Annotated in this window: 108 protein-coding genes, 1 tRNA gene and 1 pseudogene; 8 read left to right on the forward strand and 102 right to left on the reverse strand. The window is 41.9% G+C overall.

Features of this window, described 5'->3' with window-relative positions; all coding sequences use genetic code 11:
- Nucleotides 1-226: 226 nt before the first annotated feature.
- From JOC95_RS00460 to JOC95_RS00635, 36 genes are all read right to left on the reverse strand, one after another.
- Nucleotides 227-2020, reverse strand: a complete 1794-nt coding sequence (locus JOC95_RS00460) for an ABC transporter ATP-binding protein (protein ID WP_204412429.1) — start codon at nucleotides 2018-2020, stop codon at nucleotides 227-229.
- Between the two features lie 34 nt (nucleotides 2021-2054).
- Complete coding sequence (locus JOC95_RS21655; protein WP_204412430.1) at nucleotides 2055-2165, reverse strand: paeninodin family lasso peptide; 111 nt, start codon at nucleotides 2163-2165, stop codon at nucleotides 2055-2057.
- Between the two features lie 13 nt (nucleotides 2166-2178).
- Complete coding sequence (locus tag JOC95_RS00470; protein ID WP_204412431.1) at nucleotides 2179-2757, reverse strand: hypothetical protein; 579 nt, start codon at nucleotides 2755-2757, stop codon at nucleotides 2179-2181.
- Nucleotides 2758-2825: 68 nt separating this feature from the next.
- Entirely contained in the window at nucleotides 2826-2966 is a 141-nt protein-coding gene (locus JOC95_RS00475; RefSeq protein ID WP_204412433.1) for a paeninodin family lasso peptide, read from the reverse strand.
- Between the two features lie 19 nt (nucleotides 2967-2985).
- A complete protein-coding gene (locus JOC95_RS00480) occupies nucleotides 2986-4173 on the reverse strand; it encodes a nucleotidyltransferase domain-containing protein (protein WP_204413376.1) in 1188 nt (395 codons plus the stop codon).
- Nucleotides 4142-4639: a lasso peptide biosynthesis B2 protein gene (locus JOC95_RS00485; RefSeq protein WP_239582642.1), complete on the reverse strand. Its 498-nt coding sequence runs from the start codon at nucleotides 4637-4639 to the stop codon at nucleotides 4142-4144. Before JOC95_RS00485 ends, JOC95_RS00480 begins: the two co-directional genes overlap by 32 nt.
- Before the next feature lie 25 nt (nucleotides 4640-4664).
- Nucleotides 4665-4955 (reverse strand): lasso peptide biosynthesis PqqD family chaperone, encoded by a 291-nt coding sequence (locus JOC95_RS00490; protein WP_204412437.1) that lies wholly within the window; start codon nucleotides 4953-4955, stop codon nucleotides 4665-4667.
- Nucleotides 4948-5889 (reverse strand): aldolase, encoded by a 942-nt coding sequence (locus tag JOC95_RS00495; RefSeq protein ID WP_204412438.1) that lies wholly within the window; start codon nucleotides 5887-5889, stop codon nucleotides 4948-4950. The genes JOC95_RS00490 and JOC95_RS00495 overlap by 8 nt, the downstream gene beginning before the upstream one ends.
- Before the next feature lie 209 nt (nucleotides 5890-6098).
- Nucleotides 6099-6227 carry a paeninodin family lasso peptide gene (locus tag JOC95_RS00500; protein WP_204412440.1) on the reverse strand — a complete coding sequence of 43 codons (129 nt, stop codon included), beginning with the start codon at nucleotides 6225-6227 and terminating at the stop codon, nucleotides 6099-6101.
- Nucleotides 6228-6241: 14 nt separating this feature from the next.
- A complete protein-coding gene (locus JOC95_RS00505) occupies nucleotides 6242-8179 on the reverse strand; it encodes an asparagine synthase-related protein (RefSeq protein ID WP_204412442.1) in 1938 nt (645 codons plus the stop codon).
- Nucleotides 8180-8737: 558 nt separating this feature from the next.
- Complete coding sequence (locus JOC95_RS00510; RefSeq protein WP_204412444.1) at nucleotides 8738-8992, reverse strand: hypothetical protein; 255 nt, start codon at nucleotides 8990-8992, stop codon at nucleotides 8738-8740.
- Between the two features lie 758 nt (nucleotides 8993-9750).
- Nucleotides 9751-10902, reverse strand: coding sequence for a phosphotransferase family protein (locus JOC95_RS00515; protein ID WP_204412446.1), 1152 nt, complete (start codon nucleotides 10900-10902; stop codon nucleotides 9751-9753).
- A gap of 14 nt (nucleotides 10903-10916) precedes the next feature.
- Complete coding sequence (locus tag JOC95_RS00520) at nucleotides 10917-12692, reverse strand: ABC transporter ATP-binding protein (RefSeq protein ID WP_204412447.1); 1776 nt, start codon at nucleotides 12690-12692, stop codon at nucleotides 10917-10919.
- A 301-nt stretch (nucleotides 12693-12993) separates the two neighbouring features.
- A complete protein-coding gene (locus JOC95_RS00525; RefSeq protein ID WP_338083033.1) occupies nucleotides 12994-14172 on the reverse strand; it encodes a glycosyltransferase in 1179 nt (392 codons plus the stop codon).
- Between the two features lie 69 nt (nucleotides 14173-14241).
- Entirely contained in the window at nucleotides 14242-15435 is a 1194-nt protein-coding gene (locus JOC95_RS00530) for a glycosyltransferase (protein ID WP_204412448.1), read from the reverse strand.
- Between the two features lie 27 nt (nucleotides 15436-15462).
- Nucleotides 15463-16650 (reverse strand): glycosyltransferase, encoded by a 1188-nt coding sequence (locus JOC95_RS00535; protein ID WP_204412449.1) that lies wholly within the window; start codon nucleotides 16648-16650, stop codon nucleotides 15463-15465.
- A 9-nt stretch (nucleotides 16651-16659) separates the two neighbouring features.
- Nucleotides 16660-16815 (reverse strand): polysaccharide pyruvyl transferase family protein, encoded by a 156-nt coding sequence (locus JOC95_RS21660; RefSeq protein WP_419096214.1) that lies wholly within the window; start codon nucleotides 16813-16815, stop codon nucleotides 16660-16662.
- A 746-nt stretch (nucleotides 16816-17561) separates the two neighbouring features.
- Nucleotides 17562-18695 carry a glycosyltransferase gene (locus JOC95_RS00545; RefSeq protein WP_338083034.1) on the reverse strand — a complete coding sequence of 378 codons (1134 nt, stop codon included), beginning with the start codon at nucleotides 18693-18695 and terminating at the stop codon, nucleotides 17562-17564.
- A gap of 92 nt (nucleotides 18696-18787) precedes the next feature.
- The gene (locus JOC95_RS00550) at nucleotides 18788-19063 is read right to left on the reverse strand and encodes a hypothetical protein (RefSeq protein WP_204412451.1); all 276 of its coding nucleotides are present in this window, start codon (nucleotides 19061-19063) and stop codon (nucleotides 18788-18790) included.
- An 18-nt stretch (nucleotides 19064-19081) separates the two neighbouring features.
- Nucleotides 19082-19498, reverse strand: coding sequence for an FAD synthase family protein (locus JOC95_RS00555; protein WP_204412452.1), 417 nt, complete (start codon nucleotides 19496-19498; stop codon nucleotides 19082-19084).
- The gene (locus JOC95_RS00560; RefSeq protein WP_204412454.1) at nucleotides 19485-20660 is read right to left on the reverse strand and encodes a CDP-glycerol glycerophosphotransferase family protein; all 1176 of its coding nucleotides are present in this window, start codon (nucleotides 20658-20660) and stop codon (nucleotides 19485-19487) included. The genes JOC95_RS00555 and JOC95_RS00560 overlap by 14 nt, the downstream gene beginning before the upstream one ends.
- 15 nt (nucleotides 20661-20675) lie before the next feature.
- Nucleotides 20676-21704, reverse strand: a complete 1029-nt coding sequence (locus JOC95_RS00565) for a glycosyltransferase family 2 protein (protein ID WP_204412457.1) — start codon at nucleotides 21702-21704, stop codon at nucleotides 20676-20678.
- Between the two features lie 12 nt (nucleotides 21705-21716).
- Entirely contained in the window at nucleotides 21717-22895 is a 1179-nt protein-coding gene (locus JOC95_RS00570; protein WP_204412459.1) for a glycosyltransferase, read from the reverse strand.
- Nucleotides 22892-24049: a glycosyltransferase family 1 protein gene (locus tag JOC95_RS00575; protein WP_239582644.1), complete on the reverse strand. Its 1158-nt coding sequence runs from the start codon at nucleotides 24047-24049 to the stop codon at nucleotides 22892-22894. Before JOC95_RS00575 ends, JOC95_RS00570 begins: the two co-directional genes overlap by 4 nt.
- Entirely contained in the window at nucleotides 24042-25154 is a 1113-nt protein-coding gene (locus JOC95_RS00580; RefSeq protein ID WP_419096210.1) for a DegT/DnrJ/EryC1/StrS family aminotransferase, read from the reverse strand. The genes JOC95_RS00575 and JOC95_RS00580 overlap by 8 nt, the downstream gene beginning before the upstream one ends.
- A gap of 40 nt (nucleotides 25155-25194) precedes the next feature.
- Complete coding sequence (locus JOC95_RS00585; protein ID WP_204412463.1) at nucleotides 25195-25857, reverse strand: acetyltransferase; 663 nt, start codon at nucleotides 25855-25857, stop codon at nucleotides 25195-25197.
- The gene (locus JOC95_RS00590; RefSeq protein ID WP_204412465.1) at nucleotides 25854-26468 is read right to left on the reverse strand and encodes a sugar transferase; all 615 of its coding nucleotides are present in this window, start codon (nucleotides 26466-26468) and stop codon (nucleotides 25854-25856) included. The genes JOC95_RS00585 and JOC95_RS00590 overlap by 4 nt, the downstream gene beginning before the upstream one ends.
- 25 nt (nucleotides 26469-26493) lie before the next feature.
- The gene (locus tag JOC95_RS00595; protein WP_204412468.1) at nucleotides 26494-26646 is read right to left on the reverse strand and encodes a YwzD family small protein; all 153 of its coding nucleotides are present in this window, start codon (nucleotides 26644-26646) and stop codon (nucleotides 26494-26496) included.
- Nucleotides 26647-26658: 12 nt separating this feature from the next.
- Complete coding sequence (locus JOC95_RS00600; protein ID WP_204412469.1) at nucleotides 26659-27732, reverse strand: EpsG family protein; 1074 nt, start codon at nucleotides 27730-27732, stop codon at nucleotides 26659-26661.
- Between the two features lie 27 nt (nucleotides 27733-27759).
- Nucleotides 27760-28644, reverse strand: coding sequence for a glycosyltransferase family 2 protein (locus JOC95_RS00605; RefSeq protein WP_204412471.1), 885 nt, complete (start codon nucleotides 28642-28644; stop codon nucleotides 27760-27762).
- 14 nt (nucleotides 28645-28658) lie between these two features.
- A complete protein-coding gene (locus JOC95_RS00610) occupies nucleotides 28659-29765 on the reverse strand; it encodes a glycosyltransferase family 1 protein (protein WP_204412474.1) in 1107 nt (368 codons plus the stop codon).
- A complete protein-coding gene (locus tag JOC95_RS00615) occupies nucleotides 29750-30910 on the reverse strand; it encodes a glycosyltransferase (RefSeq protein ID WP_204413380.1) in 1161 nt (386 codons plus the stop codon). Before JOC95_RS00615 ends, JOC95_RS00610 begins: the two co-directional genes overlap by 16 nt.
- A gap of 9 nt (nucleotides 30911-30919) precedes the next feature.
- Nucleotides 30920-31801, reverse strand: a complete 882-nt coding sequence (gene galU / locus JOC95_RS00620; protein WP_204413381.1) for a UTP--glucose-1-phosphate uridylyltransferase GalU — start codon at nucleotides 31799-31801, stop codon at nucleotides 30920-30922.
- Nucleotides 31802-31815: 14 nt separating this feature from the next.
- Nucleotides 31816-33663, reverse strand: coding sequence for a polysaccharide biosynthesis protein (locus tag JOC95_RS00625; RefSeq protein WP_239582646.1), 1848 nt, complete (start codon nucleotides 33661-33663; stop codon nucleotides 31816-31818).
- A gap of 245 nt (nucleotides 33664-33908) precedes the next feature.
- The gene (locus JOC95_RS00630) at nucleotides 33909-34577 is read right to left on the reverse strand and encodes a polysaccharide biosynthesis tyrosine autokinase (protein WP_204412477.1); all 669 of its coding nucleotides are present in this window, start codon (nucleotides 34575-34577) and stop codon (nucleotides 33909-33911) included.
- Complete coding sequence (locus JOC95_RS00635; protein ID WP_204412480.1) at nucleotides 34558-35280, reverse strand: YveK family protein; 723 nt, start codon at nucleotides 35278-35280, stop codon at nucleotides 34558-34560. The genes JOC95_RS00630 and JOC95_RS00635 overlap by 20 nt, the downstream gene beginning before the upstream one ends.
- Before the next feature lie 558 nt (nucleotides 35281-35838).
- On the opposite strand from JOC95_RS00635, the gene JOC95_RS00640 reads away from it, so the two are divergent.
- Complete coding sequence (locus JOC95_RS00640; protein WP_204412483.1) at nucleotides 35839-36216, forward strand: helix-turn-helix domain-containing protein; 378 nt, start codon at nucleotides 35839-35841, stop codon at nucleotides 36214-36216.
- Nucleotides 36209-36337 carry a DNA-binding anti-repressor SinI gene (locus tag JOC95_RS00645; protein ID WP_204412486.1) on the forward strand — a complete coding sequence of 43 codons (129 nt, stop codon included), beginning with the start codon at nucleotides 36209-36211 and terminating at the stop codon, nucleotides 36335-36337. Before JOC95_RS00640 ends, JOC95_RS00645 begins: the two co-directional genes overlap by 8 nt.
- Before the next feature lie 66 nt (nucleotides 36338-36403).
- Here JOC95_RS00645 and secG read toward each other — a convergent pair whose 3' ends face one another.
- The 11 genes from secG to JOC95_RS00700 all read right to left on the reverse strand — a co-directional run bounded on the left by secG (nucleotide 36404) and on the right by JOC95_RS00700 (nucleotide 47757).
- Nucleotides 36404-36634, reverse strand: coding sequence for a preprotein translocase subunit SecG (gene secG, locus JOC95_RS00650; RefSeq protein WP_204412489.1), 231 nt, complete (start codon nucleotides 36632-36634; stop codon nucleotides 36404-36406).
- Between the two features lie 137 nt (nucleotides 36635-36771).
- Nucleotides 36772-37827: a glycosyltransferase family 2 protein gene (locus tag JOC95_RS00655; RefSeq protein ID WP_204412492.1), complete on the reverse strand. Its 1056-nt coding sequence runs from the start codon at nucleotides 37825-37827 to the stop codon at nucleotides 36772-36774.
- A gap of 249 nt (nucleotides 37828-38076) precedes the next feature.
- Nucleotides 38077-39372: a phosphopyruvate hydratase gene (gene eno, locus JOC95_RS00660; RefSeq protein ID WP_204412494.1), complete on the reverse strand. Its 1296-nt coding sequence runs from the start codon at nucleotides 39370-39372 to the stop codon at nucleotides 38077-38079.
- A 25-nt stretch (nucleotides 39373-39397) separates the two neighbouring features.
- Nucleotides 39398-40933 (reverse strand): 2,3-bisphosphoglycerate-independent phosphoglycerate mutase, encoded by a 1536-nt coding sequence (gpmI, locus tag JOC95_RS00665; protein ID WP_204412496.1) that lies wholly within the window; start codon nucleotides 40931-40933, stop codon nucleotides 39398-39400.
- On the reverse strand, nucleotides 40926-41687 hold the full coding sequence (gene tpiA, locus JOC95_RS00670) for a triose-phosphate isomerase (protein ID WP_204412498.1): 762 nt from the start codon (nucleotides 41685-41687) through the stop codon (nucleotides 40926-40928). The genes gpmI and tpiA overlap by 8 nt, the downstream gene beginning before the upstream one ends.
- 39 nt (nucleotides 41688-41726) lie before the next feature.
- Nucleotides 41727-42911: a phosphoglycerate kinase gene (locus tag JOC95_RS00675; protein WP_204412500.1), complete on the reverse strand. Its 1185-nt coding sequence runs from the start codon at nucleotides 42909-42911 to the stop codon at nucleotides 41727-41729.
- Nucleotides 42912-43206: 295 nt separating this feature from the next.
- Nucleotides 43207-44214: a type I glyceraldehyde-3-phosphate dehydrogenase gene (gene gap / locus JOC95_RS00680; RefSeq protein WP_204412502.1), complete on the reverse strand. Its 1008-nt coding sequence runs from the start codon at nucleotides 44212-44214 to the stop codon at nucleotides 43207-43209.
- A gap of 234 nt (nucleotides 44215-44448) precedes the next feature.
- Nucleotides 44449-45468, reverse strand: coding sequence for a sugar-binding transcriptional regulator (locus tag JOC95_RS00685; protein ID WP_204412504.1), 1020 nt, complete (start codon nucleotides 45466-45468; stop codon nucleotides 44449-44451).
- Nucleotides 45469-45613: 145 nt separating this feature from the next.
- Complete coding sequence (locus tag JOC95_RS00690) at nucleotides 45614-45847, reverse strand: glutaredoxin family protein (protein ID WP_419096215.1); 234 nt, start codon at nucleotides 45845-45847, stop codon at nucleotides 45614-45616.
- 25 nt (nucleotides 45848-45872) lie between these two features.
- Entirely contained in the window at nucleotides 45873-47204 is a 1332-nt protein-coding gene (rpoN, locus tag JOC95_RS00695) for an RNA polymerase factor sigma-54 (protein WP_204412508.1), read from the reverse strand.
- A 475-nt stretch (nucleotides 47205-47679) separates the two neighbouring features.
- Nucleotides 47680-47757: transfer RNA gene (locus JOC95_RS00700), tRNA-Arg, on the reverse strand.
- A 634-nt stretch (nucleotides 47758-48391) separates the two neighbouring features.
- Here JOC95_RS00700 and clpP point away from each other — a divergent pair.
- Nucleotides 48392-48973, forward strand: coding sequence for an ATP-dependent Clp endopeptidase proteolytic subunit ClpP (gene clpP, locus JOC95_RS00705; protein WP_204412509.1), 582 nt, complete (start codon nucleotides 48392-48394; stop codon nucleotides 48971-48973).
- A gap of 705 nt (nucleotides 48974-49678) precedes the next feature.
- On the opposite strand, the gene JOC95_RS00710 is transcribed toward clpP, so the two are convergent.
- From JOC95_RS00710 to JOC95_RS00825, 24 genes are all read right to left on the reverse strand, one after another.
- On the reverse strand, nucleotides 49679-49936 hold the full coding sequence (locus JOC95_RS00710) for an HPr family phosphocarrier protein (RefSeq protein ID WP_204412510.1): 258 nt from the start codon (nucleotides 49934-49936) through the stop codon (nucleotides 49679-49681).
- 35 nt (nucleotides 49937-49971) lie between these two features.
- Nucleotides 49972-50916, reverse strand: a complete 945-nt coding sequence (gene whiA / locus JOC95_RS00715) for a DNA-binding protein WhiA (RefSeq protein ID WP_204412511.1) — start codon at nucleotides 50914-50916, stop codon at nucleotides 49972-49974.
- A gap of 107 nt (nucleotides 50917-51023) precedes the next feature.
- Nucleotides 51024-51989 (reverse strand): gluconeogenesis factor YvcK family protein, encoded by a 966-nt coding sequence (locus JOC95_RS00720; protein ID WP_204412512.1) that lies wholly within the window; start codon nucleotides 51987-51989, stop codon nucleotides 51024-51026.
- Entirely contained in the window at nucleotides 51989-52879 is an 891-nt protein-coding gene (gene rapZ, locus JOC95_RS00725; protein ID WP_204412513.1) for an RNase adapter RapZ, read from the reverse strand. The genes JOC95_RS00720 and rapZ overlap by 1 nt, the downstream gene beginning before the upstream one ends.
- 209 nt (nucleotides 52880-53088) lie before the next feature.
- Complete coding sequence (locus tag JOC95_RS00730; protein WP_204412514.1) at nucleotides 53089-53547, reverse strand: 8-oxo-dGTP diphosphatase; 459 nt, start codon at nucleotides 53545-53547, stop codon at nucleotides 53089-53091.
- A gap of 513 nt (nucleotides 53548-54060) precedes the next feature.
- On the reverse strand, nucleotides 54061-55032 hold the full coding sequence (trxB, locus tag JOC95_RS00735) for a thioredoxin-disulfide reductase (RefSeq protein WP_338083035.1): 972 nt from the start codon (nucleotides 55030-55032) through the stop codon (nucleotides 54061-54063).
- A gap of 209 nt (nucleotides 55033-55241) precedes the next feature.
- Nucleotides 55242-56681 carry a tetratricopeptide repeat protein gene (locus tag JOC95_RS00740; RefSeq protein ID WP_204412516.1) on the reverse strand — a complete coding sequence of 480 codons (1440 nt, stop codon included), beginning with the start codon at nucleotides 56679-56681 and terminating at the stop codon, nucleotides 55242-55244.
- 1190 nt (nucleotides 56682-57871) lie between these two features.
- Entirely contained in the window at nucleotides 57872-58528 is a 657-nt protein-coding gene (hisIE, locus tag JOC95_RS00745; RefSeq protein WP_204412518.1) for a bifunctional phosphoribosyl-AMP cyclohydrolase/phosphoribosyl-ATP diphosphatase HisIE, read from the reverse strand.
- Nucleotides 58525-59283 carry an imidazole glycerol phosphate synthase subunit HisF gene (gene hisF / locus JOC95_RS00750; protein ID WP_204412519.1) on the reverse strand — a complete coding sequence of 253 codons (759 nt, stop codon included), beginning with the start codon at nucleotides 59281-59283 and terminating at the stop codon, nucleotides 58525-58527. The genes hisIE and hisF overlap by 4 nt, the downstream gene beginning before the upstream one ends.
- Nucleotides 59284-59285: 2 nt before the next feature.
- Nucleotides 59286-60014 carry a 1-(5-phosphoribosyl)-5-[(5-phosphoribosylamino)methylideneamino]imidazole-4-carboxamide isomerase gene (gene hisA, locus JOC95_RS00755; RefSeq protein WP_204412520.1) on the reverse strand — a complete coding sequence of 243 codons (729 nt, stop codon included), beginning with the start codon at nucleotides 60012-60014 and terminating at the stop codon, nucleotides 59286-59288.
- Nucleotides 60015-60647 carry an imidazole glycerol phosphate synthase subunit HisH gene (hisH, locus tag JOC95_RS00760; protein WP_204412521.1) on the reverse strand — a complete coding sequence of 211 codons (633 nt, stop codon included), beginning with the start codon at nucleotides 60645-60647 and terminating at the stop codon, nucleotides 60015-60017.
- Nucleotide 60648: 1 nt separating this feature from the next.
- Complete coding sequence (gene hisB / locus JOC95_RS00765; protein ID WP_204412522.1) at nucleotides 60649-61236, reverse strand: imidazoleglycerol-phosphate dehydratase HisB; 588 nt, start codon at nucleotides 61234-61236, stop codon at nucleotides 60649-60651.
- Nucleotides 61236-62516: a histidinol dehydrogenase gene (gene hisD / locus JOC95_RS00770; RefSeq protein WP_204412523.1), complete on the reverse strand. Its 1281-nt coding sequence runs from the start codon at nucleotides 62514-62516 to the stop codon at nucleotides 61236-61238. Before hisD ends, hisB begins: the two co-directional genes overlap by 1 nt.
- Before the next feature lie 4 nt (nucleotides 62517-62520).
- The gene (gene hisG / locus JOC95_RS00775) at nucleotides 62521-63150 is read right to left on the reverse strand and encodes an ATP phosphoribosyltransferase (protein ID WP_239582647.1); all 630 of its coding nucleotides are present in this window, start codon (nucleotides 63148-63150) and stop codon (nucleotides 62521-62523) included.
- Nucleotides 63147-64331, reverse strand: coding sequence for an ATP phosphoribosyltransferase regulatory subunit (locus tag JOC95_RS00780; RefSeq protein WP_204412524.1), 1185 nt, complete (start codon nucleotides 64329-64331; stop codon nucleotides 63147-63149). The genes hisG and JOC95_RS00780 overlap by 4 nt, the downstream gene beginning before the upstream one ends.
- 297 nt (nucleotides 64332-64628) lie before the next feature.
- Nucleotides 64629-65141: a DapH/DapD/GlmU-related protein gene (locus tag JOC95_RS00785; protein WP_204412533.1), complete on the reverse strand. Its 513-nt coding sequence runs from the start codon at nucleotides 65139-65141 to the stop codon at nucleotides 64629-64631.
- The gene (gene ppaX / locus JOC95_RS00790) at nucleotides 65134-65784 is read right to left on the reverse strand and encodes a pyrophosphatase PpaX (RefSeq protein ID WP_204412535.1); all 651 of its coding nucleotides are present in this window, start codon (nucleotides 65782-65784) and stop codon (nucleotides 65134-65136) included. Before ppaX ends, JOC95_RS00785 begins: the two co-directional genes overlap by 8 nt.
- Nucleotides 65774-66691, reverse strand: coding sequence for a nucleoside recognition domain-containing protein (locus JOC95_RS00795; RefSeq protein ID WP_419096216.1), 918 nt, complete (start codon nucleotides 66689-66691; stop codon nucleotides 65774-65776). Before JOC95_RS00795 ends, ppaX begins: the two co-directional genes overlap by 11 nt.
- A 69-nt stretch (nucleotides 66692-66760) precedes the next feature.
- On the reverse strand, nucleotides 66761-67585 hold the full coding sequence (gene lgt, locus JOC95_RS00800; RefSeq protein WP_204412538.1) for a prolipoprotein diacylglyceryl transferase: 825 nt from the start codon (nucleotides 67583-67585) through the stop codon (nucleotides 66761-66763).
- A 20-nt stretch (nucleotides 67586-67605) separates the two neighbouring features.
- Nucleotides 67606-68541: an HPr(Ser) kinase/phosphatase gene (hprK, locus tag JOC95_RS00805; RefSeq protein WP_204412539.1), complete on the reverse strand. Its 936-nt coding sequence runs from the start codon at nucleotides 68539-68541 to the stop codon at nucleotides 67606-67608.
- 155 nt (nucleotides 68542-68696) lie between these two features.
- The gene (locus JOC95_RS00810) at nucleotides 68697-69059 is read right to left on the reverse strand and encodes a phage holin family protein (protein ID WP_204412540.1); all 363 of its coding nucleotides are present in this window, start codon (nucleotides 69057-69059) and stop codon (nucleotides 68697-68699) included.
- Entirely contained in the window at nucleotides 69056-69259 is a 204-nt protein-coding gene (locus JOC95_RS00815) for a PspC domain-containing protein (protein WP_204412541.1), read from the reverse strand. Before JOC95_RS00815 ends, JOC95_RS00810 begins: the two co-directional genes overlap by 4 nt.
- A 1-nt stretch (nucleotide 69260) precedes the next feature.
- A complete protein-coding gene (locus tag JOC95_RS00820; RefSeq protein ID WP_204412542.1) occupies nucleotides 69261-70457 on the reverse strand; it encodes a DUF4097 family beta strand repeat-containing protein in 1197 nt (398 codons plus the stop codon).
- Between the two features lie 66 nt (nucleotides 70458-70523).
- A complete protein-coding gene (locus tag JOC95_RS00825) occupies nucleotides 70524-70826 on the reverse strand; it encodes a hypothetical protein (protein ID WP_224839062.1) in 303 nt (100 codons plus the stop codon).
- Nucleotides 70827-71670: 844 nt separating this feature from the next.
- Between JOC95_RS00825 and JOC95_RS00830 the strand changes: the two genes are divergently transcribed.
- Complete coding sequence (locus tag JOC95_RS00830) at nucleotides 71671-72081, forward strand: hypothetical protein (protein ID WP_204412544.1); 411 nt, start codon at nucleotides 71671-71673, stop codon at nucleotides 72079-72081.
- Nucleotides 72082-72188: 107 nt separating this feature from the next.
- Here JOC95_RS00830 and uvrA read toward each other — a convergent pair whose 3' ends face one another.
- Entirely contained in the window at nucleotides 72189-75065 is a 2877-nt protein-coding gene (gene uvrA, locus JOC95_RS00835) for an excinuclease ABC subunit UvrA (protein ID WP_204412546.1), read from the reverse strand.
- A 7-nt stretch (nucleotides 75066-75072) separates the two neighbouring features.
- A complete protein-coding gene (gene uvrB / locus JOC95_RS00840; protein ID WP_204412548.1) occupies nucleotides 75073-77049 on the reverse strand; it encodes an excinuclease ABC subunit UvrB in 1977 nt (658 codons plus the stop codon).
- A gap of 190 nt (nucleotides 77050-77239) precedes the next feature.
- On the opposite strand from uvrB, the gene JOC95_RS00845 reads away from it, so the two are divergent.
- Nucleotides 77240-77737 carry a hypothetical protein gene (locus tag JOC95_RS00845; protein ID WP_204412551.1) on the forward strand — a complete coding sequence of 166 codons (498 nt, stop codon included), beginning with the start codon at nucleotides 77240-77242 and terminating at the stop codon, nucleotides 77735-77737.
- 20 nt (nucleotides 77738-77757) lie between these two features.
- Here JOC95_RS00845 and JOC95_RS00850 read toward each other — a convergent pair whose 3' ends face one another.
- From JOC95_RS00850 to JOC95_RS00860, 3 genes are all read right to left on the reverse strand, one after another.
- On the reverse strand, nucleotides 77758-77991 hold the full coding sequence (locus JOC95_RS00850; RefSeq protein ID WP_204412552.1) for a DUF2198 family protein: 234 nt from the start codon (nucleotides 77989-77991) through the stop codon (nucleotides 77758-77760).
- Between the two features lie 72 nt (nucleotides 77992-78063).
- The gene (locus JOC95_RS00855) at nucleotides 78064-78495 is read right to left on the reverse strand and encodes a hypothetical protein (RefSeq protein WP_204412553.1); all 432 of its coding nucleotides are present in this window, start codon (nucleotides 78493-78495) and stop codon (nucleotides 78064-78066) included.
- Between the two features lie 146 nt (nucleotides 78496-78641).
- Nucleotides 78642-80225 (reverse strand): peptide chain release factor 3, encoded by a 1584-nt coding sequence (locus JOC95_RS00860; RefSeq protein WP_204412554.1) that lies wholly within the window; start codon nucleotides 80223-80225, stop codon nucleotides 78642-78644.
- 150 nt (nucleotides 80226-80375) lie between these two features.
- Between JOC95_RS00860 and JOC95_RS00865 the strand changes: the two genes are divergently transcribed.
- Nucleotides 80376-80594: a hypothetical protein gene (locus JOC95_RS00865; protein WP_204412555.1), complete on the forward strand. Its 219-nt coding sequence runs from the start codon at nucleotides 80376-80378 to the stop codon at nucleotides 80592-80594.
- A 363-nt stretch (nucleotides 80595-80957) separates the two neighbouring features.
- On the opposite strand, the gene gntK is transcribed toward JOC95_RS00865, so the two are convergent.
- From gntK to gnd, 3 genes are all read right to left on the reverse strand, one after another.
- On the reverse strand, nucleotides 80958-82475 hold the full coding sequence (gntK, locus tag JOC95_RS00870) for a gluconokinase (RefSeq protein ID WP_239582676.1): 1518 nt from the start codon (nucleotides 82473-82475) through the stop codon (nucleotides 80958-80960).
- Between the two features lie 96 nt (nucleotides 82476-82571).
- Nucleotides 82572-83915 carry a GntT/GntP/DsdX family permease gene (locus JOC95_RS00875; protein ID WP_204412556.1) on the reverse strand — a complete coding sequence of 448 codons (1344 nt, stop codon included), beginning with the start codon at nucleotides 83913-83915 and terminating at the stop codon, nucleotides 82572-82574.
- An 18-nt stretch (nucleotides 83916-83933) separates the two neighbouring features.
- Nucleotides 83934-84830, reverse strand: a complete 897-nt coding sequence (gnd, locus tag JOC95_RS00880) for a phosphogluconate dehydrogenase (NAD(+)-dependent, decarboxylating) (protein WP_204412557.1) — start codon at nucleotides 84828-84830, stop codon at nucleotides 83934-83936.
- Between the two features lie 209 nt (nucleotides 84831-85039).
- Here gnd and JOC95_RS00885 point away from each other — a divergent pair, with 209 nt between their 5' ends.
- Nucleotides 85040-85897, forward strand: coding sequence for a MurR/RpiR family transcriptional regulator (locus JOC95_RS00885; protein ID WP_204412558.1), 858 nt, complete (start codon nucleotides 85040-85042; stop codon nucleotides 85895-85897).
- An 893-nt stretch (nucleotides 85898-86790) separates the two neighbouring features.
- On the forward strand, nucleotides 86791-88464 hold the full coding sequence (locus JOC95_RS00890) for a ribonuclease J (RefSeq protein ID WP_204412560.1): 1674 nt from the start codon (nucleotides 86791-86793) through the stop codon (nucleotides 88462-88464).
- A 42-nt stretch (nucleotides 88465-88506) separates the two neighbouring features.
- On the opposite strand, the gene JOC95_RS00895 is transcribed toward JOC95_RS00890, so the two are convergent.
- From JOC95_RS00895 to JOC95_RS01005, 23 genes and pseudogenes are all read right to left on the reverse strand, one after another.
- Complete coding sequence (locus JOC95_RS00895; protein ID WP_204412561.1) at nucleotides 88507-89700, reverse strand: PDZ domain-containing protein; 1194 nt, start codon at nucleotides 89698-89700, stop codon at nucleotides 88507-88509.
- A 97-nt stretch (nucleotides 89701-89797) separates the two neighbouring features.
- A complete protein-coding gene (locus JOC95_RS00900; RefSeq protein ID WP_204412562.1) occupies nucleotides 89798-91276 on the reverse strand; it encodes a S41 family peptidase in 1479 nt (492 codons plus the stop codon).
- A 240-nt stretch (nucleotides 91277-91516) separates the two neighbouring features.
- The gene (locus JOC95_RS00905) at nucleotides 91517-92839 is read right to left on the reverse strand and encodes a murein hydrolase activator EnvC family protein (RefSeq protein ID WP_204412563.1); all 1323 of its coding nucleotides are present in this window, start codon (nucleotides 92837-92839) and stop codon (nucleotides 91517-91519) included.
- A gap of 103 nt (nucleotides 92840-92942) precedes the next feature.
- Nucleotides 92943-93836, reverse strand: coding sequence for a permease-like cell division protein FtsX (gene ftsX / locus JOC95_RS00910; RefSeq protein ID WP_204412564.1), 894 nt, complete (start codon nucleotides 93834-93836; stop codon nucleotides 92943-92945).
- Nucleotides 93826-94512 (reverse strand): cell division ATP-binding protein FtsE, encoded by a 687-nt coding sequence (ftsE, locus tag JOC95_RS00915; RefSeq protein WP_204412565.1) that lies wholly within the window; start codon nucleotides 94510-94512, stop codon nucleotides 93826-93828. Before ftsE ends, ftsX begins: the two co-directional genes overlap by 11 nt.
- A gap of 369 nt (nucleotides 94513-94881) precedes the next feature.
- The gene (locus JOC95_RS00920) at nucleotides 94882-97293 is read right to left on the reverse strand and encodes a S8 family serine peptidase (protein ID WP_204413388.1); all 2412 of its coding nucleotides are present in this window, start codon (nucleotides 97291-97293) and stop codon (nucleotides 94882-94884) included.
- A 376-nt stretch (nucleotides 97294-97669) separates the two neighbouring features.
- Nucleotides 97670-98014 (reverse strand): cytochrome c551, encoded by a 345-nt coding sequence (gene cccB, locus JOC95_RS00925; RefSeq protein ID WP_204412567.1) that lies wholly within the window; start codon nucleotides 98012-98014, stop codon nucleotides 97670-97672.
- 69 nt (nucleotides 98015-98083) lie between these two features.
- The gene (locus JOC95_RS00930; protein ID WP_204413390.1) at nucleotides 98084-98911 is read right to left on the reverse strand and encodes a YitT family protein; all 828 of its coding nucleotides are present in this window, start codon (nucleotides 98909-98911) and stop codon (nucleotides 98084-98086) included.
- A gap of 415 nt (nucleotides 98912-99326) precedes the next feature.
- Nucleotides 99327-100355 carry a multifunctional transcriptional regulator/nicotinamide-nucleotide adenylyltransferase/ribosylnicotinamide kinase NadR gene (gene nadR / locus JOC95_RS00935; protein ID WP_338083036.1) on the reverse strand — a complete coding sequence of 343 codons (1029 nt, stop codon included), beginning with the start codon at nucleotides 100353-100355 and terminating at the stop codon, nucleotides 99327-99329.
- A complete protein-coding gene (gene pnuC, locus JOC95_RS00940; RefSeq protein WP_204412569.1) occupies nucleotides 100352-101047 on the reverse strand; it encodes a nicotinamide riboside transporter PnuC in 696 nt (231 codons plus the stop codon). Before pnuC ends, nadR begins: the two co-directional genes overlap by 4 nt.
- 60 nt (nucleotides 101048-101107) lie before the next feature.
- On the reverse strand, nucleotides 101108-101899 hold the full coding sequence (locus tag JOC95_RS00945) for an NUDIX hydrolase (RefSeq protein ID WP_338083037.1): 792 nt from the start codon (nucleotides 101897-101899) through the stop codon (nucleotides 101108-101110).
- A gap of 178 nt (nucleotides 101900-102077) precedes the next feature.
- Nucleotides 102078-103176 (reverse strand): peptide chain release factor 2 gene (prfB, locus tag JOC95_RS00950; protein WP_204412571.1). Its coding sequence is split into 2 segments (ribosomal slippage): nucleotides 102078-103103 and nucleotides 103105-103176, totalling 1098 coding nucleotides; the frame shifts between segments, so codons are not numbered across the junction.
- A gap of 153 nt (nucleotides 103177-103329) precedes the next feature.
- A complete protein-coding gene (secA, locus tag JOC95_RS00955) occupies nucleotides 103330-105840 on the reverse strand; it encodes a preprotein translocase subunit SecA (RefSeq protein WP_204412576.1) in 2511 nt (836 codons plus the stop codon).
- Between the two features lie 186 nt (nucleotides 105841-106026).
- Nucleotides 106027-106587 (reverse strand): ribosome hibernation-promoting factor, HPF/YfiA family, encoded by a 561-nt coding sequence (hpf, locus tag JOC95_RS00960; protein WP_204412577.1) that lies wholly within the window; start codon nucleotides 106585-106587, stop codon nucleotides 106027-106029.
- A 271-nt stretch (nucleotides 106588-106858) separates the two neighbouring features.
- Nucleotides 106859-107245: a DUF8042 domain-containing protein gene (locus tag JOC95_RS00965; RefSeq protein ID WP_204412582.1), complete on the reverse strand. Its 387-nt coding sequence runs from the start codon at nucleotides 107243-107245 to the stop codon at nucleotides 106859-106861.
- A gap of 9 nt (nucleotides 107246-107254) precedes the next feature.
- Complete coding sequence (gene fliT / locus JOC95_RS00970; RefSeq protein ID WP_204412584.1) at nucleotides 107255-107608, reverse strand: flagellar protein FliT; 354 nt, start codon at nucleotides 107606-107608, stop codon at nucleotides 107255-107257.
- Entirely contained in the window at nucleotides 107608-108009 is a 402-nt protein-coding gene (fliS, locus tag JOC95_RS00975) for a flagellar export chaperone FliS (protein WP_204413395.1), read from the reverse strand. Before fliS ends, fliT begins: the two co-directional genes overlap by 1 nt.
- 21 nt (nucleotides 108010-108030) lie before the next feature.
- Entirely contained in the window at nucleotides 108031-109776 is a 1746-nt protein-coding gene (locus tag JOC95_RS00980; RefSeq protein WP_204412586.1) for a flagellar hook-associated protein 2, read from the reverse strand.
- Between the two features lie 12 nt (nucleotides 109777-109788).
- Nucleotides 109789-110133 carry a flagellar protein FlaG gene (gene flaG / locus JOC95_RS00985; RefSeq protein WP_204412588.1) on the reverse strand — a complete coding sequence of 115 codons (345 nt, stop codon included), beginning with the start codon at nucleotides 110131-110133 and terminating at the stop codon, nucleotides 109789-109791.
- A 140-nt stretch (nucleotides 110134-110273) separates the two neighbouring features.
- Nucleotides 110274-111329 (reverse strand): class I SAM-dependent methyltransferase, encoded by a 1056-nt coding sequence (locus JOC95_RS00990; RefSeq protein ID WP_239582677.1) that lies wholly within the window; start codon nucleotides 111327-111329, stop codon nucleotides 110274-110276.
- A gap of 30 nt (nucleotides 111330-111359) precedes the next feature.
- The gene (locus tag JOC95_RS00995) at nucleotides 111360-113105 is read right to left on the reverse strand and encodes a glycosyltransferase family 4 protein (protein WP_204412596.1); all 1746 of its coding nucleotides are present in this window, start codon (nucleotides 113103-113105) and stop codon (nucleotides 111360-111362) included.
- Between the two features lie 5 nt (nucleotides 113106-113110).
- Nucleotides 113111-114736, reverse strand: coding sequence for a glycosyltransferase (locus tag JOC95_RS01000; protein ID WP_204412597.1), 1626 nt, complete (start codon nucleotides 114734-114736; stop codon nucleotides 113111-113113).
- Between the two features lie 437 nt (nucleotides 114737-115173).
- Nucleotides 115174-115287 (reverse strand): annotated as a pseudogene (locus JOC95_RS01005) (flagellin); the annotation flags it as partial.
- Nucleotides 115288-115343: the final 56 nt, after the last annotated feature.

Genomic DNA, 115343 nt, shown 5'->3' on the forward strand with positions numbered 1-115343 from the left:
GCCTGGAGGAGCACCTCCACCTCCCGGCGGACCTCCATTCCCATCTCCTGGAGCTCCTGGAATTCGGCCTTTTCCTGGATTCCAGCTTTGAGCCGTTTCAAATCTTATTGGTTGATGCAGCAATACTTTTGGGGCTACATACACATCGGTATTCATATATTTATCTCCTCTTTTAATTCTTTATTAAGAACAGACAAGTTGCTAGGTGGCTTCTATTTTCATCCCTTTAGTAACTTGCCTTCATCTGGTTCTTCAGCAATTTACTGAACACACTTTTTCTCTCTTCGGCAAGTTGGCCAAACTCGCCTCGTTGGATAATGAATCCATTCTCCATCACTATAACCTGATCTGCATTCCTTATTGTGGATAATCGATGGGCAATAACAATGATCGTCATTTTCCCCTTCAGCATCTCCAATGCATGCTGGATCTTGGATTCATTTTCTGTATCAAGGGCACTTGTCGCTTCATCGAGGACCAGGATGGAAGGCTTTCTTAATATGGCCCTTGCCAGCACAAGTCGCTGCCTTTCCCCACCGGAGAGTTTAATGCCACGGTCTCCGATCACGGTGTCGAGTCCATCCGGCAATTTCCTTACAAATTCTGCTGCAGATGAAAATTCAAGCGCTTCCCATACTTCATCCACAGATGCGCCCGGTTTTACCAACAATAAGTTTTCTCTGACAGTCGTATTGAATAAAAATGGATCCTGGGGTACATAACTAATTGCTCTTCTTAGGGAAACAAGCCTGTCGCTTGTAAGCGGGATCCCGTCTATAAAGATCTCTCCATACTCGGGTTGATTCAATCCCATCAACAAATCAATTAATGTACTCTTCCCGGCTCCGGATTTACCAACTACCGCTGTCATCTGATTGGCAGGGATATGCAGGTTTATGTTGTTAAGGGCAAATTCAGGTTGGTCCTTCCTGTATCGAAAGAAGACATCTTTACACTCCATGCTTGTATGAACTTCCATCGGTCTAATATCATCAGCAGCTTCAGTAAATTCCCGGGCATTTCTCGACTCATTCTGGATGGCAATCACCGCTTTAAATGCAGGAATAGTGGTAGCCAATTGTTCAAGGGAGCCCTGTATCCCTGCCACCCTTGGCCATAGCCTGGAGAAGATGACAATGATGAGCATCAATTGCGTAACCTGAGCATTAAAGAGCACAACACCAAGGTAAATAAAAACGGCAATCAGAACAGCAGAAGCGATTTTATAATACAATTGGGATTTTGTTTTGAGTCTCGTATATTCAATCTGCTCATTTTGCATCCGTTCGGTGATATCCTGATACCAAACCATTCTCGAGTCTTCCAATGTATTACTCTTAATATCTTTGATTCCATTAATCTGATCTGTGATTCCCGCCAAATAACTTCGGCCCAAGTCATAGTTGCGCTTCCCTAATTCCATCGACCATTTTAAAAACTTTCGATTCAGTAGAACAAGAAAAATCCCACTAATCAGAATAAAACTTGTTATAGTCGGTGAAAGCATCAAAGCTAAACCTATTTGAATGACAGTAAAGATCAAGGAAGAAGCAAACTGCAAAAAGGAGCTGGTGCCTGCACTTGCTCTGGCAACTTCCGTCGTCATAAAATTGATCAAGTCCGACTTACGATTTTTGATGAAGAAATCCCAGTTTGCGTGTAAAAAGGAATCATACGTTTGCACCCGCAAATGCCTAAAAAAACCTTGCTGGATAATTGCATTCCGAATCGTAATCTGCCTGTGGACAATATTGTGGGCAACAACAATCAGCACATAGATTGCCAATATCCCAGGCAACCCTAAGAATGCAGCAACACCTTCTAAATAGTAAAGGACACCTCCTAATGGCGTCCCTGCTGCTTGGAAATTAATGATCCCCGTCATGTTGATCATCGGAATTAAAAGAAGAATCCCGATCCCATCCAGCAAACCGATGATAACCATCGAAATCATATTAATATATAGGATCTTCCCCGCGTAGTGATGGATCTTTGTGAGAAAATAGCGGAACTCCTTCATGTAAATCCTCCTGACATATTAAGGGCCTTATTTTTCAGCTTTCACAATTAAATTCCTCAGTCCCTACACTGAGAGGGGGTAAACATCTAAAAAAGGTTTCATTTATATCTAAAATTTCAAGATGCGGTTTCTCCCACACTTTCATTTGATATGCCTCCTTAAGTTTTCGCCAATTTTTTTAATGCTTCTACCTTCTTCGTATCATTCATCAACTTTTCTACATCAAAGATTACGGCCATTAGGGATGTGCCAGTTCCTTTCATTTCTGCTTTCGATTCTATTGCAAGACCAAACTTCATTTGCATCATCTGAAAAAACCTTTTTTCCATAAGCCCTATATAAAATTTAGGCCGATAGGTTAAAATATGGTCCTCAAACACATGGAAAAAATCAGTGAAATAACCTTTATGCTGAAATTTTTCACTTAAACATAATTTATCAATTTCCCACACTCGATCTTGGTATTGTTTTATTCCCTTTAGTTCTGAAAAGCAGTATTTACCAGGTCCTTCAACTGTACAGTATGGACTTTCAGGATTGTATCGCAAAAACTCTATGGTCCCAATTATCTTTTTCTTATGGAAAAAAGGAAATATTTTATCTTGGAGTAAAAGGAGATTATAACGAATTCCTTGTGGGTCATATGGGTCGTTCATCCAATTATTTTGCTTGCAGATATGCTCCCACATGCTCTCGAAGGCTTGCTGTTGTTGGAAATTTTCAACTCTTTCATACATGTATAACCCGCCTATTCAAAGTATATTAAGTAACCCTTCTCCAAAAGTAAAAGGGTTACAATTTGATATTAACTTTCTCCACTTATAGGTTCGCAGTCATCATCATCATCATCATCATCAGATCCGCCTCCCCCACCTGGATACCAGCCTTTCATGGTTTGGCGAATATCTAAAACATCTAACGTAGGCTTATTCCATTCGCTTTTCAATACATTCACCTCCTTTACATTAACCTTTGAATACCTTAACAGATAGTGGCTTCGTACTTTTCCTCCATGCCCACAAAAATGGCCGTAAGGGAACATACAAAAAATGTAAAAGTTTTGGTAATGGTAATGTTTCAGCATCTTCCGGAAACGGAAACAAACAGCTTAATAAATATAGTGTTTTTTGTTGATACGACATAAGTGAAAACAAGTGTTTACCATGGTAATCCGAGACATCCTCTGGAACTGGATCATTATGTAAATTAACCATAGACTGCAAATAAAAGATGGCCTGCTGGGCAAGCTGGTGTGACCTTTTTTCTAATAAACTATTAACTTCCAAAGGAATTTCAGAGTTTAACAGATTTTTAGATAAAAAGAGGGCCTGACCACCAATTTTCTGAAAGTGGTACTTATTAAAAAGATTTACAACCTGATGCCAGTTTACTTCCTGGCTCAAAAGGCAATGGATATCCACTAGCCATCTAAGCCTTGACCAACCGTGGCGTGCCCCATGTGTAGCAAGAAAGAAGAACAGATCCTCCTTCCCCAGCATATACACCGTTTCATTCAAAAGAGAGCTTTTCTTTTTACGATTCCAAAGATCGTCAAAACCAGGTTCAAAACCTGGGCCAGGATTCAACCGCCAATGCAGCTCACATTTCACCCCTTTTATCCGGTGAAAATATGTGACGTGATGATGCCTCCACGTCCAGTCCCCGAGTATGGACTCGATATAATCATCCTTCTCATAACCTAGTTTTATAAGCAACGCTTCCGCTTCACCCAAGTTTTCTAAAGGAATCAAAACATCCAAATCACAGGATGTTCTTAAAGAAATATCGCCATATAGCTCTTGCGCAAGTACCGGACCTTTTAAAAAAATGGTTTGAATATCGTTTGATAGGAATTGTTGGTTAAGATGGTTCATTTCCGCAGTAAGATGCAGCATCTGAAAAGTATTCTGCTGATAAATTGCCTTCAAATGACGCATAACATAATCGGGTATGCAGGATACATCCATCCTTTTAAGTTGTTGGTGTAGGAGAGGGAAAAGGCGATGATGTTTGGCAAGTTGCAGGAATGTATCCCAGTTAACTTTTACTAGCAGTTGCTTATATTGATCGTGCCAAGCCGTTGTTTTCTCTTCTTTTAATACATGAAGGATGAAAAGGAGCTCATGAGGAACTTTCGCTAAATCCAGATCCATTATTTTCACTTTGCCGCTCCCCTCCCAGTGTTTTGGCGAATTTACCCACTACTGTAAACTGATTCATCACCTCAGCCCCCGTGATGTAAAAAGGACCTGATCTCAACCACGCATGCGCAATGAGCTTGCCGTTTTCGTCCTTGGCCGTACCGAGATACAAGGTACTCTCAATATTCCTCTTTTCAAGCATTTTCATGGCAGCCATCGCCTTCACCAGGCACTGACTTTCCCAAAACGTGTATTTACTCATAATATGGACAGCCTGGGAAACAGCAGCAAGAACCTTCTGATCTCCTAAAGATGGTCGTTCAAAGGTCGTCTCGCTCATATTCACACCCAAAGATGGTGCTACAGTAGAAAATGGGACGCTTTTTAAATAGCGTGCCCAGGCTAAATGGAGATAGGATTCTACCAATAGTCTCCTAGTATACCAGTCAGCATCCAATAACAATTTCAGTTTTCTCATGTTATGGTCCTTTCGCATCGGAAGATTAATTTTGTTTAATAAGTCCTTCCTTATGAAGCATCGCGATGAACTCCATCACCTGCATTTCACAAGTCTTTTCATCCACATCATATTCCTCCTGCAATTGACTAACCATCCCATTAATGCTGTTAGGCTCCTGAAGCAAATCCCAAATAGCGCCCCCAACCTCGCCCAGGTTGTAATACTTTCCGTTAACAATACTAAACATCACTTTTTCTCCATCCATATCACTGATGATGTTTCCTTCCACCTGAGAATATACACAATCAATTGTCATAACCATTCCTTTAGCCATTAACCACTTCACCCTTTCTCTCCATATTTGTCAGAATAAAGTCCGTAATTTTATCTGTTGTAAAATAGGACGTTGGACGCTGAATTCGATAAAAGCTCATCTTGTTTACCATCTTAGCTGAAGTCTGGAAATGCCACTCCATCAATCCGGCCCTTGGAATAAAGAAATTTCGATATGTATGCTGGAACAACAAATGGAATCTTTCCAGTCCAGTAACGGACGAAAACGTAAGAGTTTCATCCTCCGTTTTAATCAACTCAAAAACTCCAGCTAAAGGGAGAGCCGTGTCACAAAACTGTGAAGAAACTGGAATTGCAAACTTTGTTTCACGATCAATAATCGGACGGAAGTTACTCGACTCCATCCCGAATTCATCTATACTCTCCTGCCACAACTTCTGCTGCGGATATGCCGGTGTCACCATTGGGATACCTTGTTCGTTGAAAGAAACGGGAATGACGTCATCACTAATCAATTCATATCCCAGCCTTAACAAAGCCGAAGCTGTCGTAGATTTACCCGCTCCAGAATCACCCACTATTGCATAAGCTTTTCCATTGATGGCAATGGCACTGCCATGTAGAGGAAGAATTCTGCGCTGTATCAGAATCGCCCCCATGCACGTACCAAGTAGGTAGAGTCGGATCTGATCTTCTGCAGCTCCTTCATGCGGGCTGACGAAAATTTCGTTGCCGTTTTGGATGAGGAAGATGGCTACATTCGGTATATTAAACACTGTTAGATTTTCATTTATAAAAAAGTGATTATCAGTTCTATTCAACCTTTTCCACTCATCATTCAAATTCATTTTTTGAATACTGATATCATAAAAAGGCCTACTGGATGAAAAAAAATCTAATGCAGGTAGAGTAATCTCACTCTTAATAAAAAACCCAAAGGCTCTATATTGTTGGAACGGAGTATCTAATTTCATATATATCTCTCCTTAATTACTTATACAAAATGATAATTTCAGGTTCTAAATAAAGAACGATATGGACAAAAAAAGACAAAAAGCAATGTTCTTAATTAAGAACTTATAGTGAATTTACCATTAAAACAATTATATGTCAATTATAACAATAAAAAATGCCCTTATATTTTAGAAATTATAAGGGCCTTAATTCTGTAATTACAAAGTTATTAGCTTTCATGAAGGTGTACTACTTCATCCTCATCAACATAAGTTGCATCAACGTCTCTAATACCCGGTCCATTCATAGTTCTATGAACTTTTAAAACTTCTAATGTAGGCTTTTGCCAAATCTTCATATTTTCACCTCCTTTCATATTAATCTATTAAGAAATCTATACAATATTATACATCGCATTAACATCCGGAAGTTCGGATGAAAGGCATTTTCACTTATTGGATCCTTTACTGTGGAAAACGAGTTTTTGATAATCTCAACGTCCAAATAATTTTTGATTTTCGAATCATTACATAGTATCTTTATTTCACCTAAAAACTCATTCCAGTGTGAAGCCATGCGATGAATCACATCAGCTGCTTGTATCCCTCGAGTTCTTTGATTTAATCTGACTTTATCAGGTAGCATGCCTTTAGTTGAATTTCGTATTAATAACCGGTCTATACCATTTTGCACATATTGTTCTATTGGGGTAGCGAGACAGAATCTAATAATACGGATATCATTTGTTGGATCTCTTCCATTTAAAGAATGTCTTAATGATAGTTTCGTTCCACTTGTAGTAGTAGAATTCCATATAAATAGCTGTTCAAAGTGCTTCTTTCTAATGCTATAAGCATCTTCAAAAATGCCACTAGTTTCTCCAAGTCCAAGTTGATTAATTCTTTGGAAAACATTTGTATGCGATGCGAAGTCTGGGTTAATTATTTGAGGGAATTCATACTGTTTTTTTGTCTGAATAATTGTATTTAGAGTAGGAAAAGCCTTCCTTAAGACAACCTTACTTACATTTTTCTTTGAAACCTGTTTCATTTTACTATAAGAATATAATTCACTATAAAAACGAAACAATTTTAATTTTTTTAACAGCATTGCTTGGTACGCTAAACTTGAACCCCAAGAAATGGTGTAATTTCCCCTTGCTCCATTTAGTAAAATTCCTATCCCATCACTTTTAGCTTTTTCAAAAATCCCCTTAATCCAAAAAGAATTCTCGAAGAACTTATAAGGCATCTCCATAATATCCAGCCAATCATCTATGACTGAATAAGAGCTCTCACCTGCAAAATCAAGATAATTATCATTAATATTTCCTACGTAGTTAACCGTCGGCTTTATAAAGCACCTTTCATCGGCAATTCTGTATTTCGGAGTCCAATCGACAAAATCATTTTCAGGAATATAACTATATGTATGGAGCGGTTTATTAACAGTCTTTAATTCTCTAGCTGCAAATGCAACAACTGAACTCGAATCTAACCCACCACTTAATTGAGAACCAACATTTCTATAAGTTCTGAGTCGATCTTTAACTGCCCTCTTAAATAAGTCCCTAAAGGCTTCTTCATAATCATTGCCAGATTTTAAATTCAGCGATTCATAATCTTCAGTCAAAGTGTAATATTTCGTGAAAAATAAACCTTTTCTACTAACAATAAATGAGTGTGACGGAGGGATTTGTTTAATATTCTGGAATACAGTAAGGGAAGGATCGGTAGATTCAATCATACTTGGAATTGCAAGGAAATCTGATAACCAATTCTCATCAATTTGCTTACTAACAAAAGGTAATGAATTTAATGGACTCATAATCGTACTAAATGCAAAAATTCCCTTTTGAAAACAGTAATATAATGTCCTTGATCCACAGAAGTCTCTGGCCCCAAAAAACTCATTTTTCCCTTCGTCCCATATTACAAATGCAAAATCACCGATCAGATACTTAGGTGATTCTTTCTCCCATTTACAATAAGAAAGTAATATTAGTTCACTATCGGAAATTGCTTCTCTTTTTGACTTACAAACTTGCAGACGTTCGAACAATTCCTCTCTATTATCAATGATAGCATCTGCGGTTATTGCCAATTTCCTCTCCTCATCATAAAGAGGTAATCTTTCCCCTATGGACTCTGGTGTAATCCATTGAGCGAGGCATCCCAAAAAAACATTAGTTTTTGACCATGTATGCATATTATCGTGAGGTAATTTTCTTAGGGGATCCATGAGATAGCTACTCATTTCTAAAGGTAAAGGATTATAATTTATATCGATCATTCCGGTAATGGCACTCATTTGCGACCCCCATCTTTGCATTGCAGCACTGTTCTTATTAGTGAAAAACCATATCGCCAGGTCCTTACTTTTGTTCTTAATAATGAACTTGCTTTCAGATTATCACTCTGATTGATTACTGTCAATAAATTTAGTGAATTATATAAAGAACTTTTTAACAAATTCTAGAATTCATAACAATAAACTAAACACATTGGAAAAAGAAGATTTATCAATAAATTGGTTTTAAACAGAAAAAAAGACGTGCATCCTCTAACAAGGATTAATTACACATCTTAAAAGCCATTAATATACTACCCTATAAATATTTGTTATTGCATTAATATCACAAAGCATTGTGAATTCCCTTTATCTCCCTCTATACTCTTTTAACATATTTTTTAACTTCATATGGTTCATTCGCAATTAGCTTTATATTATTAGAATCCAAAATAAATATCGAAAGGGCAACAATTTCACCTGTGGAATTATTTTTTGCAATAATATAAGGAGCAGGAGTTTGGAGATCATGTGATACTATCGCTTCGTAACCCTCTCCATTTGTTTCAAGCCTTACTACTAGCATGAATGAGGTTGTTGGATCATACGCGTATATTTTTCACCTGTTAGTTCTTGTGTGTTCAGATTAATATTATTTAAAGTCTGATTAGCTATCAGACCCGAGTAAACCATTGCTTCTCTTTGGTTTATACGTAAATTCAACATACGATCTCCAGTATATTCAGTAGAAGTAATCTTTATTTCGTAACTTAAAGTATTTTGCGTAATATAGTTTGACTCAATAATCCCCAATATAGGAGCTGCTGTTTTCATCTCACAACCATCTAACTGAATAAATATTGACATTACACCTGTTGAAAAAGATAAGACGAAATGGTTGAAGGTATAGTGCTCTGAAAGATTATTTCGGCAATTTTTGAACTTGATCGCAGTGGTTATCGTCCTCTGAACTGGTCGTGAATCATAAAATTCACATTCAATGAATTCATATGGAGCTACACTAGGCGTATGTCCTGTATAAAAATCACAATTGTAAAACTTACACTTACGAAAAGTTAGAGACTTACTCATCATTATATACAAATCAAAAACGTACATTATTCAACCAATTCAGGACCATCCGAAAACACATATATTTTACTTAATCCAATATTTTGACCTTTAAACTGGTTAAACCTAATTGAATCGCCCTTTAAACTGTCACTATTACCAAAATATTTACTAAGAATTACAAGGTTCCCTTCACATACCCTCCTGCTAACGTCGAGACCTCCTCCTATAACATGATTACCTTTTACAATGCATTCATAAGATGAATTACCAAGGGAAATACTTCCAAGGCAGATGTCTCTTCTAATAATACTAAAATCACTATTCTAATGTGTTATTTTTAAAAAATTTAAAAGAAGCAGAAAGAAACCAATGATTTCATTGTAGTTGAAAATGATTGTAAATCCTGTGGTAACCCCACAATGGAAGAAATGTTCAAACTTTAGAAAAGTAATATGGTTGACGTTGTTGGACCTGAATAACGTCTTGAAAGAACTTGTGCTAGATTAGGAATTAGATATTTAACTAGATTTAATTTGCGGAGTTTCAGAATATGTTCTTTCTATTTCTTCAAAAACCATGATATCTTTAATTAGATTTCCTATTAATTTTTTCACATTCACACTGTTACTTTCCGTTTTTATTTTTTTAAAATAGTACATTTTAATATATTCTAAGTAAAATAATTTGCGATACAATTCTCTTTTCTGAAAAGCAGGGTGAAATTCTTGGATACTTATCTTATTGTTAAAAGAGATAATAATATTATTTAAATGGCTAATAAACTCCCTATAATTATTTTTTTCATTCCCAAAAAGGTTGTGAAATAAAGAATAAAATAAATCAAAATAAATTGACCTCTCATCTAGTGTATCCCAATCAATAATTTTAATCCCCTTTTCATCAATTAATATATTCCAAGCATGTAAATCTCCATGCGAAAATGAAAGAAATACAAATTCAGCATCTTTCAAAGAAATAATTTCATTAATTCTTCTTTCAAGATAAGTGTTAACAAATTCAAGATCTTTTACTTCGTTTTCTATTTTTATAAACCTACTTAAATTTACATTTTGTTTTATACCATCTAAATAATCTTGTAATAAGATTTTTTTTGAAGGAAAAATGTTGATATTTCTTATTAATAAAGGCAAAATATAATAATAATAATAAGTCGTTACAGGATAAAACCGTTCCGCCTTTTTATAATTATAATACTTTTCGTATATATTTTTTTCGGTATGATTTACTTTAATAATTTTTGGAGAAATTTTATATTTCTCTATAGATTCCAGGTCATTTACTATTTTTTTGAAATCCCCTCCAGTTATCGAATGTTTGTATTGAGTTACAACAGTATCCTTTACCATATTAAAAACTTTCACTCCATTTGTAGTTCTTATCAGTATGTGACCATTAAATTGAGAATTAATGATATCAGTTGGTGTATTAAAGTATTTACAAGAAAAATATTTCTTAATAATATCTGCAACTCTTAATAACATTAATATTTTTGGCGATGCGTTCTTAAAAATTTTAGAGGAAGATGTGACTTCTAGATTAAAAGGTTTCATTTTGAATAGCAAGATCCACACTATTACTAGTATGTTCTTATCTAGAGATATATAAAATCCTTTGATCTTAGCGAATCTCCTAATATTACTATTTTTCAAGGTCTTAACTCCTTCTAAATTACAGAATTAACGAATTTATTATTTGTCGAAACCAATTTGCCATTGTTAATTTTATATACAATTTCACAATTTTTTATAGTACTTAGTCTATGAGCAATAATGATCAAGGTTTTATCACCTTTTAATCCGTCTATAGCCTTCATAATTTCCTTTTCTGTTTCATTGTCTAAGGCTGATGTAGCTTCATCCATAAATAATATTTCTGGGTTATGATACAGTGCACGAGCGATACCTATTCGTTGCCTTTGTCCTCCTGACAGCCTTACTCCTCTTTCTCCAACTGTTGTGTCTAATTTGTCTGGAAGACTTAGTACAAATTCTTTTAATTGTGCTTGCTCTAATGCTCTCCAAACCTCTTTATCATCTATATCTTTATTTCCGACCCCAAAAGCTACATTTCCACGAATTGTATCATCTGAAAGAAAAATTGATTGAGGGATATAACCGATTTTCTTTTGCCATATTGAAATTTGTTTATGCAAGTCTGTTCCATCAACTAGAACTTTACCTTTTTCAGGGTGCAGAAGACCCAAAATTATATCTATAATGGTCGTTTTTCCAGCTCCTGACTCTCCTATAAATGCGACAGACTGCCCGATGGGAATGGTTAATGAAACATCTTTAACAGAGAATTCTTCTTGATTTGGATATCTAAATGAAACATCATCCAACCTAATGGAATCTGAAAATGTTTTTTGATCTATTTTATTTGATAGTAATTTAGTTCCTGCCTCAGATTTCATCAACGGATCTTTGTTCAAGAATAAATCCTCATAGACTACATCTAATGCAGGCTGGCTGTATTTAATCGTTGTAATTAATGCAACTACCCGATTTATAGAAGGCATTATTCTAAAAGCAGCCATGGCGAAAAGCGCCATAGTGGAAACAAGTTGTGTGGTACCCGTTCCTTGCAATATGATTACTAGCATAGTTATTAATACGATTGAAACAAGCAACGTCTCAATAAAAAGTCTTGGAACCACTTCTAACATTTTCATATAACGGCTATTTTTCACTTTAATAAAGCTTTGCTTAGTATAGGAATCAATAAAAAAAGCTTCTTTTCCAGATACTTTGACTTCTTTGCTTGCTCCCAATCCTTGGTTGACCCATTTAATAATTGTCCCGCTGACTTTTTGTTGCTCTTTTCCAAGATGACTAATTTTTTTTCTGAACAATCTGAAAAATACAAGTACACTACCACCTAATAAAATCGAAGCAGTAATTGTTGCAACAGGAGATGTTACAACTAACAATGCCAAGATAAAAATAATCACTAAAGCTTCAGTCAATAATTGAAAACCAGAAAGCACTATCCCTTGAAAAACCTTCGAGACTTCTCCATTGACATTTCTTAATAAAGTAGATGTATTTCTATTTAAGTGAAAGGTATAAGGCTTTGTTAAATATTCATTGAACAACTCTCTTTGTAATTTAACTTGTTGATTTAGTATTACTCTATATTGCATATAGTTAAAAAATAATAAATAAAGATTTTTCATTATAAATATTGTAAGTAGCATTACTACTGAAAAAAGAACAAATGTTGTTGTTGAAGAAAAATTAAATGTACTGTAGATATAGGATAAAATATCTTGATCTTGGATAATACTCGGGTTAGTTACAATTCCAACAAAAGGTACTACCATACCTATTCCAATTGTTTCAAATATAGCCGCTATTATCATCATTAATAACAAAATCATCAACTTTTTCTTTTCGCTTTTATTAAAAAGATCCATTATTTTTCTATATGAACTCCTCATTTTTTCACACCTTTAGTATTTATTTCCTGAAATTATTAAAACATTTATATTTCTCTAAATACATGAATCTTTTAATCCAAGTTAATATTTCGCTTAGATTTTCAATATTTTCAATTTCATTTGGTAATTTTAATTTTATCAATTCTAAATAAAATAGATGTAAGTATATATGAATATTTAAATTAGGATCCGATGAAAATCTCATTCTTGTTAACAAATATGTTATCCTTAACAAGGATAAAATTATTTATTCTATTTTCCTAATTTTATCACCCCTCAAATTACTTTGTTATAATTAAAATCAAAATAATTTATCAATTGTATAAATATGGTTATATTCTGAAGTGTTAATATTTTTTACTAATTCTTTCCTTTCCCAAGAATTATCTATTAGTTTTTTCAATTTTAGATATAAATCCTCTTCATCCATATTAGTGATTATCCCATTAAAGTCATTTACTATTTGTTCATACGCTCCAACAAAATTTGTTGTAACTATTGGCTTTTTTAATACTTTCGCCTCTGCTAAAGTTAAGCAATAACCCTCATGTCGAGAGGGTTGAACATATATGTCACACCTAGCAATATAAGGATATGGGTTTGGAGTAGCACCTAATAAGATAAAATCCTGCAATAAACCATTCTTATTAATCTCCCTTTCATATTCTTTTCTCCGATTACCTTCCCCAATACAATACCACCGAACTTCATAACCTTGTTTTCTTAACTTTGCCAAGACCCTTATTGCCATATCCTGACCTTTTTCCCACGATAACCTTCCTACTGTAACAATCCTAACCCCTCTATATGTTTCATCAAAATTCACCTCATTTCTTGATAGATCACATATTAGTTTTTCGGAAACTATGTTTGGAAAGATATCTGTTTTTTCTTCAATTGATGGAAATTTGTTTATTAAACACTTTCTACTCCCATTAGAAACTGCAAATATCTTATCAAACTTCTTATAAATTCTTTCAAATAAGGCTTTGTTAACCATATGTTTTGAAACGTCAAAGTGAACCCAGGAAATTTTATTCGAAGAATGAACTTTATGAGCAATATAATAATCAATAATTTCAGTGGGGCCTTGATAGGCAATTGCAACGTCGTATTTCTTGTGGTTTTCACTTATATCCTTCATTATTGCTGAGTAATAAAAGTATCTATTATTAAAATGTTTAGATAGTAAATATGCAAAGGTGAATTTAGGAATTTTCAGATAATCCTTTCTAGATACAAAACCCCTAATTGTAAGTTTTGGCGGTTGCATAATTATAGGTTTTATCTTCTTGTACCAACAAGCTTCTTCAATTTTCACCCAATCTGGGAGTGCTTTAAGAAATCCACCTTTTTTCTCTAACAATAATATAGTTACCTCATATTTATCTCTATCAATTACCGATAAAAGAGATAGTAGTGACTTTTCTACCCCACCTATGTTCATACTGGTAAGCATAAATAACAAGCTCTTTTTCACTTATTTCCTCCTTCCGTTCATTCGTCTATTTATAAATAATATAAGACTATCAGAAATAGGACTGCTTAATTAATTTTTTATTACTATTTCTAACTTATTAAGTTCGAGATGATTATTTTTAAATTCCCCTTTTAGATTTCTTTGGAATTTTTCCAGCAAAGCTTCGTCTACTATCAATCTTTTAATGGCTTTAAACAGCTCAAATTCATTTGAATCAACAATTAAACCGTTATGTTCATTACATATTTGATCTGCAGCGCCATTAAAGTTAGTAGCGATTATTGGTTTATTAAAACACCTTGCTTCAGCTAGTGTAATACAGAAGCCTTCATGCCGGGAAGGTTGAACATATATATCACATTGTTTAAAAAATGGATATGGGTTTTCACTTGCCCCTAATAATAGAAAATCATCCTGTAGACCATATTGATGAATTAATTTCTCGTATTCGCTTCTCGCACTCCCTTCACCAATGCAGTACCATTTTAAATTGTAGCCTTCTTTAATCAATTTTGATAAAACTGGTATACATAAATCCTGTCCCTTTTCCTTATTGAGTCTCCCCACAGTTAAAATCCTTAAACCATTAAAGGTATCCTCAAAACCTAATTCTTTGTTTGCTAGCATATTAATTTGTTTGGTCGATAAGATATTATAAAAATAATTAATTTTCCCTTTTAATTTAGGTAATTTGCTTTCAAGTTGAGTTTTTCCAGTTTTCGACACCGAAAAAATATTATCAAACTTCTTATAATATCGATTTACAAACTTAAGGTTAAATCCTATTTTTGTAATATCAAAATGAATCCATTGCACTTTCTTCTTTGCTTTTATCTTTTCAATAACAAAATAGCTTATGAAGTCCATGGGACCTGCATAAGCTATAGCAACATCATATTCAGTTGGGTCGATAGGATATTTTTTGAGTAGATAATTAAATAAAGCACTTCTTTCCCCAGTAATTTTTGAAATTAAGCTTAATACGAATAAAAAGAAAGCATTTAGGAACATCTTATTTTTTACTGCTTCCTTTATTGTTTGTGTAGAAGGATTGTTTAGTGTCCCTTTAATCTTCTTATAACCATTAAAGTGTTGAATATTAACCCACTCTGGAATATGTGCTAAAAATCCTCCGTACTCTTCCAACATTAAAACAGTTATATCATATTGATCTTTTGGCATCTCATTAATCATATTAAGCAGCGCTTTCTCTGTACCACCAATATTCATATTAATGACCATAAATAGGACTTTCTTTTTCATATATTTTCACACTCTTTTCTCATTGGGCTATCCTATAAGTTCGTGAAATTTATCTAATTCACTTAAATTCCCTTTTGGTTCTGCTTTTAGGTATTCTATAATCTCCATTTTAAGATCTTGATCTTGAATAAGTCTCAATATCCCATTGAAAACAGCGCTACTACTCATGTCCACAACCAGACCATTTTTTTCATGTGTCATTTGATTATAAACTGCGTCAAACCGGGTTGTAACAACGGGTATATTCAACATTCGTGCCTCAGCAATGGCTAAACCAAAACCTTCATACTTAGAGGTTTGTACATAGATATCGCTGTTTTTAATAATGGGATAAGGATTCACTCTTGTTCCTAATAATATAAAATGATTGGCTAAATCATTTTCATGAATATATTTTTTAATTTCATCTTCCTCTGGTCCTTTCCCTAGTACATACCACCTAAAATGGACTCCAGCTTCCTTTAACATTCTACAAGTCTCTAAGGCAATTTTATACCCCTTTTGGCTTGCCAATCTACCGATTGTTAATAACTTAAGTCCCTCGAACTCAATGTTTTCATTGTAATGAAGAACCGACATCTCTGAAATAATCCTAGGATCGTTGATATCATAAATTACATTCATTTTGGATTGATATTCAGGAAAAGTTTCTAAAAAGATCTCTCTTGTAGTATCTGATACTGCAACTATTTTGTTATAGCTATCATAATATTGTTTTTGAAAACCTTTTTCTTTCCCGTACAATCTATAACTAACGTTCACCCAAGCAAATTTCTTTTTTGCTTTTACTTTTTCAGCTACATAAAAGGTCGGAACTCCTTGAGCATAACTAATAGCAATGTCATACATTTTTAGATTATATTCAATTACGCTTGATGCACTTTCCCAAAAAACTCTGGCTTTTTGAGGATTTGTAAGTTTATTTAATCGCAATTTCAAAGAATACTTCATTCTAGCTCTTAACATATTTAAATTCTGATTGTTCAATTGAAAAAGTTGTTTGGAGAGAGTTTTCTTACTAAATTGTGTATATGGAAGTGGTGGAAGAAGGTTTACTTCTTTAGGTAAAAGTGTTTCTAAAACTCCTCCGTAACCAAATAATAAGAGATCTACTTGATACTTTTGATAATCGAGTAGCGATAAGAGAGTAACAAGGCTTTTCTCAGCACCAGCACAATCAAGTGAGTCTATAACAAATAACAGTTTTTGTTTCATCTTAATAGATTACCTCATTTCCTTAAGCTTAATTTTCAAAGGGCCGAAAATTAGTGCTAATATTATTGAATGAAACCTAGTTCCGATTATTGTTTCACAAGATTGATATTCTTTTATAAAGTGGTCCTTATTTCCTTCATAATTCACTAATTTTAATTTGTTGATATCTTTTAAAGAATCTAATCTGTTTTATTTTTGTCTATTTTCTAAATTAATCAAGGGAAATTGTCCTCATCCTATATGGTTTTGTAACTTTTATCATCATTTTTCTGGCTGTAATTGTCGCTATAGGGGCTGTTAATACCAATAGCAAAAAATCAATAATAACTAAAACTTCTGTTAACAATTGAAAAGTCGAGAACACTAACCCTTGAAAAACTTAAATACCTCTCCATTTACATTTCTTAATAATGTAGACGTGTTTCTATTCAAGTAGAAGATATAAGCCTATATTAAGTATACTATTAATAATTTACTTTGAAGTTTCACTTGTTGATTAAAGATTACTCTATACTGAATATAATTAAATAAAAGTAAATTTAAGTTTTTAGAATAAAGAAAGTTAATAAAATCAATACTGAAAAAACAATAAATGCTGATGGTGAATGGAAATTCAATTTATTGTAAGCTTATAAGCATACGATAGAATAGCATGATCGAGTATGGTTTCTGGGTCTGTTACAATCCCTACAATTGGAACAATTAGACCTATTCCAACTGTTTCCACCATAGCAGCGAACATCATCATGATTAACAAAATTAAAGATGTTTTCTTCTCTTTTTATTGAAAAGGAGTATTATTTAATTGTAAATTCACCTCTATTTATAACTTTCACAAACCTCAAATTTAAGATAATTATATTCTTCATTTATTTTTGGAATTGCTAGTAAATATATTTTTGCAAGTCTTTTTAACTATTAATAATGTCTTCAAATTTTTTTATATTTTCATAAAAAGAGAAAAATTTTTTTCTATCAATACTTTTTCGTTTTAGCTCTTCTAACAATCGAGGCTTTGATAAGACCTCTTTGAGACCTTTATAAATACCTATATCACTATTATCCACAAGTAAGCCATATGTCCCATTATCTAGTATTTCAGCTGGACCATTGCAGTTAGTAGAAATTACTGGGACCCCTAATATTATTGCTTCTGCTATAGATAATGAAAAACCCTCAGAGTGCGAAGGCGACACATAAATATTACTATTTCTGATATATTTATAAGGATTCTCCTTATAACCTAACATACTTACATTTTTAAGTAATAAAGGACTATTTAGGATAATTGTTTTTAATTTTTTTTTCTCACTACCATCTCCTAATAAAACTAATTTAAATTTGTATCCTTCTTTTAATAGGCTATTGCAGCAAGATAGTAATCTTTCCAGACCTTTTTCTTTGCTTAATCTACTTGAACAGATTATAGTAACATTTGAACTGAAATTATAATCATGTACTTTTTCATTTGACAAATTTATTATTTCCCTGTCATTTATTGGATTATATAGAACGTTACACTTTTCTTTTAGATTATAATGTTGACAAAACAACCTTTTCGAATTTTTAGTCAACAAAAGTATATTATCAAACCTCTTAAAAGTGTTATATTTATACCAATGTTTTATATTATTTATTATGGTTTTTTTTTCTTTTTTTAAATGATCAAACCCCCCATGAAACCACAATATTTTCTTACTTTTATAATTACGAATAGGGTGGCTGAATATTTCTTTTGTTGTAACAACAATGTCATATTTTTCATTCCCTATAATGAATTTTCTCATTAATGTTGGAGGAGCAAACATAAGTAAATAAAACCATATTCGTTGGTAAGATCCTCTTACAGATTTCTTAAATAGATACTTAATTTCTACATGATCAGGAATGCTTTTTATATTTTGTGCTTTGGTTTTATACATAACATATAATGTTATTTTATATTTTGATTTATCTATGCCTTTTAAAGTATTTGTTATTACTTTTTCTACACCACCATTACTCATGACATCTGTAATAAATAATAATCTTTTCAATATTTTCACCCTTATTTCAAATATTTCTTCAAATTAAAATTTCATTAAAAAGTTTCAAAAATTTGAATAATTCATTAGATGAAATCCTTTTTCTTACTATTTTATAAGGTTTTTTTCCATAAATCTTTATTATCCATTTTAGATTTTTTTATATTTAATTCGAACGTACGTTCAGATAATAATGCTTTCTCACAAAATTGTGTATAAGAAAGAGGAGGAAGAAGGTTTACTGCATCAGGTAATAGTGTTTCTAAAACTCCTCCATACCCACATAATAAGAGATCCACCTTATATTTTTGGTAATCTAGAAATGAGAGTAGAGTAACAAGGCTCTTCTCTGCACCAGCACAATCGGGAGAATCGATTACAAATAACATCTTCCTTTTTTACATACCCTACATCCTTACCTTCTCTTTCACCAAAGTAGTAGACACTCCTGGAGTATAAGGAAAATAAACAATATCGACTCCTACTTCAGCAAATTGTCTTTCCACTTGTACAAATAGTGGTTTTCCCTTCCAGTCATCTCCCACAAACATGGCATCGAACTGGAGGTGCTTCCAAGCCATGAATTTATCCCGATCCACTTGTGGAACAACTGCATCTACATATTTAATACCTTCAACTATTTCCATTCTTTCCTGGAACGGGATGACTGGTAGTTTATTTTTGTATTTCATTACTAGTTCATCAGTACTTACTCCAACAATCAAATAGTCGCATTGTTCTTTAGCTTTTTTCAGAATGTTAAGGTGTCCGATATGAAATAAATCAAAAACCCCTGTAGTGTAGCCAATTTTATATTGCTTCATATAATTTTCTCTCCTTTTCTTTAAAACACACTTCATGAATATGTTTTACGAGTTTTTCTGCTGCTTTGCCATTTTCGTATGTGCCGATGTGTGACGAGAACTCCTTCAACTTTTGTTCGTATTTCTTGTTATTGAATTGTTGTATGAGTAAAAGTAACTGATCCATATCAGTAGCATGGTTGAAAGGAAGGTCCTGGATGTCAAAATACAAATTTCGATCATTTGCCATGTATTCATCTAAATCCGGTACATAAAGGAAACATGGCCTCTTCGTAAGAGCAAAATCAAACATCAAAGACGAGTAATCTGTTATTAAAACATCTGAAATGCTCAGTAATTCTTGAATGTCATCATAGGCTGTGACATCAATTACATCCTTACCGTATACTAGGTCTTTTGATTTAGATGACAAATGGGGATGCAATTTCACCAAGAAAACCCATTCCCCACCATACTTATTTTTTATCTGGCTTAGAATTTTGGAGAATTCTAACTTATAAATCTCTAAATTGTTCCCTTTTCTAAATGTCGGAGCATAAAGGATAACCTTGCTCTTTTTTGCGATCTTTAATCCATTCAAGATTCGGGATCTATAATTTACATTGTAATTATTAATTAGCATGTCGTTCCTTGGGGTGCCGTGTTCAAATATTTCTCCTTCATACCAGAAGGCACGTTTGAAGATCGATGTACTATACTTACACCCAGATAAAACCAAATCACACTTTTTAGAATCTCTTTTTGCCATTTGGACGTAATGACTTGGAAGGGAAGCCTCTGCGTCCTTTTCAATCTGTTTTAAACGTAAGGAACTGTGCCATGTTTGTATGTAATATTGATTTTTTCTTTTCACAAATAATTCCGTCGTACGGAAATTCGTGATTATCACTTTAGAGGTACATAATTCATAAAAATACTTCAACGACATCGTTTTAACGACTTTCACGTCCTTCAATTTTATTGAAGGGTTGTTTAGAGCCCAGACAATATCGAACGAATCCTTTGGATAATGTTTTAACATGTGCTCAGAAATATATTTAGGATTGCAACCGTATTGGTTACCATAATAGCTAAAGAAAAAAATCTTATTTTCCTTTACCGGTAGTAAAAAATTGAAAAGATGAATGATTGCTATTGAAAACCACTTTCTCAAAATTTCCATCTATGACATTCTCCTTTATGCATTCAAGCGTTCCAATTTCACCGGTCCAGGGATAACCTTAATTCCCCTGAAAATCTTCAGCATCCCCTGATAAATGAAATTCAAGTATGGATGAATGCAAAATAGATTCAACTGCCTTGCAAGAGGTGGATGCTTACGTACTGCCTTCTTTAACTCCGGATAATTCTTTTTGATGTAGCTTTGAATTTCCCGTTTATAATGTCCACCCTGATCGACTTTGCGATTAAGCAGCATCAGATTATAATGAATGATGCTTGTTTTTAAGATCATTCTATATGATTCATTTTTCAGAACTGAATAATGTTTTTCAATAAAGCCATGCCGCTCCTTCATCCCGCTGAGAATATCCAGACTCTTGATGGTATAGTTACCAACGATACTGTCACTTCTTTGATAGTAGTAAAACAGTGGCTGATGTAACATCACAAAGGTTTTTACACGATGCATCACTTTATGCGCCCAAAATACATCCTCGAATAATACACCTTTTTTGAAAGGGATATCATTGATTAAATTAGTACGATAAAGCTTCCCCCATGCAAAGTTCTTGACCCTTTCATTGACCACTAACTCTCTCATCAAGGCTTTATTCTTCAACACTGTAGGTTGATCTCCCTTGGAATGGTATCTATTATCAAATAACAAGTGATCCTCATATGCATAATAAAAAGCCGATTGAACAACATCAGCTTTAGTAGCAATACTATTGGTGACCAGTTTTTGAATCATGTCTATGTGAAGCCAATCATCGCTATCGACGAAAATGGTGTATTCTCCGGTTACATGCTGCATTCCATAATTCCTGGCATCAGATAAGCCGCCATTTACTTTATGAAGTGCCTTGATCCTGTCATCGGTCTTCTCATAAATATCGATGATCATCCCACAATTATCTGGGGAGCCATCATTCACTAATATGATTTCTAAATTCGAATAAGTTTGATTCACTATACTGTCCAAGCATCTCCTGAGATACTTCTCTACATTATATATAGGAACAATTACGCTTACTTTTGGTAACATATTGTCCGCTCCTTAAACCAATTGATAAAGCTTATCTAGTTCTGAATGATTTTCATAATTTGTTGACAGGCAATTATGAGAAAGTCTGCTTCTAAGCTCCGGATTATGGTACATCATTTCAATTGTCTCCGCTATACCTTCTATGGATAAGTCACAGATGATGCCATCCACTCCATCTTGTACTTGACTGCGTGCTGTGGGATAATTTGTAATCAAAACCGGTTTCCCAATTATTTGAGCTTCACCGACTGTGACAGCCTTCCCTTCATATCTCGATGGTTGCACATATAGATCGGCTTCCTTTATAAAAGGATAGGGGTTTATTTTCTTTCCTAAAAGAATAAAGTGGTCTTCCAACCCATTAGAAGTTATTAGCTTTCTAAGGGCATTTTCATCCCCCCCGTATCCCACAACATACCAAACCAGATCTTCATAGCCTTTAGCTATTAGTTTTTTCATGGCCTTTACCGCCTGATCAATCCCTTTGGCATGCGATAGCCTTGCCACGGTGATTATTTTAAACCGTGAATCACCAAGCAACGGATTATCAACCTTTTCTTTGGATAACTCTCTTACTAATACAGGAGCTGTAATGTTTTCCAAAACGATAACCTTTTTGCTAAGCGCTGGGTACTTTACCAAAAATGCATTTTTGCATTCCTCAGAAACGGCTGCAATATAATGAAATCTGTCCCACAATTCCAGATCCATCTGTATTTCGGTATCTACTGTTGAATAATCAGTATGAATCCAAGCAATCTTCTTCTTAGCATCCACCTTGTAGGCAACAAAATAATGCGGCCATAAATAACTGATGGCAACATCGTATTCTTTGTCGAGCTTCGGTAAAAGAGGTAAGGAGTATTTCCACATATATTGCATTTGTTTGTATCCACTTTCCGCTGATTTATCCAGGGTTGCAATTAGCTTGGAATAAAGTCTGAGTGCCCCAATTCCGATGTTGCCTCTTTTTACTGTTTCCCCTATAGATAATCGGAAGGTTTTATATGCCGGTAGTTCTTGAAGCAACCTTGCTTTTTGGGGGAGAAGATTCATGAAATCCCCCGTATGGCTATATAACATGAGGTCCACTTCATGATTTTCATAGTCAAAGTTATTCAACATACTTAACAGGCTGCGTTCAACCCCGCCCACCTCCATATCGAAGGACGAAATTAAAATCCTTTTCATATTTCCCTCCATTGATTTTTCCCGTTGTAGATTTTCACTAATTTAGAAATACCTTTAGTTAGCGAGTAACCACTTTTTTCAAATGCGCTACTGATCATGGATAGTTCCATTTTATTTTGATTGGTTATTTCGATTATTTTCTCTGCCCATAAATCAGGATCATCTTTTAAGGAAAGTCTTGTGAATAATCCCAACTTCAAATCTGCTTCTGGCTGGATGGCTTCCGACACGATACAAGGCAACCCGCTAGCCTGTGCCTCAAGTAGGACGAGACCTAGACCTTCATATTTGGATGGGAATACGAAAACATCCATAGTTTGAAGCATTGTATCTACATCTTCTCTTAGTCCAACAAACTTGATGTAGTTGGAAACACCTTCATTCTTTGCAGCTTCCTCGATCTGCTCTCTTAAATCACCATTCCCAACTAGCAGCAAAGTGAAAGAGTCATCTTTTTTAATGAGACATTTTAGGACCTGCAGTAAAAACCTGTGATTCTTTGCTTCGATAAATCTTCCTATATGACCTATGACTTTCTTATTCTCCAAACCTGATTCCTTTTTAAACACTGACACTTCTTCTTTTTTCCCAGCCATAAACTTTGAGTAATCGATCAAGTTGGGAAAGTACATATACTTTTGATTCTCTTCTGTTGCGTTGCCAAATAAATACGCTCCAGCTTGTTTACTACATGCCAAGTAGTGGGTCGAAAATAATTTGGTCGCAGTTCTCATGGAGAATATATACAGCTTCCTCAAGAATGTATCATTCTTATCAAGCGTGGTGTGCGCATGGGCAATTCGAATCTTTACGCCGGCAAGCTTGGCAGCAAGGTTTGCCATCCCACAATGAAACAAGGTATGGGAATGCACGACATCATATGGCCCATATTCTTTTATTGCTTTGATCATATTCATCAGTGACTGTGTCTTGCTAATCCTTAAAACACGACCACCTAAGCGCATAATTTCTTCATCATAATGTGCTGGCTCTAGACTAAATGATAAAAAATCAAAGTGAACCTTTGATCTATCTATGTTCCTAAATATATTCATCAACATGGTTTCCGTCCCTGCCCTATTCATGGCACCGACAATGTGAAGAACCCTAATTTTCTTGTTCATATCCAAAGGATTTTCACTACTTTCAAGCAAGCTTTTCCACCACTGCTTTCATCGATTCTTTAATAATATTGATGATTCTATATTGTTCTTCAATCGTTAGATTCGACCCTGAAGGAAGACATATTCCATTGTTAAATAACAGATCCGATATACTTTCTCCATTACTGTGAGGGTAATAGGCTGCCGACTGAAACAAAGGCTGCAAATGAAGTGGTTTCCATACCGGACGCGCCTCTATATTGTTGTCAGCCAGATGACTGAGTAATTCCTGAACAGTCACTCCTGCCTCTTCCTCATTTATTGTCAGGGCCGTTAGCCATCTATTCGATCGAGTATTTTCCAACTCTGGCATAAAGTGAACGCCTGGTAATTGGGCAAGCTCGTCATAATACAGCTCGAAAGTAGCCCTTCTTGATTCCACCCTTTCTTCCAATACCTCCAATTGTCCTCTCCCGATACCAGCTAAGATGTTACTGAGACGGTAGTTATACCCCATCCTGCTATGTTGATAATGGACGGCCTGATCTCTTGCCTGTGTAGCTAAAAAACGTGCTTCTTTTGTTTTGTTAGTGTCATTGGAGACTAGCATTCCACCACTGGAGGTAGTAATGATTTTGTTCCCATTAAAGGAAAAGATACCAAATTCACCAAAGGTACCACTTGGTTTACCTTTATAGAAAGAACCCAAGGACTCGGCAGCATCCTCTATTATTGGGACACCGTAATGATTACACAGCTCCAAGATTTCATCCATTTTTGCACTTTGCCCGTATAGGTTAACAACTATAACAGCCTTGGGGAGCTTTCCTTGAATCAAAGCATCAATTAAAGCATTTTGTAGCGCTTCGGGTGACATATTCCAAGTATCCGGTTCCGAATCAATAAAAACCGGCTCCGCTCCTTGATAAAGAATGGGATTTGCACTTGCGATAAATGTCAAGGTTGAACAGAAAACGGTATCCCCTTTTCCCACACCTAATAAAGAAAGAGCCAAATGAATCGCTGCAGTTCCTGAAATAACTGCTACAGCATCATTGACTCCTACATAACTGGCTATTTCTTTTTCGAAAGCATCGACATTCGGGCCGAGTGGGGCAATCCAATTTGTTTGGAAAGCTTCTAGCACATACTTCATTTCCCTTCCACTCATGTGAGGGGGGGACAGATAGATTCTATTATTGGATATTGATTGCGACAACCTCATCACCTTCTTTCGCTTTTATCCTGGCAGGGACACCTACCGCTGTACTAAATGCAGGTATATGGTTTATTACTGTTGCACCTGCTCCGATCGTGGACCATTTCCCAATACTTATGTTCGGTATAACATTGGCTCCTGCCCCGATATGCACACCTTCTTCGATATGAACCGTGCCTGTCAAGGTTGCATGAGGAGATATATGTGCAAAGTCCTCAACGACATTATCATGCTCCACAATACCGCTGGTGTTAATAATCGCATGCGCTCCTATCTTTGCATCCGTGTTAACTACGGCATTCGCGAGTATAACCGCACCGACTCCTATTGTTGCGGAGGCACTGATTACCGCTTTGGGGTGAACCACTTTAAGATACTGTGTTTCTTTCAAGGCCATTTTCTCCACGATTATTTTTCTCACTTTGTTATTTCCGATTGCAATGATAAACTTAATGTCCGGATCAATTAGTAGTAATTCTTTGTTTGATCGGATGGGACCCAAATATACCTCATTTTCAAGCTTCAGTTCATGATAATTATCATCTAAATATCCAATGATTTTTGTGTCCCCCTGTAAAGCAATAGCTTCACTGACTACTTTGCTATGTCCGCCTTGACCGACAATAATCACTTTATTCATCCATGACCACCACCAACTCTTGATTTCACTTTGGAAAAAGGTTGAATCGTAGCATATCCAGGTTGGGTTATCCCTTCCCTTTTCAATACTTTTACAACCGTTAAAAAGAGGATTTTCATATCAAGGAAAAAGGAGTAGTTTCTGACATACCAAACGTCTAAGTCAAACTTCTCCTCCCAAGAGATTGCATTTCGTCCATTCACTTGTGCCCACCCAGTAATTCCAGGCTTCACTAAATGCCTCTTAAATTGCTCCTTACTATAAAGTGGGAGGTATTCCATTAAGAGTGGTCTTGGTCCTACTATACTAAGTTCACCTTTTAAGACATTTATAAATTGCGGAATTTCATCCAGACTGTACCTTCTTAAGAATGATCCGAATGAGGTTAACCTTAATTCATCTGAAAGATATCTTCCATACTTATCCACAGAATTTGTCATGGTTCTAAATTTATAAAGGATGAACGGTTTTCCATTCAGACCTGGTCTTTGCTGTTTGAAGAAGATTGGTGATCCTAGTTTAAACTTAATTAAAATCGGAACAACTACAATGATGGGGGAAAGTAATGATAATAAGAGTAATGATAAGATGATATCTACAATTCTTTTCATTTTCTTTGCCCCCTTTTATAATGGCTTAATCTCCATTGCTATTTATGTTCAAAAACTCGATTTTAATATCTTCAATCACTTCAAGGACACTGATGTCTTTCGACTCCTGCCCTTTTTTATAGATGGAAAGCAGTATGTTTTGTAACTTTTCCTGTGTACATTTATCTCCTATTGACATAATTTAGACTCCTTATAAATAATTGCTCTTGTACGAAATACCCAATGCGATGACATGTTCATAGTAAAAGTAAACTAAGTAGAAAATAAAAATCCCATAATAGAGGAACTTTTGATCTTTTTCTTTTACTAACCTAACTACCCAAGCAATTAAGATTAAATTGTATAAACCAAAGTAAATAGTAAACCTTGCAAAAATCCAGTTCTGGGAAGCAATTATCATGAAGATCAGATTCAATATACAGAGGTTTACAATATAATCACTATTGGGGAAGATATTTCTAAGCTTCTCTCTGCCTAAATACGCGATAAATAATGGCGCAGCATAAACTACTACCCTTAGAATACTGGCGCCACCTTCCGAGAACTCGCTGTAATGTCCGTATTGGGTATCCTCCAACGCACTAAAAAGTAAGCTTGAAAATTGGTTATACCCAACTACAACAATCATAGCAACAACTAACAAAGCAAATGTAGACTTGGTCCAGGCTTTTCTCCTGACCAAAAAATAGATAGGAATAAGTATGAGTGCACTTTGATGAAAGGTGGAAGCAAATAAGACAACTACAATGAATCTTTTCCAACTTCCATCCATGATGTATTTTGTCGCTGCAAAAATAATGGCTGCAGCAAGAAATTGTCTTATGCCATTCATTGAGACTAAGAACAAGCCACTTGTTATATAAACAAAGAGGCTAAGTTCTATCATTCTAGAGTACTTGTATAGGACTAATACGATTAGCAAATTGGTTATAAATGCTGTTGCTAGTATTAAAATTTGTGGATCTCCAGACAAACTTTTTAATATCATTTGAAGGATGCCAAATCCTATATCCTTTTCACTCCATACAAACCCCCAAGAAAAATCCTGTATCTGAAAAGAGTGCCGATAAAAATATGTGTCCCCGATATTTGTACGTAATCCTGATACTAATATTAGTGTGATCGTGGCCAACATCGTTAAATATCTATTTGGTTTAATCTCAACAGGCGAGTATATGGAAATAGACATAGCAGGCATGGAAAAGTAACGAGCGGCAAAAGCCAAGGAAAACACAATTAACAGGTTAAGATAAAGTACAGTCATTTTTTTAATCCTTTCATGAACAGCACTCTAAGCAATCCTTGTTTTCGAAACAATATACAAATACAGCAGATACCCAAATGGGATGGCCAAGGTTGTTATTCCCTTGTCAGGAGCATCGGAAATGAAATTCCTGTTATTCATGAACAAACTGCTTGATACATAGTGAATAGCTTGCCTAACCTTGAATGTAAAACCTACAAATGGGAGCTTCATCAATTCTTTTCGATAAAATGCAAATCCCTTTGGATTCTTACGATATTGCCTTAACATATTTACTGATGAACCATCAGGAAGATACTCCACGATACATAATGCTTCATTCATGATAAGTAATTCGTAGTCTTGATCCAGTTTATAATACTTATAAGCAAGGCCTACATATTTTTCTCCTTTAAAAATGGGATAGGGATATCTTTTAGTTAATTCTGTTCTGTATACTAACTTTTTATCTCCCTTTACGTCGTGTCTGTAATACAAATTGAAAAGTGTGGATGTTTTGTGATCTTTAGGTAATGGTGTCCCAATAATCTTACCGTTTGTAAAAAGATCTAAGCCAACAATTCCGCTTACTTTGTCGCTTCCATGTTCTTTCCAAAAGGATACTATTTTCTCTACCGCATCCTCTGGCATATAGTCATCCGAATCAATACATACATTTAATTCGGTTGTGATATGCTCATAGGCAGTGTTATGGGCGCCATGCATCCCTTGATTTTCTTGCCAGATGTACACTATTTCTATCTGGTTTTCGTTTCTCCAGGTATCAACTAATTCTTTCGTTCCATCAGTTGACCCGTCATCGATAATTAACCAAATGAAATCTTTGCTTGTTTGATCTTTTAAACTTTCGTAACATCTCCCAAGACAATAGCTTCTATTATATGTTGGTGTAAATACCGTCAATAATTTCATTTCCATGCCACCCTTTATATCGCTGAGTAAAAACCTTCCACCCATGATGCCGTGTTTCTGATGTCATACCCTTTCTCAGTTAATGCTGAGGCAGAATCTGTAGATCTATTCTTAGTTGTTTGTGAGAGCAAATTAATCTCCCTCACCCATTTTTCTTGTACTTTCAATGGTAGGAACTTTACCAAATCCAATCCCAAATCAACTTCATTCGTAATAGTATCTGAAATCAGGCATGGTACTCCTGCACATTGGGCCTCAACCAATGTAACCGGTAAACCCTCGTGCAAGGAAGGGAATACAAACAAATCTATCCCTTGTAATAGGCTAGGAATATCACTTCTCACACCCGAGAAAATGACTCTTTTCCCCAAACCTAAATGGTGAACCTTCTTTTCCAACTCTTTACGTAATAGTCCGTCTCCTATCAGTAAAAGATATACATGCTTATTCTCCTTAGCCACTTTTGCAAATACATCCAGCAAATACGAATGATTCTTTTGTTTATTAAACCTACCGATATGACCCAATACAAATGCAGAACTATCAAGTTGGAATTCTTCTTTTACCTTATCCCTGCCATGAGGTGAAAACATAAAGGTCCCAGGCTCAATTCCGTTTTTAAGGACTCTCGCATTCTTATTTTGTCGTTTGAACAACCACTGAGCAGCTTTATTCGAGCATGCGAGATAGTGAGTTGCATTTTTCAAAATCGCTTTACCTATATACCATTTATATAATCGGGCAAACATACTTCCTTCACTACTCGTATTATGACTATGTGCAATTCGATTTGGGATATTATGATCCTTTGCAACCTTTAAGACAAGTCCACTCATCTTATCCAAGTGTGAATGCACTATTTTATACTCCTTATGAGATCTAAAAAAGTGGTTCAGTTCTCTGATATATCCCCTGTGTCCAACATCTGAAATATAAGGAATACGATGAACCGTACCACCTAGCCTTTGAATTTCTTGGTCAAATACCCCTTCTTTACATGTAAGGAAATCAAACTGGATTCTTGATCGGTCAATGTTTCTATATAAGTTCATCAAAAGAGTTTCAGCACCACCACGATTCATATTAACAACAACATGCAGTACTCTTAATGGGCTTCCCAAAGCCTTCTCACCTCTTTGTCATTCATGAAATCTTTATACACCATGGCTAGTTGATTAAAGACGCTCTCTTTATTGAATTTAAGTTGTATGTATTGTCTGCCGTTTTCCCCCAATGATTTTCCCATCTTTCTATTCAGATAAATTTTTTTCAATGAATGTTGAAAACTCTCAACATCCATATCCTTTATCAGGAACCCATTCCATCCAACCTTCACCAGTTCCCGGTGTCCGCGGTTGTCACTCGCAACAACTGGTAGCCCACAAGCCATGGCTTCCATAATATTCACCGGAAGGCCTTCTCGGAAACTGGATCCTACCGCGACGTCACATGCTGGGAGGATCTGGTCGATGTCTTTTCTGAATCCCAGGAATTCCACTTGTGACGATACTCCAAGTCTTTCTGCCAACTTTTCACATTCTGCCAATAGCGTTCCTTCGCCTGCAAGCAAAAGACGAGCTTTAGGAAGCTCGTCTTTCAGGTTTGCCATGGCTTTTATGAGAAGTTTTTGATTTTTATTTTTATTGAATTCTCCTGCATAAAATAGAAGAAAGTCATCCTGCTTGAAGCCAAGCTTGAGTCGACGCTCTTTTTTCTGCTTTTCTGTAATTGGTTGAAACCTTGTTGTATCAACACCTACTCCATTTACCAAGTCGATTCTCGCAGCTTTAAACTGGTGGTCAACTGCCAGGCTGTAGTCTTCTGTATTGATGGTTATCAAGCAATCCGTTAAGCGGGCCAGTAACTTCTCAATAGGATAATAGATGATCCAGTTTAATAATGGAGCACCTTTACAAAAGTGAAAACCATGTGCAGTATAAATAACTTTCGCCCCTGCCTTTCTGGAATTCGTCGAAGCTAGACGGGCCAGCACTCCTCCAAGTGGGGTATGACAGTGTACGATAGTATATTGGTTTTCAGCTATGATAGTTTTTAATTCCTTGTATGCTTGGATATTTCCTAGATTAAAAGGTGATCGTTGAATGGGGATATTGTATTTCAGATCTGTAAATGGCAACGAGATGTTCCCGGATGCTGCAACATGCACTTCCCATCCTTGTTCTTTGAACCATTTCATCGTAGGAAGATGGAATGCTTTAAAATGGTAATCGACCGTTGCACAAAACAGAATTTTTTTAGCCATTATTTTCACCCACTATTTAATTGTTTCCCTATTCATAACACCAGAAAGGAACTCCAGTAATGGAAACCTCAGATCTTCATGCTTTAGAGCAAATTCAATAGTTGTTTCAATAAAACCCATTTTTTCCCCAACATCGTACCGCTTTCCTTCAAACTCGTAGGCATAGACAGCTTCAAAATGATTCAATGCGGCGATTGCATCTGTTAGTTGAATTTCTCCTCCTGCTCCTGGTGCTTGTGTTTCAAGTATGTCGAAAATCCTTGGTGTCAGGATATATCTCCCCATGATGGCGAGGTTGGAAGGCGATTCTTCCAATTTCGGCTTTTCTACTAAGGCATTAATGTTATAAAAGCGGTTGTTGATTTCTTTACCATCTACAATCCCATATCTGGATACTTGTTCTGGAATTACACTTTGAACACCCAATATGCTGGAGCTGAATCGATCGTATTGATCCATCATCTGTCTTAAACAAGGTGTTTCAGATTGGATAATATCATCGCCTAACAAAACAGCAAACGGCTCATTACCAATAAACTTTCGTGCGCACCATATGGCATGACCTAACCCTTTTGGCTCCTTCTGGCGAATATAATGAATATCCACCATCTTAGAGGATTTCTGCACTTCATTTAACAGTTCTACTTTCCCTTTGTTCAATAAGTTTTGCTCAAGCTCAAATGAATGATCAAAGTGATCCTCGATTGCTCTTTTTCCTTTTCCTGTCACGATAATTATGTCTTCGATTCCTGACTCAATTGCCTCTTCCACAATATATTGGATGGTTGGTTTATCTACGATTGGCAGCATTTCTTTTGGCATAGCCTTTGTTGCTGGAAGGAACCTGGTTCCAAGGCCAGCTGCCGGTATAATTGCCTTTCTTACTTTCACTATACTCACTCCCTCATTTATCCTGTTACCGATAGCATCACTTTTGATACTGGCTGTTCTTCCTCCACTACTTTTCTGTTAGCCAGATTCAGTAATGTTTCTCTGATATGCTGGCTTTCAGATTCTTCAAGTGTTTCAAGTAACTCCCCGATTTCATTCATATATAATTGAGAGGTTTTCCCGATATAAATCTTTGGATAGACTTGCTTTTCTTGTATTTCATTTTCATTTAATAGTTCTTCAAAAAGCTTCTCTCCTGGTCTTACACCCGAATATTCAATTCCAATATCTTCCACAGAATGACCGGAAAGCTTAATAAGGTTCTTGGCCAAATCCAGTATTTTTACTGGTTCACCCATGTCAAGGACAAAGATTTCTCCACCCCGGGCAAGGCTACCTGCCTGGATAACAAGTCTGGAAGCTTCGGGGATGGTCATAAAATACCGGATCATGTCAGGGTGGGTAACCGTAACTGGTCCCCCAACAAGTATCTGCTTTTTAAACAAAGGAATGACACTTCCACGACTACCTAACACATTTCCAAATCGTACAGCAATAAATTTCGTTGTACTCTTTTTATCAAGATCCTGTATAATCATCTCCGCTAATCGCTTCGTGGCTCCCATCACGCTCGTAGGATTGACTGCTTTATCTGAAGAAATCATGACAAAGGTGTGGACGTTGTTCCAATTTGCCGCAAGTGCCACATTTTTTGTTCCCAGTACATTGTTCTTTACGGCCTCTTCTGGATTCCTTTCCATCAAAGGTACATGTTTATGTGCTGCGGCATGATAAACAATATAGGGAGAATGTCTTTCCATTACCGTGTTCATTTTCTTACTATCCTGTATATCTGCAATTTCGGTGATAAATTCTATTTTGGTGTTTTTATATGTCTCTTTTAGCTCCATTTCAATGGAGTAGATACTATTTTCACCATGGCCCAGCAAAATAAGTTTGGCTGGATTAAACATGGAAACCTGACGGCAAATTTCTGATCCTATAGATCCACCAGCCCCAGTGACTAGAACGACTCTATTAGTGATGGTTTCTGAAATACTATTAATATCCAATTCTACCGGCGGTCTTCCTAATAGATCCTCCACTTGTACATCTCTGAAATTGTTCACAGAAACCTTGCCTGTCATAAGATCTTCCAACATTGGGAGTGTTTGAGTCTTTGCATTCGTCTTTCCGCATTCCAGGAATATTTTATGGAGTTCTTTCTGATGCAAAGAAGGAATGGCTATGACAATATGATCTATTGCCAAATTTTCGACTGTATCTGCAATATCCTGTCTGGATCCTACAACGGGAATACCCAAAATATCCAAATTTCTCTTTTTTGCATCATCATCTATAAATGCTACGGGCTGTAACTCAGAAGCGGGGTTATTTAATAACTGTCTGGCTACCATTCTACCTGCCGCACCTGCTCCTACAATCAGGGTCCGCTTTACAGACTCCTTTTTGATCAAGTAACTGTCTCTTATTATCCTCCAAGCGAATCGAGACCCACCAACGCATACCAGGTATATAAACCAGGATGATATAAGGAATCGCGTTTGGATTCCGTCTAGTATTAGAAGTTGTGCTGTAGCTGTAATTAGTGTGTTTAACGTAACGATCTTAATAATTATGTATAATTCCCCCACACTCGCATACTCCCATGCCTTCCTATACAGCTTATACTTGTGTGAAATCAGTGAATGTCCCATAAGCAAAAAAATAATGGAAAAGAGTGAAGTTTGAATTTTTCCATCTAGGGTACTCCCGTTTGCCAGGAAATCACCTAAAATAATAGCGAGAAAAAGTAATAATAAATCTGTAAACAATAAAAAAGACACTCTGACAAAACCTGTCAATTCACTTCCTCCCTCCTGAAAATGGTTTTTGTTTAAATTCCTTAAGGATAGATCGAATACTACTTCGGTTCCATCCCTAAGGAATTTAATTAAACATGGGCATTCAACCCGCCCTCACACCACACTACCGACAACTTGTGTCTAAGGCTGTTACACCCACAGCATGATCGAGTGCCTCCATTGATACCGGCAAGGAGACATCGCCGTTATATAGTCATAAATTTTCTTAATTAAGAACGAAAGGTTTAAAAAAATTTATTTAATAATCCTCTAGGCTTCGCATTCAATATGACACCAAGCAAGTTTGCCTTGGCTATTTCCAAAGCTTTCTTTGCTTCTAGTGCAAGAGAATTTTCTGTTTTACCATTTTTAACGACGAGGATGACTCCATCACATTTACTGGCAAATATCCTCGTATCATTCCCTTTCAGAGCTGGAGCTGAATCGATAAGTATGTAATCAAAGGAGCTTGATATCCCTTCAAGAAGTTGATCCAAGGTGATGGATTTGAATATTTTTTCTGTACTATATGGGATAGGTCCGGCTGTTAATACTCTTAATCTACCGATATTTGTTTGGTTGACGGTTTCCTCGAATGTTTTTTGCCCAGTCAGGATATTAGTCAAGCCCATCGTATTTTTTATTTTGAATACCTTATGCAAGGTTGGCTTCTTTATGTCTGTATCGATAAGAAGCACAGTCTGGCCGTTTTCTGCCAAGGCAGCTGCCAGGTGAGTGACGATGGTCGTCTTTCCTTCTTTATAACTTGGGGATGTGAATATAAGAGTTTTACATTTATTTTCAAATGATGAAAATTCGACATTCAACCTGATTCTTTCTATCTCTTCGATTAATGATTGAGGTGTTTGTTTGATGTTGCGCTTAAAACCCTTTTTAAATAGATTTAGATTCACTGACGTCACCTCTTACATAGGATTCACTCTTTTTCTCTTTATTGTTGGAAAGTATTTTCTTTTTATATTTTGAAACAGTTCCAAGTACAGGGACTTCCAATAAATTTTCCAAATCACGCTCAGATCTTATTTTGTTATCAAGAGTGTCCAGTAAGAAAATGAATCCAATCCCTATAATGATGCCAAGCACAAATCCTATTTGTATTAAACGGTTGGATTCTGGATTTATTGGCTGCTGATTTTCCTTTACTTCTGCTGGTGATAATATTTCAATGGAATTGAAATCCAACGTGCTCGCGACTTGGGATTTAAAAACTTCCGCTGTTTTGTTAGCAATTTCCGCAGACCGATGGGGATCGGAGTCAATCACAGCTATTTTAACTATTTGCGAACTTTCGACCGTATGAACACTTATTTGATTACTTAAGCTTTCCATAGATCTCTGCAGGTCAAGTTCCTGAATGACCGACTGTAGCACAGGTGGCTCTTTTACAAATACCATCAGAGTGTTAATAAAACTTGAACTATCCTGTATAAGTAAACTGGCGGATGTTTGGTAAAGGGGGGTCGGCTTGGAAATTGACTTGTAAAATGCTGAAGCGGCTGTTGTAATCATTACTATTAGAATCAGTATCCAAGACTTTTTTATAAGTAGCTTAATTATTTTACTGATTTCTATTTCCTTTTCTTTCCCATTATTCATGACTTTCGCCTACTTTCTTGTAAAAAACACTATGCTTTATTAAGAACGACCAATGTAAAAAAATTTACAATATTGGATTTAACCAAATTATAGTTCATTATATAGAACATGTCAACGAACAATTTCGCTTCTTTTGTTCAAACTACGCTATTAAATTCACTCTTTCTTAAAGTAAGTGTAATTATCTTCTTTCCAAGCTTTAGTTTTTCTCTTACAAAATTCCGGTTTGCCATGAATTTATTCTGATCAGTAATATCATATTTGCAACTGGGACATTCCCAACTCCCAAATTCAAAACTGCTATAAGAGTTATGCTTGCATCTACTGCAAATTTTCATGTACATCGAGGGTAATCATCCTTAATTTATGAATTTTGATAAGAATTATATAACATTTCGTTCTTAATAAAAAACATTGAATCTATCTATTTTTTTATTATAAAGAATCTTTTTCTTTCATTATCTTCATTTTTCGCTCGTTTTCTAATCTTTTCGTTTTTTTCAAAGAACAAATTGTGCTATATAATGAACTTTATACATAAAAATAAGGAGATAGATAATGATAGGAGAGCGGATTAGAAAGCTAAGGAAAAGCAAGGGGTATTCGTTAAGCGAGCTTGCTGAAAAAGCTGGCGTATCAAAATCATATTTAAGTTATTTAGAACGGGATCTTCAAACAAATCCTTCGTTGCAGTTTCTTCAAAAGATATCATTAAGTTTAGGGACAGACATAGAATATCTTCTAGACGGGGCGTCGATTGCTAAAGTAGAAAAAAACAGAAATATTGTAGATGAGGAATGGAAAAAGTTAATCCAGAAAGCCATCCGAGAAGGTATGACAAAAGAGGACTTCGTTAAATATCGTGATTATCTCCAATTTCAAAAATGGCAAATGTACAGTCAAAAAAGCAGTAAGGAGGAAGGCACAAGTGGCTAATGATTTAGATTCGGAATGGGTCGATTTAATACTTGAAGCTAAAGAAATAGGTTTGACGGAAGAGGAAATAAGGATTTTTTTTATGGAATCAACAATTCGTGAGGCATTAGTTAATAATTAAGCATCATCATTTCCTATCATAAAATAGTAAAAACCACTCTTCCAATTGGGAGAGTGGTTTTATTTATTAAGCAAAATAAGCAATTGTCAGTGTTAGGATGAAGAATAACACGGAAAGAACAACTGTCGTACGGTGTAGGATAAGGTCTAGACCGCGCGCTTTTTGTTTTCCGAAAAGTGTTTCTGCTCCTCCGGAGATCGCTCCGGAAAGGCCGGCACTTTTACCGGATTGAAGTAAAACTACTGCGATAAGTCCTAGTGCTACAATAATAAGTAAGATAGTTAATAAGATCGTCATGTAAACTACACCTCCTGCAACGCACATATAACATTACATTAAATGTACCATATATTGTGAAGGGGGACAAGTGTACTATTTGTATAAATTAAACTATACACAAATCAATTGATATTCCGGAAACTAAATAACTTACATTAACATACATTGGATAGTAATTTCATTATTATTTTCCGTGGCTTTTGCTTCTTATAATCTTTTTCACCGAGTTTATATAAAAATTCAAGATTTTGTTTTTCAATAGCATTTAGATAGTCATTTGGAAAATATTTTCTACATCCCTCATTTTTTAAACACTCTCTTATACTTTTGTTTTTCACAAACTCATTAATTTTTTCGTAAATATCACTTTCACTTAAATTACTAAAAAATAAGTTCATTAAACAGGTTCTTAATGTATTTAATAGCATTATACTTACTCCATTATACCTTTTCTGTTTACTATCCAAAAAATAGTCTTCAATTACTTCTTTTTGTATTTGATATCCATTGATTGCATCATTAAATAGATACGACATATATTTACTTGAAGTACCACCAAACCTATAATAATACAATGGTCTATTAATAACTTTTACTCTATTTGATTTTAAAAGCATTTCCAAATTGTAATACAAGTCTTCACCAAAGAAATGTATTCTGTTAAGATACTTGCCGCTTGTAATTAATAATTCCTTCTTGTACAACTTTGCACATAAATTAGACGGAAAGGGATGCCCATGTAAATATGCTACTACTAATTCATTGTTAATATCAATTTTTTCATATACTCTGTTTTTTCTAAAATAAATACTCTCATTTTTATGCTTAATTATTGCACTATTTCCTATTACTTTATACATATCACATACTGCAATATCACTATTACTTTGAACGATTGCATTAAGTAATGTTTCCACAGTCTCTACATGAATCCAATCATCCGCGTCAACAAACATAATATAAGGAGAGTTAGAAACCTCTAAACCTTTTCTTCTTGTAGCTATACAGCCTTCATTATTCTTATTAATTAATTTTACTCTTTTGTCTATCTTAGTGAATTTTTCACAAATGTCTAAGCTATTATCAGTTGACCCGTCATTCACTAAAACTACTTCAATTTCTTTGTAGGTTTGCTTAAGAATTGAGTTAATGCATTTCTTTAGATATTTTCCTGCATTATATATGGGTACTATTACGCTAACAGTATTCATTTGCACCTCCAAGATTTCTAATAATTTTTGTTTTAATATAACAATACCACGTTCTTTATAAAGAACGCAACGTTTTTCACAAAAATAGAAACCAACTCTAGTGCGGGCCTGATCCTTGCGGTCGTGCGTTGTTTATTATGCATTGTAAGTGCAATGCTAGTGGTACCTATAAAGATTCTGTGGATGGTCTGGCTCCTTTACGGTGAAGAATAACAAAAAATACCCCGGCCTCGGCCGGGGTATTTTTTGTTATTTCTTCAAATTATAAAAGGATTTCAACCCATCATAACGCGCAGTGTCGCCAAGCTGGTCTTCGATGCGAAGTAGTTGGTTGTATTTTGCTACGCGGTCTGTACGGGATGGTGCGCCTGTTTTGATTTGGCCGGAGTTTGTTGCTACGGCGATGTCGGCGATTGTGCTGTCTTCTGTTTCACCGGAACGGTGGGAGATGACTGCAGTGTAGCCAGCGCGTTTTGCCATTTCGATTGCTTCGAAAGTTTCTGTAAGTGTACCGATTTGGTTCACTTTGATCAGGATGGAGTTACCGATTTTGCGTTCGATACCTTCAGACAATTTCTTTGTGTTCGTTACGAAAAGATCGTCCCCTACAAGTTGAACTTTGCTTCCGATACGCTCAGTCAGTAGCTTGAAGCCTTCCCAGTCGTTCTCGTCCAAGCCGTCTTCGATGGAGATGATTGGGTATTTTTCAGCCATTTTTTCGTAGAAGCTTACCATTTCCTCAGAAGTGTATACTACGCCTTCACCTTTAAGGTGGTATTTGCCGTCTTCTTTGTTGTAGAACTCAGAAGCTGCAGCATCCATTGCCAGCATTACTTGCTCGCCTGGCTTGTAGCCAGCTTTTTCGATCGCTTCGATGATTGTTTGAAGTGCTTCTTCGTTTGAACCAAGGTTTGGAGCGAATCCTCCTTCGTCACCTACAGCAGTGTTCAAGCCTTTTGCGCTTAATACTGATTTAAGTGCGTGGAAGATTTCAGCGCCCATACGCAATGCTTCTTTGAAGTTTTCCGCTCCAACAGGCATTACCATGAATTCCTGGATGTCTACGTTGTTGTCAGCGTGCTCTCCACCGTTGATGATGTTCATCATTGGTACTGGAAGAGTTTTTGCGTTGAATCCGCCTAGGTATTGGTATAAAGGAACTTCAAGGAAGTCAGCTGCTGCGCGAGCTACTGCCATGGAAACACCAAGAATTGCATTTGCACCTAATTTTCCTTTGTTTTCTGTACCGTCAAGCTCGATCAATGCTTCGTCGATTGCCACTTGCTCAAGAACATCGAAAAGACCTACCAATTCAGGAGCGATGTGCTCGTTCACGTTTTCAACCGCTTGTTGAACACCTTTTCCTAGGTAACGGGATTTGTCACCGTCGCGAAGTTCAACTGCTTCGTATTCACCAGTTGATGCTCCACTTGGTACTAATGCGCGTCCGAACGCACCTGATTCTGTGTAAACTTCTACTTCGATTGTTGGGTTACCGCGGGAGTCGAGGACTTCGCGTGCGTAAATATCAGAGATAATTGGCATGTAAAACGCTCCTTTTTAGTTGAATTTATTTTTTAATTAAAGACGTTCCAGTCATTTCATTCGGTTTTGCCACTCCAAGCAAGTCTAACACTGTTGGAGCCAAATCGCCAAGAATACCGCCGTCACGTAATTCCGCGCCTTTGCGCGTTACGATCACAGGTACTGGATTTGTTGTATGTGCAGTCATTGGGTTACCTTCCGTCGTGACTACTTCATCGGCATTTCCGTGGTCTGCGGTGATGATTGCCACACCATCTTTTTCAAGGATGGCATTTACCACTTTTCCTAAGCATTCATCTGTCACTTCCACAGCCTTGATGGTTGGCTCAAGCATTCCGGAGTGTCCGACCATATCAGGGTTTGCAAAGTTCAGGATGATCGCATCATGTTTGTCCGCCTCTATTTCGGCCAGGAGTGCGCTTGTCACTTCATAGGCACTCATTTCCGGCTTCAGGTCGTAGGTTGCCACTTTTGGTGAGTCAATCAAAAGACGTTCCTCACCAGGGAATGCATCCTCACGTCCACCGCTCATAAAGAAGGTAACATGTGGATATTTTTCCGTTTCGGCAATGCGCAGCTGCTTCAGGCCGTTTTGGGATAGTACTTCACCAAGCGTATTATCCATTCCGACAGGCTTGAACGCTACATATCCGTCCACGGTTTCACTGAAATGTGTGAAGCAGACGAACATCAGGTTGTCCGGGTGCTTCGGTCCACGGTCGAAGGAACGGAAGTCCTTGTTTGTGAACGTGTTGGAAATCTGGATCGCTCGGTCCGGGCGGAAATTATAGAAAATGACCGCATCGTCCTCCTGGATGGTGGCAACTGGGCTTCCATCTTCCTTTGTCATGACAGAAGGAAGGACGAACTCATCAAAGATTCCGTTGTTGTAGGAGTCATTGACGCATTCCATCGCATTGGAGTAGGTCGGGCCTTCTCCGTAAACCATGGCGCGGTACGACTTTTCCACACGATCCCAGCGCTTGTCACGGTCCATGGAGTAATAGCGTCCAGAGATTGTTGCGATTTCGCCGACTCCAAGATCGAGAAGCAGTTCGTTCAGCTGCTTGATGAACTCAGACGCGCTTTTTGGTGCAACATCGCGGCCATCCAGGAAACCATGGATGTAGACGCGCTCCAGGCCTTCTCTTTTTGCCAGTTTTAAAAGGGCAAATAGATGCTGGATATGGCTGTGAACCCCACCATCGGAAAGCAAGCCGAAGATGTGCAGGTTCTTGCCGTTTTGTTTTGCATGATTGATGGCGTTCAGGAAGCTTTCATTTTCATAAAAATCGCCTTCGCGGATTGCCACATTCACACGTGTCAAACTTTGGTATACGATGCGGCCGGCACCGATATTCAAATGTCCAACCTCGGAGTTGCCCATCTGTCCTTCCGGTAGCCCGACTGCTTCCCCGCTTGCCGTCAATTCAGCATGGGGATACGTATTCCAGAAATGATCGAAGTTCGGTTTATTCGCTTGCGCAACGGCATTACCCATTGTCTCGCCGCGCAATGCGAAACCGTCCAAGATGATTAATGCTACTGGCTTTTTACTCATTCTTACCTGCCTCCAAAAGCTGTAAGAAAGATTGTGCCTCTAAGCTCGCTCCGCCTACAAGCGCCCCATCGATATCTGATTGAGCCATGTATTCTGCGATGTTAGTAGGCTTTACGCTTCCGCCGTACTGAATGCGGACTGCATCTGCTGCAGCCTGGTCAAATTCAGACGCGATGACACTGCGGATGTGTGCGCAAGTTTCGTTTGCATCTTCAGCAGTGGAAGATTTGCCTGTTCCGATTGCCCAGATAGGCTCGTATGCGATGACAGTCGTTTTTACTTGATCAGAAGTTAAGCCTGTTAAAGCTTTTTTCACCTGATCTCCTACGATGTCGTTCGTCTTGCCGGACTCACGCTCTTCAAGCGTTTCACCGCAGCAAACGATCGGCGTTAGGCCATGTTTGAAAGCTGCAAGAGTTTTCTTGTTCACTGTTTCGTCCGTTTCTGCAAACATTTCGCGACGCTCGGAGTGACCAAGGACTACATAGGATACACCGATGTCTTTTAACGCAACAGGGCTCACTTCGCCAGTGAATGCTCCCCTATCTTCAAAGTGCATGTTCTGTGCACCGATTTTCAGGTCTTTTCCTTCCACATTTGAAACAAGACGCTCTAAGAATAATGCAGGCGCACATACAACTGCGTCCACTTTATCTGTAGAAGGTACAAGTCCTTTTACCTCTTCCACAAAGCTTGTCGCTTCAGAAAGCGTTTTGTGCATCTTCCAGTTACCAGCAATAATTGGTTTACGCATGGTATCCTTCCTTTCAAAGCCAGATTTTATCTTGCTGTATTACTTATCGTTCAGTGCCACTACTCCAGGAAGCTCTTTGCCTTCCATGAACTCAAGGGAAGCACCGCCACCTGTCGAGATATGGCTCATCTTGTCTGCCAGGTTAAATTTTTCAACCGCAGCCGCAGAGTCTCCCCCACCGATGACAGAGTATGTATCCTTTGCTTCTGCCAAGGCTTCACCTACTGCTTTTGTTCCGCCGGCAAATGCATCAAGTTCAAATACTCCCATTGGTCCATTCCAGATGACAAGCTTGGAATTCTTGATCACATCCGCGTAGATTTCACGGGATTTAGGTCCGCAATCAAGTCCTTCCCAGTCGCTAGGGATTTCTTCAATAGGAACTATTTTCGTGTTTGCATCGTTGGAAAAATCGTCTGCAACGACAACATCGACAGGCATGTACATGTTTACGCCTTTTTCCTTTGCTTTGTCCATGAAGGATTTCGCAAGGTCGATTTTATCTTCTTCAAGCAGTGACTTTCCTACATCATAGCCTTTAGCTTTGATGAACGTGTAAGCCAGTCCACCACCGATGATCAGATTGTCCACTTTATTGAGCAGGTTCTCGATCACACCGATTTTATCTTTAACCTTTGCTCCACCGATGATCGCCGTGAATGGGCGTTCCGGGTTAGAAAGGGCTTTTCCTAGTACTTCCAATTCTTTTTCCATCAAGAGGCCTGCTACTGCCGGTAAGTGCTGAGCAATTCCTTCTGTGGAAGCATGTGCACGGTGAGCTGCGCCGAATGCGTCGTTTACGTAAACATCAGCAAGTGCTGCAAACTCTTTTGCAAGTTCTGGATCATTTTTCTCTTCACCAGGATAGAAACGTACGTTTTCCAAAAGAAGAACGTCTCCCTCGCTCATTTCGCTTACCATGTTCTTCACAGAATCGCCGTAAGCTTCATCCGCTTTTTTCACATCTTTACCAAGAAGCTCCTGTAGACGGGCTGCTACCGCGTTTAAGCGAAGCTCTTCCACTACTTGCCCTTTTGGACGGCCCAAGTGGCTCGCAAGCAACACTTTCGCTCCTCCATCAACCAAATGCTTGATTGTCGGCAATGCTGCACGGATACGAGTCTCGTCTGTTACTTGTCCGTCCTTCATCGGTACGTTAAAGTCCACACGGCAAAATACGCGCTTGCCTTTTACGTCGATGTCACGAATACTTTTCTTGTTCATCTTCAAACGGCCTCCCTTGAAAGGAATTTATTTGCTTCATTTTGAACATGAGAAAAGAGGGAGGGGTGTGTTCCCCATTCCCCCTCTACTTCACATTTCTTATTATAGAATGCTTTCGCGGTTTATTCCAAATATTATCTAGCGGAAGTTTAAATCCTGCGGGTAAAATGGCTTCGAATTTCTTCGTCAGCTCGTCTCTCCGCTCCTCACGTATGTAAAAATACGCTGTGGTGCTCGAGCCTTCGCTTCCTCGAACTTCTTTGCCATTTTCGTCCTCGGATTTTAACTACAAAAATTAAAGTCCTTTAGAAGCGATGTACTTCGCAAGGTCAACTACACGGTGGGAGTATCCGCTCTCGTTGTCATACCAAGAGATTACTTTTACCATGCTGCCTTCCATTACCATTGTAGATAATGCATCGATAGTGGAAGAATCAGGGTTACCGTTGTAGTCACCAGATACTAGTGGCTCTTCAGAGTAGCCAAGGATTCCTTTTAAGTCGCCTTCAGCAGCTGCTTTGAACGCTGCGTTTACTTCTTCTGCAGTCACTTCTTTGTCAAGCTCAGCAACAAGGTCAACTAAAGATACGTTTGGAGTTGGAACACGCATTGCTCCACCGTTCAATTTACCTTTAAGCTCAGGCAATACTAGGGATACCGCTTTTGCAGCTCCTGTAGAAGTCGGGATGATGTTCTCAGCTGCAGCACGCGCACGACGGTAGTCTTTGTGTGGCAAGTCTAAGATCTGTTGGTCATTTGTGTAAGAGTGAACAGTTGTCATCATTCCACGCTTGATACCGAACTTGTCGTTCAATACTTTCGCGAATGGCGCCAAGCAGTTAGTCGTACAAGATGCATTAGAGATAACGTTGTGGTTAGCTGCATCGTACTTGTCTTCGTTAACACCCATTACGATTGTGATATCCTCATCAGATGCAGGAGCAGAGATGATTACTTTCTTCGCGCCAGCTTCCAAGTGTTTCGCAGCGTCTGCACGCTTCGTGAAGAATCCAGTAGATTCAACAACGATGTCTACTCCAAGCTCGCCCCAAGACAATTTCGCCGGGTCACGCTCAGCTGTTACTTTGATTGTTACGCCGTCAACTACAAGGTTGTCGCCGTCCACTTTCACGTCAGCAGCCAATTTGCCGTGTACGCTGTCATATTTTAATAGGTGAGCAAGCATGTTAGCATCTGTCAAGTCGTTGACTGCTACTACTTCTACCTCAGAGTTCTTTAATGCTGCGCGGAATACGTTACGTCCAATACGTCCAAATCCGTTAATACCAATCTTTACTGCCATGTTAATTTCCTCCTTAGTTTGCTAAGAAATTTTTTGTGGTCCCGTTTAACACCGCAGTTGATTTCCGCACTAGGCTGCGCTTTCCGCGGGGCGATTGTGGAGCCTCCTCGGCTCCGCCTGTGGGGTCTCCACTAATCGCTTTCTCCCGCAGGAGTCTTCGCCTATTGCTCCAATCACCTGCTAGTTTATATAAAAACATACTGTGTTTTCACAGAACCTTATTATTAAGGGTTGTTACTCCCTAATTAACTCTTTTGCCGCTCCTTCATCCGTGATGAGGATGGTATGGGGAGCTTTTTTTAAATATGCACGGATCGCCTTTGCTTTCGATGCGCCACCCGCTACTGCAATCACACATTCTATCTTTTCCAAATCTGCCAACTGCATTCCTACGGTTTGAACTTTATGCACTACCTCGCCGGCTTCGTTAAAATAGTAGCCAAAAGCTTCTGCGACTGCATGTGCCTGTTCGATTTTCTGCATATTTTCAGGTGCTGTTTTACGGCGTTGTGCCATTGTTTTAGCGTCTCCAATTCCATGAATAACCATACTAGAATTTTTGATCAACCCGATCACTTCTTTAATGGATGGTTCCTCTATCATGGACTGGTACGACTCGTGACTGAGCGAATCAGGGATGTGGAGCAATCGGTAATTGCCCATCGCCTTTTCTGCCATCGTCGCACAAATGGTATTTGCCTGGTTCTGCACCTTTTCGCCAAGGCCGCCACGTGCAGGGACAAACAGCAATTCACGGTTTTTCGTGTCCGGCTTCATCATCTCGGCAACGGAGGAAATGGTTGTTCCACCAGCCACTGCGATGATATTTTCGTCATGGAATCTTTTGCGCATCGTGTTCACGCATGCCCGACCCATCTCTTTTTTAACCCAAGGGGATTGGTCACTGTCTCCCGGAACGACGACTACCTTTGAAATACCTAACTTTTCTTCTATTCCCGCTTCAAGTACCTTTAAACCGGAAACCTCTTTCATGATTTCCTCCAGGCTCTTTAAAAGAACGGTACCCTCTTGTGTCAGTGTCATGCCGGCAACACTCACATGAATCAGGTTTTGCGCTTTAAGGAAGTCGACTTCACTTCTCAGCACACGCTCACTCAAGCCAAGACTGCCTGACAAGCTTCTTCTTCCGATCGGCTGCATCAACCTTATGTAACGCAGGATTTCGTATCGTTTCTGCATAATGGAAAGAAGATCAGGCAACAATTTCTTTTGTACTTCAATAATCTGTTTCATTATAGCTTCCCCTTTAAGGTGCAGATTTTACCTTATTGGACATTATATGTCCCGCTATGACATATTGTGTCCCAGTAGCGGTAAAAAAAATCACCCTTGCTACAAGTTGATTGTAACAAAGGTGAAACCCTTATGCAACTAGGGTCTATCGGATTTTTTCAAGTAAACGCTTTCTTATTTCTTCTTTGTTTATGATACCGTAACCAAGCATTTCCCCATCACATTCCACCACAGGAATCATGATTTGATATTTTTCCAGTAAGGCATCATCCTTATAGATATCCACTTCTTCTATTGTAAAGTCCATCTCGCCCTGCAGCTCCTGAAGCCTGGCTTTCGCCTTTTCGCATAGCGGACAGTCCAACTTTGTATAAAACATCAGATTCAACTCTCTTACACCCTTCTCAATCGTAGCGTTTTCTCATCGAGGAGCTCGGGATATTCAACAGATCCCGATATTTCGCAACCGTCCTTCTGGAGATAGCTATACTATACTCCTTTTGCAGGAGGTTTGTCAGCTGTTGATCGGATAAAGGCTTCCGCTTATCCTCAGCTTTTACCAGTTCCTCTACAAGCTGCTGCACCTGCTTGGTTGACTTCTCTTCATCAAACTGGCCTGTCAGGCTCTGACTGAAGAAATATTTCAATTCAAACAGTCCGAACGGCGTCTGCACGTATTTTTCCTTTGTCGCCCGGCTTACCGTCGACTCATGTACGTTAAGGCGTTCCGCAATATCCTTCAGAGTCAGCGGCTTCAAGAAGGATGGCCCGTTCAGGAAAAAGGACAGCTGTGCCGAAACGATCTCTTCCATCACTTTTACAAGCGTGTACTTGCGATGCTCGATGCTTTTCACGATCCATTGGCACTGCTGGAGCTTCTCCTGAAGATAGGCATCCACTTCACCCTGGGAGGAAAGACTTGATTTGTATTTCTCATTGATTGCAATCTGCGGCACGATCTCCTCATTCAACGAAACGACGAACTGATGATGCAGTTGCTGAACAATCAAGTCAGGAATGATATACCGCGGCTTCTCCGTTGTCTCATATAGATTCCCCGGACGCGGGTGCAGCTTCACGATCTCATCGTGAACCTCCTGAATTTCCTTTAAACTGATATCATGCTTCTTCGCCAAGGTCTTCCACGCTTTTTCAGCAAAAAGGGTGAAGTCCTCTTCCAGGATCTTTTCTGCCAAGTGTGAACGATTCGGCAGCCTTCTCAATTGAAGCAGTAAACATTCCTTCAAATCCTTCGCCCCTACTCCTGCCGGCTCTAAGCTCTGGATTCCTGCGATGGCCTGTTCTACCTCATGGGTCGGTACCCTTAGCTGCTGTGCGATTGTTTTAGTTTCTTCCTGTAAATATCCGTTCTCATCTATATAGTCGATCATTCGTTTAATAAGTTGCAGTGGGTTTTCCGCCAGCCCGCTATCCAATAGCTGCTGCTTCAAATGGTGATGAAGGGTTTCCCCATGCCTACTGAAGTTCTCAATCGAAAAGCCCTGTTTTGCCCCTGCTTTGCTGCGCTGTCTCAGGCGCTTGACTCGAGAAGCCGCAAACTCCCTTGGAGCCTCCAGTTCCTTCAGCTCTAAAAGGGGGTTTTCCAGAGATTGCTCTTGCAGAAAATCAAGCAGCTCATGCGAAGAATACTGCAGCAACGTAATGGCCTGCTTCAACTCCTGCGTCATCGCAAGCTTCAGTGTTTGTTCCTGATACAAACCTACAGATTGCTTCATTCCCATTCTCCCTTCTTTCCTTGCCTTCTTTTTGTCAGTCTTCAGGTGCAACCGTCCGTTGCCCCACTCTCGTTTCAGTGTGTATCAGTCAGAAAACGGACGCTGGCACCTCATTTGTAAGCGCATTCTTATTGTACATGAGAACAGACCCAAATTGTATCGAAAAATGTTGGAAGCCCTGTATCCCCCTATAACTATACGCCCACTTCACGGCGGGAATGCAGGGAAGCGGTAAATAACATCTTATTGTAATAAAAAAGGGGGGCATAATAGAAAGGGGCCTGACCCTCAGCGCTTTAAAGCGCTGAGGGTCAGGCCCCTGTTGTTATGTAAACAAATAGAAAACCCAGTGTGCCGACACTGGGTTGAAAGTTAAATGTTTTTCACGGCGCTTGTCCGCTACTTGTAATATTGTAACATAGGTTTTTGCTTGATCTGAGCTGTAAGTTTTTCCAGTTAGCAGCTTATGTAAGAATGGCGCGCTCGGAGGGATTCGAACCCCCGCATGACGCGGTACCGGAAACCACCGCTCTATCCCCTGAGCTACGAGCGCTTATTGAGTATGTCCATATGCTATTATAGCTCGAAACAACAATTCAAGCAAGCTACAAAATCTATTTCCTTCAATTCTAAACAGCTATGTTAAAATTACACTAGTATAAGATTTTCTATATTATTATTATTGAGGTGATTATTTTGTACATTTTCTTTTATTTACTCTATGCCTTGATGGCAATTGGTCTTGTATGTCTTCTATCCTATTTTGCATATTCCATCATTCGCGGAAAAAAACATATTTTTTCTTGGTTCATTCTTATTATTCTTATAGTCTTCATCGTTTTTACTATTTGGCAAGGACTTGATGTGCTTCAATAATCCTAATTAAGTTGCTTAACATCCCGATTAGAGGCTGGAGTTAAAACCACCTTTTACCTATTAGGAAGTTTAATTGCCTTTCATAATGGATATCATTATTACATGGAGAAAAATAGGGGTTTTTGCGATGGTTTTTATTTGACCATTATTGACCTTATATGTATGATAAAAGTACATAAAGTTAAAGAAATACTGATTTATTGGTCTAGGTTCCCGAATGATATCTGTAACACTTTTTCTGTTATGGAATCTAATACATATGAACCTAGCAAAACTCAGATTATTACCTAATTTAAAGGAGGAAAAGTGAGATGAACTTAATTCCTACAGTTATTGAACAAACAAGCCGTGGAGAGCGTGCATATGACATCTACTCCCGTCTATTAAAAGATCGCATCATCCTTCTTGGGAGTGCAATCGACGACAACGTGGCAAACTCCATCGTTGCCCAACTTCTATTCCTGGCAGCAGAAGATCCAGAAAAGGATATCTCGCTTTACATCAACAGCCCGGGCGGATCCATCACTGCCGGTATGGCAATCTATGACACAATGAACTTCATCAAGCCAAATGTCAGCACAATGTGTGTAGGTATGGCAGCTTCCATGGGAGCTTTCCTACTTTCTGCAGGTGCTAAAGGCAAGCGCTTTGCCCTGCCAAGCTCTGAAGTCATGATCCATCAGCCACTTGGCGGTGCACAAGGACAGGCAACGGAAATCGAGATTGCTGCAAAACGCATCCTCTTCCTACGCGAAAAGCTGAACACAATCCTTTCCGAGAACACAGGCCAGCCGATCGAAGTAATCTCACGCGACACAGACCGTGACAACTTCATGACAGCGGAAAGAGCGCTTGAGTACGGATTGATTGATAAGGTTATTAAAAATAACTAATAGTTAGCAGAAGAGCCCCCGATTCGGATGGATTGGGGGTTTTTTATTTGTTTTTACGATAAAACACGGGTTGCGGCGGGTAAACTCGGTAGCTCTCCAGGGTAAAAAAGGCGTTATGCACAAAAAATTCGATTTGCGGTGAATTATAATGTCTTTATGCACAAAGATTTGCATTTGCGCTCAATTCTGCCCCATTTACGCTCAAAAAAAAACCATTTATGCACAAACCGCGTTATCCGACATTCATCGACACCCACTGGCAAGACCATCGTAGCACTCTCGAACACTCTCTCAATAGAGCTGTAGCCGCTATGAGTATACTAAACCTCCCAAATTTGAAAGAATCACTCATTTTCGCAGCATACCATTTTTTAATCAAACGTTTGTTTCACAACACCCCGAAATCCCTCAACCACGCCCTGCAAAACTTGTCAAAACAAATTAACGTTTTAAAAAAGGATTTGCAGGATAATTCCGCAAAACTCCCTAAAATCAGAAAAAACCCTATAAATCCCTCTACCAAAATATCATTTTTTAAACAAACGTTTGTTTCACGACACCGCAAAACCCCTCAACCACGCCCCGCAAAACTTGTCTATAAAAAATAACGTTTTAATAAAGGATTTCCAGTATAACAACACCACCCAAAACCCCGCAGACCCAGCCCAAACAAAAAAAGGACACCATCCACGGTATCCTTTTCCCTTAATTTTCTTGCTGTACGTATGTGGTCAATGCTGCGATTGCATCCTCTTCGTCGTGGCCATCGGCGATCAGGGTGATGGTTGCTCCGGAACCGATTGCAAGGCTCATTAGGCCCATGATGCTTTTTGCGTTCACCTTTTTGCCGTCTTTTTCTAGGAATACATCGGATGAGAAGCGGTTTGCTTCTTGTACGAAAAGGGCTGCTGGGCGTGCTTGTAAGCCTGTTTTCAAACGAACATCTACTTGTTTTTGTACCATTATTCTTCCTCCTCTATATCTATTTATATTTTTAATTAATGAACGGTTTCTCCTGCACGTAATTTATCGGCGATCTCATCAATTTTGCGTAAGCGGTGATTGATACCGGATTTGCTGATGGTGCCGCTCGACACCATTTCCCCAAGCTCCTTCAGGGTCACATCCTGATAGTTGACGCGGAGCTCAGCAATTTCCCTCAATTTATCGGGCAGGATATGAAGCCCTACAGTGCGGTCGATGAAGCGGATGTTTTCGACCTGCCTGATGGCAGCTCCTATCGTTTTATTCAGATTGGCGGTTTCGCAGTTCACGAGACGATTGACACTATTTCTCATGTCGCGCACGATGCGGATATCCTCGAATTTCAACAACGCTTGATGGGCACCGATGATGCTGAGGAATTCAGCGATCTTCTCTGCCTCTTTCAAGTATGTGATGAATCCTTTCTTGCGTTCCAGCGTTTTACTGTTTAAGTGAAACATATTCATAAGCTCGCATAAAGATTCGTTATGTTCATGGTAAAGTGAAAAAATTTCAAGATGATAGGAAGACGTTTCCGGATTATTCACGGAACCCCCTGCAAGGAATGCACCGCGCAAATAGGAGCGCTTGCAGCATTTCTTTGCGATCAATTCCGGTGATATGTCACGGACAAACGTAAAGCCGTCCTTCAGTATCTTCAATTCATCAAGGATATAGTGCGCCTGCTCGGCATAGCGAACAATATAGACGTTATTCTTCTTCAGCCTCATTTTCTTACGTACAAGCAGCTCGACACGTACATCATATATCTTTTTTGTCAGCGTATAGATCCTTCTCGCTATCGCAGCATTTTCCGTTTGAATATCCAATATCAATTTCCTGTTGGAAAAGGAGAGCGAACCGTTCATCCTGATTAATGCAGCAAGCTCGGCTTTTACGCAGCAGTCCTTGATTTCAATGGTTGTTAATTCTTTCTTCGTTTCAGAAGCGTAGGACACGATTGATCACCCCCCAGTGAATAAATGTTGGGGAAGCGATGAGTCATTTTAAAAGGAAAACCCCTCATCTCTAACCACCTAAGACGTGCACCCGTTTGCATTTTTTTCTATTTTTCTTGACGTATCATCGAGTATAAAAGCGCTGCCACTTTTTGTGTGTCATGTCTAATATATCCATCTTCGTATCGGATAATCTTATCATGGACAATCTTCAGGCCCATTTCCGATAATTTTGCGATGTCATAGACAACCGGAGTGGCATATTCCTTCTTATATCGGAATTTTATCTCTTCCGGAATATCCTCTTCATTTACAAGGATCGTATCCATAAAAGGACACCCAAGATGATCATACAAGGTTTTTACATGGTCGCTTGCCGTGTAGTCCAAAGTTTCGCCGGCTTGCGTCATCACATTGCAGATATATATTTTTTTAGCATTAGACTCACAGACCGCCTCGCCGATTTTAGGCACCAGCAGGTTTGGCAGGATACTGGTATACAGGCTACCAGGCCCAACGATGATCAGGTCGGCTTTCCTGATTTCCTCCACAGATTCACGGAGAGGCTCCACGTTTTCAGGTGTCAGGAATACCCGCTTGATCTTTTTACCGGAGTAGGGAATTTTGGATTCACCGGAAATCACCGTACCATCTTCCATTTCCGCATGAAGGACGACACTCTGGTTTGCTGCAGGGAGCACTTTGCCCCGTACATTCAATACCTTGCTCATCTCGCGTATTGCGTGAACAAAATCCCCGGTGATGGTGGTCATTGCTGCCAAGAGCAAATTGCCTAGTGAATGGCCGGACAGGCCGTTGCCCGCTTGAAAACGGTGCTGGAAAAGATCCTCCACCAATGGTTCTACATCGGATAGGGCCGCGAGTACATTGCGGACATCACCCGGAGGCGGGATATGGAGCTCGTCACGCAGTCTGCCTGAGCTTCCGCCATCGTCTGCCACTGTTACAATGGCAGTGATGTCCACATCATAATGTTTCAATCCCCGAAGCAGGACAGGAAGACCTGTGCCTCCTCCAAGAATGACAATTTTCGGAAGTTTTGAACGACTCATCAGCGTTTTTCCTTTCGCCGCTCGATATCACGATGTGTAACCAGCGTATCATAATCGTCCTTGAAATGCTTTGCAAAGTACTCCGCTAGAGTCACAGAACGGTGCTGGCCGCCTGTGCAGCCGATCGCAATCACAATCTGGCTTTTTCCTTCACGCTTATAGTAAGGAAGCATAAAGCTCAAAAGATCTGTCAGCTTTTCAATGAACTTCTGTGTTTCCGACCATTTTAGCACATAGGAAGATACTTCTTCATCCAATCCGGTCATCGGCCTCATATGATCGATGTAATGCGGATTTGGCAGGAAACGGACATCAAAGACAAGATCTGCATCAATCGGGAGTCCATATTTAAATCCAAAAGAAAGGACATTCACCTTGAAAGTTTGTTTGGAGTGCGTTGCAAATTGTTTGAGGATTTTCTCTCTAAGTTCTCGCGGTTTTAAATTGGAAGTATCGAGAATCAGCTGAGCACGGCCTTTCAGCTCTTCTAACAACTCACGTTCATGTTCGATTCCCTCAAGCGGCAATCCCGATTTCGCAAGCGGATGTGACCGTCTTGTTTCCTTATAGCGGCTGACAAGCACCGAATCCTTTGCATCCAGGAACAGGATCTGCGGCGTCACCCATGATAGCTCGGAAATATCGTCAAGCGCTTCAAACAAGCTGTCGAAGAATTCCCGACCCCTAAGATCCATGACAAGGGCTACCTTGTTCATCTTGTTTCCGGACTCCTCCATCAGCTCCAGAAATTTCGGCAAAAGTGTAGGAGGAAGATTGTCCACGCAGAAAAAGCCTAAATCCTCCAAGCTTTGAATGGCAACGGTTTTGCCTGCTCCACTCATTCCAGTAATAATGACTAATTCCACATCACTGCTCGTACCTGTACTCATGCTGCTTCCTCTCCTTTATTTGTAACGTTTTCGCAGACATTGTTGCTTTTGTCGAATCAAAATGTATACACGTGAAATTTCGTATCATCGTGCTCTTTTCGGTGTATGAGATCATTTACTTTTTTAAAATAATGCATAGGGTATTACTGTAAAAAATCCAAAACCCGATTTTTTTTGTCAAAACAACAAACTTTACGAAAAGAGCTTTATTAATTGGGATCCAGACGATAGGATAACAATTCGAAATCCGGCGTGTATGTAAACGTACCGAAGATCATCCCCGTTCCTTTTATCAAATAATCCAGAATATGAAAATCCCCCGGAGCCATCGGCAATTCCGCAATATCCTCGGCTTTGTGCCATTCGATCTTGCCTTCCTCCGACTCCAACACGTTATGGCCGTCATATTCCGTCGCCAGGAACGTGAACATCATCCATTCGGAAACGATCTCATTTCCTTCTTTTATCACAAAAGTAAAAACACCCTTAAGGGCAGGATTTTTTAAATATATGCCTGTTTCTTCGCGATATTCACGCACAACGGAATCCTTCACAGACTCCCCATGCTCCATCTTCCCGCCAGGGGCTACCCACCAGCCGCGTCTCGGCTTTTGCAGAAGAAGGACTTTATCATCACGCACTAATACACAATTTGTTACTCTTTGCATGATTCCTCACCTCAATTTTATTGGAAAGCTCAGCAGGATCCTTCATTATCCAAACTGAGGTAATAAATAATTCGATTTTCAGAACTAGCCAAGTGTATCATTTCTATTTTACTTTAAAAGGATGAAATAAGACACAGTAAAGTTCTACAAATTAGGGAACTTTGCGCTTGCTCGTTTTTATGATTATATAGGGTATCGATTCCAGTCTCGTGAAAACGCTTTACTTTCAATAGTATAGCACACAAAAGGATATATGTAGTACAAGGTGTGAGATTTCCTGACAATGTAGAATGGATCGTAAGGGGATGATCAAAAAAAGGCAAAAAAAATTGGTACGGGAAAAAGGGAACCCGTACCGTCCAACTATATTTATAAAAGGGGGTCAATTACTATTTATATAATAACCGATTATTGTTTCAAAGCTGTTACAGATTGGTTAAAGCGCAGTTACGATTTGGTTAAGAGGATATTTCGACAAGTTTACCCATAATCCTCCATCTACCGTCAAATCCCTTAGATTTTCTCTGTTTGCTGGGCTTTTAACTCTTCTACCAGCTCTTCTACATAATGCTGTGCGCTTTGTGCAGCGATGCTTCCGTCCCCAGTTGCGGTAACAATCTGGCGCAGAGTCTTTTCACGGATATCCCCGGCTGCAAAGATGCCAGGCACCTTCGTCTCCATGCGCTCATTCGTTTCGATATAACCCATATCATTGGTGATGCCAAGGTTAAGGAATGGTTTAGTCAGTGGAAGCATGCCCACATAGATGAACACGCCATCTGTTTTGAATTCCTGCTCGGAGCCGTCTTTTGTGCTCACAAGCGTCACACTGCCCACTTTTCCGTTCAATTCATTGATTTCCTTCACTGTATGACTCCAGATGAAATCGATCTTCTCGTTGTCAAATGCGCGTTGCTGAAGGATTTTCTGTGCACGCAGCTCATCGCGGCGGTGTACAATCGTTACTTTTGAAGCAAAGCGGGTCAAGTATACGCCCTCTTCCACCGCAGAGTCTCCCCCACCTACTACGACAAGCTCTTTTCCTTTAAAGAACGCTCCATCACAAACCGCGCAATAGGAAACCCCGCGGCCGCCAAGCTCTTTTTCACCTGGAACGCCGATTTTCTTATATTCCGCACCGCTGGAAATGATCACCGTGCGCGCTTTATAGGATTTGCCTCCTGCATTGACAGTCTTATATTCCTTGCCGTCAACAATCTCTTTTACGTCTCCGTATGCATATTCCGCACCGAATTTTTTCGCATGATCAAACATTTTCGTAGAAAGCTCAGGTCCAAGGATATGGTCAAATCCAGGGTAATTTTCCACTTCCTCCGTATTCGCCATCTGGCCGCCCGGCATTCCGCGCTCGATCATCAATGTGCTCAGGTTTGCACGGGAAGTATACACTGCAGCTGTCATCCCAGCCGGTCCTGCTCCGATAATTACCACATCATAAATTTTCTCTTCTGTCATGTTGTCCACTCCTTTAAATACTATCAGTCGTTATTTTTATGAAAGGACCCTAGTTTTTCATCCTATTTTTAAGAAGCCTGTTATCTGTTTTTCGGAATACTTCTAGTAAAAGTATTCCCAGTTACTATCCTATATAACAGACTAGTTGTACGTCCAACTTTTTGCTCAAAAAAAGGGAAATCAAAAAGCCAAGACATTTGTATTGTCTCAGCTTCTTGTCAAGGTGTGGTGTCCATGAGGTCCTCTACCTTTTTTGCGTATTTTCTTAGGGTGCTCACAGAGACGTTGTATTGCTCCGCCAATTCTTTTTGTTTGGCTCTGTAGCCGTTGTTTTTGCTCCATACATAATCAAAGGCGCTTGCCCATGCGGATGCATTTGTGAAGCTGACCGCTTCTTTTTGCGCTCTGGCGAAAAGGATGAACCATTCCTTCAATGCCTGATCAGTGGAATGAAGCTTCAGCAGGGATGCTATCTCGTAGCCGTTAGTAATGCTAAGCGGAACATCCTTTTTCTTCAGGAGTGCTGCCATGGCAAAATCACGTACACTGGAACTTGCATATGGCTGATCGAGCACATTCTTTATGGTCGTTTTCTTGGAAAAGCTGAGCGTGAAAATCTTGAAAAGCTGCTCTGCCTCTTCCAATTCCAAATTCACTTCATCCTTCTGCTTCCAAGGTTCGGTGCCGGCCTTTTCAGGATTCATCTCTAACACTTTCGCCCAAGCCTGCTCGGCAACTTGATAGCGTTCCGTATGGTAGGCTGCATTTGCCAACCAGAAAAAGAACGTGCCGTCCCCCTGGAATCCGTTTCGTTGCAGGGATCGCAGCCATTTGTAAGCAAGGTCATGACGGCCGATCAAGCCGAATGTCGCACCAAGCTTATAGCGATGCTCCACTAGAATCGGTGTCACCTTTTCCAATCTAGCTGCAAGGACTTTCATCTCATCCAGGTTATTTTCATAATGATAGAACACAAGCAGATTGCACAATGCATGAAGATTGCCCGGGTTTTTGTCGAGAACATCCTCCAATACATCGCGTGCCTCTGTCAGATTTCCTTTATAAAAATAAGCGAGCGCCAAATTGTTGTACGCCGACCAGAACTGCGGATACTCCTCGATGATCTCCTCCAACAGCTCAAGCGCCTCATCAAGCTGGCCTTTTTCCAAGAGGTTCCGGGCCTGTTCCTGCATCACAATGAGATGGTCCTGACCAAAAACATAGTCCTCCGGCTCATCCGTTTCAATCGAAAGAAGATCCATCAGATCCTCCGTATCCTCGACAAACTCACCATCCGGCTCCACAGTCAAATATTCCTCGGCATGCTTTCTTGACTCCTGAAACAAACCAAGATACGCATAATTGTTCGCCAAAAAATAATGGCAATCATGCATCTCCGGCTCCAGGTTCTCCACAATATCCATCAACAGCTCATTCGAACGCTGATAATCCCCAAGCTCCGTCAACACAATCGCCAGCTGGCACATGATCGACGCATCACTCGGCTTCAAATCCTCCGCTCGCTGCAGCCATTTCCTCGCTTTATATAAATCCCGCTTCCGATAAGCACGAATTCCCTTTTGATAAAAATAATCCCCATTCTGCGCAAATGGGATCACCTTAGTAACACTCTTCTTCAAATTCGGTTTCTCTCCCATTATAGCCTCCAACAAAACATACTTTACCGTTCGTAGTATAACACAACTCCCCCCCTCACAACAGATGGCAAAATTATTCAACCAAATTTGCACAAAAACCGCAAAACAAAGCAACCCCATCAAGCCAAAGCGCCCCCAGCGCTTCGCTCCCCGCACGCCACGCAAACCTCCCCCTCCAAAACAATCTAAACAAAACCCAACCTCCCGCCACGAATTCGTCCCCTAAAAACCCGCCGGCCGCCTGGGGCCTGACCCCAAAAACCACACAACCTCCCACAATTAAACAACCTTAGCTCACATAATTAAACTCTACGACCTCACCCTATGGGGTCTGGCGCCGGTCTTAAGCCATCCCTCCCCAACAAAAAATCCAAAACCGCAAAAACACGAAATCCCGCAAGCCAAAGCGCCCCCCTCGCCACGCAAACCCACCCCTCCAAAACAAACTAAACAGCCACCAAACCCCCGCCACCAATTCGTCAAATAAAAACCCGCCGGCCGCCTGGGGCCTGACCCCAAAAACCACACAACCTCCCCCTATTAAACAACCTTAGCACACATTATCAACTCCACGACCTCACCCTATGTGGTCTGGCGCCGGTCTTAAGCCATCCCTCCCCAACAAAAAATTCAAAACCGCAAAACCACCCCACCCCATCAAGCCAAAGCGCCCCCAGCGCTTCGCTCCCCCCCTCGTCACGCAAACACACCCCTCCAAAACAAACTAAACAACCACCAAACCCCCGCCACGAATTCGTCAAATAAAAACCCGTCGGCCGCCTGGGGCCTGACCCCAAAAACCACACAACCTCCCTCAATAAAACAAACTTAGCGCACTTTTTAACTCCAACTACCACTCCCCACGGGGTCTGGCGCCGGTCTTAAGCCATCCCTCCCCAACACCCCCGCCAAAAAACGAAAAACACTACAACCCCACGCAACACCACACCCCTCAAAAAAACTTATCAACGAAAATGCCCCACATATCAACGGTTTTTTCCATATATCAACGAAAAAAACTTTTTATCAACGGATTTTCCGATATATCAACGAAAAACACTATGATAACGATAAAACGCATTCTTCGACACAATTCGCGCACATTGGATCACATCGACGTCATTGGCTCAACACAACAAAAAAAAGCGCCTCCCCAGCAGCAAACACCCTGCCAAAGAAACACTCCCTCATCACTTACTCCCTGTATGCCGCTCCTCCAAAACCGCCAGCACCTCATCCAACCGCACTCCCTGCTCACGCAACAGCACCATCAAATGAAAAATCAGATCAGCAGCCTCCCAAGTAAGCTCATTCTTATCGCGGTTCTTCGCTGCAATGATAACCTCTGCTGCCTCTTCCCCAACCTTCTTCAAGATCTTATCCACACCCTCTTCAAACAGGTACGTGGTATACGACCCTTCAGGCATCTGCTGCTGTCTTTCTTCTATTAAATGTTCCAAAGTCGATAGAATCTCCAAACTCGAACCTCCGGCCACCTCGCCGCTCACCGCACTGTCCTTCAGCATGACCTCATGGAAACACGTCTCCTCACCTTTATGGCAAGCCGGACCATTCGGTTCTACCAGCACTAGGACTGCATCCTGATCGCAGTCATAACGCATTTCGATCACCTTTTGCGTATTGCCTGACGTGGCGCCTTTATGCCAGAGTTCACCGCGGGACCTGCTCCAAAACCATGTTTCACGGGTTTCCACCGTTTTCACGAGCGACTCCCCGTTCATATAGGCAAGCGTCAACACCTCGCGAGTCATGGCATCCTGTACGATGCACGGCACAAGGCCTTTCTCATCAAAACGCACCGCTTGCAAATTGATTTCTACACTCATCGTACGAGCACCCCCTTCTCTTTTAAAAATGATTTCACTTCACGTACCGACGTTTCTTTATAGTGGAAAATGGATGCTGCAAGCGCCGCGTCTGCCGCACCTTCCTCAAAAGCATCAAGAAAATGCGCAGCCTCTCCTGCTCCACCGGACGCAATGACCGGTACACCGACGGCCGAGCTGACCGCTTTCGTCAAAGCAAGGTTGAAGCCCTTTTTCTCGCCATCGCTATCCATGCTTGTCAACAGGATCTCCCCGGCACCAAGGCGTACAGCTTCCTTCGCCCAATCTACCACTTCCCATTCCGTTTCCCGACGTCCGCCATGCGTATAGACTCGCCAGCTTCCAAGCTCCTCATCATATTTCGCATCAATGGCCACCACAATACACTGGGAGCCAAAATAGTCACTTCCCGCTTGGATCAGCGTCGGATTGAGCAAGGCTGCCGTATTCAAGGAAACCTTATCCGCTCCTGCTCGCAATAGCCGTTTCATATCCTCGATCGTATTGATGCCGCCGCCGACAGTAAAAGGGATCGCGAGCTTGGCAGCAACCTGCTCGACTACTTCCACCATCGTTTCCCGCCCTTCATGGGACGCCGAAATATCGAGGAACACCAGCTCATCCGCTCCCTCCTGGTCATAAAAGGCCGCAAGCTCCACCGGGTCACCGGCGTCACGCAATTCCACAAATTGCACCCCTTTGACCACTCTTCCCTCTTTAACATCCAGACAAGGAATAATTCGTTTCGTCAGCATGGCTACTTCACCTCTTTTAACGCATCAGGCAGAGAAATTTTATTTGTATAAATTGCCTTACCGACAATAGCTCCTACAACGCCACGCCCGGCAAACTCCCTTAGCACCTGCAGATCGCCCATCGAGCTGACGCCCCCGGATGCAATGACGGAAGCTCCTGTTGCCTGGGCAAGCTCCACCGTCGCCTCCACATTTGGTCCGGAAAGCATGCCGTCCGTTGCGATATCAGTGAAAATAAAAGTCTTTGCACCAGCCTCTGCAAGCTCGCGTCCTAGCACGGTCGCTTTTACCGTGGAGGTCTCGACCCAGCCTTCCGTAGCCACATACCCATCCTTCGCATCCAGCCCGATTGCGATCTTTTCAGCGTATCGTGCCAGCATTTCTTTTACAAAAGCAGGATTGTTGATTGCTGCGCTTCCTAAAATGACGCGGTCCACGCCTTGGGAGAGATATTGCTCCACATCCAAAGGGGTCCGGATCCCGCCTCCAATCTGCACCTTTACATCAAGCTCACGGGCTACTTGAAGCACATAGGAGTTATTGACAGGGCCGCCTGCCTTCGCCCCATCAAGATCCACCATATGTATCCATTCCGCACCTTGCTCAGCAAAGCTCTTTGCCATCTCAAAAGGGGAATCCCCGTAAACCGTTTCCTTGCTGTAATCCCCCTGCAGCAACCGCACGCATTTCCCGCCTCGCATATCGATTGCCGGATAGATCGTAAATGCCATCTACCTCTCCCCCTTTTCCGTCAAACCTACAAAATTCTTGAGTATCGCTAGACCTGCGTCACTGCTTTTCTCCGGGTGGAACTGTGTACCGAATACATTCCCACGCCCCACTACAGCCGGAACCTGCACATCATAGCTGCTGCTTGCCAGCAATTCTTCCGAGGCAAAGCCTGTCACATAATACGAATGTACAAAATAGACAAAATCATCCTCAAGTCCATCCAAAAGCGGAGACTCCTGTTGAATGTCCAGCTTGTTCCAGCCCATATGGGGAACCTTGTAACGCTCACCTTGCTGAGTGACACCGGAAAAACGTACGACCCTGCCTTCAAGCAGACCGAGACCTTCCGTGACACCGTTCTCCTCGCTTTCTCCATACAAGAGTTGCATACCAAGACAGATTCCAAGCAACTTTTTACCACGATTCACTTCATTTAAAATAAATCTGTCAAGCTCTGTTTCCTTTAAAATGGCCATCGCATCCCGGAATGATCCAACTCCAGGCAGAATCAAACTGTCCGCCTTTGCCAGTACTTCCTGATCCGAGGAGATGACGTACGGTACATCCATCCGTTCCAGCGCCTTGCTCACACTATATAAATTTCCCATTCCGTAATCGATGATGCCGATCATTCTATAACATTCCTTTCGTGGAAGGCACTCCTTTTACACGGGGATCGATGGTGGTCGCTTCGTCCAGGGCACGTCCCAATGCTTTGAAAATCGCTTCAATGATGTGGTGTGTATTGCTTCCGTAATGTACGATTACATGCAGGTTCATGCGTGCTTCCAACGCCAGTTTCCACAAAAATTCATGCACAAGCTCCGTATCGAATGTACCTACCTTCTGGCTCGGGAACTCCGCCCTGATTTCAAGGTGTGGACGGTTGCTCAGATCCACAACCACCTGGGCAAGCGCCTCATCCATCGGGACAAAGGCATTGCCGTAGCGTTTTATCCCCATCTTATCCCCAAGTGCGTCTTTAAGCGCCTGACCGAGGCAGATTCCGATGTCTTCAGTCGTATGGTGATCATCGATATCCACATCACCGTTTGCAGTGAGATCCAGGTTGAATTGGCCATGCTTGGTGAACAAGTCCAGCATATGTGTCATAAAAGGGACCGGTGTTTCTAGCTTTGCCGCTCCTTCTCCATCTATCGTAAAAGAAAGATTTATCTGTGTTTCCTTTGTATTTCGCTCGATGCTTGCCTTTCTTGTCATCAAAATTCCCCTCGCTTCTTAAATCTAGCTTCCACTGCACGTGCATGCGCCTCAAGACCTTCCAATCTTGCAAACGCCGCAATTTTATCCACATTATCCTCAAGCGCCTGTTGACTGTACATGATGATGCTCGACTTTTTCACAAATTCATCCACAGATAATCCACTGGAGAACCTCGCTGTCCCATTTGTCGGCAAAACGTGATTCGGTCCTGCAAAATAATCCCCAACCGGCTCCGAACTGTATCTACCAAGGAAAATCGCCCCTGCATGCTTGATGAACGGGAGCAGATTCATCGGTTCCTTTGTCATCACTTCCAGATGCTCCGGGGCCAGTTCATTGACGACCCGTAAGGCTTCCTCCATAGACTCTGTCACATAGATTGCACCAAATTCATTGATCGAGGCGCGGGCAATATCTTCCCGGGGCAGATCGGTCAACTGCTTTTCCACTTCAAGCGCCACACGCTCCGCAAGTTCTCCACAGGTTGTCACCAGCACACAGGATGCCCGTTCATCATGCTCTGCCTGAGAAAGCATATCTGCCGCCACTTCATGGGCATTTGCCGTTTCATCTGCCAGCACGACAATCTCACTAGGTCCGGCGATGCTGTCGATATCCACAAGTCCATACACTTCTTTTTTGGCAAGTGCCACAAAGATATTACCAGGGCCTACGATTTTATCCACAGGCCTGATCGTTTCAGTCCCATAGGCAAGGGCCGCAACCGCCTGTGCCCCGCCGACTTTATAAATTTCATCCACACCGAGGATATCGGCCGCAACGAGGACACCTGCGGGTACACTTCCATTAGCAGCAGGTGGCGTCACCATCGCGATGCGTCCCACACTTGCAACCTGTGCCGGAATGACATTCATCAGCACAGAGGACGGGTATGCCGCCTTTCCGCCCGGCACATAGACGCCGACTGCATCGAGTGCGGTCACCTTCTGCCCAAGAATGGTGCCATCCTCTTTTGTGGATAACCACGATTGCCTGACCTGCTTTTCATGGTACTCACGGATATTTTCTGCAGCCTCCTGGATCACCACGTTAATGCTAGTCGGAAAAGCGTCATATGCCTGGATGATTTCCTCTTTTGTCACACGCAGGCTATCGAGTCTCGCGCCATCCCATTTTTCCGTGTAGGATAACAGGGCCATATCGCCTTTTGTACGCACCTCATCTATAATTTCCAATACCGCTTTACGCTGCTCTTCCGTTCCTTGATCAAGCGAGCGGCGCAGTGATACGCTCTCTTCTATTCTCTTTATGTTCATAGAACTACGCCTCCTCCACCACTTGCGCCAATCTATCCACAAGCTCATCTATTTGCTCATCCTTCAAACGATAACTCACAGGATTGACAATCAATCTGGACGTGATATCCACAATCCGTTCGAATTCCACCAATCCGTTCTCCTTTAGGGTCCGACCTGTGGATACAATATCCACAATGCGATCCGATAATCCGATCATCGGGGCAAGCTCAATCGATCCGTTCAATTTCACAATCTCCACCTGCTCCCCCTGTTCACGGAAATAACGGGAGGCTATCCCGGGATATTTGGTGGCAATCTTCGGCGCGACATCCTGCATTTCTGTACCAGGCAGCCCTGCAACAGCAAGATAGCAGTGGCTGATTTTCAAATCAAGCACCTCGTACACATCCCGCTCCTCCTCGAGCATCACATCCTTGCCTGCAATCCCGACATCTGCCACTCCATGCTCGACATAGGTGGTCACATCCATCGGCTTGGCCAGGATGAAGCGCATATTTTCTGCCGGCACATCGATGATCAGCTTTCTCGAATCATCCAGATCGGGCGGGATCTCATACCCTGCCTTCACAAGGAGTGCCGCCGCTTCCTCAAAGATCCTGCCTTTTGGCATCGCAATGGTCAGTACGCTCATGATTCATCCCCCCGTCTTGCCTTTCCGAGAAAAAAGGTCACCTCATGATAGGAGCCTGTGCATGCATCCACATTTTCCACTCCGCTGATATCCTGCAGCACCACGCGCTCCCCTTCTTCCCTTTTCATCCTCGCAAACTCAATCGCTTCTTCCCGGCGCTCCTGGCTGAAAAGAACACCATGAATCGCTGCTGTAGTCTTTTTCATATCCTTCGCCTCTAATAAGCGGTCAAGATGGATGCCGAATCCAGTAGCCGACTTATCCCGGTCAAACTTTTGGAAAAGCTGGTCATAGCGGCCCCCGTTCCCGATCGGAAACCCGATATTGCCTGCATAGGCCTCAAAAACAATCCCTGTGTAATAGCTCATATGGCTGACGATATTCAGGTCAAGCTTCACATAATCCTGTACACCATAGGCTTCAAGCATCGTCCATAGCTGCTCGAGCTCTTCAATCGCTTTTCGCCCGGCTTCACCTTCCACAATCTCCTTTGCCGACTGGATCCTTGTGGAATTGCCACGAAGGGTCAACAGGGACAAGAGCCGTTTTTTATCTATCGAGGATAATGGCAAGCCTTTCACATGCTCGCGGTATCCCACATAATTTTTTTCATATAAGTATCTTCTTAATGTCGCTGCCCGTTCTTCATTTCCTACGATATCAAGGAAAATCTCCTGCAGAAAGCCGACATGCCCGATCGCGATCGTAAAAGTGGATAGCCCGACCTTTTGTAAAAGGGATACCATCAACGCGATCATCTCAGCATCCGCACTGATGGAACGGTCCCCGATGCATTCAACGCCTATCTGCTCGAACTCTGCAGGCCTCCCTGCCTCATTCTGCTGGGCACGGAACACATTCGCCGAGTATGCCAAACGCAACGGGTAGCCTTCATTGACCAGTCTTGATGCCGCCACCCTAGCAATCGGTGCAGTCATGTCAGGACGAAGTACGAGTGTATGTCCCTGCTGATCGAGCAGTTTAAAAAGCTGTTGATCTAAAATCGCAGAAGCTTCACCGACGGTATCATAATATTCCAAGGTCGGAGTCTCCATAAACTGATAGCCCCATTGATTGATTTCTGTGGTCATCGTATCCTTGACCCTTTTTTTCGGTTCATATAATGAAGGGAGCGTATCCCGCATTCCCAATGGTTTTTCAAACATAAACAGTTTTGACATCTGGCAACCCACCTTTTTGATGAAAGTTATAATTGTAGATTATTTTCTAAATCCTTTAGTTCGCTAATATGGTAACATACTAACAAATTGAATGGTTATGGTCAAGTGAATGGAAACATTTTAGTGTGAGTGAGTTATGTAGAAACTGCTATGAGGCGAATACAGCACAGTAGCCTTTACCGCTCCTATACCCTATTATGACTAAAAAAAGACACTCTATCCTTGAGCATGGATGGTCATAATCAGACACAAAAAAACAGCCCACACGTATTTCGAGTGAACTGCATTAAATCCATCCTACATTTTCAACCGCTCCGCCATCTCTTCCTTTGTATAGATGACGCGCATCGGATTGCCGCCGACAAAGACGCCTGGCGCGACATCCTTATGTACGAGGGTACCGGCGGAAACTATCGCACCGTCACCGATAGAAACTCCAGGAAGAATGGTCGTATTGGCGCCGATCATGACCTCGCTGCCGATCTCGACATCCCCGAGGCGATATTCCTTGACCAAGTATTCGTGGGCGAGAATCGTCGTATTGTATCCAATCACGGTATTGCGCCCCACGCTTATTTTCTCCGGAAACATCACATCAAGCATCACCATCAAGGCAAAGGATGTCTGGTCGCCGACCTTCATCCCGAGGAAAGTGCGATACAGCCAATTTTTCATTCCGAGAAATGGCGAGTATCTCGCAAGCTGGATGACGGCGAAGTTTTTTACCACTTTAAGAAAAGGTACCGTTTTGTAAACATGCCAAAGGGAATTTGCACCCTCCACCGGATAACGGGTCGTCCGTCTACTCACCCTTGGTCACTCCAACAAGCGGAAGAATGTCTTCCATATGGGTCAGTACATAATCCGGCTCAAACTGCTGCAGGTATTCCACACCCTTGATCGTCCAGCTTACGGCAGCCGTTTTCGTGCCGGCATTTTTCCCTGCCAGGATATCATGATAGTTGTCGCCGACCATGATCGCCTCCTCAGGTGATGAACCAAGCTGCTGAAGTGCCAGGTGAATCGGCTCGGGATCAGGCTTGGCGTTGGTCACATCATCGAGACAGACTACGACATCAAAGAAGGCATCAAGTCCTGTCAGTTTTAATCCCATGACGACAGTTCCGCGCATTTTTGTCGTGACGATGCCGAGCTTGAGTCCTTTTTCATGAAGGAGCTTCACCGTGTCATAGACGCCTTCGAACTCCTTCACCAACTCATCATGCTTTGACAAATTGAAATCGCGATAGTGGGTGATCATCTCATCCACCCGCGCTTCATCCATTTTGACAAAAGTGTCGTAAAGAGGTGGTCCCAGAAACATCAGTACATCTTCGCGCTGATACTGATCCGGATAATAGTGGCCCAGGGTGTGTAAAAAAGACTCGATGATCAAGTCATTCGTATCGATCAATGTTCCATCTAAATCAAACAATAAGGTGTTAATGCTCATAGGTTGCTTCCTTTCTTTTTGAAACTTCGATTCTCTTCCAGATGAAAGCTACTGCAATCGTCAACAATATGGCCGTCACAATGCGGATCGCAAGCAATGGCCAGACCGGGATGCCGAGCGGAATGAAGATCAGGGTATCCTCCACGACTGCATGGCATGCCACGAGGAATATAAAAGCAAGCGTGAGGTCCTTTTTGCTTACATTATCCTCTTTTACCGCCTGGATCATCACCCCTGCACCATAGGCAAGACCGATCGTCAAGCCAGCTACCATCGTAGTTGCCGTATTTTCCTTCATCCCAAGCAATTTCATAAAAGGTGCCATCCATTTCGAAAAGACGCTGATCCAGCCAAGCTCTTTCATATATTGCACAAGAATCATCAATGGGATGACGATGATGGCAAGCTGGACAATCCCCATCAAGCCGCGCTGTACCGCATCAAGGATGATAGGAAAGAACCCTGTTACAGCCTCCTCGGACTTTGATACAAGCCCATATTGCGCCAGCTCCTGTCCGCCGTTCCATACAAGGTTGATGAGTATCGCGGAGAAAGTCGCCAAACCTAAGCGGACAAGTAGGATCACCCAGATCTTCAAGCCTACTTTCGCCGCAACCGTCGATTCCACCAGAAGATTATGGGAAAAGGACAGCATGACGGCCAGGATGAAGACCTCCTTTACCGTAAGATCAAGCGTCAGTATTGCACCTATCCCCGCATAAAGATTGAGGAAGTTCCCGATGACAAGGGGAATGGCCGCTTCCCCGGACAGTCCGAATATCCCCATCAATGGCGCAATCGCATTAATGATAAATTGCAGTATCGAGGTATGCTGCAGGATCCCCACAATCAAAGTAACAGGAAAAATCACTTTACCCAAGGTCCAGGTCGTCTTCAGTCCGACCATGAGACCCCGTTTGAACGTCTCTAGCAAGGCGCTCCCCTCCCCTATGTCAACACTAGGTTGTTTCTCTTTTTATGAAGCCGTATCTGTATCCAAATATTTTTTGTTGGCAAGGCCAGTCATGCGGCGCACCACAATCAGTCCGATCGCAAGCAATACAAGTGCGATGGAGATGACCTGTGCAATGCGCAGACTTTCTGTCAGCATCAAGCTGTCTGTACGCATGCCCTCCACAAAGAAACGGCCGATCGAATACCAGATCACATAGCTCAGGAACAGCTCCCCGCGGCGCAGATTCACCCTGCGTAACAGAAGCAGTAGTCCAAAGCCGACAAAGTTCCAGATTGATTCATAAAGGAACGTCGGATGGTAATAGGTCCCGTTGATGTACATCTGATCGATGATGAATTGCGGCAAGTGCAATCCTTCGAGGAATCCGCGTGTCACTTCCCCACCGTGGGCTTCCTGGTTCATGAAATTCCCCCAGCGGCCGATTGCCTGGCCAAGGATGATGCTCGGCGCTCCGATGTCGGCTAGCTTCCAGAATGAAATTCCCCGTATTTTAGCAAAAACAACACCGGTCGCAATCGCCCCGATCAAGCCGCCATGGATGGCAAGGCCACCCTCCCAGATCTTGATGATCTCACCTGGGTTTGCACCGTAATAATCCCATTGAAAAATAACATAATAGAGTCGTGCACAGATAATCGCAATCGGAATGGCAAAGAGCACTAAATCGACAAATACATCTTTATTCAATCCACGGCGCTCGGATTCGCGCATGGCAATCCATAGACCCAGCAAAGCCCCGGTCCCGATGATCGCCCCATACCAATAGATGGTGATGGGCCAGCTGATCATGATCGGATCCAACGGCTGTATGTTACCCATTAACATTTCTTCCACACTCCCATAGTTTAAATATCCTCATGTTCCCCTTCATCGATGACTCCTGATAAGCGATTGGCGAATTGTTCTGCCGCGTTCATGCCCATACGCTTCAGGCGGAAGTTCATCGCCGCGACCTCGATGATGACTGCCAAGTTTCGTCCAGGACGGACCGGTACCGTATATTTGGTCACCTCGGCATCAATGATTTTCATCTTTTCCTCTTCAAGGCCAAGACGGTCATACTGCTTGTTTTTATCCCAAAGCTCCAGGTTGATAACAAGCGTGATCCTCTTATAGCTGCGAACAGCTCCAGCCCCGAACAGAGTCATCACATTGATGATGCCCAGCCCGCGAATCTCCAGCAGGTGCTCGATCAGCTCCGGGGAATTCCCGATAAGCGTATCCGTATCCTCCTGACGGATTTCCACGCAATCATCCGCAACGAGGCGGTGTCCTCTTTTTACAAGCTCGAGCGCTGTTTCACTTTTACCGACACCACTCTTCCCGGTAATCAGAACGCCGACCCCATAAATATCGACAAGCACTCCATGCACCGCAGTTGTCGGGGCAAGCTTTCCTTCGAGGTAGTTGGTGAGATGGGAGGAAAGGCGCGTCGTTTTCAAAGGCGAACGCATCAAAGGGACACTTTCCCTTTCTGCCGCCTCCACCAATTCCTGAGGCACCTCCATATCACGCGAGATGATGATGCCCGGTGTGATATCCGTGCAAAGCTGATCCATACGGGCCTTTTTCTCGGTAGGTGTCAGCTGATCAAGAAACGACAGCTCCGTTTTTCCCAATAGCTGAATTCTTTCAGCAGGATAATAAGTGAAATAACCCGCTATCTCAATTCCAGGCCTGGAAATATCACTTGTAGCGATGGGACGGTTGATCCCTTCCTCACCCGCAATTAATTCAAAATTAAACTTTTCCATTAGATCCTTCGTCCGAACTTTTGGCAAGGCCAAAACCTCCTTAGCTATGTAAAAAAAATAAATTACGATATGTAAAAAACAACCTGTTCCCATTTTAGCACTTTTTAACTTTATTATTAAGCGCAGAAACTTATCGGGCGAAAATAAAAAGCCCGGAAGGTTGGATTCCGGACTTTGCTTTCTTATTTCTTTTTGTCTTGCAGAGGTTCGACTATCGCTTTTTGTATCAATAGATTCAATAACGAGATGACAATCGCAGCAAGGATCGCCGTGCCGAAGCCGTCGATATTGAATGCATCACCCATCAGAGTAGCGGTCAGCATAAGGGTGATGGCATTGATCACAAACAGGAACAATCCGAGCGACAAAATGGTGACCGGCAAGGTAAGAAGTACAAGTATCGGCCTGACGATCGTGTTCAAGACTGCAAGAATCAAGCTTGCGATGATGGCCGCTCCGACCCCGCTCAAGTAGAAGGAATCGAAGTAGCCGGATACGACGATCAGGACAAGCGCATTAACTAATATGCTTGCGGCCCATTTCATGAGCGCATTTCACCTTCATCATTCGGCATCAGGAATACGAGCACAAAGTAGGTGATAAGCAACGGTACAAAGCCTGTCGGGAACAGGGCAATAACGAAAATTACGCGCAATAGTGTCGCATCGATTCCCATGTAGTTGGCAAGTCCGCCAAGTACCCCTGCAAGTTTTCTGTCATATTTGGAACGAATAAGTTTTTTCAAATCATTTCACCTCGTACGGTTTTATGGAGATAGATCCAGTCGTTGTCTCCGCTAAAATATGCGTGAGCGCTGCATCTTCTTTCTTCACTTTAAAGTGCATCGCTTTCTGCACCACTTCATTTTTCTCTTCCACAACATCCATTCCCGGCATTTCACATGTAAAGCCGCCGAGATTGGACTTCAATTCAGCCTCCAAACTGTTTGTTGTCGGCAAGAATAAGTCGATGCTGCCGGTCTTTGTTTTCGCCATCACGGATCGGACGGAATCCCCAGTCAATTCACCTGTCACGTTTCCGTTAAAGCTCTGAATATCCAGCTTCTCGATGTCCCCTTTGACAAAAACCTTCCCGTTGATAGTTTCTGCCTCGAGCTCCCTGCTGTTGCAATCATTCAGCTTGATATGCCCGTTCGCCGTTTCCACTTCCATGTCAGAGCTTGTCGCGCGGTCAATCATGATCGAGCCATTGGCTGATTTCAGCTTCATCGTCGTTACATGTAGACCTTCCCCTTCGATTCGGCCATTAAACATGCGCACATGCAGGTTATGGTACTCAGCCTCCGGGATATAAACCGTTGCATCCACTTTCAAATGCTTCTTCTGAATCGAAAAACGAAGCTTCCCGGATTCGATCGAGAACAGTACTTCCGATAAAAATGCCTTGCGGGCCTCATCCTGTGTTTCCACTTCGTAGACCTTCGCCTCACACTCGATCTTTACGTCCTTTTCCTTCCACGGTAAGATCTTCACATTTCCATTCGCCACATCGATATCGATGTCCTGCAGATATACATCGGACTGTTGGAAAACGTGTTGGATCGAAGTGGACGGACCAAAGTTGAAATCAAGGTCAAGGTCCTTTATTTTTTGCAGGGCACTTCCTACAAAATCCAGGATGTTATTTTTAAAAGAGGAAGCCTGCTTGCTATAGGTGGAATAGTCTTTCTTCGATTTCTGCTTTTCCCACTGCTGGGAACCGGAACCGGTCTTTGAAAAGATCTTCGATGATAATGCTGCAAAAATATCATTCTCTGCATCTTGAGAGGCTTTGGAATTTTTAGTCCACTCGGTTACGAGCTCATCATTCTTGATATCTTTTTCCAGACTGTTCTTTTCCAGGCTCTCCAATAGGATGATTGCCTCTTCCGCCGTAAGCTTTCCTTCTTCAACCAGCTTTAAAATCCTTTTACGCTCTTCCATTCTCTCTTCCTCCTTTAGTATATCCATCATGATTTTGTTGTATGAATTGGGCAGTGTGTTTGCCATTTATGATTCTTTTAAAAGTTGAATGCCTTTAACAATATTCCAAACAGTAGTTCCGATTACTAAAACGGCGCCGATGATGACAAGCAGGATAAACCAAACCACCGCTGCCTGATCCATACCAAAGCCCAGTACAAAAAAGGGAACGACAATCAGAGGCAGCAGATGTGAAAGCAGTGAGGCAAAAGCATGCCCCTTCACCTCCTGTTCATCCGCAATGAAGTACACAACAAGCGGCAACAGAAACGGTGCAAAAAACAAACTGAAGTAGCATAACGCCGACAATACCTTATTATTCCTTCCCAAGACAGCCACCTCCTTTCCCTTTCCAAGTCCCGGCATCGACAACCTGCCAGGATCCCACTACCTACTAATACGCATACCCCACCCCAAAAGTTTCACACTTTCTGTATGGTCTTTTGAAAGTAAAGATTGTTGCTTGTAAAAGTGGGTTATTTTATAACCCCGTTAAACTCCCCTATTGGTTTCCGCTTCAGGGATTCGCTTATCCAGGAAGGCCTCTGGAGCCTCCTCGGCGCTAAAGCGCCTGTGGGGTCTCCCTCGACACGCTGCTTCCGTAGGACAAGGAAGGCTCTGGCAGCGATACATCGCACGCAGAAAATGCTTGCATTTTCAAGGAGTCTCACCCCTTGCGCTCCAACCAATAGGGGGAAAGTATAATAACAAGTCTTCCTGTAATAATAGCAACAGTGGAGCGTATCACTTATTCTTTATTCTTTAATTACTATCTAACTACATTGTCGCATAATTTCCCACTTTAAGAGTCAGACCCCAGCAGTATTCTCAATCTCAATCTACTACGTCTAGAGGCTTATATAAGTCTGATTTGTTAAAGTCTTTTATCGGTTATTACGTAATCCCAGCTGTTGATTGGAGCAATAGGCGAAGACTCCTGCGGGAGATAGCGTTTAGTGGAGACCCCACAGGCGCGAATGCGCCGAGGAGGCTCCACAAACGCCCCGCGGAAAGCGCAGCCTAGTGCGGAAATCAACAGCGGAGTTCAATGGGAACATAAACTCTAAGTATCAATAGTATTACGCTCCTTTTGGGCTCTAACCTTATGCATGGTATAATGTAGAATAATAGTTGGGTATAGTGGGTAGTAAGTAGGGTAGAAGGAGTGAAGAGTATGTTTGATTTTGTAATGGAGCATTTATTGACGATCATAATCGTACTGGTTGTTTTATTCGTCGTTATTCCCTTCCTGAAAAGTATAGTTTCAAAGCTTGTCATTGTAGGGCTTGTCCTGGTCGCACTAGTATTTTTTGGTGTTCTCGGCCCTGACTTCACAGAGTCCTCCACCAATTACGTGGAAAATACGATACGACCTGTCGTGACAAATGAAATCGACAAAGCAGATTTCACCTATGATGAAGACACAAAGGAATACATCGTCCAAAGTGCCTCTTTTCATTTAAAAGGTAAACTGAATGAAAATACTGGCGAAGTACGTTTCAAGGACAAGACATATGAAATGGACGTACGCTTCCTGAAGGACATCATTGAGAAGAAAGTCGAAGAGGAACAGGCAAAGGAATAGTCACTGACAACCAGGCGACTCGATCTAGAATAGTTTTATAGAAAAAGGGCTGGAAGCTATGATGGTTTATCCATCAAGGCTCCAGCCCTTTTTTGATGATTTATATTTTAACCTTTACTTACCGTTTCAACTTCTCGCACCTTCTGCTCCATGCGGTCGCGATCCCGTAGAAGCACCGGTCTCAAGTACTGTCCGGTATAGGAAGCTTCCACTTCGATGATTTCCTCAGGTGTACCTGTCGCAATGATGGTACCACCTTTGTCGCCACCCTCCGGTCCAAGGTCAATCATATAGTCGACAGCTTTAATGACGTCCAGGTTGTGCTCGATGACAAGGACAGTATCCCCGTTTTCGACCAATCGCTGAAGCACCTTAAGCAGTCGCGCAATATCATCAACATGAAGACCTGTGGTAGGCTCATCAAGGATATAGAGCGAGCGGCCTGTAGATCTGCGATGCAATTCGGACGCAAGCTTCACACGCTGCGCCTCTCCCCCGGAAAGGGTCGTAGCAGGCTGCCCGAGGGTGATATAGCCAAGTCCCACATCAAAGACAGTCTGCAGCTTGCGCTTGATTTTCGGGATGTTCTCAAAGAAGCTCACTGCATCTTCCACCGTCATCTCCAGGATATCGGCAATGTTCTTCCCTTTGTACTGGACCTCCAAAGTTTCACGGTTATAACGCTTTCCATGGCATACCTCACATGGTACATAAACATCCGGAAGGAAATGCATCTCGATCTTGATGATTCCATCCCCACGGCAAGCCTCACAGCGTCCACCTTTTACGTTGAAGCTGAAGCGTCCTTTTTTATAGCCGCGCACCTTCGCCTCATTCGTACTGGCGAATACATCTCGGATATCATCGAACACGCCTGTGTAGGTTGCCGGATTGGATCGTGGCGTACGCCCGATCGGCGACTGATCGATATCAATCACTTTGTCGAGATGCTCCACGCCTTTGATTTCCTTATGCTCCCCTGGCTTTGTTTTCGCATTATGCAGTCGCTGTGCCAATGACTTGTGAAGAATATCGTTGATCAGCGTACTTTTTCCGGACCCTGATACCCCGGTTACCGCAACGAAGCATCCTAGCGGGATTTTTACCGAAACATTGCTCAGGTTGTTTTCATTCGCACCGACTATTTCGAGGAATCGGTCTTTGACCACTATCCTTTCGGTCGGCAACGGAATGAACTTCTTCCCGGATAAATATTGCCCTGTCAAGGAATGAGGGTCGTTCATTACTTCTTCCGGCGTACCGGCAGAAACGATATTCCCTCCATGGACCCCGGCTCCAGGTCCGATATCAATCAGATAGTCGGCCGCGATCATGGTGTCCTCATCGTGCTCTACGACAATCAGGGTGTTTCCGATATCTCGCATGTTTTTCAATGTCTGGATGAGTCGGTCGTTGTCACGTTGATGCAGTCCGATCGACGGTTCATCAAGGATATAGAGGACACCTGTAAGCCTTGATCCGATTTGGGTGGCAAGACGGATACGCTGCGCTTCCCCGCCTGAAAGCGTTCCAGCCGCCCGACTCAGTGTCAGATAATCCAAACCGACGTTATTAAGGAAGCCTAACCGCTCACAGATTTCACGAAGAATCATGTTGGCGATTTTCTTTTCCTTTTCGGTTAGATCCATATTTTCAAAGAATTCAATAGCCTCCACGATGGAAAAGTTGGTTACATTTCCGATATGGAGTTTGTTAATTAGAACAGACAAGCTCTCGATTTTAAGACGGAACCCTTTACATCCAGGGCATGGCTGTTGCGCCATGTACTTTTCCATCTGCTCGCGGATGTAATCGGAGCTCGTTTCCTTGTAACGGCGTTCCACATTCGGAATGACCCCTTCGAAGCGGATATAGCTTTCACGAACCTGGCCAAAATCATTTTCATATCGGAAGTAGACTTCATCTTTCCCACTGCCATACAGGATCTTATCAAGCAGGTGATCCGGGATCTCACTCACAGGCACATCCATATCGATGCCATAATGGTTGCAGACAGCCTGTAGCATTTGAGGGTAATATTGCGAGCTCGTAGGCTCCCATGGTGCAAGTGCATGCTCCTTCAAACTGAGACGTTTGTTCGGCAATACCAGATCCACGTCCACTTCCAGTTTTGTCCCTAAGCCATCACACTTCTGGCAGGCTCCGTATGGACTGTTGAAGGAGAACATCCTCGGCTCAAGCTCACCGATCGAGAATCCGCATTGCGGGCAGGCATGATGCTCACTGAAAAGCAGCTCCTCTTCCCCCATCACGTCGACGATGACCTTTCCGTCACCAAGGCGCAAAGCAGTTTCCAAGGAGTCGGACAGACGTGTTGCAACACCTTCTTTTACAACTATGCGGTCGATGACGACTTCGATGGAATGCTTTTTATTCTTTTCCAATTCTATTTCATCCGTTACCTCAACCATTTCCCCGTTGACACGGACACGCACATAGCCCTGTTTCTTGATGTCCTCGAGCGTCTTTACATGCGTCCCTTTGCGACCCTGCACAACAGGCGCCAGGATTTGCAGCTTTGTACGTTCCGGATATTCAAGGATCCGGTCCACCATCTGCTCGATGGTCTGTGAGGATATTTCAATCCCATGCTTCGGGCATGTCGGACGCCCGACACGCGCAAAAAGCAGGCGCAGATAGTCATAGATCTCCGTGACCGTTCCTACAGTGGAGCGCGGATTGCGGCTGGTCGTCTTCTGGTCGATGGAGATGGCAGGCGAGAGGCCTTCTATCGCATCGACATCCGGCTTATCCATCTGCCCTAAAAACTGGCGTGCATATGCAGACAGGGATTCCACATATCTCCGTTGCCCTTCTGCATAAATCGTATCAAACGCCAGGGACGATTTCCCTGAACCTGATAAGCCTGTCAAGACGACAAGCTTATCACGCGGGATCGTCACATCGATATCTTTTAAGTTATGGGCCCTGGCCCCTTTCACTACAATCTTATCCATTGCCATTCTTCCGTCATCCTTCCGCTTTTAGCTCTAAGATGAGATCACGAAGCTCGGCAGCCCGTTCGAAATCGAGTGCTTTTGCGGCGTCCTTCATCTCCTGCTCCATACCTTCTATGAGCTTTGCACGCTCTTTTTTGTTTTTTGGTTTTAATATTGCCTTTGTATCATATTCCCCTTGGTCCTCGGCCGCAAAAGTGGCTTTGATGACATCCCGCACCTTCTTCTGGATCGTCATCGGCGTGATGCCGTGCTCGAGGTTGTACGCTTCCTGTATTTCACGGCGGCGCTTCGTCTCGCTCAGGGCGATTTCCATGCTTTTCGTTATTTTATCGGCGTACATGATGACCTGTCCGTTGGAGTTACGCGCAGCCCGCCCGATGGTCTGGATGAGGGAACGCTCCGAACGGAGGAAGCCTTCTTTATCCGCATCGAGGATGGTGACAAGGGAGACCTCCGGAATATCGAGCCCTTCCCTTAATAGGTTGATTCCGACCAGTACATCATATTTTCCTAGGCGCAGCTCACGGATAATCTCGATCCGCTCCAATGTTTTGATTTCAGAATGAAGATAAGCAACTTTAATGCCAAGTTCTTTTAGATAAGCTGTCAGATCCTCGGACATTTTCTTCGTTAAGGTGGTAACAAGTACTCTTTCATCCATTTCGACCCGTTTGTGGATCTCGCCGATCAGGTCATCAATCTGTCCTTTGATCGGGCGGACCTCTATCGTAGGATCTAATAGGCCTGTCGGTCGGATGATCTGCTGGATCATTTCCGGTGTATGCTCTATTTCATAAGGACCTGGTGTAGCGGAAACATAAACGATCTGGCTCGTTTTTTCTTCAAACTCCTCGAACCTGAGCGGGCGGTTGTCCTTTGCCGAGGGCAGACGGAAGCCATGATCCACAAGCACCTGCTTTCTCGCCTGGTCCCCGTTGAACATCCCCCTGATCTGCGGGATCGTCACATGCGACTCATCCACGACAAGAAGGAAGTCCTTCGGGAAAAAGTCGATCAAGGTGTAGGGAGTCGAACCGGCCGGTCTTAGCGTCAAATGCCTGGAATAGTTCTCGATGCCGGAACAGAAGCCCATCTCGGCCATCATCTCCAGGTCATAGCGGGTGCGCTGCTCCAATCGCTGCGCTTCCAGGAGCTTGTTGTTTTCCCGGAGCTCCACCAGACGCTCTTCCAGTTCAGCCTGTATATTCACAATCGCTTTTTTCATTTTTTCTTCACGTGTTACGAAGTGGGATGCAGGGAAAATGGAAACATGATTACGGTCTCCAAGAATTTCGCCTGTCAGGGCATCCACTTCACGGATGCGGTCGATTTCATCCCCAAAGAACTCCACGCGGATACAATGCTCATCGCGGGAGGCAGGGAAAATTTCCACCACATCGCCTCTTACACGGAATGTCCCGCGTTTAAAATCAATATCGTTGCGGGCATATTGGATATCTACAAGATCGCGAAGCAGGGCGTTTCTTTCTTTTTCCATGCCTGTTCTCAATGAAACGACAAGGTCGCGGTACTCTTCCGGTGAACCTAACCCGTAGATGCACGAAACACTGGCGATGATGATGACATCCTGGCGTTCAAAAAGGGACGCTGTAGCCGAATGTCGCAGCTTATCGATTTCATCGTTGATGCTTGCATCCTTTTCGATGAATGTATCCGTGGAAGGGACATAGGCCTCCGGCTGGTAGTAGTCATAATAGCTGACAAAATACTCTACAGCGTTGTTCGGGAAAAATTCCTTGAATTCACTATATAACTGCCCTGCCAACGTTTTGTTGTGGGCAATGATCAATGTCGGCTTGTTCACTTCTTTTATGACGTTGGACACTGTGAAGGTCTTTCCTGTCCCAGTTGCCCCAAGCAGGGTCTGATGCTTCTTGCCTGCATTCAGCCCTTCCACTATCTGGCGGATCGCTTCAGGCTGGTCACCCTGCGGCTTATAATCTGATACTAAATCAAACTGCTCCATTCACAAAATCCTCCATTTCCGTTCCTGAACTCTTACCAATATTCTACCACAAAGCATACCCAAAACAACAAAAATACGAACTGACATTCGATTATTTTTATGGAGGGTGCCATCCTTGTTGATATTAGGCTCTTATTCTATTATTGTTATCCTGTAAAACAATTGTGAAACCTGTTTAAGGGAGATTGGGATGAAAAATAGTCTTTTTATCATTATTTTATGCGGAATTATGTGGTTGGCAGGCTGCAGCCAGGGCACGATTCCCGCTGAACGTCTTGAGTTTTCATACTTGGATGAGAAAGCACTGGAAAATCCGTCACAGGAGTTTACATACAGTGAAGTGGATGGCGTGTATGTGCACGATTATATTGATCAGAACAAAGATAAATCCGTGCGCTGGACTGCCACGGTCGTGCGGATACAGGACGATCAGACGTTTGAGCTGAAGGAGCCCCTCCTGCCTGCCATACTTGTGACTGTTTCGGAAGCCCCGTCACAGCCTGTGGAAGCTGGCGACCTCGTAACCTTAACGGGAGTGCTGACAGGCTATGGGGAAACCTTTGGCAAGGACCCGGTGTGGGTGGTCCGTCCGGCACGGTTGGAGACGACGACAGAAGAGGAACGTGCTGCTGTGGAAGCATTTCGGAAAGAGGCTGAAACCGCAAAAAAGGAGACGGACCCTGAATAGAGTCTGCCTCCTTTTTGCATTCACCGGAATTTCTTCACCATTCGCCTTGCGTAGATGAAGCCAATCCCAATTGAAATCATATCTATTAAAATGATATACCATTCTTCGGCATGCCCCTTTATGATGGAACCGATGAAAAGCGCGATAGTCAGCCCTGTTCCTACATACAAGCTGTAAGTGACCCGTGTGAACAGCACCACAAGCAGCGCGGGCAGAACTATGGCCAGCAAGATCTTCACCAATAACAAACTCATAACCTCTTTCCTGTCACTCACTATTCTCTACTAGATATTATAACAGGTTTGAAGCCATATCTCACTAATCTCCTATTCGACCTCTATCGCCGTGCGCGTGATAGTCCTCAATTTCTTCTGCTTGTTTGCCAGTTGAATTTTATTCACAAAGGTAATGACGCTCATGATTTCTTTGTCATCCTGCATCACAAGTCCGACAAGATATGTATAACGCTTCTTCTTTTCGTTGATTCTGACGCCTTTGATGTATGCCTTAAAATCCATCGTTTGCTGGGATAGCGTAAAGCGAAGGCCCAGCAGGATTTCCTTATTCTCAGGCAAAAGGACCTTGGTTACAAATCGGAATTTCTCCCCACTCAGCTCATCCAGATAGACTGGTGTGCTTCCTGTTGTGACTTCCTTCCCTCCGACCTTCAGGATGGTCATACTTCCCACCACATAATTCCTGATCCGGTACAGGCCTTCCCATTCTGCCAATTCATCCAGAGTTGTCTCATTCCCCACGAAAATCCCCCAAATCCACTAAACCTTTTTATTTATTTATCGTCTGCTCAACACAATAAATTTAGACATTTTCCGACATTTGTAGTAAGCGAAGGGATTTTTAGTACAAAAAGCCCATGCAGCGATTTGCATGGGCTTAACATTCATTATTCGTTTTCGTTTTCATTGGCCATGATATCGATCAAGCCGATTTTAGGATTCTTTTCCTGGAACCAGCGCAAGGAGAAGTCGCTGTCAAACAATGCCACATACTGGTCGTTTCTGTCCTTTACCAGGATGTTGCGGGAATCGAACAGGCTTGTATCCACATCCTGTGTCTCCAGCCATCGAGGGATCTTGGAGCCGATCATATTGTAGACGACCTCCACATTGTACTCGCCCTTCATCCGGTATTCGAATACGTCCAATTGAAGCTGACCTACAGCTCCAAGAATGTATGCTTCGGTACCGTATTGACGGAACAGCTGGATTGCACCCTCCTGCACAAGCTGGGTGATGCCTTTTCCGAACTGCTTCCCTTTCATGACGTTCTTCGCTTCCACTTTTACAAAAAGCTCAGGAGCAAACGTAGGGATTTCGTCGAATTCGACCTTCTGGTTGCCATCGAATAACGAGTCACCGATCTGATACACACCGGGATCATAGATTCCGATGATGTCACCAGGGTACGCATGGTCCACCGTTTCACGGTCTGATGCAAGGAACTGCTGCGACTGGGACAGCTTGATGCTTTTACCTGTACGGGCTACCGATACCGTCATTCCGCGTTCGAATACACCGGAACAGATTCGCAGGAATGCCAGGCGGTCACGGTGGGCAGGGTTCATATTGGCCTGGATTTTGAAAATGAAGCCGGAGAAGCCAGGTGCCTGCGGTTCAATTTTTTCCTCGGAGGTCTGGCGCGGCTGCGGCTCACTCGCAAGATCCAGGAACGTACGGAAGAACATTTCCACACCGAAGTTGGAGATTGCACTTCCGAAGAATACAGGGGTCTGCAAACCGTTCTTCACTTTTTCAATCGAAAAGTCATTTCCTGCTTCCTCTAAAAGCTCAAAGTCTTCTTTAGCCTGAATGAACGTCGGGTGTGTAGAGATTTCTTCCACTCCGTCCAAATCTTTAAATGGAATGCGATCTTCCTCGTCCTTCCCTTGGTAGCGGATGAACACTTCATTGTAGCGGTCATAAACGCCCAAGAAGCGTTTCCCCATACCTACAGGCCAGTTCATCGCATATGATTCAATGCCTAGCACCTCTTCAATTTCCTCCAACAGTGCAAGCGGCTCTTTTCCTTCACGATCCAGCTTGTTGATGAATGTGAAAATAGGAATCCCACGCATACGGCAAACCTTGAATAGTTTGATTGTCTGAGGCTCGACCCCTTTTGTGCAGTCGATGATCATCACGGCGCTGTCCACTGCAGTCAGCGTACGGTACGTATCTTCACTGAAATCTTCATGTCCAGGGGTATCCAGGATGTTGATGTGGCGGTCCATATACTCGAAGCTCATGACACTCGACGTAACGGAAATCCCACGTTTTTTCTCGATTTCCATCCAGTCGGAAGTAGCGAACTTCCCGGATTTCTTCCCTTTTACCGTACCAGCTGAACGGATGACGTTTCCGAATAATAGAAGCTTCTCCGTCAGCGTCGTTTTCCCGGCATCCGGATGCGATATGATCGCAAACGTCCTTCTTCGGTCTATCTCTTTATTTAAAAGTTCATTTTTCACAGTTTCCGTACCTACCTCTCAAAAATTACACAATAGTGATATTATAGCAGAAACCCAGGCCAATAAAACATAGCAAAGATGTGAAAACCTATTTCCAATACAAGGTTTATCCTGTATACTCTTTGTAAATATATGTTAGGAGTGACGAAAATGGCAAAAAGCAAAGCAAAAAAGCTGCGTGAAAAGCTTGCACGTGAAGGCAAAAGAAATCCGGAGAACGGCCGCGGAACTTATGCATTGGCAAATCTGACGACAAAAATGACGAAGACGAAGAAAGAAAAACTGAATAAAATCTATAAAAAAGAACGACAATCTCGCTACGGTATGGATAGAGAGAATGTCGTTCTTTTATTTTGTTCGCTCCGTTAATCACCGCTGTTGTTTTCCGCACTAGGCGCAGCGACCCAAGGGGCGGTAGGAGTCTTCGCCTAGTGCTCCAATCAACAGCTAGTTCAACACTATGCTTACCATAACCTTTTTGCTAATTGATTGGTGACAGATCTTCCATCAAAAGTGGATACCTGTTTTATTTTTGAAGTCTCTCACTGGAATTAGGGTCTATCGGACTTTTTTATCATTCTATCGAACTTTTTTGGCTCTCTATCGAACTTTTTTGATTTTCTATCGAACTTTTTCTGCCTTCTATCGAACTTTTTTCCAGTTCTATCGGACATTTACCAAATATTTCATAAAAAAATACCAGAGAGCACTAAGACTCTCCGGCACATTACCTTAACGCTGCTGAAACTTCACAATCTCATCATACTCCTCCTGAAACAAACGGCTCAATCGGATAAAGATTGGCGTGAGTTCCTTGTATGTTTCGACCGCTTCGGGTTCAGGCAAGTAGCTGTTCGTTGAGCCTACCATCTCCGCCATCACGTCAAAGCTGTCGATTTCGCCAAGAGCATACAAGCCGAGCACAGCCGCTCCAAGACAAGAGCTCTCGACGCTTTCCGGGATGCTTACCTGCTGGTTGAAGATATTGGACAGCATCTGACACCACACCTCTGATCGGGCAAACCCGCCTGTTGCATGGATTTTATCCGGAATGCCGATGATTTCCTCGAGTGCCAGCAGGACCGTGTAGAGATTCAGGTTGATCCCTTCAAGGACCGCACGCATCATATGCTCTTTTTTATGATGGATGCCGAGGCCGAAGAAGGACCCGCGTGCATTCCCGTTCCAAATCGGGGCACGTTCGCCAGTCAGGTAAGGGTGGAAAATGACACCTTCCGAACCAGGCTTGATGCTCGCGATCCTTGAGGTGATGACATCGTAAGGATCCATTCCAGCAAGGCCAGCTTCCTCAGCCTCTTCCCCGCACAGTTCATCGCGAAGCCAGCGCATGATCATGCCGCCATTATTGACAGGGCCGCCGATCACCCAATGCTTATCAGTCAGGGAGTAGCAGAATGTTCTTCCCTTAGGATCTGTTACAGGACGGTCAGTTACTGTACGGATTGCGCCGCTTGTCCCGATTGTCAACGCGACCACGCCAGGCTTGACCGCGTTCACACCAAGGTTCGAAAGTACGCCGTCATTGGCTCCGATCACAAATGGGACATTAACGGGGACTCCCAGCACAATAGCCATTTCTGGATTCAGCCCTTTGAAGATTTCTGTAGTCGGAACGATTCGGGAAAGCTGCTCAGGTACCACTCCTGCAACCGATAAAGCTCCTTCATCCCAGGTGAGATCTTTCAGATTGAACAATCCTGTGGCTGAAGCGATGGAGTAATCAACAACATACTCGCCGAACAGTTTATGGAAGACATATTCCTTGATGGAAATGAATTTTGCAGCTTTTTCAAAAACCCCTGGATGGTCGTTACGAAGCCAAACAAGTTTTGCCAGAGGAGACATAGGATGAATCGGAGTTCCGGTACGCAGGTAAATCTCGTGACCGTCCCACTCCTCCTTCAGCTTTTTCGCCCATTTCTCGCTGCGCTGATCCGCCCATGTAATGCTTTTCGTAAGCGGCGTACCCAATTCATCAATCGCAATGACGCTATGCATCGCAGCACTGAAGCTGACATGTGATAGCTCATTTTCTGGAATGTTCCCGAGTCTCACGGCTTCTCGGATCGAAGTTAAAACCGCCTGCAAAATCTCATCAGGATCCTGCTCTGCCGCTCCAAGCTCCGGCGTATACAGGGGATACTCCACCGCAAACTGGCTGCGTACCTCCCCCTTCTTCGTAAAAAGCACCGCCTTCGTACTCGTCGTTCCTATATCGACACCTAACATGTATTTAGCCAAGTTGATTTCCTCCTTTTGGGCCCAACGGACAAAAGCGCCTGATCAGCGCTTTTATCCTTTCATTGTTGGACGAGGGACCAGTCCCTACCCGATGAATATTCCAATAACAAATACTACCACAAATCCGACCAGTCCGATAATCGTTTCCATCACGGTCCAGGATTTCAATGTGTCTTTTACGTCGAGTCCGAAGTATCTGTTCACAAGCCAGAAGCCGGAGTCGTTTACGTGTGACAGGACAGTCGCACCGGATGCAATCGAGATAACGATCAATCCGAGTACCGGGCCTTCCAGACCAAGGATGCCGATAAGCGGTGTGATAAGACCTGCTGCCGTTACCATTGATACTGTTGCAGAACCTTGAGCAACACGAACTGCCGCTGCAATCAAGAACGCCAATACGATTGGCGGCAATGCAGATCCTGCCATCATATCTCCCAGTACTTCTCCGACACCGGAGTCAATCAGCACTTGCTTGAATACTCCACCGGCACCTGTTACAAGGATGATAATACCTGCAGGCTCCAAGGCTTTTGTTGCGATGTCCTGTATTTCCTGCTTGCTGTAGCCACGTTTTGTGCCTAAAAAGAAGAAGGTTAATAGTGTTGCAATAGTCAATGCCACGAATGGATGACCAACAAAAGTAGTAATTTCCCTTACGATGTGGCCTTCTTCATAAATAACTGTAGAAAGCGTATTCACTAGGATCAACACTAAAGGAACTAAAATGATGCTGGCGATCAGTCCAAAGCCAGGTAGATCTTTGTCGTACTCTTTTTCTTCCATTTCCATATATTTCGGTACTGCGACTTGAATCTTTTTACCGATATATTTACCGAATACAGGACCTGCAAGAATCATTGCCGGAATACCTGCGATTACACCGAACAGGATGACCCAGCCAAGATCTGCCCCGATCAAGTCTGCAACCGCGATCGGTCCAGGTGTCGGAGGGATGAAGCTGTGTGTTACAGCCAGACCTGCAAGCAATGGAATACCATAGTGCAATAATGATTTCCCTGTTTTTCTAGCCAATCCATAAACGATTGGTACGAGGATGATGAAACCAACATCAAAAAATACCGGGATCGCCACAAGGAAGCCTGTAATACCAAGCGCCCATTGGGACTTTTCTTCGCCAAACTTTTTCATCAGTGTCTGTGCAAGGCGTTCTGCCCCTCCGGAAACCTCCAGCATCTTACCGAACATGGCACCAAGTCCGACTACGACCGCTACGAACCCGAGGGTGCCTCCCATCCCGTTCTGGACGGATGCAAGAACTTCATTGAGCGGCATGCCTGCAGCGATACCAACCAGTAAACTTACAAGTAAAAGTGCAACGAACGCATGTAGCTTTGTACGGATTACCAAGAATAATAGCAAAAATATAGCTGCTGCTGCGATCAATATCAACATAGAGCCTGACATATCAGATTCCTCCTAAGATTAGTTTTTTTCAACGGCATGGCCGCCGAATTCATTTCGTAGTGCTGCTACAACTTTTCCCGAAAACGTATCGGTCTCAAGCGAGCGGTAGCGCATCATCAGTGCCATGGTGATCACCGGGGCTGCCGCCTGTAAATCAAGTGCAGTCTCCACTGTCCATTTTCCTTCACCGGACGAGTGCATCACACCTTTGATCGCTTCCAGATTTGCATCCTTGCTGAACGCGTTCTCCGTCAGCTCCATCAGCCATGAGCGGACAACCGAGCCATTATTCCATACCCTTGCAACCTTTTCATAATCAAAATCGAAATCACTTTTATCGAGAATGTCAAAACCTTCAGCGATGGACTGCATCATGCCGTATTCCACTCCGTTATGTACCATCTTCAAGAAGTGGCCGCTTCCGGATTTACCGGCATACAAGTATCCATTCTCCACGCAGATATCTTTGAAAATCTCTTCCACATGGCGAAATGCCGCTTCATTCCCGCCAACCATCGTGCAGGCCCCGTTACGTGCGCCATCCATTCCGCCGCTTGTCCCGACATCGAGGTAATGGACGCCCTTTTCAGCAAGTGCAGCCGCACGCTTCAGCGTATCCTTATAATTGGAGTTACCGCCATCGATGATGATGTCGCCTTCCCCTACAAATCTACTAATCTCGGTTAGTACACTTTCCGTGATTTCTCCCGCCGGCACCATCATCCAGATGACCTTTGGGGTTTCTAGCTTTCCAATCGCCTCTTCAATCGAATAGGCAGGTATCGCACCATGCTGTTCGCTTTTGGCAACGTTTTCACGTTCGACGTCAAAAGCAACCACCTCATGCTTATTATCGATCAGGTTAAGAGTCAGGTTATATCCCATTTTGCCTAGACCTATCATTGCTAGTTTCATAGTTTATTTGAACTCCCTTCATAGTGTAACTGATTATTCGCGCGGAAAAATATTCTATCTATTTTTCTGTTTGAGGAAAAATATTTTTTGTTATGTCCCTATTATGAAAAAAAATTCCCCTTTTTGCAAGCGTTATCAAAAAAATATTTTATTTTTCTATGAATCATATTAAGATAGATAGTAAGACTACTAATTCTGGAGGTCGCACCATGAACACTCAAGAGAAGCAATACTGCATGATGCGCATTCGTTCCCACTATCCGAAGTTCAGGGGAAAGGAGCAAGTCATCGCTGACTATATCCTCAATAATCCCCAAAAAATCGTCCATAGCACCATCAACCAGGTTGCAGATGACCTCGGTGTGGCCGACTCCACTGTGTTTCGTTTCTGCCAGCGCATCGGCTTCAAGGGCTATCAGGCCATGAAAATCGCCCTGGCCACTGAAATTGTGGAACCGATCCAGGATATCCATGAAAACATCATGGAGCACGATAACGAAAAAACCGTTGCGGAAAAAGTGTTCCGCTCCAATATGAAAACGCTTGAAGATACACTGAGGGTGCTGGATGAACCGTCCTTCAAGCAAACAGTACAAGCCATACTTGGGGCTCGTAAAGTGGAACTGTACGGAAGTGGCGGCTCCAATGTCATTGCCATGGACGCCTACCACAAATTCATCCGGACCGGGATTTCCGTCAGCGTCCAAAGTGACACACACATGCAGCTCATGTCAGCAAGTCAATTGACCTCGGACGACGTGGCAATCATCATCTCCCACACCGGCGCGTCGAAGGACATGATGCATGTATTGGAGGTTGTACAAGATAACGGTGTCAAAACCATCGGTATCACCAACTTTGCAAAATCCCCTTTGAGCCAAAAGGTGGATATCCCGCTTTATACTGTGTCCGAGGAGACCGACTACCGCTCCGAAGCACTGGCATCACGGATTGCCCAGCTTGCGATGATCGATGCGATATATGTGAATGTGTTGATGGCGAAGAAGGAGCACGGGAAAGAAGCGCTGCAGAAGGTGCGGAAGGCTATTTCGGTTAAGAGAGTGTGATTGAGTTTGTTTGGTTGTGGAGCCCGTGTTGAGGCGTGCCTTTTAGGGGTATTGCTTTGGAATGCGGGTTTTTGTTTTTGGAAAATTCATGTTTCACTGCGAGACAAGGTATCTCCCGGCTGTATTTGATTCCCTCTCTTGTGCACTTGCTCTTGACAGAGGGTATCATCCGACACTTTTGATTCCCTCCCTCGCACCTTTTCCACCGCATGAGGGTATCATCCGACCTTTTTGATTCCCTCTCTCACACCTTTTACACCGTATGAAGGTATCATCCGACACTTTTGATTCCCTCCCTCACACATTTTACACTGAGTGAGGGTATCATCCATCCTTTTTGATTCCCTCCCTCGCACCTTTTACACCGTATGAAGATATCAACCGACCTTTTTGATTCCCTCTCTCACACCTTTTACACCGTGTGAGGGTATCATCGGACCTTTTTGATTCCCTCTCTCGCACCTTTTCCATCGTGTGAGGGTATCATCCGACCTTTTTGATTCCCTCTCTCTCACCTTTTACACCGTATGAAGGTATCATCCTACCTTTTTGATTCCCTCCCTCACACATTTTCCACCGAGAGAGGGTATCATACGACACTATTGATTCCCTCCCTCGCACCTTTTCCGGCCTATGAAGGTATCATCCAACTTTATTGTTCCCTCACACACACATTTTCCACCGAGTGAAGGTATCATCCAACTTTATTGATTACCTCTCACACACACTTTTCACCGAGTGAAGGTATCATCCTACGCATTTAACCAATCCTTCGCATTCTAATAGTCCCCTCTCCCACTCCATTTCAACTCCCCACCAAACTTACCTAAATAATCCCACCCCACCCAACACATACTAATACCAACTCAAACCAAACTACAGGAGGACCCAAAATGAGCACAAAAGAATCTGCTCTTTCCATATTCGCATTAGGCGGCATCAATGAAATCGGCAAGAACATGTATGTGGTTCAATACAAGGACGATATCGTCGTCATCGACTGCGGGGGCAAATTCCCGGATGAGACCCTGCTTGGGATCGATCTGATCATACCCGACATTACATACCTGGAAGAAAACAGGGACAAAATCAGGGGGATGATTGTGACGCATGGTCATGAGGACCATATCGGGGGCATCCCCCACATTCTAAAAAAGCTCAATATGCCCATCTATGCGACCCATTTCACGTTGGGCTTGATTGAGCTGAAGCTGGAGGAGCACCGTCTTCTGAGGGATACGGAGCTGACAACGATTGACGCCGGCACAACGCTCGAATTGGGGAGCATCCAGGCTTCCTTTTTCAAGGTCAGCCATAGCATCCCGGACTGTCTTGGCATCGTATTCAAGACTCCTGAAGGGAATGTCGTACATACAGGGGATTTCAAGTTCGACCTTACTCCGCATAATAACGAGTATGCCGATATTCACCGGATGGCGGAGATCGGGAAGGAAGGTGTCCTGCTGCTTATTTCAGAAAGCACCAATGCGGAGCGAAAGGGCTTATCGCCTTCTGAAAAAATGGTGGCCAGCCATATGGATGAGGCCTTCCTAAGAGCACCTGGTAAAATTATTGTTTCCACCTTTGCGTCCAACGTAAGCCGTGTCCAGCAGGTCGTGGATGCAGCTAAAAAAACGAACAGGAGGCTAGCCTTACTTGGACGCAGTATGGTCAATGTCGTCTCGGTTGCAATGGAACGGGGATATTTGAATATTCCTGACTGGATGCTAGTAGAGGCTCGGGACGTGGAACAGCTTCCTCCGGAAAAGGTTGCAATCCTATGTACTGGAAGTCAGGGGGAGCCAAACGCGGCACTTGCACGACTCTCCACCGGCAACTATCGCGATGTCAGCCTCTATCCGGATGATACCGTCATTTTCGCCGCATCGCCTATTCCAGGAAATGAAAGGGATGTCTCAAAAATCATCGATAACCTCTACCAACTTGGCACACAAGTCATCTATGGTTCAGGCAGTTCTACCGGGATGCACGTTTCCGGACACGGCTATCAGGAGGATCTGAAGTTCATGCTGACCTTGATGAAGCCAACATATTTCATCCCGATACATGGGGAATACAGAATGCTCCATCATCACGGATTATTGGCAGAGTCTGTCGGCGTCAAAAGGGATAATATTTTCATCATCAAAAATGGACATGTGGTAGATGTGAAGGATTTGGTTGCCCGTCAGACACGTTCCATTCCTTCGGGTGACATATTCGTGGACGGCATGGGAACAGGCGATGTCGGCTCCATCATGCTACGGGACCGGAAGCTGCTTTCCGAGGAAGGGATGCTTGTGATTGTCGTGACCTTGAGCAAGACTGAGCGCGGGATCATCTCTGGTCCTGATACCATCACCCGGGGATTTACCTTCGACCAGAATTCCGATCAGCTTATACGGCAGGTCAATAAACTTGTAACGAAAACGGTCATGGAGCTTCAGGACGAAAATGTGCGCAAATGGAATGTCATGAAACAGAATATCAAGAGATCAGCCGGCCAATTTATCTTCTCCCAGACTAGGAGAAAGCCGATGATCCTGCCGATTATCATTGAAATCTAAAAAAGGAGGCGGGTACATATAAGTACCTGCCTCCCTTTCTCTTTAAACAGCTTCCGTACGCTTCCACTTCTTCCCGTACTGCACAAAAAGCAGTCCCAGTTCATGATGATCTCCTTCATAGATCGCACATTGTGCAAAACGGTCCTCGCCATTCGTGTCCACGACCTGCAGCTTGCAGAATGCACGGTTTTGCTGGAGCGCTTCGTAAAAGCCCTCGACTGTCGAAACGGAGATTCCGTTCACTTTTACAATGATTTCCCCGATTTGAAGATTCATTTTTTCCGCAGGGCTTTGAGGGATCACTCCCAAAATGACGAGCCCCTTATCTCGTTGAACGAAGATTGGCTGGCTTTCTTCATCATGGGCCCGCACCCTGTATTGGATAAATTCCCTGCCGAACACTGCAAGCACAGCTGAAAGGATGGCGGCTGTCTCCCACCAGACACCTGCTATGGCAAGTGCTAGGATCAAGACCCCCAGTGCCGTCATCTGACGTCCTGTGATCGGGATGGTCTCCTTTGGAAGGCTTGCCTTCAATCTTGAATAGAATCCCATCGCAAACGGGACGAGCCAGATGGAAAATGACTGCTCACCGACTTGAAGAACCGGCCACCATTCAAAGCTTGTTTGCAAGGCATCACCGGGAACCAATACGAACAAGGGCAGTACCCATACACGCTGGGAAACATGGAATCCCACCGGAAGTCCACGCTTGCTTTTTTCCAATTGAGGCGACGTCTGCGTAGATGCCTGCTTGATTACCAATATCCCCTCTACAATCATGAGCATCCCCATCAGGATCGCCATGCTTGGCAAATGTGTCTCCCCGATCGAGGAAAATAGACTATCTACACTTGCAATGCCGGTTGTCCACTTTGGAAGCAGGACAGCAAGCAAAAGGGAAAAGCCGAATATGTAGCCTGTCGAAAGGAAACGCGGCTTGATCAACAGGGTAAATGCCACTGTGACAATACTGATCAAAAAGATGGTTCCAAATGGAAGGATGATTCCCACTCCAAGTGTCAGGACAGATAAAGCCAGTCCCAGAACTAGCGTCTTTAACACTTTTTGAAACTCAGTAAGGCCATACTCGACCCGGATGTGAAAATCATGACGCTCCCGCTTGACGCGAAAATAACCCAATACCACTGCAACGGCCATGGTTACATAAAAAACAGGATGGATAAATAAACGACCCACACCCTTCAGTAACTCCAATAACCATGATTCTATCATCGAATCACCGCCTAACATCGTCTAAAATAACTGTTGTACCTATTATTTTAACATAAAAAAGCCGACCCTCACCATAGGAGAAGCCGGCCTTGAAAATTTATTTGAATAGGCTTTTCATTGCTTCCTGAAGCTGCACATCGTTCTTTTCGGAACGTACCGCTTCAAGTAATTTGGATTGGATGAGCTCTGCTGTATTGCCGTCGACCTTCCCTGTGGCGGAAAGTTCATTGTCCGTTTGGAAGCTCTTCACGGCAGTTTCAGTTTCCTTACTGAAGTAGCCATCCTCGCGTCCCGGATCAAAGCCAAGGCCTTTCAGCATAAGCTGGACATTTTTTACCTTTTCGCTATTTGTATCATAGCTGAGCTGCTCATCCTTTTCCAAGCTGATCGGATTTGCATAAAAGAAATCCGGTTGCTTAACAAGAATCGTCGGCTCCACGCCTTTTTCATGAATCCAGTTTCCATCAGGAGTCAGCCATTTGTAAAGCGTCAGCTTCAGGTTGCTGCCATCGCCCATCGGCACAGCCTGCTGGACGGTTCCTTTACCAAATGATGCATCGCCGACGATATCGTAATTTCCGGCCTCTTTCAGCGCCCCTGCCAAAATCTCGGAAGCGGAGGCACTTCCCTTATCGATCAGCGTCACAATCGGATAAGGTTTCTTTTCTGTAATGGAAGAGAAGAAGCGTTGCTTTTCCCCATTGCGCTGTTCAATCTGTACGTAAGGCTTATCCTTCGTCACCAATTCAGATGCGATGATCTGCACCTGCTCCAAAAGGCCACCAGGGTTCCCACGGACATCGACGACAAGCCCTTCGATGTTCTGGTCCTCAAGTGCAGCCAACTGCTTTTTGAAATCCTCTCCCGTATCCTGGGAGAAGGAAGTGATTTGAATATATCCGACCTTTTTGCCGTCTTGCTCATAGGTCTCCGAATAAACGGTTTCAATCGGAATCGTATCACGTGTCACTTCGACCACGAACGGTTCCTGAACTCCTGGACGCTGTATCTGAAGCTTTACGACGCTTCCCTTTTCTCCGCGGATTTTCAGTACCGCCTGATAAAGATCAAGTCCTTCGATATCCTCTTCGTCCACTTTCAGTATCTGATCATTTGGCTGTAGTCCCGCTTTTTCAGCAGGTGAGCCCTTGAACGGGGAAACGATGGTCACTTTCCCGTTTTGCATGCCAACCTCCGCCCCGATACCTTCAAAGGAAGATTCAAGCGATTGGTTGAACTGATCTGCCGTTTCTTTATCCATATAGACGGAATAAGGATCCTCCAATGTATCTACCATACCTTGGATGGCACCTTGAATCAGTTTTTCGGATTCCACTTCTTCCACATATCTGGAGGAAATCAACTCGTAGGCCTGTTGGATTTTCGCCATTTGGGAATCCAGGTCCTTAGCTGTTTCCTTGGATGGTTCTTCAAGTGTGATGTCAAATTCCTGCGCCTTTTGGGAAGGAACAGCGGAAGCCGGGTTCGAGCCAAGCCATGTTAGGCCGGCATATGTACCTGCTGCCCCGACTAAAACGGATAGTACCATTAATAATGTGACGATTTTGCGATTCATGAAAGCTCCTCCTCATCCCTATACCCAATACCGAACGACTAGTAAATATATGAGCAATTGTATCACAGCCCTGCATGGTTGGAAATCAAAAACGCTTATGTAAACGGTCTGCTGTATCGATTGTGTAATCACTCGCTAAAAGGTAGGCTTATGTTGCAGTAAAAGGCATTACACGTTGAAAGTGTAATGCCTTTTGTCAGAACTAGTATATGTGATGCTTGTACATAATATGTGCATGAATTAGAAATTAATATAGTTGGCAGGGTTCACTGCATTGGACTTGGAACCGTTCCAACCACCTTTGTGCAGTTCAAAGTGTAAATGCGCCCCGAATGAATATCCAGTGTTGCCCATTATACCGATCTGTTGTCCCTTTGAAACGGAAGTTCCAGCTGGCAGGCCTGGACGCTCTAGATGAGCATAAACAGTTGTCCACATCTGGCCATCAATATAGTGAGTAATAAAAACTACATTCCCATAAGAACTGGAGTAGTAGGATTGAAAAACAGTTCCACTTGCTGCTGCTACGACCGGGACATCTCCAGATCTACCATTTTTCCCGATATCAACACCATTGTGATTTCCACCCCAACGTCCGCCATAACCTGAAGTTACAGAACCTGTTGCCGGACGTGTCCAGTCTCCGGATGATACAGGAGCTGGAGAAGCTACATGTGCTGGCGGTGCCGGCTTACCTGCTGCTTTTGCCTCTTCAGCCGCTCTTCTTGCCTCTTCTGCTTTTCTTGCATTTTCAGCTTCTATTCTTGCACGCTCTTCCGCTTCTTTTCTAGCGCGTTCTTCAGCGGCTTGAATTTCTGCACGGATTGCTTTTTCTTGGGCTGCAAGGATCTCCGCTTCATTTTCAAGCTCGTGGATCTCATGCATTGTTTCTTGCTCTTTCTTCTTAAGCTGTGCCATCAAAGCATCTTTTTCTTTAATTTGGTTGTTTAACTTAACTTTCATCGCTTCTAATTCTGTCAATTGTTGTTCCAGGGAAGCCAATTTTTCACGTAGTTCCAGCTCTTTATCCTCTAAAAGCTGTAAGTCTTCTTGATGAGCTTTTAAAATATCACGGTCTGCTTGTACAATCGTAGCTACCGCACCAACGCGGTCTATGAAATCTCCAAAGCTTTGTGCTCCCAGTAATACATCCAGGTAGTTAACGGCTCCTCCACCCTGTTGGAAAGAGCGAGCGCGATCTTTTAGAAGCTCATTTCTTTTTTCAATACGTTCCTTTAAAACAACGATCTCTTCTTGAAGTTTTGTAATATCTTTTCTTGTTCCATCAATTTCTTCTTTTTTCCCACTGATTTTAGCCTTCGTTTCGCCAACTGCTATATCTAATTGCTTTACTTCTTCCGCTAAAGTCTTTTGCTCGGCTTGAAGTTGATTTACTTCTTCCTGCTTACCGGACCTTGTTGATTCATTATTGGACTGTTCATTTTGAACGTCATTCAGCTTTTCTTTTAAATTTGCAGAAGCTGTATCTGATAAGCCTGTAGAGAAAAATCCAGAAAATCCAATAACGGCAGCAATAGCGACTGTACCAATCTTTCTTCTCATCCCTTATTTCCCCCTAAAATCTTATGTACTGATAGGGATTAATTACCAACCCCTATCAGGTTTTTGTTTTTTTATTATGGGTAGACCATTAATATGGAATCTTTTAAACTCGTAAAAACTTTCGGACGGACATCATGCTTCCCCAAACGCCGATGAATGCACCAATCGCAACCAGTATCCCGATTACCTGGAAGGCGAAAGGATAGAACGGAAGCAAATGTATGAATGTGCCCTGGATTCTCGGCTGCACCAAATCTATTAGATAATAGTAGGATGTGAGAATAATTCCGATAGGCACGATGGAACCCAACACTCCGAGCCAAAGTCCTTCAAGGAAGAACGGCCAGCGGATAAAGCCATTGGTCGCACCAACGAGCTTCATGATTTCGATTTCTTTTCTTCTGGCAAAAATGGTGATCTTGATTGTATTGGAGATCAGGAACATGGCTGTGAAGACAAGTCCCAGAATCAATGCAAGCCCTACGTTTCTAGCAATCTCGAATACTTTGAATAATCGTTCCACCGTTTCTGCCCCATAAATTACTTTATGAGTGAAATCAAGTTCATCTATTTTCTTGGCAGCCGCGATTGTGTCCTGCGGATTTGCTGTTTTTACAATGAATACATCAAAGAGCGGATTGTTCTGTTCGAACAGTTCGAAAGCGCCCCCGTCATCACCAAAGCTGTCAACCAAACCTTTCAGTTCCTCTTCCTTTGATGAAAAATCGACCGTTTGGACTTCCGGTAAATTCTGTATCTGTTCGCGCAGTACATCCTGATCTTCCTTAGTTGCTGTCAGTTCTACATGCACCCGAATTTCAACGTCTTTTTCAATTTCATTTGCAACGCTGTTCAAGTTCATCATGAGTACGAGGAATACCCCGACCAGAAGCAGTGTCACGGTTACGGCACTGACGGATGCGAATGTCATCCAGCCGTTTCTTGCCAAGCTTTTCAGACTTTCCCTGAAGTGTCGCAAAAGAGTTCTAGGCTTCATATCCGTAGTCCCCCTCTGCTTGGTCACGCGCGATTTTCCCGTTCTCGATTGCAATAACGCGCTTCTTGATCGTGTTTACAATTTCGCGGTTATGAGTCGCCATGACTATCGTTGTGCCCTTGTCGTTTATTTCTTCAAAGATGTTCATGATTTCCCATGAAGTATCAGGATCAAGGTTTCCTGTCGGTTCATCGGCAATCATTACCTTAGGGCTGTTTACAATAGATCGTGCAATGGAAATACGCTGCTGCTCTCCACCGGAAAGTTCATTCGGCAAGTGACGCGCTTTGTGCTTAAGCTTTACTAAATCAAGGACTTCCATCACACGCTTCTTTATATTCTTCGGACTTTCTTCAATAACTTCAAGCGCAAAGGCTACATTTTCATATACCGTCAGCTGTGGAAGGAGTTTGAAATCCTGGAAAACCACTCCGATATTTCTTCTTAATAATGGAACCTTGCTTTCCTTCAACTTGGATAGATTCACACCATCAATGATGATTGAACCGCTTGTCGGTTTCTCCTCGCGATACATCATCTTGATGAAGGTGGACTTACCGGCACCACTCGGGCCTACCACATAAACAAACTCTCCAGCTTTTATATTTACATTTATTCCATCAACAGCTTGAACGCCGTTAGGATACTTTTTGAAGACGTCTTGCATTTGTATCATTTAATCACCTATTGGGTTAGAATATTTGAATTATTTACAGGGTGTCCTTTTAAAAAAATACGTAGCTACGCATGCGGATTGTCTATCTCCACAAGTGGATATGTATATTTATCACAAATTTCCGCATAAATTCACTTCTTCATTATAACATCTATTTCGACAAAATCAGAGTTTTAATTATTACAGTTTCTTTTCAAATCGGAGTCATAGTTGGAAATGGAGGATTTTTTTTCCTAAAAAGAGGGATTTCCGCGGAAATTGTCGTTGGGAATATAATAGAGGATTATCTTTTCCTGGGGAATTTTGTAGAGAATGATAAAACAAAAGCTGGGGCTCACATCCACCCCAGCTTTGTTTTCATTGTGATTTCTATTCAATTGTCAGGACATCTGCACCAAGTACGGCACGATCAAGCTCGCCTTTCTTCGCATACACCGCCACCCGGTATTTTCCTGCAGGCAGCACAGTACCGTCCACTAGCGTACCATCCCAGTCATGATAGTTGTACCCTTTGCCAAGTTCACCCGCATAGAGTGCATCTCCTACATAGGTTCCAAGTCCACCAGTTGCAGTTGCTGTATAAATCCAAACCTGTAGTTCTTCCGCGCCACCAGGCAGGTAGGAGTAAAATTCAAATTCGTTGCCGCCAAGTGCCGTAAATCCAAAGTGTGTGACACGTGGGTAATCAGGTTCTCCAACAAATAGTATGGTAGGGACCTGGATTACAGTGTCTCCCTCGGTAACTGTTAAATGTCCTTCGTAATAGCCGGCAGCCAATTTAGAAGCGTCCACTTGAACATTCACGTTGACCTTTTGGTTTTTGCCTGGATTCACCTTCAGGTTTTTGCCTGTAGTCACTTTCACATGCTTGCCGACTTCATTTTTGAAAGTGAACTCCGCAGAGTAAACTTTTGTTTCATCAGAAAGATTTTGAATATCGAATTGCTGGTTCTCCACTTGCTTTCCTTTGGATTTTTCAAAAGTCCCAAAAGAGTAGCTTCCCGGATTCACAAGTGTTTCAGCCTGTAATGCATCCACCACTCGAATGCTTCCTGCCCCTTGCGTATTATGAGGATACGCTTCGCCAGTAGCAGGATTCACCATTTTTTCCGCTGTATTCATCAATGCGGATTTCACTTCGTACACTCCCCACGTAGGATTTGCTTCAAGGATTACAGCTGCTGCACCTGCTACGTGCGGGGAAGCCATACTTGTACCCTGCTTCGCACCATAACCATGTGGGGCATCAGGGTTGAATGTCGGTACAGTACTTACGATATTGACACCAGGAGCAGAAACATCAGGCTTGATCATCCACGTATCGATTACAGGACCACGTGAGGAGAAATCTGCCATCGTTTCGCCTACTGCTTTATCAAAAGCTACATTAAAACTTACCGTAACAGAGGATCCTTTTGCTTTGAGCGCTTCACCGTCTGCTTGGTTCAACATGATAGTTGGTACTGCCATACCAGGAATCAACGGCATTGAGCCAGCTACATTGTTATAAAGGATCGCTCCTTTTGCACCAGCTTTTGCAGCTTCAGTCGCTTTATCGACGAATGGGATCCCTGCACCACGGCTGATCAGCGCAATTTTGCCTGTCAGATCTTTGCCTGCAAAATCTGCCGGAGCACCGAACCCTACATCCACAAGTTCAAATGCTTGTCCATTTAGTGATAACAGTGCCTCTTCTGAAGGGAAACCTTGTACTGCAGAAGATCCATAGGATACACCGTCAGATGAAGAGGTTGTTGCTTTGAAAACATTGTAAGGCAATTGTGTTGCCCCGACAGAGATCGCCTCGCGGGAAGTACCAGGGGAACCTACTGTCCAGTTGTTCGGACCGGAGTTTCCATTGGATGTTACCGCTACAACACCTTCTGCCATCGCTTGGTCTAGCGCAATGGATGTTGCCCAGTCAGGAGCATTCAAGGAGTTTCCTAAAGAAAGGTTCATCACGTCTGCCCCGTCCTGTACAGCACGCTCGATCGCAGCTACGACGTTTTCCGTGGATCCACTTCCGCCAGGACCAAGGACACGGTATGCAAGTAAGGTTGCATCCGGGGCCACCCCTTTGATTTGACCATTTGCCGCAATGGTACCAGCAACGTGAGAACCGTGTGTCGTCTCTGCACCACGCGGATCTCCCTTAGGGGTTTCCTGCGGATCATTGTCGTTATCTACAAAGTCCCAACCAAGGTATTCCCCGAAGTTCGGCGCCAGGTCAGGATGTGTGTAGTCAACACCTGTATCAATGACTGCGACTGTTACACCTTCACCTGTAAAGCCTAAATCCCACGCTTCGTTTGCTCCAATGAATGGTGCAGAATCGAACATCTCTGGGCTATATTCTTCCTGTGATACAAGTTCTTCTGTTGTTGTATATTCAACGTTTGGATATACCGCTTTTACACCCGGAGTCGCTAGCAGACTAGGAATCTCGTTTGCAGGAAGCTCCAAGGAGAACCCGGAAAATACGTAATCATATTCCCGGTTCACTTTATTGTTCGTTACTCTATTATCCAATTCATTTTTCACTAGATCGCGAGCATTTTTTAAGTTCTGTTTAGTTTGCTTTTTACCATTGTGCTTCGCTTCTACAATGGACTGTTCCTGTAATTCCACAAGGACTGTCACTGCTTTTGAGGAAGATAAATCGAAATCACCTTGTAAAGTAGCCAGTTCTCCCCCTGAATTTTGTGAGTTAGCTTGTACACCATTTGAAGAGAATGCGCTAAAGATCAGCACAAACGCAAATAACGGCATAAGACCTGTCATCCACTTCTTTTTCAAATCTCCCACTCCCCCATACTTTTAGTTAATGGTCGCGTATCACTCTGAATATTCAGAACTAAAATTGCAGACCACTACATAAATTGTCATTCGACAACCTAAATAAAAGTATATTTACAATAATTCTTATTTTCAATATAATTTTCCAATCCTTTATCCTATAAAGTAAAAAGGGGAAAATGGGAGTGATAATATGTAATTTATTCCCTTGTAATATAGATTTAACGCCCTATTTTCTGAAAATAAAAAATAGTATAAAAGATAGATTCATTTTTATATCAGAAAAACGTTTGGAAATATTTAGTGCAAATAAAAAAGGCTTCTTCCGAGGATATTCCCCTAAAAGAAACCTTTTCCGTCATTATTTTTGCTCCGCCAACCAGGCTGCCACCGTAGTCGCTTCTTCACCCTTGATGATGCCGCCCTTCATCTGGCCTTGACCGTTTGCAATGATTCCTTCAATTTCTTCCTGACTGTACTTGTCCCCTACCTTCTGAAGATTCGGACCGAAGCCACCCTCGAGGTTACCGCCATGACAGCTTGCACAGCTTTGCTGGAAGATTTTTTCCGCGTCTGCAGTATCAACGGCACCGCCGCCCTCTTCTGCAGGTGCATCAGTGGCTGTGTTGTTCTCTTCTCCACCACCACACGCAGCCAACGTGAGCAGTGACGTTCCTAATACGAATGCTAAAAAGTACTTTTTCATCAGGTTGTCCTCCTAAGGATAGAAGTAAAATATACCAACATGACATTATTATATCCTATCTATTCCCCACTATTCCCGTTTAAAACCTTCGCCAAGCACCTCTGACGCATTCATGACGACCACAAACGCAGATGCATCAATGCTCCGCACCACTTGTTTCAATTTTGTGAATTCAGTCTGATCGACCACACACATCAGGACAGGACGCTCATCCTCGGTGTAGCCGCCTGTTGCCGAAAGCTTCGTCACACCACGATCGATTTTTGTAAGGATCGCCTGCTTGACCTCTTCTTCCTTCTGCGTAATGACGATCGCCATCTTTGAGTACCCGAGTCCGACCTGAACAAAATCGATCGTCTTGCTTGTCACGAAAAGCCCGATAAGTGCATACATCCCAAGCTCCAGGTCGAAGACGATCGCGGCTGAGATTACAATTAATCCATCAATAGCAGCAACACATGTACCAAGTGAGAGACCGGTATACTTATGGATGATCTGTGCAGCAAGGTCTGTACCTCCTGTCGAGGCACGCCCGCGGAAGACAAGTCCAAGTCCAAGACCTACACCGATTCCCCCGAAGAGACTTCCTAAGAGCGGATCTTTTGTCGCAGGCTCAAGCCCGGCTGTCCAAAGTACAATCAACGGAAGCGTGATTGTTCCTACCAACGTCTTTAAACCGAATTGTTTCCCCAGCAGGATGACGCCAGCAAGGAAAAGCGGAATATTGAAGCAAAGCTGCACAATACCCGGCTCCCACCCCAAAGTGGCATCGAGAATCGTACTGATCCCGCTTACCCCTCCGGATGCCACCCGATTCGGAAGCAAAAAAAGGTTAAAGGCAAGTGCCACAATGGCCGAACCCAAAATGACATATGTATATTCTTTTACCCGTTGCATAACAGGATTTGCTCTATACCCATTTCTATTGCGATGTTTCAATTTAGTGTCCCTCCAAGGTTGTTCCTATTAATGTGGGTTCAAAAAGGAGGATAAAAAGAGCAAAGAAGTTCGAGGAAGCGAAGTCTCGAGCACCGCAGCGTATGTTAGGTATACGTGAGGAGCGGAGAGGCAAGCTGACGAAGAAATTCAAAGTTATTTTTACCGGACTTTTTGAACATCATCTATTAAAAAAATTCACACAACGAGCAAGAGTATAGCACGCAGAAGTAGCGGTGTAAATGGTATTGGTATAACGTGGTAAAGCGTTAAATAGACGGGTGTTTGGTGGTAGTGTTTGTTAGTTTGGTGGGAATTAATCTACCGCCAAAAAAAGAAACCCCCAGCCAACCGGCCAAGGTTTCCCGCAAAAATCCTAATTTTCTCTAAAAAGCTGATCCACCAAGTCAATTGCTTGGTTCAATTTTTCCTCATAGGTACCTGATATGACCGTTAACTCGATATTGTTTTGTTTGAACATCTCTTTTAGAAGCTTATTATTTTCATCTCGCACGTATTGTTCACCGTGTACCCGTAAACCATCATCCACCCAAGGTACATCCGGCTCCAAGTATAGGTACATGTCATATGATTGTTCTGCTATGATTTCATCCAACACCTTTTGGTGACAATTGTTGTACAGGTGGGAGTAATATTGGGTTACTGTTGCTTCCGTATCGATAAATACTATCTTGTTTGCTTTTCGGATTGCTTCTTTTTCCTCCATTTTATGGCCATACGCAATGATAGGATAATCTTCTTTTTGAATGATCCCCTCGCAGCCCCCGATTTCTTCACACAATGTCCTGCCATATTCTTTTACAAAGGTAGTGTTATACACACTTGCTAGGTTTCTTGTCAGGGTTGATTTTCCACAGCTTTCCGTACCTACCAATACTACCTTTTTCACAAAGTAAGGACGTACGCATTCGGGAATGTCATTCCAGTGGGCATATACTCCTTCCTCCCGGATCTCAGTGGCGGATATAGGGACAATTTTACGCTCTTCATCGAGCAAAATATGTTTTGCATCAGGATAATTCGACTTAAAAATTGCATCATAGGCGCTTTCTGAACTGAATACAACATCAATTTTCTTATTAATCGCTGCCTTGATCAACCGGGAGCCTTCCTCCCAATCATAGTCTTTTGTTGTATCAGCTACAGAAAGTACCCGGACATTACCCATCTCCTTAGTTGCCTCATGCAGCCAACGTAATCTTATGTCTGCTGGAATATAAGGAAAAGATGATTTTTCACAAGTTTCCCTGTCTCTATCTTCATTATGGCTTAGTATCACATATAATTCGTCTACGCTGGAGGCTGCCCGTACGATGGTATAAATATGGCCGCGGTGCAGAGGCAGATATTTCCCCCCAATAAACCCTACTGTTTTCATTGTCATTCCGCCCCTTCCTGTTTTTGATAAACCTTGTTCCAATTGTAGTATCCATATATGCTGTTGATCAGGAACGCCATCCACATCACAAGCATGCTCATATCATTTCCACCCTGTGTCCAAAGCGCCTGTGCCCAAAGGATGATCGAGAGTATATTGACAACGATCCAGAATAACCACTGTTCAGCATATCGTTTGATCATGAGTATTTGCGCCAGCACGGAAAGGACCGTTGTAGCTGAGTCCACCCACACCACTTTTCCTCCTATTATCTGCAATACAAAACCATAGATGATAATCATCCCTAATGAGACGACTCCTGCCATCATCCATCCTTTCCGGGTCAGCTTTTTGACGGGAATATCTTCTCCCTTGACGGTTTGAGCTATCTTGTTTTTATTCCAAAGGTACAATCCGACAAATTGAGCAGGAAAATAAAATAACGCGTTGAGCATCGTTTCCCCATACAAACCGTAGCCATAAGATAGATAAGCATACAATCCTGTCTGTACAATCCCAAAATAGTAATTCGCTATTTTTCCTTTTGCAACGAGCACGACGCATAGCATCCCGGATAACGATGTAACCAATCCAAGTACGCTATCCTCCCAAGCAAAAAACAGATATACATTTACCATGGTAAATACCGCTAACCACACCTTTTCAAATATGGTCCAGTCCTTCCACAAGTTCTTCATTGCCATCTTCTCCTTGCCTTTTAATTTGCAAAATGATAATTAATATATCCAAAAAAATAATCAGTAGATACTGTTAATTGGTTCAAATTCCTTGTAACGAAACAATCTCGTCGATCGCTTTGCAGTTCTGGTCGTTGTCTTATTTTTTCCTTTTGCATCTTTCACTACCTCTAAAAATGGATACTTCGGTGCATCCCTTACAAAAGATGAATCGTTTACTATCCCAGGGTCGTTTGTTACCAGGAGCAGAACACTTCTTAATTCAGACAACGTGAATTCCTTTGGTAAAAATTCTTTTGCAACCGTAGTTTGCAGGATATCTTTTTTTATCATCTTGAATGCATCCGCTATTATTTTCTGATGATCAAATGCAAGCTGAAGCTTTTGAACTTCTTCCCATGTAAACAATTCCACATTTTGAGCATCGTACGCGGCTTTTCTCTCCAACAGATAATCTTCGGTTACAATAGCGTAGAATGCATTGGAAATTATCCATCCCCTCTTATCCCGTCCCGGATCATCATACACACCAAAGTGATGCAGATGAATATTTTTTACACTGGTCTCTTCCTGAAGTTCCCTGATGGCTGCCATTCGGGCTGTTTCATGCGGCTTCACAAATCCACCAGGCAATGCCCATTTTCCACCCTCTATATTCGGTTCGCCTTCTGCATCTACCTCTGAACGTTGAATCAACATCAACTTCAAGTTCGCAACTGGAGGCTTATGCTCTTCTAGGTATCGAAGTTCAATGGTAAAAACCGCAATATCACTTGTGTATCCATCAGGGGTGACATATTTATTGGAGGAATAATTCTCAAGCATCTCTTTTTCATCTTTGTACTTCCCCACTTCATTCACCTCTCGTCGATATTAATTTGCAATTTGTTAATTATTAATTGTAATTATATGCCTGCTTCGTAAAAATCACAATAAGACTTATGTACCATTTGTTCCGAATGATAAAAAACACCTTCAGCCATCATCGGGCAAAGGTGCTTTCATTTTCAGAGGGGAATCCCTCCATAACTTATAATTTCGAACGCAAGTAAGCATCAATAAACGGATCCAAATCCCCATCCATCACGGCCTGGGTGTTACCCACTTCCGTATTCGTACGGTGATCCTTCACCATGGAGTACGGATGGAACACGTAGGAACGGATTTGGCTTCCCCATCCGATGTCCTTTTGCTCGCCGCGGATTTCATCCAATTCAGCCTGCTGTTCATCCAGCTTCTTTTGATAAAGCTTGGCTTGTAGCATTTTCATTGCGCGCTCACGGTTCTTGATCTGGGAACGTTCTGTCTGACACGTTACCACGACATTGGTCGGAATATGTGTGATACGGACAGCGGAATCGGTCGTATTGATATGCTGACCACCCGCTCCACTCGCACGGTACGTATCAACTTTCAAGTCTTCCGTACGGATCTCGATTTCAATGTTGTCGTCGAATTCCGGCATTACTTCACACGATACGAATGATGTATGACGGCGGCCTGATGAATCGAACGGTGAAATACGTACAAGACGATGTACGCCTTTTTCCGCTTTCAAATATCCATAGGCATTGTGGCCCTTGATCAATAATGTAACACTTTTGATTCCGGCTTCATCGCCAGGAAGGTAATCGAGCGTCTCGACTTTGAAGCCCTTGCGCTCTGCCCAGCGGGTGTACATTCTTAAAAGAAGGGAACCCCAGTCCTGTGATTCCGTTCCGCCTGCACCTGGATGCAATTCAAGGATGGCGTTGTTTTTGTCATGCTCCCCGCTTAGCAGAAGCTGAAGTTCAAATTTATTGAAGTCTTCGGTGACAGTTTTCACTTCAGAGGAAAGCTCCGCTTGCAACTCCTCATCCGGCTCTTCTTTTAAAAGATCATAAGTCAATTGAAGATTTTCGTAGTTTTCACTAAGTTCATTAAACTGGCTGACCGGCTCTTTCAGTGCGTTCGCTTCGTTGATGACAACCTGCGCCGCATTCTGGTCATTCCAGAATTCCGGGTTGGACATTTCATTGTCCAATTCGGCGATGCGTCTTTCTTTGACCTCTAAGTCAAAGAGACCCCCTAAACTCGACTAATCGCTTAGCCATTTTTTCTAACTCATGTCTGATTTCCACTAATTCCATATCATTCACCTCATATTTATTTCGCACAGATAATGTATTGCTCACTAATAGTCTATTCTAACGTATTTTATGAAAATAAAAAAGCGGGGGAAGCTACTTCCTTCCAATCGCGCGAAAAAAGCGGGGCCGACAAGCAGCCCCACTTTCCCTGAATCACTGTCCGCAGCAATTCTTATATTTCTTGCCGCTTCCGCAAATGCATGCGTCATTACGGCCGATTTCCATCACTTTTTTAACTGGCTTTTTCTTAGGAGGCTCGCCGCCGCTCTCTTTCGGAACGACTGCCTGACCCTTTGCAACCTCTTGACGCTGAAGGTTGTTGCGGATCTGTGCCTTCATCACATATTTCGCTACGTCATCCTCGATGGCTGCAATCATGTTCTCAAACATGGAGAATCCTTCGAACTGGTATTCACGAAGCGGATCGATCTGGCCGTAAGCACGTAAATGGATACCTTGGCGCAACTGATCCATTGCATCGATGTGATCCATCCATTTGCTGTCCACTGCACGAAGCACGACAACCTTTTCGAACTCACGCATCTGTTCTGCGGATAGCTCCTGCTCTTTTTCATCGTAGCGGGATTTCACTTTTTCAAGGATAAGCTCAGAGATTTCCTCCGGCTCTTTGCCACGGAAGTCGTTGACCGTCACTGCACCTTCTTCAAGCAGGTTCGCTTCGACATAGTCCACGATCCCTTGAAGATTCCACTCCTCAGGAAGATCCTCTTTAGGAGTGTAAAGACCGACATTGCGCTCCACAGAGGAAGTAAGCATTCTCTCGACCACTTCACGCAGGTTCTCGGAATCAAGCACTTCAAAACGCTGCGTGTAAATGACTTCACGTTGCTGACGAAGTACATCGTCATATTGAAGAAGCTGCTTACGTGCATCAAAGTTGTTACCCTCGACACGTTTCTGCGCAGATTCCACTGCACGAGAAACCATCTTGCTTTGGATCGGCTGGCTATCATCCATGCCAAGACGCTCCATCATCGCTTTCATATTGTCGGAGCCGAAGCGGCGCATCAATTCATCTTCCATTGAAAGATAGAACTGAGTTACCCCCGGATCTCCCTGACGTCCGGAACGACCACGAAGCTGATTATCGATACGGCGGGATTCATGGCGCTCTGTACCGATGACAGCAAGTCCGCCAACCTCTTTCACACCTTCGCCAAGCTTGATGTCCGTACCACGACCGGCCATGTTCGTCGCGATCGTCACAGCACCCATCTGACCTGCATCAAGGATGATCTGCGCCTCGCGTCCATGGTTTTTCGCATTCAGGACGTTATGCTTGATTCCACGCTTTGTCAAAAGACGGGAAATGACTTCGGACGTTTCAATCGCAACCGTACCTACAAGCACAGGCTGGCCATTTTTATGGCGCTCTGCAATGTCATCCGCCACAGCGTTGAACTTGCCTTCGATACTTTTATAGATAAGATCCGCACGGTCATCACGCACGATATCCTTATTCGTCGGAATCGCTATTACATTCATATTATAGATGTTGCGGAATTCCTCTTCCTCCGTTTTCGCCGTACCAGTCATCCCGGCAAGCTTTTCATACATACGGAAGTAGTTCTGGAACGTGATCGTCGCTAAGGTCATGCTCTCATTCTGGATATCGAGGCCTTCCTTCGCTTCAATCGCCTGGTGTAGTCCATCGGAATAGCGACGGCCCTTCATCAGACGTCCTGTGAATTGGTCAACGATGACCACTTCACCTTCCTGTACCACATAATCCACGTCATTGTGCATCGTTACATGCGCTTTTAACGCCTGGTTGATATGGTGGTTCAGGGCAACATGGGAGATGTCGAACAGGTTCTCGATGCCAAAAGCCTTCTCCGCCTTTGTAATCCCATCTTCCGTCAACTGGACACCCTTCGTTTTCACATCATACGTGTAGTCCGTGTCACGGATCAATGTACGTGCAAAAGCATTTGCCTGGATATAAAGTGCCGCTGACTTTTGCGCACTTCCGGAAATGATGAGCGGTGTACGCGCTTCATCGATCAAAATGGAATCGACTTCATCGATTACTGCATAGTGAAGCTTACGCTGTGTCATCTGTTCCTTGTACAGCACCATGTTGTCACGGAGGTAATCAAAGCCGAATTCATTGTTTGTTCCATATGTAATATCCGCTTTGTATGCTTCAATTTTTTCCTCACGGGAAAGTCCGTTCAGGTTCAAACCGACCGTCAAACCAAGGAATTGATACAGCTCACCCATCTCGGTCGCGTCACGGCTTGCCAAGTATTCATTGACAGTCACGACGTGAACGCCTTTACCGGTAAGTGCATTCAAATAAACAGGCATGGTCGCAGTTAGCGTTTTACCTTCCCCTGTTTTCATCTCGGAAATATTCCCTTCATGCAAGGAAATACCACCCATCAGCTGAACCTTGTAAGGATAAAGACTCAATACACGCTTTGCCGCTTCACGGACAACCGCAAAAGCTTCAACAAGCATGTCCTCCAAGCTTTCACCCTTCTGGTAACGAGCCTGGAACTCAGCCGTCTTTTCACGCAGCTGCTCGTCCGTCAACTTTGCAACATCGGCACTGAGTGAATCTATTTGATCCGCCATTTTATCCAGACGTTTTAATTGACGCTTATTCATATCAAACACTTTATTCAACAAACCAAGCATATATGAACGCTCCTCTGTACCTATAGTCTAATAGCCTACAATAATATTTAAATTTTAACACTTCTTGGATGAAGGTACAACTCAAAGCGGTGAGGCCCTGGACAAGTAAATCCCATTCTTTCGCAAGAATTGTCGAACATTCCTCTTTCCCATATAAAAAGGGACCCGATATGGGCCCCTTTATCATCAATAGGATTCAATCAAACCGTATTTCCCATCGTTACGCTTATACACGACATTCGTTTCGTTAGTCGCTGCGTTCAGGAATACGAAGAAATTGTGTCCGAGCAAGTTCATTTGTAAAATTGCTTCTTCACTGTCCATCGGCTTCAGGTTGTAGCGCTTCGTTCTCACCAAGTCCGCTTCATCCTCATCATCCTCCACTGCAACATTGGATGGTGCGCCGTTGTCGATCACTTCATTGAATAAGTATTTAGGTGAACCCGTATCACGAAGCTTACGGTTCACTTTCGTTTTATGTTTTCGGATTTGACGTTCCAATTTATCCACGACCAGATCGATCGCAGCATATAGGTCATCATGACTTTCCTCTGCACGCAGTACCAATCCTGTCATCGGAATCGTCACTTCAATTTTTTGTTGGTTGTTGTAGACTTTCAGGTTGACTTTGCTTTCTGCATTATCAGTTGAGTCAAAATAGCGCTCAATCTTTCCGATCTTATTCTCTACATAATCTCGGATTGCTGGAGTTACCTCAATGTTTTCACCGCGAACGTTGTACTTCATAAACGAACTCCTCCTTTTGTTACTGTTTGGAATACTTCCTCCAAACAATGCGTCTACACCTTTCCAATTTTAGGAAAGTTAAGCTTCTATTAAAGCTATGTAAACATATTTCTACAATACCCAACAGGTTTCCTGCCTAAACGTAAAATTAATGTGAAGAATTTGTGAATCCCTTTATTCCAAAGGCTCTGACGGGTGAAACAAGTATATGCAGGACAAAGGTAAAACTTGCCACAAAATAAGAAAAACTCTCCGGGATTTCTCCAGAGAGTCAATGTGTAAGAAATGGAAGCAGCTGTTTCTGCATATCCACCTTCCATTCCTCAAAAGCGGGAATGAGATAAGTGGAAAACACTTCTTTTTCGTTTATAGGATGTGCACTGAAATGACCTAGTGATTCCAGCTCATCGATGAACCCTTCGAACTGGCCGATAGCTCGCAAGGCAGCCTCGTCATGGGAAAACCAATTCACCATGAACACATGCGTTTCAGCTATTTTCGAAATGGCCAGATAGCTATTCTCTTTCACCTTTTTAACAGCAGACGACTCAGGCTGACCCGCATTATCACAAAGATAAAGAAAAGCCTCTTCCAACGACTCCAGCAGCCCATTATACTGCTGCAGCACCAAAAACTCCTCTTCCTTCAAACGCATCATCCGTGCCACCTAATTCCTCTTGTCATAATACATCCCATCAATCGAAACACCCGCATAAGCCTGCCCATAAGCCTTCGCCGTCTTCTTCGATTGCTGGATCTGACCCCACTCCTGCTTGAGCTGCTTTTGGAAAGCTTCAAGTTTTGGAGTGATCCTCTGGCTCTTATCGGCCACCTTCCGTCCGAGAGCTTGCTCACTGTCGGTAAATGGAGGTGACAGCTTCTTCAGCAGCGCTTCCCGTACTTGGAGCGCTTTGTCTATCTCTGCAATGTACGTGTCACGCTCTTCTTCTGCAGGAAGATCTTTTTCCAATAGAGCAAGAAGGTGTGATGTCACCTTATCCAAATCCTCAACTACCGTCATTACGCCTGTCCACCCTGCGTAAAGGCCTGCTGGCGGTTCGTTTGGATAACCTGCTTCCATGTATCGCGGAATTCCGTCATCAGCGCTTCGACTTCTGCGATGATCTCCGAGTCGTTTTTGATATTTGCCTCGATCAGGCGGCGGTTCATATAGTCGTACATGGATAACATCGATTTTGAGACTTCTAGATCTGTGTTTAACGTCACCATGAGCTCCTGGATGATTTTCTGCGCTTTTATTAGATTCGTATTTTTAAGTTCAAGGTTCTTCTCTTCCATCCCTTTTTTCGCCAGCCTCATAAACTTCAAAGCTCCGTTATATAGCATAAGGGTAAGTTCACCCGGGGTGGCTGTTGAGACGGCATTTTGTTGATATGCCTGGTATGGGTTATTGATTGCCATCATTGAACACTCCTTTTACGGTCACCCATTGTTGTAGAATTGACTCATTAGTTGCATGGATTGGTTATTGGATATGTTGATTGCTTTTTCCATGGCTGTGAATTGGCGCCAGTAGCGTGATTCTTTTTGTTGGAGGCGCATTTCGAATGTTGAGATACGTTTGTCTACATTTAACAGTTCTCGACCGATGGTGAATTGTTGGTTATTTCGAGATGTATTCCCTGCACGTGCTTCTATTTGTTGTATGGTTGCTCCAACTGATTCTCTTAACCTTCTTGCAAGGCCTTGTGAAGAATTATCGGAACCAGTAGCAGTGAATAGTTCCATAACTGAGGAAGGGTCCTTTTCAATAGCTTGACGGAGCTTTTCTTCATTAATGTTTAACTTCCCACCATCTCTATAATTTACACTTGTTGTAATGCCAATCTGAGCCAATTGATTAAATACTCCGCTTGCACCAGCTAATGGTTCATAGAAGTTAGATCGCATTTTCCCTAGACCTGATGTCAGGATGGAATCATTTTTCAATAGTCCGCTTTTAGCCTTCTCTTCCCACTGCTCTATTTGCTTTTCTGATAGTGATTCCCGCTCTTCGTCTGTTAAAGGTTTGAAATCGCGATAGACGGCTTGGGAAGTCTTTTCACTTATTTTCGTGATTAGCTCATTATATTTTTCTATATAGTTTTTAATTGCACCGAACGTTTTTTCGGAATCGTTGTTTACTGTAATGGTTGCAGTCTCTGGCATATCTTCTTTTAAAGTAATCGTTACTCCGTTAATAGAGAATGTATTGGACTTCCTTGTTGTACTAATTCCATTAATATCTAATGTTGCACTCTGCCCGGTCTGCTCAGTATCATCCAACTTGAGGTAGTCTTTAAAAAATCCGTCAGAAATTGCAAAAGACTTACCATCCACTCCCACTAGTGCTCCTGCGTCTTTTCGGGTCATTTTTAATTCCCCTGAATAATCATCGTAAAAAGCAGTTACACCAATTGGGGAAGAGCTTATCTCCGACATTAGCTGATTCATTGTTTTACTACCTGTTAGGGTAAATTCACCTTTCAATTCCCTTCCAGTTTCATCATAGGTTGTTATAGAAAGGGTTGACTGATAATTCTCGTATGTAAACCCTTGAATAGTGCTACCAGCTTCTAATGGTTCTTTAAAGACAAGTCTTCCTGATTTCTCATCTAAGGTTACATCTTCACCAAGATTATAGGTGAAACTCGTAAGACTGCCGTCAACCATACGCTGTCCAGTGATAGTGTTGGGCATTTTATTAACATCCACTAACCCATCCAGTTGGATAAAACCGGTTTTACTTTCCAATTCTCCACCTGCATAAGTTGAGGATGTATTGGTGGTCCAATTATTAAACAAATCCCTTTGTTCCCAAATGCTTTTATCTGAATCAAAGGACGCCCGGTCAGTTATTATCCCGGAGGAAGACTTTGAACTTGCAGTCGCCAATTGCACATTAGAAATAGTGTAACTACCATTTCCAGCAGTGGAGGAAGCCACCGCAGAAACCTTTGTATTACTGGTAGTAACCTGTTTCTGTGAATAAGTTCTTTGCAACGTCATGTCAAAGGAAAGATTACGAAAGTCTGTCAAAAGCTTATTCAGTTCCCGGTAATCATCTCGTTTCCATTCGAGGAGTTGCTTTTGTTGTGTCAATTTATTCATAGGCATACGCTCAGCCTTCATTAAATCCTTCACTATTGTATCGATGTCCATTCCGCTTGCAAAACCGCTAATTCGCATTTGAGTCACCCCCTATATCTTCTTATCAACAAATAATCCCATATATTCCGTCATAGCTGCATACATGTCCAAAAACTTTTTGGAAGGTATCTCTCGGATTACCTCATCTGTTGCAGTATCAACAACTTTTACGAAAAACTCCTTTAACTTATCATGGAGTTCAAAACGGATGGAAACATTGACAGGAGTTATGAACTCATTCATTCCTTCGACAATCTTTTCCATTCGCTGTCTACTCAATTCAGGATGCTTCTCCTTTGTTTCTTGAATTAAATTTTCTACCTTATGTGAAACTGTCATTTGACCTTGTAATCTAGATGTGTTGTCTATGATGGGCCCTGTGTTTGTAATATTCATGGGGGTTCCCTCCGACTAAAACCATATTCTAGTATTATTATCGGTAAATTATGAAACTGATTAAGTAAAAAAATATAAAAAAGACTCTATTTAATAGAGTCTTCTTATAATATTTGTTAGCACTGCATACTATAAAAGACTTACTTTGGTAACATTTCAATTATTTTATGAAATTGTTCCTTTGCAACAGAATAAATAATTGGATTAATTCTATTTTCTTCACTAAGTAAAATAGTATACGATTCGATTGCTTTATATAAATCTCCTGATGTTTGATAAATTAACCCTTTCAAAAAATTTTTCTCTGGGCAAACTTTTTCATCAATCTGATCTAATGCTTGATAGGCTAAATTAATTTTAGAACCCTCAATTAACTCATATACTTCCATAAATGCGTAATTAGAGACTAATATTTCATCAATCCTCTTGTTTATCAAAGTAAAGTCAATACTATTTGATAATGAATTATTTAGAAACTGATAATGTCTATTCATTTGAATAACACTTAGTTTCTCAATTGATTGTTCAAGGGTATTCATCGAATATTTGTGGTCCATATTATTATATTTACAAACATAAATAATGACAAAACCGTTTTCACCTTTTACGATTTTGTCTGGGCATTGTGTATATGCCTCAATAATAGAAAAACCGCAATCATTAAGCAAATTTTTTAATTCTGAAGGAGCATAATGTCTATGGTGATAGGGATTTTTGCCTCCTGGATAAAATGGATTTGCTAAACAAGGAATTACCTCTTCATTAGGAGATGAAATAATTAATATCCCTCCCGGTTTCATGCAACCTGATAACCTTTTTAAAAATCCATAGTCGTCTTTAAGATGTTCTATAGTTTCAAAACATGTAACTAAATCATAATCATTATTCGGTAGACTTCCAGAAAAATCTTCTAATAAATCTGTTTTTAAGTATATATTTTTTTGTGTTTTAAAATTTTCATTCGCCCAATTAATTGCGTGTTCATTAATATCTATACCTACAACACTATTACAGTTGGAATTAACAGCAAGATAATATGCACCATAACCAGCACCTGTAGCACAATCTAAAATATTGTCGTCTCTACTAATGTAATTTAAAGCCAATTGATAACGTTCTTTATGATCTATAGCTGCTTCGTTAAATGATATTGGATATATTCTTTCCCCGCTTAATAATTCGTTAGTATCTTCCATTAACAAATATATACACTCCTTTGGTTTTGACTATATTATTCCATAAGCATTACGGGATATTTCTTTTATATTTCCTATAAAATCAGTATGATAAAAAGCGTCTTGTACTACCTCAATTTGATGTAGAATTTGTAGTGCTCTATCATTAAAACCGTTATTGAAAAGTAATAACCCGTAGATAAAATATAAGTCAGTGTAATAAGGATATTTTTTAATAGAGGCTTCTAATAATTCTTGTAAATCATTATCTTGATTTAATTCAAATAAACATAATGCTATCCATTTAATAAGTATCGAATGTTCTTCCGTGCCTACTTCATAATATCTTAGCTCATTAATAAATTTATTTAATGCTTCCGAATATCTATTATCTTTATATAAATAAATAATATCTTTATATTTTATATCTAATTCTTGGAATTCCCCTTTAACTATTATTGGAAGTTTAAGTGGACCACAGAGTCCAATAGGAGTTTTTCGAACAATAAGCTCTTTCCAATAGCACGTGGGTATATCCGGAATTATTTCTAATTGTACTGGCATCAAGATGGAATCAGATTTTGCATTATTTAGTAAAAACTTTAACCTATCTTTATCACTTTTATTTACTATATCCTTGACATTAAATAAGAATTCCCACTCATCATCTAGTTTGTCCTGAGAAAAAGTCTTTTTAGTGGCGATATTCTCATAGAAATTTTTTAATTCATTCAAAATAATAGACCAATTAAATTTATTTGCAGTTGTCAATCCATTTGTTATCAAATTATCATATAAATCTTTATCTGAAAGTATTCTGATAATTTTTTCGGAAATTGAATTAATATCGCCCGGCTCGGCCATTAAGCAATTATATTCGTCTATACCATACTCATTTATACCTAGGTTTCTAGTAGTCACTACAGGTGTACCACTTGCCATCGCTTCTAATGGAGGTAATGGAAATGATTCATAGTACGATCCACAAACATAAATTGTAGCCTCTCTATATAGTTCTCCTAGTTTCTCTTGAGTTGGATTAATATACACTTCTCCTAAAGGGTTTTGCGGTGTAGTTTGAGTTACCCAAGAGAATTTTATATTGAATCCCTTTTCTAGAAGTACATTATAAACTTTTTTCAAATCATTGATTCCTTTAAACTCGGTTTCTTCTCTACCAACCACTAACATATTTATTTCAGAACCTGATTTAATTGAATTATAGAATATCTCTTCGTTAAGTGCATTATGTACTACTAGTGAATCTCTATTAAAATTCACTTTTATTAATTGTGATATTTGGCTGGAGACCGCAAGTATCTCATGCGGTAATTGAATCTGTGAATATATTATATTTCTTTTTTCTTCTTCAATTGTTTCCCATTCAAATAAATGGAAATCCCCTTGTTCAAAATATATAACAGGAGCTATACCACTTTCTACACAAGAACCTATATGCTCCCAGTAAGTAGCAATTATTACATCACAAATAGGAATATATTTAGAGAGTTCAATTTGAAATGGTGCTTGAATATAGTCAGCTTTAATTACAAACCAGTTAGGTTTAGGGAAATGAGATAATAAGGTAACCTTTAATCCTAAGTCAATTAGACCGTTAGCATGTTCTAAAATAACTTTCGTACCTCCACACACACCTACATGGTTTAAAATGTAAACTACGTGAATTTGTTTCTTTCTTCTCTTATCCTCTACAAATAAAGGCTTACTTAAATACTTTAAACTTTTCACTCTCTCTTTGTATTCAGAATACCTTAATTCATTTATAAGATTATTCATTAATTTTACCTCATTAATTGTGTTGTTATATTTCTTCTATATTTACGGTTATTGAGAATTTGAATAAGTTCCTTATCGTCGTAAACATCGCATTCAATATATAAAGCTCTCAATATTTTTTCTTCCTTTTCATTTATCTTTATTGACTTCCCCTTAAAAATTGAATCTAATATATTCAGAATAGCTTTCTCTTTACAAATTTCATAAAGAACTGATTTTAAGTAGTTTGAGTCAGACTTTATCGATATATATATTAAATCTATCAACTTAAATACTGGACCATTCAGTATTATATTTATTTCTGTAACACTTTTCTTTGTAAGTTGTTCAGCTATTAAATTAATTTTTTTGTGTAATAAATAACTTTTCAATTCGATAGATTCCTTTTCGAGAGGAGTTAACTCGTTACTAAAATCCAGCAATAAAATTAATTGTCTTACCTCTAAAATAGGTACGCTAAGTATGATGGTTGCAAATCTTTTGTATGTCATAGATTTTCTCGTCAATACATTATTATTCAAGAAATTAATTATATCTTCTATTGAACTCTTTTTTGCTAACAACGTAATAAGCCTAACCCACAAATAGTTATTTTGATCATTTAATGAAATTGCTTTAGAGTAGTGGTGTACCGCTAGGTTAAACTCGTCAGTTTCTTCATACAATTCTCCTAAATGTCCATGTGGAAGATACTCAAGAAAATCTTCACTAAAATTCGCCTGGAATTTTTCTTTTTTCGCTAAAACATCTTCAAAAATGAGAATCGCTTTGTTATTCTTTTTTTGATCAAGGTACATCTTTCCTTTTAAATACTTGAAATCTACTAAACTAGGATAAACTTTCATTGAATCATTTATTATATTCTTGGCTTCCTGGTGTCTATTAGCTAGTTGAAGAGAACTAATTAACTTTACTAACAATTTTGGAATCCAGTCTGAATTAATACTTTTTTTCTTTTGAAAACCTTTTTTATAATATGAAATTGCAAGGTCATATTTTTTTAAGGAATAATATTCATTCCCTAAAAAATAATAGTCCATAGGCTCTTTGGCCCTTTTCATTTTTAATATATTTAGATTTCTTTGAGAATCACGCTTCTTTTTCATATTTGATTCTAAATATCCAGTATGGAAAATTTGAAATGAAGCAATACCTCTTACTTCTTTACTATCGGAATGTTTTAACATCTCATGAACACTTCTATAGTAATAAATCATTGAGTTATTTCTATAGATTCGCTCATGATAATTTAAAGAGGTACCTTCTCCCTCCACTCCCATGAAATTAACAATTTGTGTAATGAATATGTTTTCTTCTACCTCTTTTTCTTCCAAATCCTTTTTAAACATCATAAAACTTTCTTTATCAACATACTCATCAGCATCCAGTACAATTATCCACTTTCCTGAAGCTTTAGATGCAGCAAAATTTCTCGCCTTTGAAAAATCATCATTCCAACAATAGTCATAAATTTTTTCAGTATATAATGCAGCAACTTTTTTACTGTTATCTGTTGAACCAGTATCAATCACTATAATTTCATCTACAATATCTTTAACAGAATCCAAACACCTGTTAAGTACTTTTTCTTCATCTTTTATTATCATACATAGTGAAAAAAATGGCATCATTAAATACACCCCTGTTTTTGTAAAGAAGCCTATCTCAACAGTGAGATAGGCTTCAAAATATATTTATCGAAGAAGTTGTAATACTCCTTGAGGTTGTTGGTTCGCTTGCTTAGCGACTATGCCTTTCGATCATAGAATAGACTATATCTTCATCCTATTTTCATAATAGGAGCTGGGCACTTCGAACAGCAATGCTGCCCTACGAGATTCATAGTCATAGCTTTCGCCTTAGACCGTATTCCCTAGTCGTTGAACCTTCTCCATCCTTTCGGAACAGGAGCTTGGCTGCTGATTATCCATTGTTTCATCTTCCTCATTTTCAAACCATTACGTAGACCGTTTCCAGTTCCGCTGTGGTTGAGGAGGCTTTAGGAAGTTCCAGCAATTCACCCAGTTATTCTCTAGCTAGTTACCATGCTAGACGCCCACATATTCAATTATCTCAAAAGTTGTAATACACCCTGAGGCATTTGATTAGATTGAGCCAACATTGCTTGTGCTGCTTGAGAAAGAATAGAATTCTTTGTTTGATTCATCATTTCTTTCGCCATCGTGCGAACATTTACTTTCATAAATGACTAGACTATATCTTCACCCTCACATATTG

The sequence above is a fragment of the Sutcliffiella tianshenii genome (assembly GCF_016908565.1).
GTDB classification, from domain to species: domain Bacteria; phylum Bacillota; class Bacilli; order Bacillales; family Bacillaceae_I; genus Sutcliffiella_A; species Sutcliffiella_A tianshenii.

What these genes read in the sequence shown, in the direction of transcription:
- JOC95_RS00895 (WP_204412561.1), bottom strand. Translation starts at nt 89,700, where the DNA reads ATGATAGAATCATGGTTATTGGAGTTACTGAAGGGTGTGGGTCGTTTA.
- JOC95_RS00595 (WP_204412468.1), bottom strand. Translation starts at nt 26,646, where the DNA reads ATGTCAATAGGAGATAAATGTACACAGGAAAAGTTACAAAACATACTG.
- JOC95_RS00690 (WP_419096215.1), bottom strand. Translation starts at nt 45,847, where the DNA reads ATGTTTTATACAAAGTTGGACTGTCCGCTATGCGAAAAGGCGAAAGCC.
- JOC95_RS21655 (WP_204412430.1), bottom strand. Translation starts at nt 2,165, where the DNA reads ATGAAAGTGTGGGAGAAACCGCATCTTGAAATTTTAGATATAAATGAA.
- fliT (WP_204412584.1), bottom strand. Translation starts at nt 107,608, where the DNA reads ATGACGGTAGTTGAGGATTTGGATAAGGTGACATCACACCTTCTTGCT.
- hisB (WP_204412522.1), bottom strand. Translation starts at nt 61,236, where the DNA reads ATGACAAGAAAGGCAAGCATCGAGCGAAATACAAAGGAAACACAGATA.
- JOC95_RS00795 (WP_419096216.1), bottom strand. Translation starts at nt 66,691, where the DNA reads ATGGTCGGACTGAAGACGACCTGGACCTTGGGTAAAGTGATTTTTCCT.
- JOC95_RS00930 (WP_204413390.1), bottom strand. Translation starts at nt 98,911, where the DNA reads ATGCAACGGGTAAAAGAATATACATATGTCATTTTGGGTTCGGCCATT.
- JOC95_RS00965 (WP_204412582.1), bottom strand. Translation starts at nt 107,245, where the DNA reads ATGATGCGTTTGAAGGAAGAGGAGTTTTTGGTGCTGCAGCAGTATAAT.
- JOC95_RS00470 (WP_204412431.1), bottom strand. Translation starts at nt 2,757, where the DNA reads ATGTATGAAAGAGTTGAAAATTTCCAACAACAGCAAGCCTTCGAGAGC.
- hisA (WP_204412520.1), bottom strand. Translation starts at nt 60,014, where the DNA reads ATGGCATTTACGATCTATCCGGCAATCGATATGCGAGGCGGGAAATGC.
- rpoN (WP_204412508.1), bottom strand. Translation starts at nt 47,204, where the DNA reads ATGAAGCAATCTGTAGGTTTGTATCAGGAACAAACACTGAAGCTTGCG.
- hisIE (WP_204412518.1), bottom strand. Translation starts at nt 58,528, where the DNA reads ATGAGTGTAGAAATCAATTTGCAAGCGGTGCGTTTTGATGAGAAAGGC.
- JOC95_RS00510 (WP_204412444.1), bottom strand. Translation starts at nt 8,992, where the DNA reads ATGAAAACAGCAGCTCCTATATTGGGGATTATTGAGTCAAACTATATT.
- JOC95_RS00655 (WP_204412492.1), bottom strand. Translation starts at nt 37,827, where the DNA reads ATGAATACTGTTAGCGTAATAGTACCCATATATAATGCAGGAAAATAT.
- cccB (WP_204412567.1), bottom strand. Translation starts at nt 98,014, where the DNA reads ATGAAAAAGTACTTTTTAGCATTCGTATTAGGAACGTCACTGCTCACG.
- hisD (WP_204412523.1), bottom strand. Translation starts at nt 62,516, where the DNA reads ATGAACATAAAGAGAATAGAAGAGAGCGTATCACTGCGCCGCTCGCTT.
- JOC95_RS00980 (WP_204412586.1), bottom strand. Translation starts at nt 109,776, where the DNA reads ATGCGAATTAGCGGTTTTGCAAGCGGAATGGACATCGATACAATAGTG.
- JOC95_RS00640 (WP_204412483.1), top strand. Translation starts at nt 35,839, where the DNA reads ATGATAGGAGAGCGGATTAGAAAGCTAAGGAAAAGCAAGGGGTATTCG.
- JOC95_RS00710 (WP_204412510.1), bottom strand. Translation starts at nt 49,936, where the DNA reads ATGGTACAAAAACAAGTAGATGTTCGTTTGAAAACAGGCTTACAAGCA.
- JOC95_RS00850 (WP_204412552.1), bottom strand. Translation starts at nt 77,991, where the DNA reads ATGAGTTTGTTATTGGTGAAGATCTTGCTGGCCATAGTTCTGCCCGCG.
- flaG (WP_204412588.1), bottom strand. Translation starts at nt 110,133, where the DNA reads ATGAATATTACAAACACAGGGCCCATCATAGACAACACATCTAGATTA.
- clpP (WP_204412509.1), top strand. Translation starts at nt 48,392, where the DNA reads ATGAACTTAATTCCTACAGTTATTGAACAAACAAGCCGTGGAGAGCGT.
- uvrB (WP_204412548.1), bottom strand. Translation starts at nt 77,049, where the DNA reads ATGGAGCAGTTTGATTTAGTATCAGATTATAAGCCGCAGGGTGACCAG.
- JOC95_RS00600 (WP_204412469.1), bottom strand. Translation starts at nt 27,732, where the DNA reads ATGACTGTACTTTATCTTAACCTGTTAATTGTGTTTTCCTTGGCTTTT.
- JOC95_RS00590 (WP_204412465.1), bottom strand. Translation starts at nt 26,468, where the DNA reads ATGAAAAGAATTGTAGATATCATCTTATCATTACTCTTATTATCATTA.
- JOC95_RS00530 (WP_204412448.1), bottom strand. Translation starts at nt 15,435, where the DNA reads ATGAAAAAGAAAGTCCTATTTATGGTCATTAATATGAATATTGGTGGT.
- JOC95_RS00520 (WP_204412447.1), bottom strand. Translation starts at nt 12,692, where the DNA reads ATGAGGAGTTCATATAGAAAAATAATGGATCTTTTTAATAAAAGCGAA.
- JOC95_RS00995 (WP_204412596.1), bottom strand. Translation starts at nt 113,105, where the DNA reads ATGAATAATCTTATAAATGAATTAAGGTATTCTGAATACAAAGAGAGA.
- JOC95_RS00730 (WP_204412514.1), bottom strand. Translation starts at nt 53,547, where the DNA reads ATGCAAAGAGTAACAAATTGTGTATTAGTGCGTGATGATAAAGTCCTT.
- JOC95_RS00830 (WP_204412544.1), top strand. Translation starts at nt 71,671, where the DNA reads ATGTTTGATTTTGTAATGGAGCATTTATTGACGATCATAATCGTACTG.
- JOC95_RS00885 (WP_204412558.1), top strand. Translation starts at nt 85,040, where the DNA reads ATGAACACTCAAGAGAAGCAATACTGCATGATGCGCATTCGTTCCCAC.
- lgt (WP_204412538.1), bottom strand. Translation starts at nt 67,585, where the DNA reads ATGTTAATGGGTAACATACAGCCGTTGGATCCGATCATGATCAGCTGG.
- ftsX (WP_204412564.1), bottom strand. Translation starts at nt 93,836, where the DNA reads ATGAAGCCTAGAACTCTTTTGCGACACTTCAGGGAAAGTCTGAAAAGC.
- fliS (WP_204413395.1), bottom strand. Translation starts at nt 108,009, where the DNA reads ATGGCAATCAATAACCCATACCAGGCATATCAACAAAATGCCGTCTCA.
- JOC95_RS00780 (WP_204412524.1), bottom strand. Translation starts at nt 64,331, where the DNA reads ATGTCAAAACTGTTTATGTTTGAAAAACCATTGGGAATGCGGGATACG.
- gnd (WP_204412557.1), bottom strand. Translation starts at nt 84,830, where the DNA reads ATGAAACTAGCAATGATAGGTCTAGGCAAAATGGGATATAACCTGACT.
- JOC95_RS00490 (WP_204412437.1), bottom strand. Translation starts at nt 4,955, where the DNA reads ATGGCTAAAGGAATGGTTATGACAATTGATTGTGTATATTCTCAGGTG.
- JOC95_RS00565 (WP_204412457.1), bottom strand. Translation starts at nt 21,704, where the DNA reads ATGTTACCAAAAGTAAGCGTAATTGTTCCTATATATAATGTAGAGAAG.
- JOC95_RS00845 (WP_204412551.1), top strand. Translation starts at nt 77,240, where the DNA reads ATGAAAAATAGTCTTTTTATCATTATTTTATGCGGAATTATGTGGTTG.
- ftsE (WP_204412565.1), bottom strand. Translation starts at nt 94,512, where the DNA reads ATGATACAAATGCAAGACGTCTTCAAAAAGTATCCTAACGGCGTTCAA.
- uvrA (WP_204412546.1), bottom strand. Translation starts at nt 75,065, where the DNA reads ATGGCAATGGATAAGATTGTAGTGAAAGGGGCCAGGGCCCATAACTTA.
- JOC95_RS00480 (WP_204413376.1), bottom strand. Translation starts at nt 4,173, where the DNA reads ATGGATCTGGATTTAGCGAAAGTTCCTCATGAGCTCCTTTTCATCCTT.
- JOC95_RS00810 (WP_204412540.1), bottom strand. Translation starts at nt 69,059, where the DNA reads ATGAAATGGGCCGCAAGCATATTAGTTAATGCGCTTGTCCTGATCGTC.
- secG (WP_204412489.1), bottom strand. Translation starts at nt 36,634, where the DNA reads ATGACGATCTTATTAACTATCTTACTTATTATTGTAGCACTAGGACTT.
- hpf (WP_204412577.1), bottom strand. Translation starts at nt 106,587, where the DNA reads ATGAAGTACAACGTTCGCGGTGAAAACATTGAGGTAACTCCAGCAATC.
- JOC95_RS00485 (WP_239582642.1), bottom strand. Translation starts at nt 4,639, where the DNA reads ATGAGAAAACTGAAATTGTTATTGGATGCTGACTGGTATACTAGGAGA.
- JOC95_RS00570 (WP_204412459.1), bottom strand. Translation starts at nt 22,895, where the DNA reads ATGAAAAGGATTTTAATTTCGTCCTTCGATATGGAGGTGGGCGGGGTT.
- secA (WP_204412576.1), bottom strand. Translation starts at nt 105,840, where the DNA reads ATGCTTGGTTTGTTGAATAAAGTGTTTGATATGAATAAGCGTCAATTA.
- JOC95_RS00535 (WP_204412449.1), bottom strand. Translation starts at nt 16,650, where the DNA reads ATGAAACAAAAACTGTTATTTGTTATAGACTCACTTGATTGTGCTGGT.
- hisG (WP_239582647.1), bottom strand. Translation starts at nt 63,150, where the DNA reads ATGAGCGTACTGACCATTGCGATGCCAAAAGGCAGGATCTTTGAGGAA.
- pnuC (WP_204412569.1), bottom strand. Translation starts at nt 101,047, where the DNA reads ATGAAGAACTTGTGGAAGGACTGGACCATATTTGAAAAGGTGTGGTTA.
- tpiA (WP_204412498.1), bottom strand. Translation starts at nt 41,687, where the DNA reads ATGCGTAAACCAATTATTGCTGGTAACTGGAAGATGCACAAAACGCTT.
- JOC95_RS00865 (WP_204412555.1), top strand. Translation starts at nt 80,376, where the DNA reads ATGGCAAAAAGCAAAGCAAAAAAGCTGCGTGAAAAGCTTGCACGTGAA.
- nadR (WP_338083036.1), bottom strand. Translation starts at nt 100,355, where the DNA reads ATGACAATGAAAACAGTAGGGTTTATTGGGGGGAAATATCTGCCTCTG.
- JOC95_RS00675 (WP_204412500.1), bottom strand. Translation starts at nt 42,911, where the DNA reads ATGAACAAGAAAAGTATTCGTGACATCGACGTAAAAGGCAAGCGCGTA.
- ppaX (WP_204412535.1), bottom strand. Translation starts at nt 65,784, where the DNA reads ATGAGCATTAACACCTTATTGTTTGATTTAGATGGAACATTGATCGAT.
- hisH (WP_204412521.1), bottom strand. Translation starts at nt 60,647, where the DNA reads ATGATCGGCATCATCGATTACGGAATGGGAAATTTATATAGTGTGAGC.
- JOC95_RS00740 (WP_204412516.1), bottom strand. Translation starts at nt 56,681, where the DNA reads ATGGGAGAGAAACCGAATTTGAAGAAGAGTGTTACTAAGGTGATCCCA.
- JOC95_RS00555 (WP_204412452.1), bottom strand. Translation starts at nt 19,498, where the DNA reads ATGAAGCAATATAAAATTGGCTACACTACAGGGGTTTTTGATTTATTT.
- JOC95_RS00495 (WP_204412438.1), bottom strand. Translation starts at nt 5,889, where the DNA reads ATGAAATTAGATACTCCGTTCCAACAATATAGAGCCTTTGGGTTTTTT.
- JOC95_RS00720 (WP_204412512.1), bottom strand. Translation starts at nt 51,989, where the DNA reads ATGAGTCGTTCAAAACTTCCGAAAATTGTCATTCTTGGAGGAGGCACA.
- JOC95_RS00505 (WP_204412442.1), bottom strand. Translation starts at nt 8,179, where the DNA reads ATGAGTGCCATTACCGGAATGATCGATATAAATTATAATCCTTTACCT.
- gap (WP_204412502.1), bottom strand. Translation starts at nt 44,214, where the DNA reads ATGGCAGTAAAGATTGGTATTAACGGATTTGGACGTATTGGACGTAAC.
- JOC95_RS00875 (WP_204412556.1), bottom strand. Translation starts at nt 83,915, where the DNA reads ATGTCAGGCTCTATGTTGATATTGATCGCAGCAGCAGCTATATTTTTG.
- gntK (WP_239582676.1), bottom strand. Translation starts at nt 82,475, where the DNA reads ATGTTAGGTGTCGATATAGGAACGACGAGTACGAAGGCGGTGCTTTTT.
- JOC95_RS00900 (WP_204412562.1), bottom strand. Translation starts at nt 91,276, where the DNA reads ATGAATCGCAAAATCGTCACATTATTAATGGTACTATCCGTTTTAGTC.
- JOC95_RS00460 (WP_204412429.1), bottom strand. Translation starts at nt 2,020, where the DNA reads ATGAAGGAGTTCCGCTATTTTCTCACAAAGATCCATCACTACGCGGGG.
- eno (WP_204412494.1), bottom strand. Translation starts at nt 39,372, where the DNA reads ATGCCAATTATCTCTGATATTTACGCACGCGAAGTCCTCGACTCCCGC.
- gpmI (WP_204412496.1), bottom strand. Translation starts at nt 40,933, where the DNA reads ATGAGTAAAAAGCCAGTAGCATTAATCATCTTGGACGGTTTCGCATTG.
- JOC95_RS00580 (WP_419096210.1), bottom strand. Translation starts at nt 25,154, where the DNA reads ATGAAGTATGTGCTAGAAGCTTTCCAAACAAATTGGATTGCCCCACTC.
- JOC95_RS00905 (WP_204412563.1), bottom strand. Translation starts at nt 92,839, where the DNA reads ATGAGAAGAAAGATTGGTACAGTCGCTATTGCTGCCGTTATTGGATTT.
- JOC95_RS00635 (WP_204412480.1), bottom strand. Translation starts at nt 35,280, where the DNA reads ATGAATAATGGGAAAGAAAAGGAAATAGAAATCAGTAAAATAATTAAG.
- JOC95_RS00890 (WP_204412560.1), top strand. Translation starts at nt 86,791, where the DNA reads ATGAGCACAAAAGAATCTGCTCTTTCCATATTCGCATTAGGCGGCATC.
- JOC95_RS00560 (WP_204412454.1), bottom strand. Translation starts at nt 20,660, where the DNA reads ATGGAAATTTTGAGAAAGTGGTTTTCAATAGCAATCATTCATCTTTTC.
- JOC95_RS00605 (WP_204412471.1), bottom strand. Translation starts at nt 28,644, where the DNA reads ATGAAATTATTGACGGTATTTACACCAACATATAATAGAAGCTATTGT.
- JOC95_RS01000 (WP_204412597.1), bottom strand. Translation starts at nt 114,736, where the DNA reads ATGATGCCATTTTTTTCACTATGTATGATAATAAAAGATGAAGAAAAA.
- JOC95_RS00990 (WP_239582677.1), bottom strand. Translation starts at nt 111,329, where the DNA reads ATGGAAGATACTAACGAATTATTAAGCGGGGAAAGAATATATCCAATA.
- JOC95_RS00920 (WP_204413388.1), bottom strand. Translation starts at nt 97,293, where the DNA reads ATGACAGGTCTTATGCCGTTATTTGCGTTTGTGCTGATCTTTAGCGCA.
- JOC95_RS00820 (WP_204412542.1), bottom strand. Translation starts at nt 70,457, where the DNA reads ATGGAAGAGCGTAAAAGGATTTTAAAGCTGGTTGAAGAAGGAAAGCTT.
- hisF (WP_204412519.1), bottom strand. Translation starts at nt 59,283, where the DNA reads ATGCTGACGAAACGAATTATTCCTTGTCTGGATGTTAAAGAGGGAAGA.
- JOC95_RS00585 (WP_204412463.1), bottom strand. Translation starts at nt 25,857, where the DNA reads ATGAATAAAGTGATTATTGTCGGTCAAGGCGGACATAGCAAAGTAGTC.
- rapZ (WP_204412513.1), bottom strand. Translation starts at nt 52,879, where the DNA reads ATGAGTACAGGTACGAGCAGTGATGTGGAATTAGTCATTATTACTGGA.
- JOC95_RS00685 (WP_204412504.1), bottom strand. Translation starts at nt 45,468, where the DNA reads ATGAAACAGATTATTGAAGTACAAAAGAAATTGTTGCCTGATCTTCTT.
- JOC95_RS00550 (WP_204412451.1), bottom strand. Translation starts at nt 19,063, where the DNA reads ATGTTATTTGTAATCGATTCTCCCGATTGTGCTGGTGCAGAGAAGAGC.
- JOC95_RS00500 (WP_204412440.1), bottom strand. Translation starts at nt 6,227, where the DNA reads ATGAAGATTTGGCAAAAGCCTACATTAGAAGTTTTAAAAGTTCATAGA.